Origin of the sequence: Microbacterium pullorum (genome assembly GCF_014836535.1) — a bacterium.
Taxonomy (GTDB): domain Bacteria; phylum Actinomycetota; class Actinomycetes; order Actinomycetales; family Microbacteriaceae; genus Microbacterium; species Microbacterium pullorum.
In genome coordinates, this window is record NZ_JACSQP010000001.1 from 59037 (window position 1) to 170839 (window position 111803).

Genomic DNA, 111803 nt, shown 5'->3' on the forward strand with positions numbered 1-111803 from the left:
CACGGCATTCTCCTCATGTCGTCGTCAGCCTAGCCAGAACCGCGACCCGTGCCCTTCGACCCTTCTCATGGCGGGGCGGCGGATCGATCACGCACGCGTCAGGTGCAGGCGGCGGCGGACGAGGGGCGCGGGGCTCGTTCGCGGGCGCCACCACTTCACCGGTTCGCGCTGCGGCACATCGATCTCCACGGTGGCGGTCGCGGCCCCCGTGAGCATCGAGCCCAGTCCGCCCGGCGCCTTCAGGACCGTCCCGACGCCGAGTGCTCCCGACTCGACCACGATCAGGGAGTGATCGTCGCGGTCGACCACGCGCACGAGCGACACGTCTGGTGAACCGTCGACGCGGGCGGTGCAGCGTGTGCCGTCCATGGTCTCGGGTGCCCGGGCGGGGGAAGCCGCGACATCGTCGGTGAGGTCCACTTCGGCGCGCGGCGTGAAGCGCGCATCCGGCGCCTGGTCGACGGGGGGTGGGGATGCCGTCGCGCTCCCGTCGACGTCGTAGAGGTCGGCAGCGGCCCACCATCGGCCGGAGCGGAACCCGCCAGCCGTGGTGCGGACCAGCGCGTACCGCGTGCGATCGTCGATGCGGTACCGCACGAATCCGCCAGGGCCGTCGCCGGGGCGGAACGCCGCATCGAGGACGAGTCCTGCGAACGGTGCAGGGGCGTTCGTGACTTTGACCCGGTGGGCGTAGTCCAGTGCATCGATGCGCATCAGTTGGCCACGACCCAAGGGACGTCATCCAACAGCCGCAAGCCCATCTCGCCGAAGTCGTTGCCGTTGATCAGATGCTCGGGAGCGCCGCCGGGCATTCCGTTGAACGGGAGCGCGTGGCGGCTGAAGCTGTAGCCGCCGAGGTCATCGACCGTGGCGATCGCCAGGTTGTCGGCGGCATTGACGCTCGGCAGGCCGAGCGCGGCGCGCGTGCTCGCGAAGTCCCACGGTCCCGCCGTGGACCACGATCGGCCGATCTGTGCGGAGCCGTTGCCGTAGAGGCGGTAGACCACGTCGCCCTCACCCAGCGCCGTGACCGGCGTGCGCCAGAGCGCCTCGGATTCGGCCAGTTGCGCGGGTCGAAGCCGGATCGCCTGCCGCACCGTGATCTGCTCGAAGGTCTCGAAGCCGAGCGCACGGGATGCCACCTCCGCCCCCGCTTGCGCGTTGATCCGTGCGGCGCTGGCGGCGTTGCCCACCACGCGCGCCGCGGCCCCGAGCCCGGTCGCTTCGCACGTTGGCCGACTCGAACTCGGTCGCGATGCGCCCGAGGTCGGCTCCGACCGCCCGCACGCTCTCCAGGTCGATCTTCAGATCCGGCATTCGGTCCTCCCCCCGCCGTGAGCGAGTCTAGGGGGCGGTCGGCGCGGTGCCGAGGGGGAGAAGTCCCCGGTGCGCCCGGCGGGCAATAGCCTGGTCGCGTGGATCTCCCCGCGTGTGACGCCGACCTTGAGGCGATGGACCGCGCCCTGGCCCTCGCGGCCGAAGCCGCCGAGCACGGGGACATCCCGGTGGGGGCGGTCGTGACGGATGCCGCGGGCCGGGTCATCGGCGAGGGACGCAACCTGCGCGAGGCCACGCGCGACCCGCTCGCGCATGCCGAGATCGTGGCGCTGCGCGCGGCAGCCGAGGCCGTCGGGTCGTGGAACCTCTCCCGTTGCACGCTCGTCGTGACTCTCGAGCCGTGCCTCATGTGCGCGGGTGCCCTGATCCAGGCGCATGTGGGGCGGCTGGTCTTCGGCGCATGGGACGACAAGGCGGGCGCAGCCGGCTCGATGTACGACGTCGTGCGCGACCGGCGACTGCCGCACCGTGCCGAGGTGATCGGGGGAGTGCGTCAGCGGGAGGCATCCCTGCTGCTGCGCGCCTTCTTCAGCGCTCGTCGCGACCCCTGAGCGGGTGAGCGCGGGCCGCGTCGCGAATGCTCACTCGGCGAGGCGAATGCTCACTCGGCGGGGCGAATGCTCACTCGGCGGGGGGGCGGGGGCGGGGTCAGTCGGAGGAGGCGATGACGATCGCTTCGGTCGGCGGCGCGGGGTCGGCCGGGCGGCCGATGTAGCCGATCGCGGCGAGCAGCGCGTGGCGGAACTTCGCCGGGCCCTCCAGGTGCGGCGTGTGGCCGATCCCCTCGAGGGCGAGCTCGACGACGTCGCCGCCGGCGGCCGCGTAGGCGCCCAGCACATCGCGCGTCTGCGTCACCATCGGCTGCGCGGGGGCAGCCTGCTCGCCCGGCCAGTCGGGGATCACCCCGACCTCGCCGAGCTGGTTGACGTCCGAGAACGAGGCATCCGACACGATGACGTCGGCCGTGCCGTGCACCCACAGGATCGGCGGCTTGCGGTCGAGCGACACGATGCCCGACACGTCGAAGTACCGCGGGACGATCGCATTGAGCGCCCCGATCGTGCCCGGTGCGAAGCCGGGCCAGGTGTCGGTGTTCACCACGTCGCCGGGGTAGTTGCCGGTCGCCGTGGAGGTGCTCAGCATCGACGCGATCCACACGTCCTCGTGGTCGGTGCGGTACTCCGGCGCGACGTAGGTGGCGCGGAAGACATTGCGGGGCGACGTCGTGGCTTCGTCGCCGTCGTCGCCTGCCGTGAGGCGCTCGACGAAGTCGGGGTTGGCCGTGCCCGCACCGCACCCCGCGTCGTCGTCGGTCAGACGCGATCCGTCGCGGCGCGTGCCGCCGAAGCCGTAGGGCGAGACGGGGGATTCGAGTGTGAGCGAGAGCACGGGGTGATCCAGCGCGTACTGCATCACCACGCCCGCCCCCAGCGCCCAACCGACGAGGTGGGTGGTGGGCACCTGGAGTGCGTCGAGCACCGCGTGCAGGTCGTCGCTGAAGTCCCGCACGCCCCGCGTCGCGTCGACGGGCTCGTGGTCGGTGTCGCCGTAGCCGCGCAGATCCACCGCGATGGCGCGCAGGTCGCCGGGCAGATCCTGCATGACCTCCTGCCAGATGAGGCTCGACGACACATTGCCGTGCACGAAGACCACGGTGCGGTCGGCAGGTGTGGCGGGATCGTCTGCGATGCGCTCGAGGATGTTGACCGTCAGGCGCGGCGTCTCGATGAGCCGTGCCGAGATCCCGTCGAGGAGGGTCTGCATGGTGCGTCCTTCGTCTGCTCGGTGCCGGGCGGGCGGGGCCGTGCCCGTGCTCGTCACTATAGCCGCGCACCGCCAACGATCCGACGGTCTCGGGGCCATCGCCGATCACTCCGGCGCGGGCGTCTGGGAAGATGGCCGCATGACTTCTGCGCTGCCTGCTGTCGCGATCCTCGGTGCCGGTTCCATGGGTGGGGCCGTGCTGCACGGCCTCGTCCGGTCGGGCCTCGCGCCGGCGGTGACCGTCACCAATCGCACGGCCGAGAAGGCCGCGAAGCTCGAAGGGCTCGCGGGCGTGACGAGCATCGCGCTCGAGAACGAGCCCGACGGCAACGCGCGCGCCGCCGCATCCGCCGACATCGTGCTCATCGGCGTGAAGCCGGGCATGGTGCCCGACCTGCTGCGCGAGATCGCGGGCGACCTCCGCCCCGGCACGATCGTGGTGAGTCTCGCCGCCGGGGTCACCGTCGCGACGTTCGAATCGATCCTCGGCTCCGGCGTCGCGGTGCTGCGCTCCATGCCCAACACCCCCGCCCTCGTCGGCAAGGGTGTCACGGGCCTCGCCGGCGGCACCGCCGCGACCGCCGAGGACATCGCGCTCGTGCGCCGCCTGTTCGAAACCGTCGGGGCGGTCGTCGAGGTTCCCGAGGACCAGATCGACGCGCTCTCGACGATCTCCGGATCGGGCCCGGCCTACGTGTTCCTGCTGATCGAGCAGCTCACTCAGGCCGCCCGCGCCAAGGGCTTCGACAAGGCGTCGGCGCGGCTCATGGCGGAGCAGACGTTCATCGGCGCGACGGCGCTGCTGGAGGCGTCGGGGGAGGAACCGGCGGAGCTGCGACGTCAGGTGACGAGCCCCAAGGGCACCACCGAGCGGGCCGTGGCCGTGCTGCAGGAGGCGCACCTCGACGACCTGTTCACCCGGGCGACGGATGCTGCGCTCGCGCGGGCCCGCGAGCTCGCCGCAGGTTCCTGACGCGCGTCGGTCAGCGGTCGAGGCCGGCGAAGCGTTCGATGTCGGAGTTGGTCCCCGACACGATGATGAGGTCGTGGTTGGTGACGACCGTGTTCGCCTCGGCGTAGCGGAACGGCTTGCCGGGGCTCTTCACCCCGACGACCGTGACGCGGTACTTGGTGCGCACGCCCGATTCGTTGAGACCGACGCCGCGGATGAACTTCGGCGGGTACATCTTGGCCAGCACGAAGTCGTCGTCGAACCGGATGAAGTCCAGCATCCGCCCGCTCACCAGATGCGCCACGCGCTCGCCGGCTTCGCGTTCGGGGTAGACCACGTGGTTCGCGCCCACGCGGGCGAGGATCTTGCCGTGCGACTGCGAGACGGCTTTGGCCCAGATCTGCGGCACCTTGAGGTCGACGAGGTTCGCGGTGATGAGCACGGAGGCCTCGATGGAGGAGCCGGTCGCGACGATCGCCACCTGGAAGTCCTGTGCGCCCACCTGCTTCAGCGCGTCGATGTTGCGGCAGTCGGCCTGCACCGTATGCGTGACGCGCTCTGACCACTTCTGCACGAGCTCGAGGTTCGCGTCGATGGCGAGCACCTCGCGATCGAGGCGATCGAGTTCGCCCGCGCACGCGGCACCGAATCGGCCGAGGCCGATGACGAGGACGGGGGCATCGCCCCGGATCTGCTCAACCAACGATCGGCCTTTCCACCGGCATCGAGTACAGCTGCGAACGTGCGGTGGCTGCCACGGCCGCCGCGAGTGTCACTGTACCAACGCGCCCCATGAACATGGTCGCCGCGAGCACGTAGATCGCCGAGTCCGGCAGCTCCGCCGTGAGTCCGGTCGACAGGCCCACCGTCGCAAAACCGGAGATCACGTCGAACAGCACCAGTTCGACCGGCGCCTTGGTGATCTGGGTGATGGTGATCGTCGACAGGGCCACGATCGTCGCACCCCAGGCCACGACCGACAGCGCCACGCGCTGCACGTCGCTGGGGATGCGGCGGCCGAAGGCCTCAACCGACTGGCGGCCCCGAGCCTCGGACCACACCGCGAGGGCGAGCACCGCCAGCGTCGTCACCTTGATGCCGCCCGCGGTCGACGCCGACCCGCCGCCGACGAACATGAGCATCGACCCCGCCACGAGCGACGATCCGTTGAGTTCCCCGATATCCACGACCGAGAATCCGCCCGACCGTGTCATCGCCGACAGGAAGAACGACTGGAACACGGTGTCCCAGGCATCCATCGACCCGAAGGTCTTGGGGTTCACGTACTCCAGGCTCAGGAACACGATCGCGCCGGCGAAGAACAGGATGACGGTCGTGATGAGGGTGAGCTTGGTGTGCAGCGACCAACGGCGCACGTGCCATTGGTGGCGCCAGAGGGTGAAGATCACGGGGAAGCCGATCGACCCGAGGAAGACGCCCGCCATCAGCACGCCGAGGAAGAAATAGTCGTCGGCGAAAGGCGTGAGCCCGCCGGCGTTGGGCACGAAGCCGGTGTTGGTGAACGACATCGCGGCGTAGTACGGCGCCTCCCAGAGGGCGGTGACGGGGTCGATGCCCGCGACGATCAGCGCCGGGTAGATCAGCAGCGTCAGCGCGGCCTCGATGATGAGGGTCGACAGCGCCACGGTCGCCAGCAGCTGACCCACTTCGCCCAGCCGCACGGTCTGGCCCTCGTTGACCGGACCGCCGTGCGCGCGCAGTGGGTTGCTGTCGCCGGCGGCGATGAGCTTGGCGCGCAGCCCGAGGCGCTTGGAGATGACGAGCCCGAGGATCGAGGCGAGGGTCAGCACACCGAGCGCGCCGACGTTGACGCCGACGTAGGTGATGACGTGTCCGAGCGGCGACCAGTGCGAGTACATGTCGACGGTCGACAGTCCGGTGACGCAGATCGTCGACACGGCGGTGAAGAGCGCGTCCGCCAGCGAAGTCGGCTTCCCGTCGGCGGCCGCGGCGGGAAGCGAGTACAGCGCCGTGAACAGCAGGATGAGCGCGACGAAGATCAGCACCGCGAAACGGGCGGGGGAGGCCGTGGTCAGCTGGCGCAGTTCATCCCACACCCACTCGAGCCGGGTCAGGATGCCGCGCCGCAGCCGCGTGCCGACGGTGTCGCCCGTCATGCGGCGTCCTCCTCGCTCTCGGATCCGTGTCATGGTACTCCCGCGAAGCCGCCGCTAACCTATCCCCATGGCGGATATCTTCGACGTGATCGCCGACGGCACCCGTCGCGACATCCTGCAGTTCCTGCTCGATCGCGCGAGCAACGGCGAACGTGGCGGCACCAGCGTCTCGCACATCGTGCAAGAACTCGGCGTCAGCCAGCCGACGGTCTCCAAGCACCTCAAGGTGCTGCGTGACGCAGAACTCGTCTCGGTGCGCGAGGAGGGACAGCACCGGTACTACAGCCTGTCGACCGCGCCACTGGACGCCGTGGACGACTGGCTCATGCCGTTCCTGCTCGATGACGAGTTCGCCGACGGTTCGCCGAGCCTCAACGACTCCGCGGCTCAGGCCGCCGAGGTCGTCGGGCGCGCCGCGGCATCCGCCAAGCACGCCCTGTCGAACGTGTTCAGCAAGATCCCGGGGCGCTGACCCGCTTCAGCGCCGCCTCGAGTTGCGACGGAACAGCCGGCCGCCCCACGCGATCGCGACGATGAGGATGCCGACGCACCACGCGAGCGCCGCGTACGGCTCCCACGTGACCGTCGTCCCCATGAGCAGCGACCGGATCGTCTCGATGATCGGGGTCACCGGCTGATACGCGGCGATCGGCTGCAGCCATGACGGCATGGTCTGCACCGGCACGAACGCGCTGGAGAGGTAGGGCAGGAACAGCAGGATGAACCCGTAGCCGTTCGCACCTTCCGGACTGCGCGCGGCAAGGCCGATCGCAGCGAAGAGGTACGTGATTGCGAGGATGTACAGGGCGATGACGCCGACGGCACCGATCCACCCCCAGACGTCCGCGGTGGGGCGGAAGCCGACAGCCACCGCGACGGCGACGACCACCCCGGTCGCGACGAGATTGCGCAGCAGGCTCGCCACGACGTGACCGGTCAGCACCGCTCCGGCACGCAGCGGCATGGTGCGGAACCGGTCGATGATGCCGACCTTCATGTCCGTCGCGACGTAGAGGGCCGTCGACGATGCTCCGAAACCCGCGCAGATCAGCACGACGCCCGGAACCACGTAGTCCACGTAGCCGCCGGTGGCATCCAGCGCTCCGCCGAAGACATACGTGAAGATCAGGATGAGGAGCACCGGCAGCATCACGCCCATGAGCAGCGACTCGCCGTCTCGCAGTGAGTTGAGCAGGCTGCGGCGGACGAACACCCGCTCGGCGACGAAGCCGGTGATGCGGGGGCGCAGTGCCGGGGCGATGGGGGACGGAGCGGTCATCGGGTCTCCCGGACGGTCGGGAAGAAAGGGTCTGCGCCGCCGGAGGTGAGGGCGAGGAACACGTCGTCGAGGCTCGGGCGACGCAGGGTCACCATGCCCCGCGCACCGGATTCGTCGAGTTCGTCCAGGGCGCGGCGCAGGCCCGTGACGGTGCCGTCCGTCGGCACGACGCGCACGAGGTCGCCGTCGTCGTCGCGCAGTTCGACGGTGTCGCTGCCGACGCGGGCCTTCAGCTCGGCGGGGGTTCCGGTCGCGACGATGCGGCCGTCGTCGAGGACGGCGATGCGGTCGGCCAGCTGGTCGGCCTCCTCGAGGTACTGAGTCGTGAGGAAGACGGTGGTGCCGGCGTCGGCGAGCGATCGGATGATCTCCCACAGCTCCCGTCTGCTGCGGGTGTCCAGTCCCGTCGTCGGCTCGTCGAGGATCAGCACCTGCGGCGGCACGACGAAGCTGAGCGCGAGGTCGAGCCGGCGTCGCATGCCCCCGGAGTACGTGCCGACGCGGCGTGCACCCGCATCGACGAGGTCGAAGCGCTGGAGCAGCTCATGGCCGCGGGCGCGCGCGGCCCGCGTGCGGAGCCCCGACAGGCGTCCGAGCATCACGAGGTTCTCGATGCCGGTGAGGCCGTCGTCGACGGCGGCCGATTGCCCGGTGAGGCTGATGCGGCGGGTCGCCTCGACGGGGTCACGCACCACGTCGACACCCGCGATCACGACCTCGCCCGCATCGGGGCGCACGAGGGTCGTGAGCACGTTGATGGTGGTCGTCTTTCCCGACCCGTTGGGGCCGAGGAGGGCGAAGACCTCGCCCGCGCGCACCCGCAGGTCGAGGCCGCGGAGCACGGTGTGCGAGCCGAACGCCTTGCCGAGGCCCCGCACGTCGATGGTCGTGGTCATGCTGCACCTCTTCACTGTGTATGAGCGAAACTGTTTAGCACAGTAACACCTCGTTTACTGAATACACAGTCCTATGCTGGGGGAATGAGCGATTCCCCCGATGTCGAGCTCCCCCGGGGCGTCGCCTTGGCGTGGGGGATCGCGTCCAGTCCTCAGCGCGGACCCAAACGCGAGATGAGCGTGGAGAAGATCGTCGACGCCGCGGTTGCCATCGCCGATGCGGAGGGGCTCGGCGCGGTGTCGATGGCCGCCGTCGCCGCCCGTCTCGGCTTCACGCCGATGTCGTTGTATCGCTACGTCACCGCGAAGGACGACCTGCTCCTCCTCATGCAGGAGCAGGCCACGGGCCTTCCGCCCGAAGAGGTGCGCGAGGTCGACGGCTGGCGGGAGAAGCTCCAGGTGCTCTACGGGGCGCAGATGCACCGGTACCTCGAGCATCCGTGGCTGCTGGAGGTGCCCATCACCGGCGCCCCGGCCACGCCGAACAGCGCGGCGTGGATCGACGCCGGGCTCGTCGCCCTCGACGGTACGCCGTTGACACATGACGAGCGGATGGCGGTGTCGCTGCTGGTGGCCGGCCACGCCCGCTGGGCGGGAATGGTGACGGTGGGATATGCCCGCACGCAGGGCGCCGCGGGGGTGGATGAGTCGCAGTTCGCGGCGCGAGAGGACGCGCTGTTCCGCGATCTCATCACCGCGGATGCCTACCCGGCGTTGCGCGCCGCAATCGACGCCGGGGTGTTCCTGGGTGACTCCGATCCGTTCGCGTTCGGGCTGGCGCGCAGCCTCGACGGCGTGGCGGCCTACCTCGCCGGTGCTGAAGAAGGGCGTCGCGACGCACCGATCGCCTGGCCGCGGGACGACAACGCGGACATCGCCGGCGACAAGCGCTTTCGGGATGCCCGCAAAGCCGTGCACGCAGCCGAGAAGGCGCTGCGCGACGCCCGCAGACTCGAGCGGGTGGCCGCGCGTGAAGCGAAGTCCCGTCTGGGCTGACCCCGACGACGACATACGACACCGGCCCCACCCGCCCCAGCGGTTTACAGGCGTCGCTCCCGCGGCCTAGAGTGGCCCCAGCGCGAGGGGGAAACCATGGCTGAACTGCCCGATATGCGATTTCTGACGGTCGCCGAGGTCGCCGACCTCATGCGCGTGTCCAAGATGACGGTCTACCGTCTCGTCCACGCGGGCGAGCTGCCCGCCGTGCGGTTCGGGCGCAGCTATCGCGTGCCCGAGAGCGCGGTGCGCGATGCACTGCAACGTCCTGTCGCCGACGTCGGCTAGACTGATCTGAGGCATTTTTCGTTTGCCCCGATCCCGGGTGCGGTACCGCCGCTCCCAGACCCCCGACATAGTGAGGTTCTCCGTGGGTTCTGTCATCAAGAAGCGCCGCAAGCGCATGGCGAAGAAGAAGCACCGCAAGCTGCTTCGCAAGACTCGCCACCAGCGCCGCAACAAGAAGTAAAGCGGCATACGACACAAGCGCCCCCGACCGGTCCTTCGCAGTCGAGACGCGGCCCAGCCGCGTGTCGATGACCGCGTCGCCGGGGGCGCTTCGTGTTCTGTCGAAGGGACCGTCATGAAGTCGATCACCGTTCAGCAGTTGCGCGAGCGTCAGGGGACGCCGCTCATCGACGTACGCGAGGAGCATGAGTTCGCCGCGGGCCACGTGCCCGGCGCCATCAACCTGCCGATGTCCGTGCTCGGTGGGCAGCTCGACCGCCTCCCCGACGAGCCGTTCGACGTGATCTGTCAGGTCGGTGGGCGGTCGGGACAAGTCGTGGCTGCCCTCAGCCAGCGCGGTTACGACGCGACCAACGTCGACGGCGGCACCTCCGACTGGGTCGCCGCGGGGTTTCCGATCGAGCGCTGACGTGACGACGCTCACCCTCATCACCAAGCCCGACTGCCACCTCTGCGACGTCGCGCGGGAGATCGTCGACGCGGTCGTCGCCGACCTCCCCGAGGATCGCATCGAGGTGGCGGAAGCGTCGATCCTCGACGACCCCGCGCTGTACGAGCAGTGGTGGGAGAAGATCCCGGTGGTCCTCATCGACGACCGGCTGCATGCACACTGGCGCGTCTCACCCGACCGGCTGCGCGCCGCACTCACCGAGGAGATCTCCCCATGATCCGTCACATCGTGGCCTTCAAGCTCGCCGCCGACGACGCGGGCACCCGCGCCGCGCAGGCCGCAGAAGCCGGCAGCCGTCTCGAAGCCCTCGTGGGTGTCGTGCCGACGCTGCGCGCGATGAGCGCGGGAGCGAACGCGCTCGATCTGCCCGGCAACTGGGACCTCGCCCTCGTGGCCGACTTCGACGACGCGGCGGGACTCGACGCCTACCAGGTGCATCCCGCGCATGAGGAGGTCGCCGCATTCATCGGCGCCATCCGCTCGGACCGCATGGCCGTCGACCTCGAGATCTGACGGCCACCGGCATCACCCATCCCGCTCAACGGCCGCTGCCGCGGCCGTGCCGTGATCGCCGGGACGGCGGCCACGGCACGGCCCGGATCAGCTGTGGACGGCGACCATCCCCGCCTCACTCGGGTACAGCTCCTGACGGGAGCCGCGCACGAACACCACGGCGATGACCGCCGCGATGACCATGCAGACGGCCGCGGCGACGAACGCCGCGCTGTAGCCGGACACGAGGGCGGATTCAGGCGGCATGCCCGCACCGTGCGGGCCCACGACGGCCGCGTAGATCGCCGTGAACACCGACAGGCCGATGGACCCGCCGATCTGCATGGCGGAGTTGGCGGTGGCCGAGGCCACGCCCGCATCGTGGGCGGGGACGCCGGCGAGGGCGAGATTCTGCAGCGGAACGAAGACGAACGCCATGCCGAGGCCCATCACGATGAGTGCGGGCAGCACCTCGGCGGCATAGGCACCGCCCGTGATGCGCGACAGCAGCAGCAGAGCGCCGGCCACCACCAGCGGGCCGGTGATCATGAGCGGGCGCGCCCCGATGCGGGACAGCAGCTTCGTCACGAACGGAGCGGCGATCATGGTCGCCACCGGCAGCGGCAGGGTTGCCAGACCTGCGCTCAGCGCCGACATGCCGAGCACGAGCTGCAGGTGGAACGTGAGGTACAGCGTCGCGCCGATCATGACGCTGCCGGCGAGGGCCTGGATGAGGAACGCACCCGCCCGCACGCGGTGGGTGATGACGCGCAGGGGCAGCAGCGGCTGATCGACCTTGGTCTCGATCCACACGAACAGCGCGATGAGTACGACGCCGACGGCGAGGAAGGTGATGGTCACGGGGTTGCCCCAGCCGCGCTCGGCCGAGCTGAAGCCGTACACCAGGGATCCGAGACCGAGGGTCACGGTCACCGCCCCCCAGACGTCGTAGCGGTTGTCGCCCTCGGCGCGGGACTCTTCGAGGAACAGGAACGCGCCGATGAGACCGACGATGACGAAGAAGATGTTCACCAGCAGGCACCACCGCCAGTTGAGGAACTCCGTGAGCACGCCCCCGAGCACGAGGCCCACGGCCGCGCCGGCACCGGCGACGGTGCCGAACACGGCGAACGCGGTGTTGCGGTCTCGACCCGAGGGGAAGGTGACCGTCAACAAGGCGAGGGCAGCCGGCGCCAACAGGGCGGCGAACGCGCCCTGCAACCCGCGGGCAAGGATCAGCTCGAACCCCGAAGAGGCGATTCCACCCCAGAGTGACGCGAGACCGAAGCCGACCATGCCGACGGCATAGGTGCGCTTGCGGCCCCAGTAGTCGGCGATGCGTCCGCCCAGGAGCAGAAGCGCGCCGAACGCGAGGGCGTAGGCCGTCACCACCCATTGCCGGGCGCTGTCGGTGAGACCGAGCGCCTCCTGTGCCTGGGGGAGGGCGATGTTGACGATGGTGCCGTCCAGCACCACGACGAGTTGTGTGAGGGAGAGAACCCCCAGTGCCCACCAACGGGTGCGCGCGGAAAGGGATGCAGACATGGAAAAAACCTCCGGGTGTCTGGGTGAGAGATGCCGGAGGTTTCGAGCCTCGGACCGCCCGCAATCACCGGGCGACCACCTCGCGCAACGGGCGCGAGCGAGGTTCAAGTATAACCGCTGAGCGACGTCGGAGACCCCGCAGACCCCGCTGATGGGGCCTGCAGGGTCTGCACGGCGCCTTAGGGCGCCAGGCGCGTGGGGCCGCGGAAGAGGTAGGTGACTTCGCGGATCGAGTCCTGACCCAGCAGCAGCATCATGACGCGGGCCAGTCCCATGCCGAAGCCACCGTGCGGCGGGGCGCCGAAGCGGAAGAAGTCGAGGTAGAACTCGAGGTGCTCGGGCTCGAGGCCCTTCTCCTCGGCCTGTTCGATCAGCACGTCGACGCGGTGCTCGCGCTGCGCCCCGGTGGTGATCTCCACGCCCTTGAACAGCAGGTCGTACGACTTCGTCAGCCCCGTCTGTTCATCGCGCATGTGGTAGAAAGCACGGATCTCGGGGTGGTAGTCGGTGATGAAGACGAACTGGTGACCGTAGGTCTCCTCGACGTACGCGGAGATCTGGCGCTCGCCCTCGGGGTCGAGGTCGCCGTCGGTGCGGGGGATGTCGTAGCCGCGCGCCTTGACGATCTCGCGGGCCTCGGCCAGCGGGATGCGCGGGAACGGGACCGCCGGCACCTGCACCTCGATGCCGAACAGCTCCTGGATCTCGTCGCCGTGCTTGTCCTTGACCGCCTGGATGGCCGTGGCGAGCAGTTCCTCCTGCATCGCCGCGACGTCTTCGTGGGAATCGATCCAGCTGATCTCGGCGTCGATCGAGGTGAACTCGGTCGCGTGGCGGCTCGTGAACGACGGGTCGGCACGGAAGGCGGGGGCGATCTCGAAGATCTTGCCGAAGCCGGCGACCTGCGCCATCTGCTTGTAGAACTGCGGCGACTGCGCGAGGTAGGCCGTCTTGTCCTCGAAGTAGGGCACCTCGAACAGTTCGGCGTTGGACTCCGACGCGGATGCCATGAGCTTGGGGGTGTGGATCTCGATGTAGTCGCGCTCGATCCAGTACGAGCGCATCGCGTGCTCGAGCGTGGTCTGCACCCGGAAGATGAGGTTGTTGCGGCGCTGGCGGAGATCGAGGAAGCGCCAGTCCATGCGCTTGTCCATGCCGCTGTCGGCGGCGATGGGCGTCTCGGGGAGGGCTGCGGATGCCACCTCGAGCGTGCCGATCTTGATCTCGACGCCGCCGAGCTTGACGCGCTCGTCGTGCTTGAGGTCACCGGTGACGGTGAGGAAGGTGCCGGTGGTCAGCTCGGAGATGAGCGCGGTCAGCGCGAGCGCATCGGCATCCTGCTCGCCCGCAGCCTCCGGGTCGGTGGCCGGCCGCGTGGCAGGATTCACCAACTGCACGGCGCCGGTCTCATCCCGCAGGATGACGAACTGCACCTTCTTCTGGTCGCGGACGGTCTCCACCCATCCGGACACCGTGACGGGCCCATCGGAGAGACCCTGAAGCTGCTGGACGAGAACGCGTTCACTCACGGGGGAACAGTCTACGTGCGCGCGGCTTCGCGAGTGGGCGAACCCCGCGTACGGGCTTCGCCCAGGTTGCGACGGCGTGGCGTCCCTACCGTGGAGGCATGACGCTCGCCGCAGTGACGACCGCCGTTCCCGCCTCCACGTCCGCGGACGGGTCCTGGCTGACCGCTCTGGCGGATTGGACGGTGTCGCTCATGGACACCATCGGTCCCGTGGGAGCGGGAGCGGCGATCGCCCTGGAGAGCCTGTTCCCGCCGCTGCCGAGCGAGGTCATCCTCCCGATGGCGGGCCTGGCGGCCAGCCGCGGCGGATTCACGCTGTTCGAGGCGCTGCTGTGGACGACGATCGGCTCCGTCGTCGGCGCGTTCCTGCTGTACGGCCTCGGTGCCTGGCTCGGCGCCCGGCGCCTCCGCGCCATCGCCGACGCCGTGCCGTTGCTGCACCCCGAAGACATCGACCGCACGATCGCGTGGTTCGACAAGCACGGCGGCAAGGCGGTGTTCTTCGGCCGCATGCTGCCGATCTTCCGCAGCCTCATCTCCATCCCCGCCGGTGTCGCCCGCATGGCACTCTGGCGATTCGGACTGCTCACCCTGGCCGGCAGCGCCATTTGGAACTCGATCTTCGTCTTCGCCGGCTTCTTCCTGGGCGAGTCGTGGCATGTCGTGGAGGCGTACGCCGACGTGCTGCAGTACGTCGTGATCATCGCCGCCGTCGTGGGTGTGGCGTGGTTCCTCTACGCCCGCATCCGTGCCCTGCTCGCCTCCCGGGGCAACCCCGACCCCGACGCCGTCTGAGGCCCGCGCGCTCAGCGCGTGCACAGATCCGACCCCCGTAGACTTGCCGCGTGCCTGCCGACCGCCTCCACCTCGTGCGCCACGGCGAGGTTCACAACCCCGCGCGCGTGCTGTACGGCCGACTCCCCGGATACGGGTTGAGCGCCGACGGGCGCCGCATGGCGCGTCAGGCGGCCGAATACGTGCAGTCGCTGGAGCGTCCCATCGGCAGCCTCGTCTGCTCGCCGCTGCAGCGCACCCGTGAGTCGTCTGAGCCGTTCACCGAGCTGTTCGGGCTCGAACCGCGGATCGACGAGCGCGTGATCGAACCCACCAACGTCTTCGAGGGACGCCGCATGAAGCGGGCCCTCACGAACCCCATCAACTGGCGCCACCTGCGCTCCCCGGACCTGCCCAGCTGGGGGGAGCCCTATCTGCAGGTCGTGGCGCGCATGGATGCCGCGATGCGCGACGCGTGGCAGGCCACCGAATCGGGCGACGCGGTGATCGTGTCGCACCAGCTGCCGATCTGGGTGACGCACCTCGCCGTAACCGGAGCGCTCATGCGGCACAACCCCACGCAGCGCCGGTGCGCGCTGTCGAGCATCACCAGCTTCGCCCTCGACGAAGACGGGACCTGGTCGGAGATCGCGTATGTCGAGCCGGCGACCCTGTCGGGCGCAGTCGATGTGGGGGCCGTCTGATGTCACGTGGATCGGTCCGTCACGGCCGCGTCCGGTCGGTCGCCGCTGCTCTGGCCGCGGTGGCGCTGACAGCCGGTCTCACCGCCTGCACGGGCGAGAACGACGACCTCGTCGACGCCTACCGCGAAGGCGACACCTCTGGTTTCGTCTCCCGCGACTTCGCCACGAGTGAGATCGCGCCCGACGACCGCGAACAGCCGATCGTCTTCTCCGGCACCGCGGTCGACGGCGGGACGATCTCCAGCGATGACCTCGCCGGAGACGTCGTGGTCGTGAACTTCTGGTACGCCGGCTGCGGCCCGTGTCGCGCCGAGGCGCCCTACCTGCAGCAGGCGAACGAGGAGTTCGCCGATGCGGAGGTCTCGTTCCTCGGTGTCAACATCTACGACGAAGCCGCCACCGCGGCATCCTTCGACCGCACCTACGGCATCACGTATCCGTCGGTGCTCGCCCACCGCGACCCCGACCTCAAGCTCGCCTTCGCCGAGGTGACCTCGCTTCAGGCGGTGCCGACGACCCTCGTGCTCGACGCGCAGGGCCGGTTGGCCGCGCGCATCATCGGTCAGCTGCAGGACGCATCGATCCTCACCACGATCGTGGCCGACGTGCGCGCGGAGACCCCGTGAACCCCTTCGCGATCGTCTTCGACGGCGCGCTGTGGCTCGCGATCCCGATCGCGGTGCTCGCCGGTCTCGTGTCGTTCCTGTCGCCCTGCGTGCTGCCTCTCGTGCCCGGCTACCTCGGCTTCCTCGGGGGCGCCGCCCCTGCGCGCGCCGGCGCGCGCACGAAGACGCGGTCGCGCCTGCTGGCGGGCGTGCTGCTGTTCATCGCGGGATTCACCGCGGTGTTCGTGGCGATCTTCGTGATCGGGGGCACGTTCGGACAGCTCTTCATCCAGTACCAGGACCCCATCACGCGGGTGCTGGGCGTCATCGTGATCCTGCTGGGGCTCGTGTTCATCGGCGTGTTCGGCGTCGCGCAGCGCACCTTCCGCCCGCGCATGCGCGAGAACCTGGGGCTCGTGGGAGCGCCGCTGCTCGGCGTCGCGATGGGTGTCGGCTGGGCCCCCTGCATCGGCCCGACGATGACGGCGATCCTCGCGATCTCTATCAACCAGGGCGATCCGGTGCGCGCCGGCATCCTCGGGGTGGCGTACTCGATCGGGCTCGGCGTCCCCTTCATCCTGCTCGCCATCGGCTTCGGGTGGGCCACCCGCTCGGTGGCCTTCGTCAAGCGCTACATCCGCGCCATCAACATCACCGGAGGGGTGCTGCTCATCGCACTCGGACTGCTCATGGTCACCGGCGTCTGGACCGACCTCATGTCGCGGCTCGGGGCGGTGATCGGCAGTGTCCAGCTCCCGCTCTGACCAGGCCTCGCCCGTCGAGCCGATCGACGGTCCCCTGCGCCCGAACGACCACGCCGACGGCGACGCGCCCGACGGCATCCGTCAACCGGCCCTCGGTTTCGTCGGCTGGCTGCGCTGGGGCTGGCGACAGCTGACGAGCATGCGCACGGCCGTCGTGCTGCTGCTGCTGCTCGCGATCGCCGCGATCCCCGGATCGATCGTGCCGCAGCGCACCGCCGACCCCAACGGCGTGACGCAGTACAAGAGTGACAACCCCGAGCTGTACCCGATCCTCGACAGCCTGAGCCTGTTCGACGTGTATTCGTCGCCGTGGTTCTCGGCGATCTACCTGCTGCTGTTCGTCTCGCTCATCGGCTGCGTCATCCCGCGCACCAAGCACCACTGGAAGGCGATGCGGTCGCGTCCGCCGCGCACTCCCGCGCGCCTCGCCCGACTGGATGACCACACCGAAGCGGTCGTGCAGGTGCCGGCGGGGAAGGACGCCGACGCCACGGCGGCCGAGGCCATCGACATCGCCGGCGATCAGCTGCGTCGCGCCGGATATCGTGTGGAGCGCTACGACGGCCGGGGCACGTTCTCGGTGTCCGCCGAACGCGGCTACCTGCGCGAGACCGGCAACCTCGTCTTCCACGCGTCGCTCGTGGGCGTGCTCATCGCCGTCGGCGTCGGCGGCGGTTACACCTACACCGGGCAGGACGTGCTGGTGGAGGGGCAGAGCTTCGTCAACACGCTCGCCGACTACTCCTCGTTCAACCCCGGTCGCTTCGTCGACACCGAGACGCTGCCGCCGTACTCGATGACGCTGGAGGAGTTCCAGGTCAGCTACATCCCCGCCGGTGAGCCGGGGGCGGGACAGGCGGGTGACTTCGCCGCCATCCTGACCACGCGGGTGCCCGGGCAGGAGGAGAAGGCGGGCGAGGTGCGGGTCAACCATCCGCTGGACCTGGAGGGCGACCGCATCTACCTGATGGGCAACGGCTACGCCCCCACGCTCACCGTGCGCGACGCGGAGGGCCTCGTCGTCTTCAGCGAGTCGGTGCCTTTCCTGCCGCAGGACGCGAGCATGACCTCGCTCGGTGTCGTGAAGATCACCGACGGGATGCCCGAGCAGCTGGGTCTCATCGGGTTCTTCTACCCGACGGCTGCTGCCCTGACCACCGGCGCGCTCACCTCGGTCTACCCCGACCTCATCAACCCGGTACTCACCCTCGACGTCTACGCCGGTGACCTCGGCATCGACGACGGTACGCCGCGTTCGGTCTACACACTCGATCCGGAGGGGATGGAGCAGCTCACCGGCCGCGCCGTCGACGTCGACTCGATCGAGCTGGCACCGGGCGAGACCGCGGATCTGCCGAACGGCCTCGGCTCGATCACGTTCGAGAACGCGTCGCCTGCGGGGGTCGACGGCTACGCCGAATCGGTTCCCCGCTTCGCGTCGCTGTCGATCCACCGCGACGTCGGTGCTTCGTGGGTGCTGCTGTTCGCCGTGCTCGCGACCCTGGGCCTGCTCGTCGCCCTCTTCGTGCCGCGCCGGCGCATGTGGGTCAAGGCGGTCGTCGACGGTGAGACCGTGCGACTCGAGTATGCGGGCCTGGCCCGCGGTGAGGACCCGACCCTGCGCGCCGCCGTCGACGACGTCTCCCGCCGTCACGGCGACGCCCTCGAAGCGCACCTGCGCGCCACCGACTGACCCTCGCAGCAGCGTGCACCCCCGGCGCCGCCCCCACGATCGACAGCGCTTCATCGCCCCGATTCTGCGCGACGCGCCCGACATAGACTGGATGCCATGCCCGCCACCGAAGCGCTCTCGCTCGACGATGTCTCCGTGCTGCTGGTGTGGACCGCGATCGTCATCTACGCCCTCGCGTTCATCGCCTACGCCGTGGATCTCGCCCGCCGTTCCGACCAGGCCATCAAGGCGCAGGACGAACGCGTGCGCGAACTCGTCGCGGCCGGCGGCGCCCGCAACGGGGAGAGCCTCAGCGACCTGCGTGCGCAGGAGGCGGCATCCGCTGCTGAACTCGACGCGCGTCCGGGTGAGCGCGCGCGGTACCTGTGGGCCCGCATCGCGACGACGCTGACCTGGCTCGCGTTCCTCTTCCACGTCGCCGCCGACGTGCTGCGCGGCGTCGCGGCCGAGCGGGTGCCGTGGGCCAACATGTACGAGTTCGCGCTGACGGGCACGATGCTCATCGTCGCGGTGTACCTGGGCGTGCTGTTCCGCTACGACCTGCGCTTCCTCGGCGCCTTCGTCACGGGGCTCGTCGTCGTGCTCCTGGGCGGCGCGACCCTGGCGTACTACGTCGAGGTGCAGCCGCTCATGGATCCGCTCAAGAGCGTGTGGCTCGTGATCCACGTGTTCGTGGCATCCCTCTCGACGGCGTTCTTCGCCCTCGCCTTCGCGTTGTCGGTGCTGCAGCTGTTCCAGGCGCGCCGCGAGACCCGCGCCCGCGCCGCCGCCACGGTCGCCGTCGACGCGGCCGTCGCGCGCCCCGCCCGGTCCGGGTTCCTGCGCATTCTCCCCGGTGCCGATGCGCTGGAGTCGCTGGCCTACCGCTTCGCGATCATCGGGTTCATCTTCTGGACCTTCACCCTCATCGCCGGCTCCATCTGGGCCAACGACGCGTGGGGCCGGTACTGGGGCTTCGACACGAAGGAAGTGTGGACCTTCGTCATCTGGGTGCTCTACGCGGGCTACATCCACGCACGCGCGACGCGCGGATGGCGGGGTACGCGCTCGGCCTGGCTGTCGATCATCGGGTTCGCGACCGTCATCTTCAACTTCACGATCGTCAACCAGTTCTTCAAGGGCCTGCACGCCTACAGCGGCCTGGAGTGATCGCGGCGCCGGCTCACGCCGGTACAGGTGATCTCACCGGTACAGGTCATTCCGTGGGGAATCGTCCTGTCGCGGTGAGTCTTCCTGTACCGGGGAGCGGATGCCGGCGGGTGCCGCCGCGCCGGGGATCTCGCCGTCGCAGGTGATCTCGCCGTAGCAGGTGATCTCGCCGGTCCAGGTGCCGCTCCGATGCAGGAGAACTCACCTGGACAGGTCGCGCGACGGCTGATCGTCCTGTCGCGGTGAGTTCTCCTGTACCGGGTCGGGGATGCCGGGCGGCGCCGGCACCGCGCTCAGGTGCGAGCGGGCTGCAACACCGCGCGTGCCGACGTGGTGCGCCGGCGGGCGACGGCCACGGTCGTCGCGATGAAGGCGAGTCCGGCCCAGAAGACGAGCCCGACGACCCCGGCCCCCACGCCGCCCGCGGCGGTGAGCGCGCCGATCAGCGCATTCGAGGCGGGCCCGGTCGGCAGCAGCGTCGCGATCGAGGTGAGCACCCCGGGCACGGTCGAGACGATGCCGGTGGCGATCGTCAGCACGCCCACCAGCGCGGCGATCCAGCGCCCCGCTCCGCCGAACACGGCGACCAGCGCCTGATTGACGGCAGCGAACGCGACGCCCGCGACCATGCAGACCAGCGCGAACAGCGACCAGTCGGCCCAGTCGTACCCGGCGGCCAGCTGCACGACACCGGCCACGAGCAGACCCTGCGCAGCGCCGATCGCGGCGGCCGGCGCCAACGAGCGCAGCGCCAGCAGCGCCGAGGGGCGGCGTGAGGTGAGGGCCCGGCCCGAGACGGCGCGCAGCGCCACGAACGAGCCGAGACCGCCGAACCACAGCGCCAGCGTCGCCAGCAGGGGCACAGCGGATGCCCCGAAGAGGTTGTTGCCGAGGCCCTCTGCGGCCACCGGGTCGGCCACGACCGAGGCGAGGTCGGCGGCTTGCTCGTCGGTGTAGGACGGCAGGGATTCGGTCGCGGTGGTGAGACCCTCCGACAGGGTGTCTGCGCCGCCGGCGATCCCGCCGATGCCGTCGGCGAGGGCATCGGCGCCGTCGGCGGCATCCGTGGCTCCCGTCGTCAGCTGGTCGGTGCCCGATGCCAGCTCCGATGCTCCCGACGCGAGCGCCCCCGCGCCGCCGGCGACCTCCCGCACGCCGCCCGCAGCCTGCTGCGCGCCGCCGGCGAGCCCGGTGATGCCGTCGGCGATCTGGTTCGCCTGCCCGGCGACCTCGGTCAGCCCGGCGCCCAGCTGCGGCAGCTCGTTGAGACCCTCCAGGGCGGATCCGATCGGACCTGCGGTTGTCACGAGAGCGGTGAGCGTGGGCAGCAGCTGCTGCGCCTGCTGGCTCGCGGCGTCGAGCTGGGTGCACAGCTCGCCGGTCACGGCCGGGTCGCACGCTGCCGCGAGCGCCGCGAGCTGCGTCGCCGAGGCGGTCAGCTGCGCGACGATGGCGTCGCTGTTCGCGGCGACGCCGGCGAGGCTGTCGGTCAGCTGCGGCGGCACCTGCGCTTCACTGGGGATCTGGGCCGCGATGGCGCTCAGTGCCCCCGCGAGCTGTCGCTGCCCGTCGGCGAGGGTCGTCGCTCCGCCGGCGAGGGTGTCGAGCCCGTCCGCGGCCTGCGTCGCGCCGCCGGCAAGCTGCCCGGCGCCCGACGACAGCTCGCGGGCGCCGTCGGCGATGGCGCCCGCGCCCGTGCCCAGTGCCCGCACCCCGTCCGCGAGGCTCGTCGTGCCCTCGGCGATCGTGCGTGCGCCGTCACCCAGCTCGGCGGCGCCGTCGGCGGCCCCGCCCAGCTGGTCACCGAGCGTCGTGAAGCCGAGGAAGACGTTCTCGAGGTACACCTGCGACAGCTGGCTGCCCAGCAGCGATGCGGCGGCGCGGGTGACCTGGGCGGTGATCGCGTCATCGACGACGAGGCTGTCGGGGGAGGTCTCCACGACGATCGTGGCCTGCTCGGGGGTGTTGCCGGGAGCGGTCGATGTGGCGGCGGCGGAGAAGTTCTCCGGAATCGTCACGATGGCGTCGTAGTCCCCGGAGGCGAGGCCGTCGCGGGCGTCGTCGTCGTTCGAGATGGTCCATGTGAGGTTGCTCGGCAGATCGTCGGAGCCCTCGACCAGGCCGGCGGTGAGCTGGCGGCCCAGCGGCACCATCTGGTCGTCTATCGTGACCGGATCGTCGTCGTTCACCACAGCCACGTTCATCGCGTCGAGACGCTCGACGGGGTTGTACAGCGCGGCGACCAGGACGCCGCCGATGAGCACCGGCAGCAGCAGCACCCCGACGAGGGTGAGCCACGTCACGGGGCGACGCGAACGTGCGCGCTCGAGGGAGAGGGTCATGCGTGGGCCTTGCTTTCGGCGGATCGGGGAGAGGTGGCATCCGCACCGAGGGGGTGGGATGCCGGGTCGTGCAGGGTGAGGATGATGGGGTCGGACCGCCCGGCGGCGGCGAGCACCGCGCGGGCGGCGCCGTCGGCGTGACCGGATGCCACGACCGTGAGGGCGGCCCGCGGGTCTCCGGAGCGGTCCCGCAGCAGGTCGGCGGCCGCGCGCAGCAGCTGGGCCGCGTCGTCGCGTTGCTCGGCGGGCAGGGTGTCGAGTCCGTCGACGACCACCAGCCGCGGCCGGCCCGAAAGCGCGTGGCGCAGGGCCTGGATCGGGTCGTCGGGGCCGTCGAGCAGGGCGACCGAGACGTGCGCGCGCACCCAGGCGGCACGTCCGGGCAGCAGGTGACCGGCCACCCGCAGCAGCCCGGCGTCGGGGGCGAGGCGTCCGGCGACCATCAGAGCGAACGCCCGCGCGGCGCGCGGGTCGCCGTCGACGAGCAGGGTGCCGCCGTCGGCGACACGCACATCGACGTCGGCGAACAGCGGGATGTCGCCGTGGCGACCGCCGTCGGCGGTGAGGGCGAGCCTGTCTCCGGCCACAGCCGCCGGCTGGTCGGGCCAGTTCGCGGTGGCGAGCTCGCGCTCCACCGCCTCGCCCTCGATGTCGAAGTGCGGGAGCACGCGGTCGAGCCACCGCGGCATCCACCAGGCCTTCTCGCCGAGCAGCGCCATGACCGCGGGCACCAGGGTCATGCGCACGAGGAAGGCATCCACGGCGATGCCTGCGGCCAGCCCCAGCGCGATCGGCTTGATGGACGAGTCACCCTCGGGCACGAACGCTGCGAACACCGCGAGCATGATCACGGCCGCCGCCGTCACGACGCGGGCCGACGCGGTGAACCCCGAACGCACGGCTGCGACGGCGGTGTGCCGGTCGGCGCGGCCGCCGCGCGCCCGCCGCGCGTGCACGTAGTCCTCGCGCATGCGCGAGACGAGGAAGACCTGGTAGTCCATCGCGAGACCGAACAGCACGCCCATGAGGATGATCGGCATGAAGCTGATCACGGGCCCCACGCGGGTGACGTGCAGCAGGTCGGCGAACCAGCCCCACTCGAACACGGCGGCCACGACCCCGAACGAGGCCGCCACCGAGAGCAGGTAGCCGGCTGCGGCCGTCAGCGGCACCCAGATCGAGCGGAAGACGATCGCCAGCAGCACGAGCGAGAGGCCGACGACGAACACGCCGAACGGCACGAGAGCGGCCCCGAGGCGATCGGAGATGTCGATGCCGACGGCGGTGTAGCCGGTGACCTTCAGATCGACCCCGTACTCCTCGAGGAAGCGGTCGTGCTCCCCGCGCAGTTCCCGCACGAGGTCGGCGGTGGCCGGGTCGTCGGGCCCGGTCTCGGGGATGAGCTGGATGAGGCCGGTGTCGGCGGTCTCATTCGGGGTGGCCAGCACCACCTCCTTCACGCCGGGGAAGCCCGCGATCTCGTCGCCCAGATCCTGCATGAGGCCGAGCGGGTCGGTCGATGTGACGATGGTGCCGGTGAGGATCAGCGGGCCGTTCTCGCCGGCCCCGAAGTACTCGGCGGTGAGGTCGTACGCCTGCCGTGCCTGGCTCGACGTCGGCTGCACACCGGCATTCGGGAGAGCGAGGGCGAGCGATGCCGCGGGGATGGCCATGACCCCCAGACCCACGGTGACGGCGATCGTGGTCAGCACCGGATGCCGGGTGACGCCGGTCACCCAGGTGTGGGCGAAGCTGCGGCGGGCCCGGGCGGGCCGACCGGCGCGCGGACGGCGCGTGCGGCGCGGCCAGCCGGCGACCCGTCCCTTCGCGAAGCCGAGCAGGGCGGGGGTGAGGGTGACGGCGACGGTCACGGCGATGGCCACGGCCACCGCGGCGCCGATCCCCATCGTGGTGAGGAACGGGATGCCGGCGAACGACAGCCCGATGAGCGCGATGAGCACCGTGACGCCGGCGAAGACGACCGCCGAGCCCGCTGTGCCCGTGGCGCGGGCGGCGGACTCCTCGGGTTGCACGCCGTCGCGCACCTGATCCTGATGTCGCGCGACGATGAACAGGGCGTAGTCGATGCCGACCGCCAGCCCCAGCATGATCGCCAGCATCGGCGTCGTCGACGAGATCGACGCGAACGCGGTCGCCGCATAGATCAGGGCGATCGCGAGCGCCACGCCGATGAGGGCGCTGACGAGGGGGAACCACGCGACCACGAGGGAGCGGAAGGTGACGATGAGAACGAACAGGGCGATGAGCACCCCCACCGCCTCGATGAGCGACAGCGCCGGGATCGACGCGGCGAACAGGTCGCCACCCAACGCCACCTGCGCCCCGTCGGGGAGCGTCTCGCGCAGTTCGTCGGTGATGTCGCCGAGCGCATCGGTGGTGGCCGGCGCGACCGACGTCGCCTGGCCGTCGAACTGCAGCGTCATGATCGCCGCCCGGCCGTCGTCGGACACCAACCCGGTGATCATCTCGTCGAAGGGGCTCGTCACCGCCAGCACGCCGTCGAGGTCGGCGAGATCGGCGAGTGTGTCGTCGATGGCATCCGCATAGCCGGCATCGGTGACGTCGGCCCCGTCTGCGGCGACGACGACGATCTGCGCGCTCGTGCCGCTCGCCTGCGGAAAGGTGCGGTCCAGCAGCGCGATGCCCTCCTGCGCCTCGGTGCCGGGGATCGAGAACGCGTTGTCCGTCCCCTTCATGAACAGGCCCGCGCCGGCACCGGCGAGGGCGAGCAGCAGCAGCCAGGAGACCAGCACCCGCCACGGGTGACGATACGACCAGCGACCCAGGGAGAACAGCAGAGTGGACACGGCAGCCTTAGGATCGTGGGAGGGTTCGATACAGCGGTGTATCCAATACGTAGGTGTATCGTAATTGCTGCGACAACCGCCAGCCTGAGCGGTTCGTGTGAACTCGGGGAGTCGGGGTGATCAGGATGCGACAGGCCACGCGCAGTCGCGAGAACACCCGCGGCAGGCTCATGGATGCCGCCCTCGAGGTCTTCGCCGAGGTGGGGCTGGATGCGGCTTCGGTCGAAGCGGTGTGTGAGCGTGCCGGGTTCACCCGTGGCGCGTTCTACTCCAACTTCGCCTCGAAGAACGAGCTGTTCCTCGCGCTGGTCGCCCGATTGTCGGAAATGAAGCTCGAAGAGGTCGAGAGCCGCGTGCACGAGCTGGAAGCGGACCAGCCGCAGCCGGAGCCGACCGAACTGGTGCGAAGGATCGTGGGGCTCTCGCTCGATGACATGGACCCCGCCCTCGTCAGCGAGATCCGGGCGCAGGCGCTGCGCGACCCGCAGATGGCGGCGGCCTACCTGGCCTGGCAGGACGGACTCATCGCGCGCATCGCCGAGATCGTCTCGGGCCTGGTCGACGTCTACGGGCTGCGGCTGCGGCTGCCCGCCGACGAAGTGGCCCGGCTGTTCGTCGAGGTCGCCGACGACACCAGCGCGCGCGCGGCGCTGCTCGGGCTCGGCAAGGAGGAAGCCGGCGCGATGCTGCACGGGCGGGCGGAGCGACTCGCGACCGCGCTGGTGGACCCGCCGCTCAGCTGACCTGCGCGAGCAGTGCGTGGCAGCGCGCGACGCGGTCGAGCCACCAGGCTCGTCGGTCGGCAGATGCCGCGTGGGCTGCCAGGGCCTCGGCATCCGGTTCGATGCGGCCGACGGCGAGCGCACCGCCCTGGGGCGACAGTGACGGCACGGCGATGTCGCCGGTGAACAGCGCGGCCGTCCCCAATCCGCAGTCGAAGTCGAGCTGCGGCAGGGCGGCTGCGAGTGCGACGCCCATCGACAGCCCGATCGAGGTGTCGAGGGCGCTGGAGACGACCGTCGGGAGCCCCGCCTCGGCCACGATCTCGAGGGCTCGGTGCACGCCGCCGAGCGGCTGCGCCTTGACCACGACGATGTCGGCGGCACCCGCGCGCGCGACCGCGAGCGGGTCGGCGGCCTTGCGTACGCTCTCATCGGCGGCGATGGGGATGCCCATGTAGCGGATGCGGCCGCGCAGCTCCACGAGCTCGGGGATGCTCGCGCAGGGCTGTTCGACGTACTCGAGGTCGTACTCCGCCAGCGCGTGCACGGCGTGCTCGGCCTCGTCGACGTTCCACGCGCCGTTGGCGTCGAGACGCACCCGACCCTCGGGCCCGAGCGCCTCCCGCACGGCACGCACGCGTGCGACGTCGTCGGCGAGCGTCTGGCCGGGCTCGGCGACCTTGACCTTGACGGTGCGGCATCCGTCGAAGCGGGCCAGCACCTCTTCGACGCGGCTCGCGGCCACGGCGGGCATGGTGGCGTTCACCGGCACGCGGTCGCGCAGCGGTGCGGGGGAGGCCTGCCAGCCGAAGTCGATCGCCCCCGCGAGCCAGGTGGCCGCCTCGGCGTCGTCGTATTCGGCGAACGGAGAGAACTCCGTCCAGCCGGCGGGGCCGCGCAGCAGCACAGCCTCGCGCACATCCACACCCCGGAAGCGGGTGGCCAGGGGCAGGGCGACGACGACGGCGCCGTCGAGTACTTCGGGAAGCGGGGGGAGTGGGGTCACCCCTTCATCCTGGCCCCATCGCCGGCCCGCTGTCGGTGCCGCGCGAGGGGTCGCGGAGCTTGTGATGGACAATAGTGTGTGACGCACAGTACAGTGTGAAGCATGAACGAGCCGGAAGCCCTCGAGACGCACCTGCAGGAGCTGCGGCGCGGCACGATCGTGCTCGCCTGTCTGCGACTGCTGCGCGACCCGGGCTACGGCTACGGATTGCTCGAAGAACTCAACCGGCGCGGGTTCGCCACCGACGCCAACACGCTGTACCCGCTGCTGCGCCGGCTGGAGAAGCAGGGGCACCTCACGAGCGAGTGGAACACCGACGAGGCGCGGCCTCGCAAGTTCTACCGCACCACCGCCGCCGGTCGTCGACTGGCAGGCTCCCTCACCGACGACTTCGCGGTGATCGCCGAGGCGATCGCCGCTCTCCCCGAGGAGAACTGACAATGACCGTCACCGCCACCCTCACCGACCGCTACATCGAGACCGCGATGCGCACCGTGCCCGAGAAGCAGCGTCCCGACCTCGCCGCCGAGCTGCGTGCGTCGATCGAGGATCAGATCGATGGCCGTATCGCCGCCGGTGACATGCCGGATGCCGCCGAGCGCGCCGTGCTCACCGAACTCGGCGACCCCGACGCGCTCGCCGCCGGCTACACCGACCGTCCGCTCTGGCTGATCGGCCCGCGCTACTACCTCACCTGGTGGCGCCTGGTGAAGGTGCTCTGGGCGATCGTGCCGGCCTGCGCCGCGTTCGGCGTCGCGCTCGGCCAGGTGCTGGCGGGCGAGAGCATCGGCACCACCATCGGCGCCGTCGTGCCGGTGGTGATCTCGGTCATCGTCAACATCGGGTTCTGGACGGCGCTGGTCTTCTTCATCATCGAGCGCTCCACCGGTGGCAGGGACGTCGGCGTCATCACCACGTGGACACTCGATCGCCTGCCGGAGAGGAAGGAGCGCGGCGCCGGCCTCGGCGACCTCATCGCCTCGCTCGTCTTCCTCGTCCTCATCGTCGGCGCCGTCATCTGGGACCGCTTCTTCGGGTTGGCCTACCTCGCCGAGGCGGGCGGCTGGTTGCCGGTCCTCTCGCCGGCGCTGTGGCCAGGATGGATCCTCGGCCTGTTCGTCCTCATCGCGCTGGAGGTGGCGCTGGCCGTCACCGTCTATGTGCAGGGTCGTTGGACGATGGCGACGGCGACCGTCAACGCTGCGCTCAACGTGGCCCTCGTCGCGCCGCTGCTGTGGCTGCTGTCGCGACAGGAGCTGCTGAACCCGGGGCTGTTCCCCGGCCTCATCCCGGCGGCGTCGGCCGAGACCGTCGAAACCGTGCTGACGGTGCTCCTCGGCTTCGGAGCTGTCGCGGCAGCCGCCTGGGACACCGTCGATTCCTTCCTCAAGGCGCGCCGCGCGCGCTGAGAAAGGCGGGTGGATGCCGCCCAGACCGGCATCCACCCGCTCTAGGCTGAGCGGCATGCCTCTCCTCGACACCCCCGTGCGCCTCGGCATCCAGCTGCAGCCCCAGCACGCGCCCTACCCCGCCTTCCGTGACGCCGTCATGCGGCTGGAGGAGATGGGGGTGGACGTCCTGTTCAACTGGGACCACTTCTTCCCGCTGTCGGGTGACCCCGAGGGCCTGCACTTCGAGTCGTGGACGATGCTGGCCGCGTGGGCGGAGCAGACCGAGCGCGTCGAGTTCGGTGCGCTGGTCAACTGCAACAGCTACCGCAACCCCGACCTGCAGGCTGACATGGCCCGCACCATCGACCACATCTCCGCCCAGGGCGGTACCGGTCGGTTCATCTTCGGCACCGGTGCCGGCTGGTTCGAACGCGACTACGACGAGTACGGGTACGAGTTCGGCACGCCCGGCTCCCGTCTGCGCGACCTCGAGCAGGGGCTCGCCCGCATCGAGAAGCGCTGGGAGAAGCTCAACCCGGCACCGACCCGGCGGATCCCGGTGATGATCGGCGGCAAGGGGGAGCAGAAGACGCTGCGCCTCGTGGCCCGCCACGCCGACATCTGGCACAGCTTCGTCGGACCCGACGAGCTGCCCCACAAGCTCTCGGTGATCGAGAAGTGGGCCGAGACCGAGCAGCGTCCGACCGACGGTCTGATCATCTCGAACGAGTTGAAAGATCGCGACGAGGAGTTCGCCGACGCGCTGTACGACGGCGGCGTGCGACTGTACACGCTCGGCTTCCAGGGTCCGGACTGGGATTACTCGATCATCGAGCGCTGGCTGCGCTGGCGCGACGGCAAGAACGCCTGACCCGGCCGATGCCGCGCCGCCGTAGGCTGGGCGGGTGAGCGTTTCCGACCTCTTCGACCCCGCCGCCTGGGTGCCCGCGCCCGGCGCCGATGCCTACACCGACATCACCGCGCACGTCTCCACCGACGGGCGCATCGCGCGCATCGCGTTCGACCGGCCCGAGGTGCGAAACGCCTTCCGGCCGCACACCGTGGACGAGCTCTATCGGGCGCTGGACATCGCACGGCAGGACTCCCGCATCGGCGTCGTGCTGCTCACCGGCAACGGCCCGAGCCCCAAGGACGGCGGCTGGGCGTTCTGCTCCGGCGGGGACCAGCGCATCCGCGGTCGCGACGGCTACAAGTACGAGGGCGATGAGGCGTTCGTGCCTGACCCGGCGCGGTCGGGGCGCCTGCACATCCTCGAGGTGCAGCGGCTCATCCGGTTCATGCCGAAGGTCGTCATCGCGGTGATCCCGGGGTGGGCTGCCGGGGGCGGGCACTCGCTGCATGTCGTCTGCGACCTGTCGATCGCGTCCCGTGAGCACGGGCGGTTCAAGCAGACCGATGCCGACGTCGGCTCGTTCGACGCCGGTTACGGCTCGGCGTACATGGCGCGCCAGGTGGGGCAGAAGATCGCCCGCGAGGTGTTCTTCCTCGCTGAGGAGTACTCCGCCGACCGCGCGTACGAGATGGGCGCCGTCAACCGCGTCGTCCCCCACGCCGACCTCGAGCGCGAAGCGATCGCGATGGCCCGCACGATCCTCACCAAGTCGCCCACCGCGATCCGCATGCTGAAATTCGCCTTCAACGCCGTCGACGACGGCCTGGTGGGCCAGCAGGTGTTCGCGGGGGAGGCCACGCGCCTGGCCTACGGCACCGACGAGGCCGTCGAGGGGCGGGATTCGTTCCTCGAAAAGCGCGACCCCGACTGGTCGCCCTACCCCTGGCACTACTGAGGCGACGATGCAGCTCCAAGCGGTTTCGGGCGAAGACCCCCGCGACGTGCTCCGGGGTCTGCGGGCCGCGATCCACGGCACCGGTCCCGCGCTCGGGCTCGGCATGGTCGAATCGGCACCGCGCGTCGTCGACGCCGGCACCGCCGTCGTGGTGACCACATCGGGGTCGACGGGTGTGCCGAAGTCGGTCGTGCTCAGCCGCAGCGCACTCACCGCGAGTGCCATGGCCACCGCCGCGCGCATCGGCGAGGGGGCGTGGCTGCTCGCGCTGCCGGCGTCGTACGTCGCGGGGTTACAGGTGCTCGTGCGCGCGATCGTCTCGGGCCGAGAACCCGCGGTGCTGTCGGGTGCGTTCACACCGCAGGCCTTCGCCGCGGCATCGCTCACGATGCAGTCCACCGAGAACGGCGAACGCGTCGCGAGCTACACCTCGCTCGTGCCGGCACAGCTGACGAAGCTGCTCGATGCCGCCGAGCACGACCCCGCCGTCGGGGCGGCGCTGCGCTCGTTCGAGGCGATCCTGGTGGGCGGTCAGGCCCTGCCCCCGGCCACGCTCGAACGAGCGCAGACCGCCGGCGCGCGCATCGTGCGTACCTATGGGTCGACCGAGACCAGTGGCGGCTGCGTCTATGACGGCGTGCCGTTGGACGGCGTGCGACTGCGCACCGTGGAGGGCGAGGTGCAGGTGAGTGGACCCACACTCGCCGACGGCTACCTCGACGAGCCGGAACGCACGGCCGCTTCCTTTCCCCGCGACAGCGACGGCACGCGCTGGTACCGCACCGGAGACGCCGGTCTGCTCGCCGGTGGCGTGCTGCGCGTGCGCGGCCGGCTCGACAACGTCATCGTCTCGGGCGGCATCAACGTGTCGCTCGACCGGGTCGAGCAGATCGTCCGCGACGTCCCGGGTCTTGCGGGCGCCGTCGTCGTCGCCGTGCCCGACGAGCGATGGGGTGAGGCATCGGTCATCGTCGCCGCGCGCGGCGAAGCACTGCGCCGCAGCGACGCCGACCACCTCGACGCGGCGCGCGTCGCCGTCGCCGCCGCGATCGGTCCCCATGCCCGCCCGTCGCAGCTCGTGCTCGTGGACGAGCTGGCGACCCTCACCAGTGGCAAGCCCGATCGCGAGGCGATCCGCCGCGCTGTGCGCGACCTCGGGCACTGACCGCGCCGGCCGGGCGCCCGGTCCGTCCGTGGTGCACATGAGGACCGCCTAAACTGACTGCTCGTGGCAGCACCTACCCGCAAGAAGCGCTCGACGTCGGCATCGAAACGCAAGCCCCGCGGCAATCCGCAGAAGGCAACCGCCGCGCGCGGCCCCGCGACGCCGCAGAAGGCGACGCTGGGCGACTGGATCGGCGCGGCGCGGCTGCGCACCCTGCCCCTCGCCGTCACGCCGGTGCTCATCGGCACGGGTGGGGCGCTGCTGGTGGACCGCCAGCTGCACTGGGTGCTCGCGCTGGCCTGCCTCACCGTCGCCGTCGCACTGCAGATCGGCGTCAACTTCGCCAACGACTACAGCGACGGCATCCGTGGCACCGACGACCACCGGGTCGGCCCCGCGCGTCTGACCGCGTCGCGCAAGGCGCAGGCACGCACCGTGCTCATCGTCGCGCTGGCGTTCTTCGCCATCGCCGCGCTCGCCGGCATCGCGATCGTCATCCGCACCCAGCACTGGTGGATGCTGGCCGTCGGCGCCGTCTGCATCGTGGCGGCCTGGTTCTACACCGGCGGCAAGCGACCTTACGGCTACGCGGGTCTGGGGGAGCTGGTCGTCTTCGTCTTCTTCGGGCTGGTCGCCACCGCCGGTACCGCGTTCGTGCAGGTGGGCGTCGTGCCGCAGGAGGCGTGGCTCGGTGCGGTGGGCGCGGGGCTGCTGGCGTGTGCGGTGCTGCTGGCGAACAACCTGCGCGACATCGACCAGGACCGCGTCGCCGGCAAGCGCACCCTGACGGTGCGCATCGGCAAGCGCGCGACGCAGGTGCTGTTCACGGTGTTCCTGCTCGTGCCGTTCGCCATCGCCGCGCTTCTGGCGCTGGTCTACCCGATCGCGTGGCTGTCGATGCTGGCACTCATCCCCGCCGCCGCCGCCATCCTGATCGTGTGGACCTATCGGCTCCCGCGTGAGCTGGTGGTCGCGCTCGGCGTGACGTCGCTGACGTCGCTCGCGTACGGCGCCGTGCTGATGTGGGCTTTCGCGGCGTGACTCAGCGCGCCGTGTCGTCGCCGAGTGCGTCGCTGGCGGCATCTTCGGCGTCGGCGTCGTCGCGGGCGCCTGTGCGCCGGACGCGTTGCTCGGGGAGACCGGACGTCGCCTCCGCGAGGGGGCGCCGCAGGAACAGCAGCGACAGGCTGAGACCGATGAGGGCCGCGAAGATCGCCGCGAGCCAGTAGTACTCGCGCAGCACCGGCGAGAGCATCATGAGGCCGAACGGCACCAGGAATGCCAACAGTCGCAGCACCGAATAGACGATCGCGGGGCGTGCTTTCACGCCTTCCATCCTAGGCGTCGCGTCGGCGCGGCCTCGGTTCGGTCACGGAGGGCGCCCGGCACCCCGAGCGCGCCTAGGATGGAACCGTGGCGCGTATCCTTCTCATCGTTGCGCTGCTGTTGGCAGTCTTCTGGGTCTACAGCGTCGTCGACTGCGCCGTGCAGCATCCGTCCCGTCATCGCGGTGTGAGCAAGCCCATGTGGATGCTCATCGTGATCGCCCTGCCTGTCGTCGGCGGCCTGCTCTGGTTCACCATCGGCCGCTCTCGTGCATCGACGGTGCCCCGGGTGCGCGCGCCCGACGACGATCCCGAGTTTCTGGGGCGCATCGGCGACATCCGTGATCAAGACGAGCGCATCCGGCGCATCGAGGAAGAGCTGAAGGCCCTCGACTCCGAAGACGACGACCCTCGGTCGGGAAACCCGCCGCAACGACCCACCGACGCATGAGCATCGGCACGCACGCGCCGGCGACGGATGCCGCAGCGGCACTGCTGGGCCGGCTCATCGAGTCGGGCGTGCGGCACATCGTGCTCAGCCCCGGCTCCCGCTCACAGGCGCTCGCCCTGGTCGCCGCGGAGCTCGAGGCGCGCGGGCTCGTCCACCTGCACGTGCGCATCGACGAACGCGTCGCCGGGTTCACAGCGCTCGGCATCGGCCGCGAAACCGGCGTGCCCGCCGCCGTCATCTGCACGTCCGGCACGGCCGCCGCCAACCTGCTCCCCGCCGCGCTCGAAGCCCACCACGCCGGGGTGCCCCTCGTGCTGCTCACTGCCGACCGTCCGCCCGAGCTGCGCGGCGTCGGCGCCAACCAGACCACCCGTCAGCCCGGCATGTTCGCCGCCTGTGCGCGGCTCGAAGCCGATCTGCCGGTGCCCGACGAGACCGATGCCGACGGCGCCGCCGACCAGACGGCGATGGTGCGCGGCGTCGCCGACGACGCCTACGCCGCGAGCCTCGGGTGGGGGAGCCGGCCCGCGGGTCCCGTGCACCTGAACCTTCCGGTGCGCGAGCCGCTGGGCGGCGCGCTGCCGCACTGGCTGCCCGCCCGCACGGACGACGCGGCAGCGACGACCCCGCCCAGCGAGTCCGCACCCCTCGAGGACGCCGACGACGTGTCCGGCGCGCTGTACCAGGGCGGTGGCGGCATCGGCCAGGCCGATGTGCCCGTCGACGCCGACGACGCGCCGCTGCTGCTCGCCCCCGGCCCCCGCACGATCGTCATCGCCGGCGCCGACGCCGGACCCGCGGCCGAAGAGCTCGCCCACCGCGGCTCGTGGCCGCTCGTGGCCGAGATCGTCAGCGGCGCGCGCTTCGGCCGCAACCTCGTGCACGGCTACCGTGCGCTGCTGCGCGACCCCGAACTCGGTGGCCGGGTGGAGCGCGCCGTCGTGTTCGGGCACCCCACCCTCAGCCGCGAGGCGGTGGCACTGCTCTCGCGCCCCGACGTCGAGGTGGTCGCGGTGCGCGGCCCCGGCGAACCCCTCAACCTCAACGGCACGACCACCGCCGCCGGTGCCGTGGGCGTCGCGGCGGGCACGGCCGACCGAGACTGGCTCGGACACTGGCTGCGCGCCTCGCGCGCGGCATCCGTCGACCTCACCCCACCCGCGCCCGATGCCGACGGGCTGGCCTCGACCGAACCCGCCGAGCGCCTGGGCGCCATCGCCGCGGAGCTCTCCGCCATCCGCGCGCCCCTGGACCGCGAGTCGCTCGTCGACGCCGTGTGGCGGGCGACGTGGCCGCACGACCGGCTGATGTTCGGCTCGTCGCGTCTCGTGCGCGTGGCCGACGCGGTGCTCGGCGGCAAGAAGGTGCCCGTGCACGCCAACCGCGGCCTCGCCGGCATCGACGGCACCGTCGCGACGGCGCTGGGCATCGCGCTGGCCTCGCAGAGTGACGCCGTGCCCGGGGTCACGCGGTTGCTGCTGGGCGATCTCGCTTTCCTCCATGACGTCGGGGCTCTCCTGCTGCCGCCGCGCGAGGACGAGCCGCGTCTCCAGGTGATCGTCGGCAACGACGGCGGCGGCACGATCTTCGACGGACTCGAAGTCGCCGCTGTCGCCTCGGCCGACGCGATGGATCGCGTGCTGTACACCCCGCAGACCGCGCGCCTCGAGCAGCTCGCGACCGCATACGGGTGGGAGTACCAGCGCGTGACGACCCGCGCCGCGCTCGACCAGGTGCTGACCTCGCCCGTGGGTGGCCGGCAGCTGATCGAGGTCCCGCTGCCGCGCTGAGCGCACCATTCCCCGCGGCTGCTGCGTGCAAGCGGATTCCGCGCGGCTGCGGCATCCGCCATGATGGCGGCATGACAGCCAGAAGTCAGAAGCACTGGAACGGCGACCCGGTCGAGCTGCTGCGGGTGGGGGAGGGCTTTCGGCTCGCCGACGTCGACCCCGCCGCCACCCCGGGATTCGGGGGCGACCGCAGCGACGCCGAGCAGGATCTCCAGGCGGGTGCCGCGGAATTCGACGGGCTGCAGGAGCGGCTGTACGCGCAGAGCCGTGAGAACCCGCGCACGCCCTCGCTGCTGCTCGTGCTGCAGGCGATGGACTCAGCGGGCAAGGGGGGCATCGTGCGGCACGTCATCGGCACGACCGATCCGCAGGGCATCCATTTGAAGGCGTTCAAGAAGCCGACCGAAGAGGAACTCGCCCACGACTTCCTGTGGCGCATCGAGCGGGATGTGCCCGAGGCCGGGTACATCGGCGTGTTCGACCGCTCCCATTACGAGGATGTGCTGATCGGCCGGGTGCGCGGCCTTGCCGAGCCCGACGAGATCGAGCGCCGCTACGGCGCCATCAACGACTTCGAGCGCCGGCTCACCGAGACCGGCACGCGCATCGTCAAGGTCATGCTGCACATCTCGCCCGGTGAGCAGAAGAAGCGGCTGTCGCAGCGACTCGAGCGGCCCGACAAGCATTGGAAGTATCACCCCGGTGACGTCGACGAACGCCAGCTGTGGGAGCGGTACATGGACGCCTACCAGATCGTGTTCGACCGCACCTCGATCGGGGCTGCGCCCTGGCACGTCGTGCCTGCGAACAAGAAATGGTACGCCCGGCTTGCGGTGCAGGAGCTCGTGCTCGAGGCTCTGGAACGCATCGATCCGCAGTGGCCGGCGGCGTCGTTCGACATCGAGGCGGAGAAGAAGCGCCTCGCGGCGACCTGACCGGCGGGCCTACGCCAACGCGTCGACGATGGGGCGGAACTTCACGCGCGTCTCGATGAGCTCGGTCTCGGGGTCGCTGCCCGCGACGATGCCCGCGCCGGCATACGCCGTCACCGGGATGTCCGCGCCGTCGGCGGTGCCCTCGATGTCGAACTGCGCGCACCGCAGTGCGATCGCCCATTCGCCGTCGCCGTGGGCGTCGATCCAGCCCACCGGCCCGGCGTAGCGGCCGCGGTCGAACGGCTCCAGCCGGTGGAGCAGCTCGATCGCCGCACGCGTCGGGGTGCCGGCGACGGCCGCGGTCGGATGCAGCGCGCGCACCAGGTCGAGGGCCGATGCCGCCCCGCTCAGCTCACCCTCGACGTCGGTGGCGAGGTGCCAGACGTTGGGCAGCTTCAGCGTGAAGGGGGCGTCGCCGGCGGCGAGCGCGCGCAGGTGCGGGCGGAGCGAGGCCAGCACGCTCTGCACCGCGAACTCGTGCTCGTCGAGGTCCTTGGTGCTGGAGGCGAGGGCGGAGGCCGCGGCGGTGTCGGCATCGGCATCGGCACCGCGGGGCGTCGTGCCGGCCAGCACCCGGGCGGTCACCGTGCCGCCGTGCACCGTGACGAGGGTCTCGGGGCTCGCGCCGATGAGGCCGTCGACGGCGAACATCCAGGTGTCGGGGTAATCGGAGCCGAGCGCGCGGGCGAGGCGGCGCAGGTCGGCGCCGCCGGGCACCGTGCCGTCGAGGTCGCGGGCGAGCACGACCTTCTCGACCTCGCCGGCACCGATCGCCTCGAGGCCCGCGCGGACCGAGGCGAGATACCCCTCCGGCGACTGCCGGCCGGGGCCGAGGGTGCCCGACCAATGCGGGCCGTACGGGGCCGGGGCGAGGGTCGGCGCGGCGGCGTGCTCGCCGTCGCGGTGAATGGTGGTGACCCACGAGCGCCCGCCGCGGCGGCCGACCACGACGCGCGGCACCCGCACCACGCTGTCGTGCGCGGAGCGCGGGTCGAACGCAAGGGCGCCGAAGGCCATGAGCCCCGTGCCGGGCAGTTGCACCGGGTCGTCGATGTCGGCGGCGGCAGACAGCTGCTTCCACTGCATCGCGAGGGCGGCGTAAGCCTCTGCGCCGCGGTGACGCAGCGAATACGCCTCTCCGGCGCCCGCCATCCCGTCGCCGCGGCGGATCCACGCGGTCGGATCGTCTGGCGACGTATACGGCAGCAGGTCCTCGACATGGTCGATCTCCCGCGTCCGGACGACGAGGCGCGGCGGGGTCACAGTCACCCCTCAAGCCTAGACTCGCGAAGATGAACGCGATCCCCGCGGCATCCGCCCGGCCCCTCCCCGGCACGCCGCTGCTGTTCCGCTGGCGTAAATGGGACGGCGGGGCGCACTGGGTGCACGAGTGCATCTACCTCGGCCAGGACCGGTGGGGCGACTGGTTCGGTCAGCGGGTGGGGGATCGGAGCGTTCGCCCGGGGCGCGATTTCCTCGCCGTCCACCCGAACGTCACCCTCATGCCGCCCGACGGGGACTGGGTACTGACGGTCAACGCGGCCCCGCACCGCACCCGCATCTACATCGACCTCGCGTGGGCGGTGGAGTGGATCGATGCGGAGCCGGCCGGCATCGACATGGATCTCGACGTCGTCGAACGCGCCAGCGGCGAGATCTACATCGACGACCGTGACGAATGGGACGACCACCGGGTGGCGTACGGCTACCCACTGCCTGTCGTCGACCGGCTCGAAGCCGCGGCGATCGAGCTGGAGGCCCGCGTGCGCACACACGAGGCGCCGTTCGACGAGGCGACCGCCCGGTGGTGGTTCGACCGGCTCGCCGGACTCGAGGGGCCGGCGCACGCCGCGCCGTAGGATCGAAGCGTGACCTCCGACCCGCATCGCGCCGACCTCGGCAAGGACCCCTCTCGCGTCAGCGGGATGTTCGACGAGGTCGCCCCGGCCTACGACCGAACCAACACCGTGCTCAGCCTCGGCAACGACAAGCTCTGGCGCGTCGCGACGACGCGGGCGATCGCCCCCCGCCCCGGCCAGCGCATCCTCGATCTCGCCGCCGGCACCGGTGCGAGTTCGGTCGCGCTCGCCGCCAGCGGCGCCGAGGTGGTGGCCGCCGATTTCTCGCCCGGCATGATCGCCGAGGGCGAGCGCCGACACGGTGGTGTGAAGAATCTCTCGTTCGTCGAGGCGGATGCCACCGCCCTCCCGTTCGAGGACGACGCGTTCGATGCCGTGACGATCTCCTTCGGCCTGCGCAACGTCAACGAGCCCAAGAAGGCCCTCGCCGAGATGCTGCGGGTCACCGCGCCCGGCGGCCGGCTCGTGATCTGCGAGTTCTCGCACCCCCGCTCGCCCGTCTTCGCCGGGCTCTACCGCTTCTACAACGACCGCGTGCTGCCGGTGGTCGCGCGCACCATGAGCTCCAACGCCGCCGCGTACGACTACCTCAACGAGTCGATCCGCGACTGGCCCGACCAGACGACCCTGAGCGCCTGGCTTCGGGAGGCCGGATGGTCGACCGTTGCCCACCGCGACCTCACCTTCGGCATCGTCGCGCTCCACCGCGCCCGCAAGCCCCTCGTCGCCCCGGTCGGCTGAGACTCTTCCGTGCGTCCGTCGGGCGAAGCAGTGCTCCCCGTGACCCCGGTAGGCTGGAGAGCGTGACTGCGAGCCTCCCTGCGCCGGGTACGCGCCTGGCCGGCCGTCTCGGGCTGACCGAGCGGGTGTTCGCCGGACCCCGCGGACGCAAGCTCATCTCGGTGATCGATGAGGGCCTCGACCGCGTCGAGGCGAAGATCGCCGCCGAGCTCAAGAGCACCGATCAGCTCGTCGATGCCACCACCCGGTACCTGTACGAGGCCGGCGGCAAACGCGTGCGCCCCATGCTCGCGCTGCTGACCGCCCAGTTGGGCGAGGGAATCACCGACGACGTCATCGCCGGGGCCACCGCGCTCGAGCTGACCCACCTGGGTTCGCTCTACCACGACGACGTCATGGACGGTGCCGACGTGCGTCGCGGCGTCCCCAGCGCCCACTCGGTGTGGGGGAACAACGTCGCGATCCTCACCGGCGATCTGCTGTTCTCCCGCGCCAGCCAGATCATGGCCGCGCTCGGCGAACGCGCCATCCACCTGCAGGCAGACACGTTCGAGCGCCTGGTGCTCGGCCAGATGCACGAGACGGTCGGCCCGCAGGCCTCCGACGATCCCGTCGCCTTCTACCTGCAGGTGCTCGCCGACAAGACCGGATCGCTCATCGCAGCAGCCGCTCAAGCCGGCGTGACGTTCAGCAACGGCCCCGCCGAGCTCGAAGCCCCCCTCATCGCGTTCGGCGAGCGAGCGGGAGTGGCGTTCCAGCTGCTCGATGACGTCATCGACCTCTCGGCCGACCCCGACGAAACCGGCAAGGTGCCCGGCACCGACCTGCGCGCGGGTGTACCGACCATGCCGTATCTGCTGCTCGGTCAGCGCACAGATGCCGCTTCGGCGGCGCTGCACGCACAGATCGACCAGGGGGTCGCCGACATCGCCGACGGTGCCGACCCCGCCATCCTCGACGGGGCGCTCGCGCGGCTGCGCGACCACGAGGCGACCGCCGCGACGCAGGCGCTCGCCGGCGAGTGGTCCGATGCCGCGATCGACGCCCTCGCACCCATCCCCGACGGTGCGGTGCGCGAGGCGCTCACGCGGTTCGCGCGCGCCGTCGCGGATCGCTCCAGCTGACGGCATCCGCCCCTTCGACGGGCCGGGACCGCGGTCCCGGTGTCGACCACGAAAGGACCACCATGACCAAGCTGCGACTCGCCATCGTCGGAGCCGGCCCCGCGGGAATCTACGCCGCCGACATCATCCTCAAGGCCGAGCGTCGCTTCGACGTGTCGATCGACCTGTTCGAGCAGCTGCCGGCGCCCTACGGCCTGGTCCGCTACGGCGTCGCGCCCGACCACCCGCGCATCAAGGGCATCATCACGGCGCTGCGCGAGGTGCTCGACCGCGGTGACATCCGCCTGTTCGGCAACGTGCGGTTCGGTGAGGACATCACCCTCGATGACCTCAAGCGTCACTACCACGCGGTCATCTTCGCCACCGGCGCGATCCGCGACACCGAGCTGGACATCCCCGGGATCGACGCCGAGGGCTCGTTCGGTGCGGCCGATTTCGTCAGCTGGTTCGACGGGCACCCCGACGTGCCGCGCACCTGGCCGCTGGAGGCCGAGTCGATCGCCGTCATCGGCAACGGCAACGTCGCCCTCGACGTCACCCGCATGCTGGTCAAGCACCCCGAGGACCTGCTCTCCACCGAGATCCCCGACAACGTCTACGAGGGGCTGAAGGCCTCGCCCGTCACCGACGTGCACGTGTTCGGTCGCCGCGGTCCGGCACAGGTGAAGTTCACCCCGCTCGAACTGCGCGAGCTCGGTGAGCTGCGCGACGTCGACATGGTCGTCTACGACGAGGACTTCGACTACGACGAGGCGTCCAAGGCCGCTGTCGCCAGCAACAAGCAGGTCATGGTCATCGACCGCGTGCTGCAGTCGTGGCGCCAGCGTCCGTCGGTCAACAACGCCGGTGGCGAGGCATCGCGCCGGCTGCATCTGCACTTCTGGGCCAGGCCCGTCGAGGTGAAGAAGGATGCCGAGGGCCGCGTCACCGCGTTCGTGTACGAGCGCACCCGTCCCGACGGCCAGGGCGGCGTTGAAGGCACGGGCGAGCTGCGCGAGGTCGCCGTGCAGGCGCTGTACCGTGCGGTCGGCTACTTCGGTTCGCCGCTGCCGGGCGTGCCGTTCGACAAGCGCCACGGTGTCATCCCGAACCACGAGGGTCAGGTGCTGCGCAAGGACTCGAACGAGCGGGTGCCCGGCGTCTACGCGACCGGCTGGATCAAGCGGGGACCGGTGGGCCTCATCGGCCACACCAAGTCCGATGCCATGGAGACGGTCAGCCACATCATCAACGACCAGGGCTCGTGGTGGGACCCCGAGGACCCCGCCGAAGAGGCGATCCCCGAGCTGCTGGCATCCCGTGGCGTGAAGTGGACCGACCTCGACGGGTGGCACCGCCTCGACGAGTACGAGGTCGCCCGCGGGGCCACGCAGGGGCGTCCCCGCATCAAGGTCGTGCCGCGCGAAGAGATGATCGCGGTCTCACGCGGCGAGTAGCCCGGGCCGGCTTCGCGCGCCAGGCGACCGCCGCGGGCGCTGCCGTGTGCGGGCGTGCGGGGGCCAGCGCGATGAGAGGCGTCGCGGCGAGGGCCAGTTGGCCCGCGACCGTGAGGACTGCACCCCCGATCGTGGCGTCACCTCCCGAGGTCAGGAACGTGTCGGCCAGCGCCATGCCGATGCCGAAGCCCGCGATCCAGCTGGTGGCGATGATGAGTCCGAGCATCGCGCAGCCCACCACGGCGAGGCGGCGCAGTGTGAACCAGCCCGCGGCAGCGGGAACGAGGCACGCGATGGGCAGGGCGAGGGCCACCACCGCCCACACCGCCGCCCATGCAGCGAGGAAGGTCCCCGCGGCGGGGGACAGCTGGTTCGCCTGGACCATCTCGGTGTAGATCTGATCGAGGGTGAGCCCGGGCGCCCGGGCGAGCGGATTCCACACCGCGATCCGCACCACGGTCAGCGCCACGAACGCGAGCGCGGCGACGGCGATCGTCGTCCCGACGGCGATCCGGAGACGGCGTGGTGCGGGCCGCCCTTCCCCTGTCAGCACTGCCAGGGAGAGGAACGCGGCGACGGGGAGCGCGACCATCACGAGCGCCACGGGGTTGAGTGCGGCCGCCGCCCCGACCGCGACGAGCAGCAGCACGGCGCCGGCGAGCCGGCGCATCGGGAGACCGCCGACGGCGACCGCACCCACCGCGAAGACGAGGGCCAGCGCACCGAGGACGACGGCCGCGACTTCGAGACCCGTGCCGACGGCGGCGAGAGCGGCACCGCCGGCAATCCGCTCGCGCTCGAACGAGCGCAGCCCGCCGGTGAAGAGCGTGCCGGCTCCGAGGATGATCGCGCTCGAACCGAAGGCGGCGGCCCAGCGGCCGCGCCGTCGCGCGAGATCCAGACGCGGCATGCCGCTGGTGGCGGAGTCGGCGCGATCGAGGGTGAGTGCGGTCACGGCGGCGCCGCGGACGACGGCACCGGTGGGGATGCCGAGTTCCGCCGCGCCGTCGAGGTCGGCCAGCCATTCTTCGCGATATCGCTCTCGCACGCCCCAGGGCAGTGTGGCGACGATGAGGGTCACGAGCTGTCGCGTGAACGTCATGCGATCACTCCGGCCGTGCGCTCGACGCTCGCGGCGCGCACCGCTCTGACCCGTCGCGCGCGCGCGATCGCGGCGGGAGCGGCGGCGGCACCATCGTCGGTGAGACGGTAGAGCCGACGGCGGGGGCCGCGGCGGTCGGTGGCATCCTCCCACTCGGACTGCGCCCAGCCGAGCCGCTCCAGCCGCTCCAGGATGGGGTACACCGAGCCCGCCGGGCGGTCGGTGGCCTTGACGAGCTGCAGTCCCCAGACCGGCTCGGATGCGGTCAAGAGCGCGTCGAGCACGTCGGCGGTGGCCGGTGTGGCGCGGGAGAGTGGCTTCACCCTCGAAGTCTAGGTATATAGAGATAGCCGCGGCAAGGGTGTTCGGTGACCCCCGGGCGGTGGCGACGCCCCACCGATAGGCTGACCGCATGCCGGAGCACTGGGTCACCGACATCCTGGGGGAGCCGTTCGAGAGCCTCACGATCCCGTTCGGTGAAGACGCGGAGGGCCCGCTCATCGCCACGCTCGTGCGCAGCCTCCCGCCGCTGACGTCCCGGTTCACCGGCCCGCTGCGCGACGTCGACGTGCTCTACGTGCACGGCTGGTCGGACTACTTCTTCCAGACCGAGCTGGCGCAGTTCTGGAACAACCTCGGTGCGCGGTTCCACGCGCTGGATCTGCGCAAGTACGGTCGGAGCCTGCGCACGGGGCAGACGCCGGGCTACATCACGAGCCTCGACGAGTACGACGTCGACATCGGGGCCGCGCTGACGGCGATGGGGCATGCGAAGCATGCCGCCAATCCCCGCCGTCTCGTGCTGCTCGGTCACTCCACCGGCGGGCTCACCCTCACCCTGTGGGCGGCGCGACACCCCGGCCGCGCGGCGGCGCTCGTTCTCAACAGCCCCTGGCTAGAACTGCAGCTCGGCGCGATCGGGCGCCAGGCCATCGCCCCGCTCGTGCAGGTGCGCGCGCGGCTCGACCCGCTGGGCACGCAGCCGGCCGTCGACCTCGGTTTCTACACCCGTGCGCAGACCGCGCTGGGGTCGCTTCCCGACATGGACCAGCGGGCGGTGTGGCGGCCCGACCGCGGCTTTCCGACCCACCCGGGATGGCTCATGGCGATCCTCGAGGGGCACCGCCGCATCGCGGCCGGGGTCGACGTCGGCTGCCCCGCCCTCGTGATGCTCTCCACCCGCTCGTCCAACCCGCTGATCTGGGCGCCCGAGATGATCTCCGCAGACTCGGTGCTCGTCGTCGACGACATCGCCAAGGCCGCCACGCGCATCGGCAGTCGTGTGAGCGTCGACCGCATCGCCCGCGGCATCCATGACCTCTTCCTCTCCGCGCCGGAGCCGCGAGCCGACGCCTACGCCGCGCTTCGCGCCTGGCTCACCCGCGGGGCGCTCGGCCGGGTGTGATCTTTAAGCTGGAGCGATGAACGGCTCTATGGGGATGCCGCAGGGGAGCGCCGCACGATGAGCGGTGATCTGCTGCTCAACATCGCGCTCGTCCTTGCGTTCGTGCTGATCGGGGGCGTGTTCGCCGCCACCGAGATGGCGCTCGTGACACTGCGCGAGAGTCAGGTGAACGCGATCGCGCTGCGCGGAGCGCGCGGTCAGAAGGTCGCCGACCTCGCCCACAACCCGAACACGTTCCTCTCGGCGGTGCAGATCGGGGTGACCGTCGCCGGGTTCGCTTCGGCGGCCTTCGGCGCCTCGTCGATCGCGCCGTCGGTGGCGCCGCTGTTCGTGTCGTGGGGCTGGTCGGAGTCGACCGCGACGCTCGTGTCGACCATCCTGCTGACACTCGTGATCGCCTACCTGTCCCTCGTGCTCGGCGAGCTCGTCCCCAAGCGGCTCGCGATCCAGCGCAACGCGCAGTTCGCCTACGGCATCGCGCCGCTCGTGAACGGCTTCGCGCGGCTCATGCGGCCCGTGATCTGGCTGCTGTCGGTGTCGACCGACTTCGTGGTGCGGCTGCTCGGCGGCGACCCGGACAAGACCGCCGAAGGGCTCAGCGACGAGGAGCTGCGCGACATCGTGTCGAGCCACGAGGGGCTCCCTGAGGATGAGCGGCGCATCCTCGACGACGTGCTGTCGATCCGTCACCGTCATCTGAGCGAAGTCATGCGGCCGCGACCCGAAGTCGTCACGCTCGACCGCGACGACACGGTCGCGCAGGCCGCGGCGCGCGTGCGCGAGCTGCCCTTCTCGCGGTATCCGGTGCTCGACCAGTCGATCGACGACATCACCGGATTCGTGCACGTGCGCGATCTGCTGGAGGCTGCGGCCGACGATCCGACGACGACACTGGGCCCCATCGTGCGACCGATCCGGTTCCTCCCGGCGACGGCGCGTGTGCTGCCGACGCTCACGGGCATGCGTGCCGAGGGCGACCAGATCGCCGTCGTCGTCGACGAATACGGCGGCACCGACGGCATCGTCACGCTGGAGGACCTGGTCGAGGAGGTCGTGGGCGAGATCTTCGACGAGTACGACACCGAAGTCGCCCCCGCCACCCTCGCCGCCCACGGCGGGCTCGTCGACGGGCGGCTGAACCTGCAGGACTTCGAGGAGACCACCGGCATCAGCCTGCCCCGCGGCGCGAGCGACACCGTCGCGGGATTCGTCGTCGAGCAGTTGGGTCGCCTCGCCGTGATCGGCGACAAGGTCGAGGTCGACGGGGCGACGATCCAGGTCGCCGAGATCGATCGTCGCCGCATCTCGCGGGTGCTCGTCACCCCGCGGGATGCCGGGGAGACGGTGGCGACCGACACCGACTGACTGGTGGGCGAGTGGCCCCGGAGCGGTCAAGTGGCCTGGTAATTTGTACCGACAGAGTGTCGGTAAGATTGGATCCATGGAGATCCTCAAGAACGTCATCCTCGCCTTGCACATCATCGGAGTCGCGGCTCTGCTGGGAGGTGTGCTCTACCAGATGGGCTCGTCGCGCCGCGGTGCCCCCCGCGTTCTGCCCGCGATGATGCACGGCGCCTGGACCATGCTCGCGACCGGTCTGCTCCTCGTCGGCCTGCAGTACCCGATCGGCAACGAGCCCAACAACATCAAGATCAGCGTCAAGCTGGCCGTGCTGATCGCGATCATCATCATCGTGTTCGTCAACCGCAAGAAGGAGCAGGTCGCTTCGTGGGTGCTGCCCTCGGTCGGTCTGCTCACGGTCGTGAACATCCTGCTCGCGACGGTCTGGAAGTAACCGCCTGCCGGATCCCCTCCGGTTCGTCACGACGATGCCCGCCTCCGGTCTCCGGTGGCGGGCATCGTCGTCTCAGCTGAACGGGCCTCTCAGCTTTTAGTGACATACTGTCGGCATGATGTCGACACAGTGTCGGCAACTACCCGATCAGAAAGCCCGCCATGTTCCTTGCCTTGCGCGAACTGAAGTTCGCCCGCGGCCGCTTCGCTCTGATGGGCGTGGTCATCGCCCTCATCTCGCTGCTGGTCGTGCTGCTGTCAGGCCTGTCCTCCGGACTGGTCAACGACGGTGTCTCCGGCCTCAAATCCATGCCCGCCTCCGCGTTCGCCTTCGATGGCGGCACGAAGACGGACAACGCCTTCAGCCGCTCGGTCGTCGACGACGAACAGTTGGCTGTATGGCAGGGAGCCGAGGGTGTCGCCGAAGCGGAGCCGATGGGCGTCAACATCGTCAACGGCGTGACCGACGACGGTACCCAGATCGACCTGACGCTCTTCGGTGTCGAGCCCGACGGGTTCATGGCGCCGCCGGTGTCGTCCGGTGAGGGCATCAGCGCCCCCGGTGGCATCGTCATCTCGGAACCGCTGAGAGATGAGGGCGTCGAGATCGGCACCGTCGTGACGCTCGACCGTCTCGACCTGGAGCTCACCGTCGTCGGGTTCACCGAAGGTCAGGCGACCTTCGGGCATGTCCACGTCGCCTACCTGCCGCTGGACACCTGGAAGCTCATGGCCGCCGGCGCCGCGCAGCCCGGTGCGCCGACCGACGAGCAGATCGCCGCACTGGACTTCCCGTTCGCGAGCGTCGTCGCGCTGCAGGCCGGCGACGGGGCGAAGCCCGACTACGCGGCCGTCGATGCGAGTGCCGACACGACCACGCTGACGCTGACCGACTCGTTCAACGCCTCGCCGGGGTACGAGGCCGAGACCCTGACCCTCAGCATGATCCAGTTCTTCCTCTACGCCATCTCCGCGCTCGTCGTGGGCGCCTTCTTCACGGTGTGGACGATCCAGCGCAGCCACGACCTCGCCGTGCTGCGGGCCGTCGGTGCGTCCAGTCGCTACCTGCTGCGCGACAGCCTGATGCAGGCGGCCCTCCTCCTCATCGGCTTCACCGTGCTGGGTGTCGCCGCCGGCGTCGGGATGGGTGCGCTCATGCCGGCTGCCATGCCCTTCGACCTCGAAGCGGCGCCGATCGCCCTGGCATCCGGCCTGACGATCCTGCTCGGACTCATCGGCGCCGCCGTCGCGGTGCTGCGCATCGTCCGAATCGACCCGCTCCGAGCCTTGGGAGGCCAGCGATGAGCACCGACAACACCCCCGCCCTCGACATCAGCAACACCGTGCTCGAACTCGGCGACGGAGACTCGCGCGTGCGAGCACTCGACGACGTCTCGGTGACCGTCATGCCCGGAGAGCTGGTCGCGATCGTCGGCCCCTCGGGGTCGGGCAAGTCGTCGCTGCTCGCGATCGCCGGCGCCCTGGCACACCCTGACAGTGGCACCGTGCGCGTGCACGGCACCGACCTGGCGACGCTGTCCAAGCGCACCCGCGCGCGGTTCCGGCTGCGCAACATCGGGTTCGTCTTCCAGTCGGGCAACCTGCTGCCCGCGCTCACGGCCGCTGACCAGCTGCGCCTCGCGGGGCGTCTGGCCGGAAACCGCCACGTCGACCCGGCCCCTGTGCTGGAGTCGGTGGGCATGGGGCACCGCGCCGGTCACCGGCCCGGTGAGCTCTCCGGCGGCGAGCGTCAGCGCGTGGGCATCGCCCGCGCCCTGGTGAACCACCCGAGCCTGCTGCTGGTCGACGAGCCGACGGCCGCGCTCGACCGCCAGCGCAGCCACGAGGTGGTGCAGCTGCTGGCCGATCGGGCGCACGACGCCGGCGTCGCCGTGGTGATGGTCACCCACGACCGCGACGTTCTCGAGCACTGCGACCGTGTGCTCGAGATGGTCGATGGGCGCCTGGGTATTCCCGTCGCGGTCTGACCTCTCGCGCCCTGCGTCGCCCGCGGCTGCTCCGGCTGTCGCGGGCGACGTGCGTCCCTTGCATGACACCCCGAACCGTGCCGCTCCGTGCGGCCGCCGCCGAAGAGGACCATAATTACCGGATGCCCAAGATCACCGCACCCACGGTCGCCGAGCATCGCGCCTCGCAGCGCGCCGCTCTCGTGCGTGCGGGCGAGCAGCTGCTGCAGGAGGCGGGCCTGACCGGAGTGACCCCCGGGAGCGTCTCCGAGCGCGCCGGGATGGCCCGATCGAGCTTCTACGACTACTTCCCGTCGAAGGACGACCTGCTCGTCGCGATCGCGATCGACGCGTTCGAACGGTGGGATGCCGACATGGAGCACACGCTCGACGGGGTGGAGCACGGCCTGCCCGAGCTGCGCGCCTTCGTCGACGCGACGATGCGGATGACCGCCGATGGCCGTCACGCGATCGCCGGGTCGTTGCGCGAGGCCAACCTCAGCCCCACCCGGTTCGAGGACCTCATGACCCTGCACCACGCGCTCATGCGCCCGGTGACCCGTGTGCTGGCGGATCTGGGCGTGCCGACGTCCCGCACGACCGTCTCGCTCGTGCAAGGGGTTCTCGGCGCCGGGGTGCGGCTCGTGACTCACGGGATCGACCCGCAGGTCGCCGCCGATGACGTTTACGCGGTCCTGACCCGCGGCATCCTCCCCGCCTGACCCGCCGCGGCGCCCGGTCGCTGTGGCGCTCGGCCGCTTGGTCGCTCGGCCGCTTGACCGCCGTGCCGAGCCGGCTGCCCGCACAACGTCGCCAATCCGCGCGCGCACCGCCTGTTTCGGGCCGGATCCGCCCTCCCCACCGCCGGATCAGCGACGTTGTGCGCGCTGGCCAACGGCCCACCGAGCACTGGGCCGCCGACCACCGCCACGGGGCTGCCCGCACAACGTCGCCAATCCGCTGCGGGAACACCGGATTTCGGCCCCGAGAGGACCTCGGGCCGCCGGATCAGCGACATTGTGCGCCCCGGGCTCGGTAGCCGCGATCCGTCCGCCCCGGCCCGGTCGCGCGACGGCGGACGTAGCCTGGGGGCATGAGCCTCACGCGTCCGGCCGCCCTCGAGCTGGGGACGCACTTCGCCCGGGAGTTCCCCGAGATGGCGGTGCCGTGGCAGGCGCAGGAGTTCCCCGACGCGCGCCTGCTCGTGCTCAACGAGCCGCTGGCCGCTGAGCTCGGGTGGGATGCCACGGCCCGCCGGGCCGGTGGCGACGACCCCGCCGGCCCCGGTCTGCTGGTCGGCGCCGGTCTCCCCGACACGGCGGAGCCGGTCGCCCAGGTCTACGCCGGTCACCAGTTCGGCGCGTACTCGCCTCGACTCGGCGACGGGCGCGCACTGCTGCTCGGCGAGATCCTCGACGCGAGCGGACGGCCGCGCGACATCCACCTCAAGGGTTCCGGCCCCACGCCCTTCGCCCGCGGCGGCGACGGCCTGGCGGCGGTCGGGCCCATGCTGCGCGAGTACGTCGTCAGCGAGGCGATGCACGCTCTCGGCATCCCGACGACGCGCGCGCTCGCCGTCACCGCCACCGGCCAGGACGTCTACCGCGACAGCGTGCTCCCCGGTGCGGTGCTCACCCGCATCGCGAGCAGCCACCTGCGCGTGGGCACGTTCCAGTACGCCGCCGCCACGGGCGACGACGACCTCGTCCGCCGCCTCGTCGCGCACGCCCTCGACCGGCACCACCCCGACCGGACCGCAGCGGACAACCCGTCGCTCGCTCTCCTTGACGCTGTCATCGACGCGCAGGCCTCGCTCATCGCGCGGTGGATGCTCGTCGGCTTCGTCCACGGCGTCATGAACACCGACAACATGACGATCTCGGGGGAGACGATCGATTACGGCCCGTGCGCCTTCATGGATGCCTTCGATCCGGCATCCGTGTACAGCTCGATCGACTCGCAGGGGCGCTATGCCTTCGGTCGTCAGCCGCTGATCGCCGAATGGAACCTCGCGCGCTTCGCTGAGACCCTGCTTCCCACGCTCGATGCCGACGAGGACCGCGCGATCGAGCTCGCCCAGGCGGCGCTCGGTCGTTTCCGCGGCGCGTACAACGCGGCCTGGTTCGGCGGGATGCTGCGCAAGCTCGGCATCCCGACCAGCACGGACGACGCCGTGACGACCCCGCTGCTCACCGATCTGATCGGCCTGCTGCAGGTCAGCCGCGTCGACTACACCGGCTTCTTCCGACGGCTGAGCGACGCCGCCCGCGGCGACGCGGCACCGGCTCGCGCGATGTTCGCCGACCCCGAACCGTTCGACCTGTGGGCGCAGCGCTGGCTGGATCTCGGCCCCGACGCCGAGGCGATGGATGCCGTGAACCCGCTCTATATCCCACGCAACCACCTCGTCGAAGAGGCTTTGGATGCCGCAACCGACGGCGACCTGGCGCCCTTCGATCGGCTGGTCGACGCCGTGACGTCACCGTACGTCGAGCGCGCCGGCTTCGATCGCTACGCCGAGCCCGCGCCCGAGGCCTTCGGCCCCTACCGCACCTTCTGCGGCACCTGAGCCGCCGCCCCTGGCGCGACCCCGCGCCCCGCGACGCGGACCCCCCGTCAGACCCGTTCCCGCACGACGCGCGCCGTGGCATCCGGATCGGGCCGATGCATGACCGACTCGGGAACGATGACGAGTTCGGCGTGCGGCATCGCCTGCGCGAGCCGATCGGCAGAGGCGACCAGCATCGGGAAGGTCCGCTCGCCGCGCAGGATCGTGATCGGCTGCGACACCGCCAGCATCTCCGCCGTGGGCGTCGACACCTGCCGGGTGAGCGTGGCGTCGTAGACGGTGGACTGCGCGACCGCGACGAGCGAGGCGAACATGTCGCTCTGGCGGATCTGCTCCACCATCTGCGGCGGCAGCTCCACGCCTTCGAGCTGGAACGTGACCACCGCGTCGTCTCGCCGACCCTCGTCGACGAGCCGTTGCAGTCGCTCCGGCAGGTCAGCCGCCGGCTCATCGACGCCGAAGCGGAACGGCGGCTCCGACAGGAACAGGGCGCGCATCGGCACGCCGCGTGCGGCGGCGAAGAGGCCGAGTACAGCGCCCGACGAGTGCCCGAGCACGATCGCGTCGCGGCCGACGGCATCGATCACCGCGGCGAGGTCGTCGGCCTCGTCCTCGGGCGTCGAACCACGACGGTCGCCGCTGGCCCCGCGCCCGCGCCGGTCCACCGTCACGGCACGGAACCCCTGTTTCGCGAGGGCCTCGGCGATCGGGGCGCCGTCGGATGCCACCGAGAACGCGCCACCGACGATGACGATGGGCGGTCCGTCGCCCACCTCATCGAACGCGATCGGGGTGCCGTCTGCAGACGTCGCTGTCTTCACGGCAACAAGTAACCACGGACCACCGACACCCACAAGACGCCCCACGACCGGGGACGCCGCAGTGCTCTACCGGTAGTTGATGAACTGCAGGTCGACGTCGAGGTCGGCGGCCTTCAGCAGTCGCTGCACTTCCTGCAGGTCGTCGCGGCTCTTGGACTGCACCCGCAGTTCGTCACCCTGGATCTGCGACTTCACCGACTTGGGGCCCTCATCGCGGATCAGCTTGCCGATCTTCTTGGCGTTCTCCTGCGAGATGCCTTCCTTCAGCGTCGAGACGATGCGGTACTCGCGGCCGCTGGGGACGGGGTCGCCCGTTTCGAGGCTCTTCAGCGAGATGCCGCGCTTGATGAGCTTCGACTGGAAGACGTCGAGCACCGCCTTCGCGCGGTCCTCGCTGTTGGCCTTGATGAGGATCGATTCGCCGCTCCACTCGATCGAGGCGTCGGTGCCCTTGAAGTCGTAGCGCTGCTCGACCTCTTTGCGCGCCTGGTTGAGGGCGTTGTCCGCCTCCTGGCGGTCGATCTTCGAGACGATGTCGAACGAGGAATCAGCCATGCCGCCATCGTACCGATGTCGCCGGCCGGTTCGGGCTGGGGGAAGTGCTGCTGCGCGATGCAAGCTCGTACGATCTGTCCAACGGCGAGTGGACCCGGAGGTGAGCGCATGACCATCAACGCCTACATGGCTGTCACCGGTGCCCCCGACGCCGCGCAGGTGGCGGTGGTGGTGCACCAGGCCCTCGGCGGCACCCGCACCTTCACCGGCGCCGGGTGGCAGATCGACGGCCCCGACTGGTACGCCGACGTGCTCGCGGACCCCGCACCCGAACCGGGGGAAGCGCCGCTCCTGGTGGTGGTCTGGCACGAGTCGAAGGAGGCCAGCCAGTTGCACGCCCTGATCGGCCGGCTGTTCGCGTTCGCCGCCCGCGCCACACCCTGGACGCTGCGCACCGATAGCGACTTGGAGCCCTACGCCGAGCAGTACCGCCCCACCCGCGCGTAGCCGCCTCAGCGGCGCAACGCCCCGGCGCGCGACGGCATCCGACGTGCGCAAGGTGGATGCCACGGCGGCGCCACCTTCGTAGACTGCCCGCATGCGTCCGCTCACCGAGGACGAACTGCGCAGCGCGTTCGTCAACGCCGGTCCCGACGAGATCCGGCAGGTGGCCGTGCCCGCCGACTTCCTGTTCACCGACTGGGATCACCTCGACTTCTACGCGTGGCGCGACCCGCGCATGCGCAGCCGCGGATACGTGATCGCCGAAGTCGACGATCGGCTCACCGGAGTCGTGCTGCGCGCAGCCGACGGATCGGGCCGGGCGAGGGCGGCGATGTGCAACCTCTGCCACACGATGCAACCCGCCGACCAGGTCGCGCTGTTCACGGCGCGCAAGGCGGGGGATGCCGGTGCGCACGGCGACAGCGTCGGCACCTACATCTGCGCCGACCTGTCGTGTCACGACAACGTGCGATTGGCCCCGCCCCTCGCCCCGAGCGAGATCCGGGCGAGCGTGGATCGCCGTATCGACGGCACGAGGCAGCGCACCGAGGCCTTCGTCACACGGGTTCTGCGGGGATCGATCTGAGTCGATTTCAGACACCCGGCGCGACAGAGTAGGATTGTCAATCGCGCCTCCGGTCGACTGGATAAGCTGGGCGGGTGCGCACCTGGCGAGTTACCCAAGCGGCCAAAGGGATCTGACTGTAAATCAGACTGCTCAGCATTCGGGGGTTCGAATCCCTCACTCGCCACCATCCCGAACACTGACGAAAGCCCGGCCATCGGCCGGGCTTTCGTCGTTGTACCGCGCCCCGCGGTCAGGCCGCCGGCGTGCGGGATGCGACACAGACGCGCAGGCTCTCGCGGATGGCGGCCTCCACGTCGTCGGGGCCGTAGCCGAGCGCGGCCTGCACCGGTTCGGGGTCGATGTAGGCGAGACGCTCCTGCACGAGCGCCGCGTCGGCCTGGTGCATGCCGTGCTCGATGCCGCGGGCGGCCTCGGCCTCGTCGTACGCCTTCATCCGTGGCACGAAGACCTCGGCCGGCAGGGGCATGACCCGTGCCGGATCCAGGCCCGCCTCCTCGGCGATCATGCGGTGGAAGTCGGCGTACGTCATGTTGATGCCGCCCAGCGCATAGGTCTCGCCGTGCTCGCCGCGTTCGATCGCGCCGCGTGCGGCCTGGGCGACCTGCCCGGTCGTGATCATCACCGTGCCGCCGGCGGGGACGGCGATGGGGGCGTCCTCGGGGACGGCGGCATCCATCGCCACGAACATGTTCCACAGCGGAATGGTGTCGGGCATGGTGCCGAAGATCCAGGGGAGTCGCAGCGACGTGACCGTCATCGCGCCGTCGCCTTCGAGGAAGGCGACCTGCTCCTGCAGGAGCCGGGTGCGCACGTATCCTGCCTTTTCGCGCAGGCCGATCTCGGGCCACCGCTCGGCGAATTCGGCGAAGTACGACCCGTACACGACGAACGAACGCACGCCCGCCTGCCGGGCCAGGCGCGCCATGCGCTGGGTGGGCAGCACGTTGGCGCGGTAGAAGAAGCCTGCCGCGGGGGCCTGCGGGGCGATCCGCTCGTCGGCACCGGCCGCGTAGGCGACGGCGCCGACGCCGCCGAGCAGGGCGAGAAGTTCCTCGTCGGATGCCTCGGCGACGTCGCAGTAGACGTACCGCACGTCCTCGAGCGGGTGCGCGGTCTCGGGCGGGAGCGAGATCGAGAGCACGTCGTATCCGTGGGCGAGGAGTTCCTCAGCCGTCGCCCGCCCGAGAAGGCCGGTTCCGCCGATGATGGCAACTGTCGACATGCTGTTTCCCTTTCGTGATGGGTCAGTTCGCAGGTGTCATCTACGGGGCTGGCCTGTGGTCTGACCACACCGTATCGCGATAGGTCGCCACCGCACCAGAGCCAATCAACGTGAATAACCGGCTGGACCTCGGCGGCATCAAGTGGTCCGGTGATGTCGGGCGTGGGAGTATGGGGGCTCTGCGGCGGCCGCGCCGCGGGAGAGGATCAACGATGACTGAGCCGATCACGAGCCCTGCCTCCGCCAAACTGCTGCGCATAGCGATCTGGGTCGCAATCGGGGCGCTGATCGCCGCAGCCCTGGTCTGTGTCGTCTGGGTGCTGTTCGGCCCCGAGAGCGGCATCGTCGGGCGGGCGTTCCTCACGATCCTGCTGCTCGCGTCCTTCGCCGGCATCTCGATCCTCGAGACGCAGCTGGCACCGCGCCGCCCCGCCTGGTTTGCGCTGGCGAGCATGGCGGTGTGGGTCGTGACGCTGCTGATCGGCGCATTCATGATCTGGATGCCGGAGCCCGACCGCTACTTCGGCATCGGTGCCGACCGGTTCTTCCGTTTCCTGCTGATCGTGCTGGTGCTGCAGCTCGCCCTGCTGCACGTGCGCCTGTTCACCAAGCTGCACGCGCGGTACTCGACCACGTTCACCACGATCGTGACCTACGTCACCATCGCGCTCGTCGTGATCCTCGCGATCATGCTCGTGATCCCGCTCATCGTGTCCGAGTTCTACGACTTCCTCGCCGTCTACTGGCGCATCGTGGTGTCGCTTGCGATCCTCGCCGCCGTCGGCACGGCATTGGTGCCACTGGTCAACGCGCTGCTCGCGCCCAAGCGACCCCGCCCCGCCGGCGCCCCCCACGCAGGCTCTCAGGCCGCGCCGTACGGTGGGTCGTACGCGACGCCGCAGCTGCAGACCCAGCCCGCCCCGCAGTGGCCGACCTACGCCGACGGCTACACGCCGCTTCCGGTCATGCCCGACGGTTCACCCGACTGGAACGCGTACTACACCGGCTACCCCACCTACGCTCAGCCCGCCTACGCCGCCGTCGAACAGACCCAGCCGTCGGCGCGTGCGACCGAGCAGACGCCCGAGGTCGAGCCGCAGCCCGAGCCGCATCCCGAGTCGCCGGCCACGCAGGATGACTTCCCGTCCGTGCCGCCGCGCCCGCCGCTGCCGCCGCGCCCGTAGCGGCGACCGGCCTGGTCGGCGCCTCAACGCTCGAGCAGTTCCCGCGCGGCGTGCGCCGCGTTGTGACCGCCGATGCCGCTGACGGCGCCGCCGCGGCGCGCCGCCGACCCGCACCACAGCACCCGCTCGTGCCCGGTCGCGACTCCCCAGCGCGCCGCCGGGGAGTCGAGGGCGTCGTCATCGCCGACCCACGGCCAGGACAGGTCGCCGTGGAAGATGTCGCCCCCGGTCATGCCGAGCGACGCCTCGAGGTCGCCCGTCGTCCGCGCTTCGATGCACGGCGCTCCATCGGGAGTCTCGGAGAGAACGTCGGCGATCGGCTCGGCCAGCACGCTGTCGAGGGTGGCCTGCGCGGCGCGCAGCAGCTCGGCCCGCACGCGGTCGGCATCGGCGTCCGCGAGCAGCCGGTGCGGCACCTGCAGCCCGAACAGGGTGAGCGTCTGCGCGCCGGATGCCCTCAGATCGCTCCCGAGGATCGTCGGGTCGGTGAGTGAGTGGCAGTAGATCTCCGCCGGCAGGGGAGCGGGAAGGCGACCTGCGGATGCCGCGGCGTGCGCGGCATCCAGCTGGGTGAGCGTCTCGTTGATGTGGAAGGTGCCCGCAAACGCGGCCGCAGGATCGACGGTGTCGTCGCGCAGTCGCGGCAGCCGGCGCAGCAGCATGTTGATCTTCACCTGCGCCCCCTCCGGGGCGGGCGGCGCCTCGCCCGCACCGCCGCCCGCAGTGAGGAGGTCGTGCAGCACCGTGGGGCCCACGCCGCTGAGGACGAGACGGCCGTGGAAGACGCGGCCGTCGGCCGTCTGCACCTCCCCGTCGGGGGTCACTGAGGTGACGGTCGCGCCGGAGACGAGCTCGGCACCGGCGGCGCGCGCGGCCCGCTCGAGCTCGCCGGAGACCTGACCCATGCCGCCGACCGGCACGTCCCAGTCTCCGGTGCCGCCGCCGATGACGTGGTACAGCAGACAGCGGTTCTGCCGCAGGGTCGGGTCGTCGGCCGTGGCGAAGGTGCCGATCAGGGCGTCGGTCAGCGCGATGCCGCGGGCGAGGTCGGTGCGCAGGCTCGCGCGCAGCAGACCGCCGATGGGCGCCTGGGTCACGGCGTGCCAGAGCGCGTCGTCGCCGACGCGGGCCCGCACGTCGGCCGCGCGGGGGAGGGGTTCGGTGACGGTGGGGAACACGGCGCGCGCGAAGGCGCCCAGTCTGGTGCCGAGCGCGGCGAAACGCTCCGCCTCGGTGGCGTCGCCGGTGGTGTGGGCGAAGCTCCGCGCGGTCGCGGCGGCATCGGCCGTATCGATCAGGATGCCGCGCTCGGGCCGTGCCGGATCGGGCGTGTACGACGAGTAGCGCCGGCGGCGAAGCGTGATGCGCAGCCCCAGGTCGTCGATGATGCGGCCGGGCAGCAGGCTCACCAGGTAGCTGTAGCGCGACAGCCGCGCGTCGACGCCGGGCCACGGCTGCTGCGACACGGCCGCGCCGCCGAACCGGGCGAGACGCTCGAGCACCGCCACCGTGCGACCGGCTCGGGCGAGGTAAGCGGCGGCGACGAGGGCGTTGTGGCCGCCGCCGACGATGACGACGTCGTGGGTGCCGGCTGCCTCGACCATGGCGCCACCCTAGTGCGCGTAGCGTGGAGCGCATGGGTCTGGACCAGCAACTCGAATCCCTCGCCGTCGACATCGCCCGCGAGGCCGGTGCCCTCGCCCGGACGCGACGGGAGGAGGGGGTGTCGATCGCAGCGAGCAAGTCGGCGCTCGCCGACATCGTCACCGAGGCCGACCGCGAGGTGGAAGCGCTGATCCGCGCGCGCATCGCCGCCGCCCGCCCGGACGACGGGTTCCTCGGTGAGGAGTCCGCCGCCGAACGCGGGTCCAGCGGCATCACCTGGGTCGTCGACCCGATCGACGGCACCGTGAACTACGCCTACGGCATCCCGTCGTACGCCGTCAGCATCGCGGCGGTCAGCGGCGAGCCCGACCCGCTTTCGTGGACCGCGCTCGCCGGCGCCGTGTACGCCCCGGCGCTGGGCGAGATGTTCCACGCGGCGCGCGGCGCAGGTGCGTGGTTGGGGGACACCCGGCTCGCCGTGAACGCCGAGGTCAACCCCGCCGGATCGCTGCTCGCCACCGGCTTCGGCTACGACCCGGCCACCCACGCACCGCAGCTGGCCCTTCTCGGGCGGGTCATGCCGCTCGCCCGCGACATCCGTCGCATCGGGGCTGCGTCACTGGACCTCGTCTACGTCGCGGCGGGTCGCCTCGACGGATACTTCGAGCGCGGCCTGAACCCGTGGGACCATGCCGCCGGCGTACTGCTGGTGCAGGAAGCCGGGGGTACGGCGGTGGGGATGCCGGGTGACGCGCCGAGCCGCGACATGACGATCGTCGGCAATGCGACCCTGGTGCAGCGGCTGGCCCAGGTGGTCTTCGCCGATGCCGCGGCGCGCGACACACGGCGCAGCTGAAACGTCGAATCCGGGCGTGACAATCCCCGCGCGCGAGGGGTAGTGTTTACCCGATCGTTACTTTTTCGGCCCGAACGAAACGGTGACATCACGACCACCCGAAGACGTCCCTCGCCCCCCGAGCGGCCGACCCGAGAGCCCGCGATTTGACCACCGACGCCGATACGGCTGTTCCTGCGCCCACGCGCCGGTCCCGCCGCCCCGTCGCCACGCCCGTGCGTGACGCGCCGGGAGCGCTCACGCGTGCCGAATTGCGCCGCCGAGCGGCCCAGCAGGCCGCGCAGCAGAGCGAAGCGGTGGAACTGGCTGCCCTCGTCGTTGCGGCGGCCACGATAGAGCTTCCCGCATCGCTCATCCCCGATGCCCACCCCTTGACAGCGACGACGGATGCCGCTACGGCGGTTCCCGCCAGCGATGAAACCTCGGTGACCGAGGGTTCTCCCTCGGCTGAGGCCCCGGTGGTCGAGGCCCCCACGATGGTCGAGGTCGCGGCTCTGCCGCTGTCGCGCCGCGCGCGGCGGGCGACGTCCACCTCATCGCGGGGGTCGGTGCGAGACGAGGCCTCGCAGCCGGTCGGCGAAGCGGTGGCGCAGGCCGAGGCGCGGCCGGCGGCGGACGCCGCCCCGATGACCGCCGCCGTCTTCGTCGCGACCGCACCCGCCGCCGAAGCGCCCGAGGTTCCCTCGCGGCAGAGCCGGTGCGACGATTTCGAGCACGCGGCCCGCCTGTTCGCCTTCGGTGCCGCAGCCGAACCCGAAAACCGCGTCACCCGGACCTCGCGCGCGTCGCAGACCGAATGCACGCGGGTCGCGGCGCAGACCCCGCCGCCGCGGTGGGCCTCCACCCGCAAGCGGCTGGCCGCGGCATCCGTCTCGATCGGCGCCATCGGCGTCGTGGGACTCCTCGCCGTCGGTATGACCACGCCGGCGGCTGCCGTTGTCGCAGGTGAGGCGAAGACCGGCGCGGCCACGACGTCGCTCACCGCCGTGGCCTCGTCCGGCGAGGAGATCCAGGCTTTCGTCACATCGTCGACCGCCGGAGACATCACCCTCAACCGTGACGAGACCTACTCCACCGCGACGATGTCGGATCTCGCCGCCGCGTCGGGTGTGCGCAACTTCGACAACTCGTTCATCAACAACCCGAACTCGCCCGTACAGTGGCCCTTCCCCGTCGGGGTGCCCTACACGTGGGGGTTCGAGATGCGCGACGGCAGCCTGCACCACGGCATCGACTTCGTGCCCGGTCAGGGTGCGGAGATCCACGCGATCGCCGACGGCACCGTGCGCATCGCGACCGAGTCGGGCGGCCTCTACGGCGTGCACGTGGTCATCGACCACGAGGTCGACGGCGAGCGGGTCTCGAGCCACTACGCCCACATGGAGTACGGCTCGCTGCGCGTCCAGACCGGTGACACCGTGAAGGTCGGCGATGTGCTCGGCACCGTCGGCGACACCGGTTATTCGTTCGGCGCGCACCTGCACTTCGAGATCTGGCAGAACGGGACGACCAAGATCGACCCGCTTCCGTGGATGAAGGAGCACGCGGCGGGGTGACCCGCGTTTCAGAGGAGGCGTTCGCTCTGATATCCTCTTCTAGTTGCCTGCTTGCGGGCAGCACGCCCCGATAGCTCAGTGGCAGAGCACTTCCATGGTAAGGAAGGGGTCGTCAGTTCAATCCTGACTCGGGGCTCGCAGTATCCATAGGATGCATCGCGGCAGGGTAGCTCAGTTGGTGAGAGCGCACGACTCATAATCGTGAGGTCGCGGGTTCGAACCCCGCTCCTGCTACAGATCAAGACCCCCGGTTTTCCGGGGGTTTTGTCGTTTCGGCGTTCGTGCGATACGCCGGGCCTACGCCCTGATCAGCACCTTCAGGGCCTTCGTCTCGGCCGCGCGGCCGAACACGTCGTAGGCCTGCTCGATCTCGGTCAGCGCGAAATCGTGGGTCACGAACAGCGAGGCGTCGAGCTTGTGCTGCTCGACCAGCTTGAGCAGCGTGTCGGTCGTGTTGGTGTTCACGAGCCCCATCGTGATCGCGATGTTCGCGATCCAGAGGCGATCCAGCGGCAGCTCGACGGGTTTGCCGTGCACCCCGACGTTGGCGACGACCCCACCGGGGCGCACGAGGTCCAGTGCCGCAGCGAATGTCGCCGGGATGCCGACGGCTTCGATCGCGACGTCGACACCGAGCCCGTCGGTCATCGCCATCACCTGATCGCGCCAGTCCGCATCGGATGACAGCACGCCGTCGGTCGCGCCGAACTGGCGCGCCTGCTCGATGCGGTTGGCGTCGAGGTCCAGTGCGATGAGGCGCGAGGGTCCGTACAGCCCCGCCGTCGCGATCGTCGCCAAGCCCACCGGGCCCGCTCCGATGACCGCGACGACGTCTCCCGCTTTGACCTTGCCGGCGAGTACGCCGATCTCGTGGCCGGTGGGGAGGATGTCCGACAGGACGATCGCCTCGGCGTCGGTGACGGTGGCGGGCACCTTGTAGAGCGAGTTCTCGGCGTAGGGGATGCGCACGTACTCCGCCTGCGTGCCGTTGATGAGGTGCCCGAGTATCCAGCCGATCCCCGACTGCCCTTCCGGAGCGAGGCAGTGCGAATACACCTGCTTGCGGCAGTAGGCGCAGTGCCCGCAGGCGCTGATGCACGAGATGATGACGCGATCGCCGACGGCCAGGCCTTCCACGGCCGCCCCGATCTGCGTGACCGTGCCGACCCCTTCATGACCCAGGATGCGCCCCTCGGTGACCGCCGGCACATCGCCCTTCAGGATGTGCAGATCGGTGCCGCAGATCGTCGTGGCGTCGATCTTGACGATGGCATCCGTCGCGCTGGCGATGACGGGGTCGGGCACCTCCTCCCACGCCTTGTTGCCGGGTCCGTGGTAAACGAGTGCCTTCATGGCCGTCTCCTGTCGTCGTGCTCCCATGTTCAGTCATCATCGGGTCGCGCGGAAGGGCGCCCGCTTGCAACGAATGCCCGGCAGCGCAACCCCGGGCCGCTTGGGCCGGGTTGCTTCTAGGGTGGGCGGATGCCGATGAAGACTCTGTGGCTCGTGCGACATGGCGAGAGCGTGGGAAACGTGGCCGCGACCCGCGCCGAACGCGAAGGCCTCGAGCGCATCCCGCTCGACATCCGCGACAGCGACGTGCCGCTGTCGCCGACGGGTCGCGAACAGGCCGCGGCCCTCGGCGAGTGGCTCGACGAGCGGCGCGCGGGCATCGGCGCCTACTGGGTGTCGCCCTACCTCCGTGCCCGCGAGACCCTTGCCATCGCGCTGGGCGACGACCCCGCCGTCACGGTGGTGGACGAGCGGCTGCGCGACCGCGAGCTCGGCATCCTCGATCTGCTCACCACCCGGGGCGTCGCGCGGCTGCACCCTGAAGAGGCGGAGCGTCGCCGTCACCTCGGCAAGTTCTACCACCGGCCGCCCGGCGGAGAGTCCTGGGCCGATGTCGCCCTGCGGTTGCGTTCGTTCCTGGGCGACCTGTTCGCTCGCCCCGAGGAATCCGCCCTCATCGTCGCCCACGACGCGGTCGTCACCCTGATCGCGTCACTGCTGCGCGGCCTCGAGGAGCAGGAGCTGCTGCAGTTCGCCGCGAGCAACCCGGTGCTCAACGCCTCGGTCACGCACCTCGAGTTCACCGGTGAGGAATGGGACATGCCCGCCTTCTCCGACGTGCGGCACCTGCGCGACGAGGGCGCCTCGGTCACGGTGCACCCCGGCACCCCCGAGGTGGGTGACCCTGAGAACGCAGAGGCCGAGACGGAGCCGGGGCGATGAGCCGGCGAGAGCAGTCGGTCGAGCCCGAGCAGGTCACCGGCGCGGTGCTCGCCGGGTGGGGGTTGCCCGACCCCGGTGCAGACAAGAAGGCTCGCGGCGACGTGATCGTGGTGGGTGGATCGCGCCGCACGCCCGGTGGAGTGATGCTGGCGGGTGAGGCGGTGCTGCGCGTCGGCGCCGGTCGTCTCGGGGTCTTCGTCCCCCGTTCGATCGACGCCCAGGTGGGAACGGTGCTGCCGGAGGCCGCGATCTACGCGCTGCCCGACCACGCCAGCGACCCGTTCGCGCAGCCGGATCGACAGAAGATCGCCGCCGCGGACGCGGTGCTCGTGGGCCCGGGCTTCGATGACGCCGACGAGACGCGCGACACCCTGCTCGCCATCGCGGACGCCGGTCCCGCGTGCCTCGTGCTCGACGCCTACGCCCTCGGCATCCTGCCCGACATCGATCGCGATCGACTGCCCGACGGCCTCGTGCTGACGCCGAACCGCGAGGAGCTCGCCCTCCTGCAGGGACGCGGGCTCGGCGAAGTCCTCGAGGGCGACCTCATGGATGCCGTGCGCGACGTGGCCCGCCGTTACCGCGCCGTCGTCAGCTGTTACGACCTGGTCGCCGACCCCGAGGGCGCGATCTGGCGGATCGACGGCGGTGGCCCGGGGCTTGCGACCTCGGGAAGCGGCGATGTGCTCGCGGGCGCCGTCACCGGATTCGTCGCGCGCGGCACGGGCCTGGCGCGCGCCGCCGTGTGGGGTGCGTGGGTGCATGCCCGCTCCGGCGACCGCCTCACCGAGCGGATGGGGTTCGGCTTCCTCGGGCGCGACCTCGTGGCGGAGCTGCCCCTCGCCCTCCTCGACGCCCGCTGAGGCGGGGCTACGCGGCGGATTCGCGCGTGGCCGCGTCGGCCTCGAGCGCGGCCGCCATTCGCTCGACGGCCTCGCGCAGCAGCGGGCGCGGCAGCGCGAACACGAAGCGGGTGTGACCGCGGGCCGCCTCGCCGCACGCGACACCGTCGGTCATGGCGACCCGCGCGTGCTCACGGAACCACTCGCTCAGGTCGCCCTCGAGCCCGTAGGCGCGCAGGTCGATGAGGGCGATGTAGGTGCCCTCCGGCACGGCCATGCGCGCCCGCGGCAAGAGCTCTGCCACCAGCTCGGCGAGCAGACGCCGGTTGCCGTCGAGGTAGTCCACCACCTCCTGGAGCCAGGGCGCGCCCCCGGTGTAGGCGGCGGTGTTGGCGAGGACGCCCATGGTCGCGGTGCCGTGGCCGGCCCAGAATCCGAACTCCTCCCACGCGGTGGCATCCGCGTCGTTCGAGAGGATGACCTGCGCGCACTTGAGCCCGGCGAGGTTCCACGCTTTCGAAGCGGATGCCGCGGTGAGCGTGTGTGCGGCGGCGACGTCGGAGATCGACGCGTACGGGATGTGCCGGGCGGGGCGGTACACGATCGGCGCGTGGATCTCATCGGAGAACACCCGGCCCCCGGCCGCGTCGACGACCGCCGCCACGGCCTCGAGCTCGTCCCGCGTGAACACGGTGCCGAGCGGGTTTTGCGGGTTGCAGAGCACCAGCAGGCCGCCGCCGTCCTCGAACGCGCGGGCGATGCCGTCGAGGTCCATCACCATGCGCCCGTCCACCTCGATGCTCGGCACCTCGATGACCCGGCGGTCGTGCATCGGCGGCACCGACAGGAACGGCATGTACGCGGGGGTGGGCACGATGACGGCCGATCCCGGAGCCGAGAACCGCTCGAGGGCGAGCTCGAACGCGGCGATGACGTCGGGGACGTGGTGCACGCGCTCCGCCGGCACCGCCCAGCCGTAGCGTTCGCCGTACCAGGCGGCCGTCGCAGCCGACAGGTCCGCCGCCGCCCGCGCCGGCAGGTAGCCGGTCGCGCCTCGGTCGAGCGCCCCGGTGATCGCGTCGCGGATCGCGGGCGCGACGCCGAAGTCCATCTCGGCGACGAAGGCGCCGATGGCGTCGGGGAACATGGTCCACTTCAGGCTGCCGTTCTCACGCAGCTGTGCTTCGGTGAGGGCGTCGAAGTCGATCGAGGGCACGGCGGTTCCTTTCGCGTCGCGAACGCCCGTGCTGCCGGATCGGGGTGTCCGGCGGGTGGGCGCGGGCAGGCGCGGGTGTCCCTCCCAGCGTGTCATACCCGGCTGACACCCGCTGTGGCACGCCTGCCGCCGGGCGGGTGTCAGGCCGGTGGAGCCGTGTCCGGCGCCCGCCGTCGGGCGAGATAGATGGTGAAGATCAGCGCGATGACCGCGGTGGCGCACAGCAGCAGCAGTCCTGTCGCGTAGCTGCGGGCCTCGGCGTCGTACGTGGCGCCCATGATGAGGGGCGGGAAGTACCCGCCGAACCCGCCGGCGGCTCCCACAATGCCGGTGACCGACCCCACGTTCGCCGCCGGCGCCCGCTGCGCGACCCACGTGAACACCGCACCCGTGCCGAGGCCCAGGAACAGGGCCATAGCGACGAACGACGCCCCGGCCAGCAGCTCGGGCGGCGGCTTGGTCGCGATGACGACCGCCATGACGGCGGCACCTCCGAGCGAGATGCTGAGGATCACGGCAGGGCCGAACTTGTCCGACAGCCATCCGCCCAGCGGTCGGGCGATCACCGCGGCGATGGCGAACCCCGCGGTGCGCGCGCCCGCGTCGGTGAGTCCGTATCCGTACACCTCTTTGAGGTAGGTCGGCAGGTATGTGGAGAAGGCGACGAAGCCGCCGAAGGTGACGGCGTAGAGGAACGCCATCTGCCACGTGATGGTCAGCCGTGCGGCCGCCTCGAGCTTGGGCAGCACCCGGTCGCGGTTGGGATGCCAGAGGGGAGAGTCGCGCATGCCGATCCACACGATGACGGCGACGACCAGCAGCGCGACGGCGATGATGATGTGCGTCGCGACGTAGCCGAAGGCGGCGACCATGCGCGGGGTGAAGAACGACGACAGCGCGGTGCCCCCCATGCCGGCGCCGAACAGCCCGGTGGCGAACCCGCGCTTGCTCGGCTCGTACCAGGCGTTGACGAACGGGATGCCGATGGCGAAGGTGGTGCCGGCGATGCCGAGCACGAAGCCGAACAGCAGCAGTAAGCCGTACGAGCCGACCTCGCCGGCCCAGAGGATCAGCAGTACCGGCACCGCAGAGACCGCGGTGAGCGTGGTGAACATGATGCGGCCGCCGAAGCGGTCGGTGAGGGCCCCGGTCACGATGCGTCCGGCGGAGCCCACGATGACCGGGGTGGCGATGATCATCGACAGCTGGGTGGAGGTGAGGTCGAGCTCCTCGGCGTAGCGCACGCCGATCGGACCGATGATGTTCCACGCCCAGAACGTGATGGTGAACGACAGCAGCGCCAGGCCCAGGTTGCGCCCCCGGCCGGGAAGCGCTCCGATGGCGGGACCGGCGGACCGCGCCGGGGAGGTCATCGGCGTCCCCGTCGGGTGGGGGTCGGATCGGGCTCGCGGTCGGGGGTGCCCACCGGCGCCCAGCCTCGCCGCGTCGCGCCGGTCGTCGTCGGCCGCGGGCCGCGCGACCGGTAGACGATGTACGGGCGGAACAGGTACTGCACCGGGGCGGTGAACGCGTGCACGAGCCGGGTGAACGGCCAGATCATGAACAGCACCATGCCGATGACGGTGTGCAGCTTGAAGGCGAACGAGGCCTCGGACATCGCGGCGATGTCCGGCTGGAAGATGAACAGCGACCGGAACCAGGGCGCAACCGTGTCACGGTAGGTGACGTCGTCGTTGCGATCGATCACGCCCAGCACCGTCGTCGCGAGCCCCGCGACGATCGCCGCGACCAGCACGACGTACATGAGCTTGTCGTTCTTGGTGGTCGCCATGAACACCGGCCCGGTCGTGCGGCGCCGGTAGATGAGGATCCCCACGCCCGCGAGCGTCGCGACCCCGGCGATGGTCCCGAGGCTCAGCGCGGCGAAGTGGTACATGTCCTCCGACACCCCGATCGCGTCGGTCCAGGCCTTGGGGATGACCAGACCCGCGACATGACCGATGACGACGACGAGGATGCCGAAGTGGAACAGCGGCGACCCGATGCGCAGCAGCCGGGACTCGTACAGCTGCGAGGAGCGCGTCGTCCACCCGAACTGGTCGTAGCGGTACCGCCAGATGAGCCCGCCGATGAGCACGCACAGCATGATGTAGGGCAGGATGCCCCACAGGAACACGTCCATCAGTGGCCCCCCGATCCCGCCAGCGGCAGCAGCCGCGGGTCGTATGCGTCCAGCCCCACCGATTCGGCGGGCGGTCCGTTCGAGGCCATCGCCATGGCCTGCTCGCGGTCCTTCGGCGAGCGACCCGGCAGGGTCGCGCACACGGCGGCGACCACTCCGGCATACGGCGACGAGCGGTCGGCGAGGGCGAGCCTGATCAGTTCCAGACTCGCGCGATATTCCTGCAGCAGTTCGGCGCCGGCATCCGGCGCATGGCGGGCGAACTCCAGCACGAGGGGCAGGTGATCGGGCAGTTCCCCGGTGCCGTCGATCTCGAGACCATGCATGCGATACCGGCGCTTCATGTCGGCCAGCACCTGGCCGCGGCGCCGGGTGTCGCCGTCGGTCCAGTACGACAGGTACAGCGCGTGCCGCTTGGACATGTCGAACACGTCGACGTAGCTCTGCTGCACCGTTTCGGTGGGGGTCGCGTCCCACCAGTCCAGCAGCGGGGCGAACAGCGTCGCCGCCTGCGGCGCGGTCTCGGCCAGCGCCCGGCGCACGACGCCCCGCAGCGCCAGCACCTCGTCGTCGGGGTAGCTCAGCACGACGGATGCCGCCTGGTACACCACCGCCCGGTTCACCCGCCGCCCTCCCTCGCGTCGGTGCCGTCGCGTGGCGGGAAGAGTCCGTTGGGGGCTCCGTTGCCGTCCCAGTTGAGCAGGTTCACCCGGCCGCGCATGGTGTTGCCGTCGGCCTGGCTGGTGGAGGTCTGCCGTTCCTTCAACGCTTGGAAGGTCTCCACCGCCACGGGCGTGGGAACACCGCTCGCCTCGCCGAACGGCCCCGATGCGCCGTTCTCATAGGCGCCGGCGCCGTCGAAGGTGATCGAGCACCCCAGCTCCTCGAGCTCGTGCGCCTGCTCGTAGTGGGCGGTGGGGATGACGTAGCGGTCCTCGTACTTCGCGATCGCGAGCAGGCGGTACAGCGCATAGAGCGTCTCGCCGTCCATGCCCACCGACGCCGGGATCGACTCATCGGCTTCGCGGCCGAGGGTGATGTCGCGCAGGTACGCCCGCATCGCGGCGAGGATGCGCAGCACCCGCGTGACGATGTCGGTGTCGCCGGCGGTGAACATCTCGGCGAGGTAGTCCACCGGGATGCGCAGCGCCTCGATCGCCCCGAAGAGCGTGCCGGCGGCCTCGGCGTCGTGCCCTTGATCGCGCAGCAGATCGACGATGGGCGACAGCGGCGGGATGTACCAGACCATCGGCATGGTGCGGTATTCGGGGTGAAGCGGCAGCGCGACGCGGTACTTCTTCGCGAGGGCGTAGACGGGCGAGCGCCGTGCGGCATCCAGCCAGTCCTCGGGGATGTCCTGCTGCCTGGCGGCGGCGATGACCTCAGGGTCGTTCGGATCGAGGATGAGGTTCAGCTGCGCCTCGTACAGATCCTTCTCGTCCGCGGTGGATGCCGCTTCGGTCACCCCGTCGGCGTCGTAGAGGAACAGTCCCAGGTATCGCAGGCGCCCCACGCACGTCTCGGAGCAGACGGTGGGCAGCCCCACCTCGAGCCGCGGGTAGCAGAGGGTGCATTTCTCGGCCTTGCCGGTCTTGTGGTTGAAGTAGATCTTCTTGTACGGGCACCCGGTGATGCACTGGCGCCAGCCACGGCAGCGGTCCTGGTCGACCAGCACGATGCCGTCCTCGCTGCGCTTGTAGATCGCGCCGGAAGGACAGGACGCCATGCACGACGGGTTCAGGCAGTGCTCGCAGATGCGGGGGAGGTAGAACATGAACGTCTGCTCGAACTGGAACTTGATCGCATCCTCGGACTCGCGCCGCACCTTCTCCACCAGGGGGTCGAGGTGCCCCCTCTCGGGGGCGCCGCCGAGGTTGTCGTCCCAGTTGGCCGACCAGGTGATCTTGGTGTCCTCCCCGGTGATGAGCGACTTCGGCCGCGCGACGGGGAAGTCATCGCCCAGCGGCGCGTCGATGAGGGTGCGGTAGTCGTAGGTCCACGGCTCGTAGTAGTCGTCGAGCTTCGGCTGCACCGGCGAGGAGAAGATCGTCATCAGCCGCCGCAGTCGGCTGCCGGTGCGCAGCTTCAGCCGGCCGCGCTTGTTCACCGTCCAGCCGCCCCGCCACTTCTCCTGATCCTCGTAACGGCGGGGGTAGCCCTGCCCCGGCCGGGTCTCGACGTTGTTGAACCAGATGTACTCGGTGCCGGCCCGGTTGGTCCAGGCCTGTTTGCAGGTCACCGAGCAGGTGTGGCATCCGATGCATTTGTCGAGGTTCATCACCATGCCCATCTGAGCCATCACGCGCATCAGTACGTCACCTCCTGGGAACGGCGGCGGATCGTCGCGATGATGTCGCGCTGATTGCCGGTGGGGCCGAGATAGTTGAACGCATACGACAGCTGGCCGTACCCGCCGATGAGGTGCGTCGGCTTGATGAGCAGTCGGGTGGGGGAGTTGTGGATGCCGCCGCGGCGGCCCGTCGCCTCGGACTTGGGGACGTCGATCGTGCGCTCCTGTGCGTGGTGCACGTACACGACCCCCTCGGGCATGCGGTGGGACACGATCGCACGCCCCACGAACACCCCGTTGGAGTTGACGCATTCGACCCAGTCGTTGTCGGCGACGCCGATGCCGCCCGCGTCGCCCGGCGCCATCCATACGGTCGGGCCACCGCGGCCCAGCGACAGCATGAACAGGTTGTCCTGGTACTCGGAATGGATCGACCACTTGTTGTGCGGGGTGAGGTAGCGCACCACCACCTGCGCGCTGCCGTCAGGGCCGAGCGTGGGTTCGCCGAACAGGCGGTGCATGTCCAGCGGCGGCCGGTAGATCGGCATGGCCTCCCCGAGGTCGCGCATCCAGTCGTGGTCGAGGTAGAAGTGCATGCGGCCGGTGAGGGTGTGGAACGGCTTCAGCCGCTCGATGTTCACCGTGAAGGGTGCATACCGCCGGCCACCGGTCTCCGACCCCGACCACTCCGGTGAGGTGATCACCGGCACGGGGGCGGCCTGGGTCATCGCGAACGTGATGTGCTTCTCCTCCGAGCCCTCCGCAAGGTCGGTGAGGTCCTTGCCCACCCGCTTGCCGAGTGACGCGAACCCCTGCACCGCCAGCTCACCGTTGGTCGTCCCCGAGAACGAGAGGATGGCTTCGGCGAGCTTCGAATCGGTGTCGATCGCGGGGCGCCCCTCGGCGGCGCCGCCCAGCATGACGCCGCCCGACGCGGCGAGCTTCGCCACTTCGCGCCGCACGTCGAAGGTGATGCCCTTGGTGGTGAACCCCAGCGTGTCGGCGAGAGGACCGATGGCGGCGAGCTTGTCGGCGATGGCGGTGTAATCGCGCTCGACGACGCTGAAGGCCGGCATGGTCTTGCCGGGGATGGGCGTCACCTCGCCCCGCGCCCAGTCCAGCGCCACACCGCCGGGCTGCGCGGTCTCTCCGGGGCTGTCGTGCTGCATCGGCACCGACACCAGGTCTTTGCGCACCCCCAGGTGCACGCGCGCCTGCTTCGAGAACTCCCGCGCGATCGCGTGGAACATGTCGAAGTCGCTGCGCGCCTCCCACGGTGGGTCGATCGCCGGGGTGAAAGCGTGCACGAACGGATGCATGTCGGTGGAGGACAGATCGTGCTTCTCGTACCAGGTGGCGGCGGGGAAGACGACGTCGGAGAGCAGCGTCGTGGAGGTCATTCGGAAGTCCGCCGAGACCAGCAGGTCGAGCTTTCCCTGCGGCGCCTCGTCGTGCCAGGCCACCTCGGTCGGGTGCACCGAGGCCTCATCGCTGCCGATGACGTTGTTCACGGTGCCGAGCAGATGCTTGAGGAAGTACTCGTTGCCCTTGCTGGAGGAGCCCATGAGGTTCGAGCGCCACAGCATCAGCAGGCGCGGCCAGTTGCGGGGCGCGTCGACGTCGCTGATGGCGCTGTGCAGGCTCCCCTCCTCCCAGCGTCGGGCGACATAGGATGCCGCGTCCGGTGCCTCGCCGGCATCGACCGCTGCCGTCGCCTGGTCGGCGAGGTCGAGCGGGTTGGCGTCGAACTGCGGGTAGAAGGGCATCCAGCCCAGCCGCGCGGACTGGGCGATGGTGTCGGCGGTGTGCATGCCGGTGAAGCTGTCACCCGCAAGCGGTGAGGCCAAGGCGTCGGCCGCGTACCCGTCGTAGCGCCACTGGTCGGTGTGCATGTACCAGTAGGCGGTGCCGATCATGGTGCGCGGCGGCCGTGCCCAGTCCAGCGCGTTGGCCAGCGAGAGCCACCCGGTGAGGGGACGGCACTTCTCCTGCCCCACATAGTGCGCCCAGCCACCGCCGTTGCGCCCCATCGCGCCGGTGAGGATCAGCATGGCCAGGATCGCGCGGTAGCTGGCATCCCCATGGAACCACTGGCAGACCCCGGCGCCCATGATGATCATCGACCGGCCCTCGGACTCCTCGGAGTTGGCCGCGAACTCGCGCGCGATGCGGGTGCACGCCTGCGCGGGGACGCCGGTGATCTCCTCCTGCCACGCCGGCGTGTAGGGCTGGGTGGCGTCGTCATAGCCGGTCGGCCAGTCGCCGGGCAGGCCGTCGCGGACCACCCCGTATTGGGCGAGCAGCAGGTCGAGCACCGTGGTGACGAGGTGTCCGTTCACCCGTGTGGCGGGTACTCCGCGGCGCAGCACCCCCGCCGTGCCGTCGGGGGCGTCGAAGCGGGGCAGCAGCACCGTGACGGCGGCTTCGGCGACGTCGGTGTCGCGCACCGAGAGGGCCGGCTGCACGTCACCGAGCTCGAGGTTCCACCGTCCCTCACCCGAGTCGGCGTAGCGGAACCCCAGTGATCCGTTGGGCACGCGCGGCTCGCCGCTCGCGGTGTCGAGCACGACGGTCTTCCACGCGTCCTCGGGGGCACGCTCGCCGAGGTCGGCGGCGGTGAGGAACTTGCCCGGCACGAACCCGCCCTGGGCATGGTCGACGAGGGTGATGAGGTTCGGCAGGTCGGTGTAGGAGCGGGAGAAATCGGCGAAGAACGGCACGCGGCGGTCGACGTAGTTCTCTGTGAGGATGACGTGCCCCATCGCCATCGCGAGGGCCGCGTCCGTGCCGGCCTGGCACGGCAGCCATTCGTCGGCGAACTTGGTGTTGTCGGCGTAGTCGGGGGAGACCGTGACGACCTTGGTGCCGCGGTAGCGGACCTCTGCCATCCAGTGGGCGTCGGGGGTGCGGGTGACGGGAACGTTGGATCCCCACATCATCAGGTAGGTGGCATCCCACCAGTCGCCCGACTCGGGCACGTCGGTCTGGTCGCCGAAGACCTGAGGGCTCGCGACGGGGAGGTCGGCGTACCAGTCGTAGAACGAGGTCATCACGCCGCCGACCAGTTGCGTGAACCGCGTTCCCACGCAGTGCGACACCATCGACATCGCCGGGATGGGGGAGAAGCCCGCCACCCGGTCGGGACCGTATTCCTTGATGGTGTGCACGTAGCCGGCGGCGACCAGTTCGACCGATTCCGCCCAGGTCGCCCGCACCAGTCCGCCTTTGCCGCGAGCCTGCTGGTAGCGCCGGCGGGTCTCGGGATCGGTGGAGATCTCGGCGAAGGCGAGCACGGGGTCGCCGCCGTTGCGCGCCTTCGCCGCACGATAGGCCTCGAGGAGAACCCCACGCACGTAGGGGTAGCGCACGCGCGTGGGGGAGTAGGTGTACCAAGAGAACGCGGCCCCGCGGGGGCAGCCGCGGGGCTCGTACTCGGGGCGGTCGGGGCCGACGCTGGGGTAGTCGGTCTGCTGCGCCTCCCACGTGATGATGCCGTCTTTGACGTACACCTTCCACGAACAGGAGCCGGTGCAGTTGACGCCGTGGGTGGAGCGCACCACCTTGTCGTGGCTCCAGCGGTCGCGGTAGAACGCGTCGCCGTCGCGGCCGCCCGTGAGGAACTGCGCCCGGTGGTCGTCGGTCTGCTCGCGCCTGGTGAAGAACCTTCCGGCGCTGAGCAGAGCGTCGGAAGCCGGACCGTCAACACCGATGGCGGGCGTCATGCCGTGAAAGATACCCGCGGTCCCGCGTCACCGGAAGAGGCCCTCCGACGCACGGTGCCGCCGGCGGCGTGACCGCGGCTAACGCACCACGATCGCCACGTCGTTGCCGCCTTCTTGCGTGAGGCGGGCGCCGACCTGCACGATCTGAGCCTGCTCGGCGAAGCCGCCGGCGAACAGCGCCTGGCCCTGACGGAACGACGGCGCCTGGGCGAGCAGCTCGTCGGGGGCGTAGCCGAGCTGGCGGCCGAGTTCGGCGACATCCGAGAGCGAGCTCATCTTCATGAGGGCGAGGTTGTCGCACTGCGACAGCGCGTTGGGGTGCACTTTCGACGGGCGCTGCGTGGACAGCAGCAGCCACAGGCCGTACTTGCGGCCCTCCGCCGCGATCTGCACGATGCGCTCGGTGAGCAGGCGATCGACCTCGCTCGCCGGGTCGGGGGAGCACAGGTTGTGCGCCTCGTCGATGACGATCAGCCGACCCACCCGCTCGTTGCGGTTGTCCCACAGATGGTCCAGCAGCGCCAGCGCCGCCGCCTTCGGTTCGAGGGGGGTCGAGAAGCCGCCGAGGTCGATGACGGTGGCATCCGCCCGCTCGTCGATGTCGTCGATCAGGTCGCGCCCGCCCCAGGCCCACACGTCGAGGTCCGCGATGCCGAGATTCTCCAGGCGCAGCGCCAGGCGATGCCACGCCGGGTCGTTCTGCTCGCGCAGCCATTGCACGAGGTGCCCGCGCAGATCGGTGTGCACGAAAGACTCCAGCCGCAACATGGCGTTGTAGTCCTCGGGATCGATGATCGGGTCGATCTTCAGCACGGCGGCGCGCGCCTGCACGGTCATCCCGAGGAACCGCACCCGCAGGCGGTCTTCTTCGGGGCCGTCGAGCCGGAGCACGCGGATGTCGCGGTCGCGCCACAGCGCGGCGGATTCCGGCGGCGCAGTGTCGCGCAGCTCGCGCATGCGCACGAAATCGGAGTTGGGATCGAGGATGACCACCGGCAACCGGGTGTCGAGGATCAACTGCTCCAGCAGAACCCCGAGCGCGTAGGTCTTGCCCGACCCGCTCTGGCCGCACCAGAACGTGTGCCGGTTCATCTTCTTCGCAAGCACATGCGCCGGGGTGCTCGACCCGAACCGAGTGCCGATGGTGAGAGCGTTCGACATGCCCGCAACCTAGCGGCCTGCGGCCCCCGGCACCATGGTCGGATGCCGGGGCCTCAGGACGCGATCAGGTCAGAGCGGTCGACGAATCCAGATGGGCCTCGTCGACGATGCCCATCGCCTCGGTGTCGAAGTGCTCGGCGATGAGCATGATGCCGCCGGACGAGTTGGCGCTGCTGGCGAGTTCCTCGACCCACGTGCGGCTCAACTGCGTGGGCTCGGGGTCGTCGAAGACGAACCGCATGGGAATGGAGGGATGGATCCAGACCGTGCTGCGACCGCGGGGCTGGTCGTCAGGGTGACGCCACGAAACCGTGAAGCTCTCGCCACGGCGCAGCTTGGTTGCGATCACGACCTTGAGGTGGGCCAGGGCCCGGTCTTCGATGTGGACGGGCGTCGACTCGCCGCCGTAGTACAGGGTACCCACAGGGCTCACACTTCCTTCTGGCTGAGGTTGTTCACCACGTATGAAAAAAGGGTGGCGTGCAGCACTGGGGAGTCTATCGCTTATGCCTCTCGGAGGCCCAGCGCAACCTCTCCCGTACATCCCGTCGCGCGGTTTACATTGCCTGCATGGTGTATCTGTTGGTCGGCGGACCGAGGGCGAGACAACTCGTGGACGACCTGCCGCGGGGCTACCGCCCTGTGCAATCCGACAGCGGATCGGCGGTGGTCCCCCTGCTGGAGGATCTTGTCGTCGAAGAGGCCGTCTGGACAGGCGGCTCGGCGTACGCCCTGGTCTGACAGGCACCGCCGCCGCGCGTGGCCGGGGCCGCCCATGCCAGGCTGGAAACATGACTGTTCCCACCCTCACCCTCAACGACGGCCACACCATTCCGCAGCTGGGCTTCGGCGTCTTCAAGGTCGACCCGGCCGAGACCGAGCGCATCGTCACCGACGCGCTCGAGGTCGGCTACCGCCACATCGACACGGCGGCGGTCTACGGCAACGAAGAAGGCGTCGGTCGCGCGATCGCGGCATCCGGCATCGCCCGCGACGAGCTGTTCGTCACCACGAAGCTGTGGAACGCCGACCAGGGCACGCAGTCGGCCTACGACGCGCTCGCGACGAGCCTGGACAAGCTCGGCCTCGACCAGGTCGACCTCTACCTGATCCACTGGCCGCGCCCCGACCTCGACCGGTACGCGCAGTCGTGGCGTGCGCTCGAGCAGCTGCGTGACCGGGGACTTACCCGCTCGATCGGTGTCTCCAACTTCCACCGTTCGCACCTCGAGCGCATCCTCGCCGAGTCCGACACGGTGCCCGCCGTGGATCAGATCGAGCTGCACCCGGCCTTCGCGCAGCGCGAGCTGCGGGCGTTCACCGAGCCGCTCGGCATCCGCACCGAGGCATGGGGGCCGCTCGGTCAGGGCAAATACGACCTGTTCGGTGAGCAGGCGATCGCCGACGCCGCTGCCGCCCATGGCGTGACGCCCGCTCAGGTCGTCATCCGCTGGCACCTGCAGCAGGACATCATCGTGTTTCCGAAGTCCAACTCGCGCGCCCGCCTGGCCGAGAACTTCGATGTGTTCGGCTTCGAGCTGTCCGCGGCCGAGATGGCTGCGATCGACGGTCTCGACCGCGGTCACCGCGTGGGGTCGGATCCCGACCTCGCGACGCACTGAGCAAGCGGGAAGAAAACACGGCCCGGGCGGAGAGCCCGGGCCGTCTTCCTGGCGGGGTGACCCGAACACCGCACAACCAGGGTCGAGCAGTCCAACGGTAACGCCGAGGGTCGGGAGAGCGCTCCAAGGGTGAGAACACTCTCACGGGAGGCGAGCGGATGCCGCGCCCCTCGGCCCCGCGCGGCGACGCGAGGCCGAGGGTTAGGCTGATTCGGCGGCGGCATCCGTCGCACGGGAACCGTCATCGCAGATGCGAAGGAACGCCATGAGCACAACACCTCCGGGCTGGTACGACGACGGCAGCGGAACCCAGCGATGGTGGGACGGCTCGGCATGGACCGAGCACGTGCAGGCGGCCGCTGCGGCGGGCGGCTACCCGGGAGATGCGGCATCCGTCGCGCCCGACCACTCCGCCACCTATCAGCAGGGGCCTCCGCAGCCGGCCGCGAAGTCGAAGCTGTGGATCGTGTTCGTCGTGCTCGGTGTGATCGTGGTCGCACTCATCGTGCTGGCGGCGGTGTTCATCCCGCGCCTCATCGGTCAGATCGCCGGCGCCGGAGGCTCATCGGCGGGCGACGATGCCGAGCGCGCCGCCGTGCAGGTCGTCGAGCGCTACGACGACGCGTGGGACGACGCGGACTGCGACCTTTACTTCGAGACCACGACCGAGGGCTACCGCGAGGCGCTCGGGATGACCGACTGCGCGGCGTTCGAGTCGACGGCCGAGGTGTTCGACGAGTCGACCGATGAGTACGAGATCCAGGTGGACACCGTTGAACGGACCGGCGAGAACATCGCGGTGCTCACGAGCGAGAGCTATCTGAGCCTCGTCGATGAGAACGGCGATCCGCGCCCGACGCCGGAGCCGGTCGCGGAGCCCCTCCAGTACACCCTCGTCCCGGCGGGGGACGGGTGGGCGATCGACGACGTGCAGTGATCGATGACGGCTCCTGCTCCCCGCGCTGAGCGCAACGCGCGGTTCATCCTGTCCTGCCTGGGCGTCGGCCTCGCGGCCGGTCTGCTGTCGGGTCTGTTCGGCGTCGGCGGCGGCACCGTCATCGTGCCGCTGCTGGTGCTGCTGCTGCACTTCGATCAGCGACTGGCGGCGGGCACCTCCCTCGCGGCCATCGTGCCGACGGCCACCGTCGGCGTCATCTCCTATGCCGTCAACGGGTCGGTCGCATGGGTCCCGGCGCTCATCCTCGCCGCAGCGGCGGTGATCGGCGCGCAGGTGGGGTCGTGGCTGCTGGCGCGGCTCCCGCAGAACGCCCTGCGGTGGGGGTTCGTCGGATTCCTCGTCATCGTGATCGTGTCGCTGTTCGTCATCGTGCCCTCGCGTGATGCCGAACTGACCCTCACCTGGCTCACCGGCACGGGACTGGTCGTGCTCGGCTTCATCACCGGCATCCTCGCGGGGCTCCTGGGCGTGGGCGGCGGTGTCGTCGTCGTGCCCGCCCTCATGCTGCTGTTCGGCACGAGCGACCTCATCGCCAAGGGCACGTCGCTGCTCATGATGATCCCGACGGCCCTGTCGGGAACGATCGGCAACCTGCGCCGTCACAACGTCGACCTGCTGGCGGCGGCGCTCGTCGGGGTCGCCGCGTGCACGACGACAGCGGTCGGCGCGTGGATCGCGACGCTGCTGGATCCGTTCACCGCCAACGTGCTGTTCGCGGTGTTCCTTTCCTTCATCGCCGTGCAGATGGCGCTGCGGGCGCTGCGCCAGCGTCGGTCGTGAGGCCGCGAACGCCCGGTGCGGCTGTGCGAAGATGGATCGCGTGTCCGTGAATCCCGAGCTCGTCGGCCGCGTCTTCCCGCCGACGCCGCCCTACCTCGTGGGGCGCGAGAAGGTGCGCGAGTTCGCGCGCGCCGTCTTCGCGACCGACCCGCAGCACACCGATCCGGCGGCCGCGCAGGCGCTCGGCTACCCCGATGTGGTCGCCCCGCCGACGTTCGCGATGGTGGTGCAGGACCTCACGCTGCAGCAGCTGCTGGCCGAGCCCGATTCCGGCATCGCGCTGGAGCGCACGATCCACGCCGAGCAGCGGTTCCGCTACACCCGGCCGATCGTCGCCGGCGACGAGCTGACCGCGACCCTCACGGTCGCCACGGTGCGCCCGTTCGGCAAGGGCGCCATGGTCACCAGCGAGGCGGAGGTGACCGATGCCGCCGGCGCCCACGTGGTCACGGCGATCTCGGTTCTCCTGATCGGAGGAGAGGACGCATGAGCGCCCTGCAGGTCGGAGACGTCGTCGCCCAGCGCACGGTGCACCTCACGCGCGAGTCACTGGTGCGCTATGCCGGCGCGTCGGGGGACTTCAACCCCATCCACTACCGCGACGACGTCGCAGCCCGCGTCGGGCTTCCCGGGGTGCTCGCCCACGGCATGCTGACGATGGGATTGGCCGTCGAGACGATCGTGCCGTGGCTGGGCGATGCCGGACGCATCCTCGAGTACGGCGTGCGGTTCACCCGACCGGTCGTCGTCGACGGCGAGGGCGGTGCCGATGTGGAGGTCACCGCGACCGTGGCCGTCATCGACGGCGACACCGCCCGCATCGACCTCACCGTCACCAGCGCCGGGACGACCGTGCTCGGCAAAGCCCAGGTGCGTGTGCGTCTCTGACATGCCCGAGATCACTCCTCGGCCGATCGCCGACCTCACCACGCTGCGCGCCGGCGGCATCCCTCGTCGCCTCGTCGAAGCGCGCACCCGCGACGAGCTGATCCAGACGATGCAGAGCGTGTGGGCCGATCACGAGCCCTGGCTCGTCGTCGGCGGCGGTTCCAACCTGCTGGTCGCCGACGAGCCGTTCGAGGGAACGGTCGTGCTGGTGCGCACGCAGGGCATCGAGCGGCTGGCTTCCCCCCGCGACGGCTTCGTGCGGTTGCGCGTCGAGGCGGGGCACGACTGGGATGAGCTCGTGTCTTACTCGGTGGCCGAAGGGCTCGCCGGCATCTCGGCCATGTCCGGCATCCCCGGCACCGCCGGCGCTGCGCCCATCCAGAACATCGGGGCATACGGCCAGGAGATCGTGCAGACCCTGGTCGAGATCGAACTGCTCGATCAGGCGACCGGTGAGCTCGTCACCGTGCCGGCATCCGATCTCGGGCTGGGCTTTCGCACGTCCGTGCTGAAGGACCACTACGGCATCGGCGCTGAGCGCCACGGCGTCATCGTGTCGATCACGCTGGAGTTGGCCGATGTCGGCCACGGTGAGCTGCCGGTGCGCGGCGCGCAGCTGCGCCAGGCGCTGCGCCTGGCACCGGATGCCGAGGTCTCGCTCGCCTGGATCCGGCAGACCGTGCTGGACACCCGCCGCTCGAAGGGCATGGTGCTCGACGACGCCGATCCCGACACCTACAGCGCGGGGTCGTTCTTCCAGAACGCGATCGTCTCGGCGGCGTTCGCCCGGACCCTCCCTGCGGAGTGCCCGCGGTGGCCTGTCGCCCCCGATGTCCCCGCCATCACGGTCATTCCGCTGGACACCTTCGATGGCATCGTGCCGCCGCCGGTCGTGCACGAGTCCGAGGTCAAGGTCAGCGCGGCGTGGCTCATCGAGCACGCCGGGCTGAGCAAGGGCTTCCGTCTGCCTCGCTCGCGGGCGGGGCTCTCGACCAAGCACGCGCTCGCGATCACGAACCGCGGTTCGGCGACGGCCGCCGAGATCGCCGAGCTCGCCCGGTTCATCCAGCAGCGGGTGCAGGCCGAATTCGGTCTCATCCTGCAGCCCGAGCCCGTGCTCGTCGGCATCCAGCTGTAGCTTCCCGCGCCCGCTGCGTCCGCCGCGCGCGCTGCGCCCGGCGCGCGCGCTGCGCCGGGCGCGCGCGCTGCGCCGCCCGCCGCCCGGCCGCCCGGCCGCGCCGCGCCGGGCGCCGCCCGGTGCCGTGGCCGTGGCATCCACCCGTCGAGAAACCACTTTCCGGCTGACACACCACGCGATGCGGTGTGTCCCAACCGAGAAGTGGTTTCTCGTCGACGGAGAGGTCCGTCAGCGGAGAGGTTCCGACGGCGGGCCGTCGCCGGCGGACCCGCCACTCGGACGCGCGCGCTCGCCCGTCCCGCGGTTCGGGTTGTCTCGCCGCGAAGCGACATCCCGCGACAGACGAGCGGCGGGCAGTCGGATGCCGCGTACGACCGGCATCCGCCACCCGCCCCTTGAGAAACCACTTTCCGGCTGACACACCACGCGATGCGGTGCGTCTCACCCGGAAAGTGGTTTCTCGGCGCGGTGCGCGCGGGCGCGCGGAGCGGGGCGCGCGCGGCGGCGCGGCGCGGCGGCGGCGCGGGCCGCGGCGCGGGGCGCGGTGCGCGGCGGGGCGGGTCAGGCGAAGAGGGACTGCAGGCGCTGCACGCCCTCGAGCAGCTGCTCGTCGCCGAGCGCGTACGACAGGCGCAGGTAGCCCGACGGCCCGAACGCCTCGCCGGGGACGACGGCCACCTCGGCGCGCTCGAGGATGAAGTCGGCCAGCTCCAACGAGGTCGTCGGGGTGACGCCGTCCCACGTGCGACCGAGCAGCCCCGTGACGTCGGGGTAGACGTAGAACGCGCCGAGTGGGTTGGGCACCGTGACGCCGTCGATCTTCGACAGCTCCTCGACGATCAGCCGGCGACGGCGGTCGAATGCCTGTCGCATCTGCTCGACCTCGTCCTGCGGCCCGGTGAGGGCGGCCAGGGCTGCGCGCTGCGCGATGTTGTTGACGTTGGAGCTCAGGTGCGACTGCAGGTTGCCCGCCAGCTTGACGGCGTCGGCGGGGCCGACCATCCAGCCCACGCGCCATCCGGTCATCGCGTAGGTCTTCGCGACGCCGTTGAGCAGCAGCGTCTGACCGGCCAGCTGCGGCACGGCCTCGACGATCGAGACGGCGCGTGCGCCGTCGTAGACGAGGTTCTGGTAGATCTCGTCGGTGATCACCCAGATGCCGTGCTCGAGCGCCCACTCGCCGATCGCCGCGGTCTCCTCGGGGGTGTAGACGGCGCCCGTGGGGTTCGAGGGCGACACGAACACCAGTGCCGTGGTCTTGTCGGTGCGGGCGGCCTCAAGCTGCTCGACGGTGACCTTGTAGTCCTGTTCGGCGCCGGCGAAGACCTCGACGGGGGAGCCGTCGGCCAGCGCGATCGCCTCGGGGTACGTCGTCCAGTAGGGCGCCGGCAGCAGCACCTCGTCGCCGGGGTTCACGACCGTCTGGAACGCCTGGTACACCGCCTGCTTGCCGCCGTTGGTGACGACGACCTGCGCCGGGGACACCTCCAGCCCGGAGTCGCGGAGCGTCTTGGCCGCGATCGCCTCGCGCAGCACCGGCAGTCCCACCGCGGGGGTGTAGCGGAAGTTCGCCGGGTCGCGCAGCGCCTCCGCCGCGGCATCCACGATGAACTGCGGCGTCGCGAAGTCGGGCTCGCCGGCGGCGTAGGAGATGACAGGGCGGCCGGCCGCCTGCAGCGACTTCGCCTTGGCATCCACCTTGAGGGTCGCGGACTCGGCGATGGCGGACAGCTTGCGGGACAGGGGAGCGCGTTCGGTCACGGTTGAAATCGTAGTGCGCGAGCGTGGTTCGCGCCGGGTCGCCCCGGTTCACGGGTAACTGTGCGTAGGGAAAGCGTCGCCGAAGCCGCATGCTGTATCAATGGACACCGATGCCGTGCGCGTGGAGCACCTTCGCAAGATCTACGGCGACACCCCCGTGGTCGACGACGTGAGCTTCACCATCGCGCGCGGTGAGACCTTCGCCCTGCTGGGCCCCAACGGGGCGGGCAAATCGACGACGGTCGAGATCCTCGAGGGCTACCGGCGCCGCAGCGGTGGGTCGGTGAGCGTGCTGGGGTTCGACCCCGGCACGGCCGGGCTCGCCTGGAAGGCGCGCATCGGCATCGTGCTGCAGTCGGCCGGCCAAGGCGGCCTCTACACGGTGCGCGAGCAGCTGCGCCAGTTCGCGGCGTACTACCCGCGGCCGCGCGACGTCGAAGAGGTCATCGCGGCAGTGGGTCTGGAAGCCCAGGCGGGCACCCGCATCTCGCAGCTCTCCGGAGGTCAGCAGCGACGTGTCGACGTGGCGCTGGGCATCGTCGGACGCCCCGAACTGCTGTTCCTCGACGAACCCACCACCGGCTTCGACCCGCAGGCGCGGCGGGAGTTCTGGCAACTGATCCGCGGGCTGCAGGAGGAGGGGACGACGATTCTGCTGACGACCCACTACCTCGACGAGGCTGCGCAGCTGGCTGATCGCGTGGCCGTCATCACCCACGGCCGGCTGCGCGCGATCGGCCCGGTCGCCGGGTTCGGCGGCGAGCAGGCCCGCACCCCGCGGGTCACATGGCGCGAGGGTGGCGTGCTGCGCGAGGCGCGCACCACCCGGCCGTGGGAGTTCACCGCTGCCCTGGCCGAACGACTCGGCGGCGAGCCCGAGGCGCTGGAGATCCGACGCCCGGCGCTGGAGGAGATCTACCTCGAGATGGTCGACGAGCACGATGCGGCGGCGGCGCAGGAGGCCGCAGACGACGATGCCCCGCAGACACCCGCGACCGAGGGGGCCGGCCGTTGAGCGTGCTCGCGCTCGGCGCCCACCGTGCCGCCTACGAGGTTCGCGGCTACTTCCGTGCCGGGGACACCCTGTTCTTCACATTCCTGTTCCCGGTTTTCATGCTCGCGCTGTTCAGCACGATCTTCCAGGAGGAGGGCGGCATCGCCGGTGGCCCCGGCGTGCCCGAGCTGTCGGCCGCCGAACTGTACCTGCCGGCCATGCTCGCGGCGGGCCTGTTGCTGTCGGGGTTCCAGAACCTCGCCGTCGACATCGCGATGGAACGCTCCGACGGCACACTGAAGCGGCTCGGCGGCACACCGCTGTCGCCGGTGAGCTACTTCACCGGCAAGATCGCGCAGGTGCTCACCACCGGCATCCTGCAGGCGTTCATCCTCATCGTCGTGGCGGCTGTGGTGTTCGATGTGTCGCTGCCGACGGATGCCGACTCGTGGATCACCTTCACGTGGGTGTTCTTCCTGGGGCTCATCGCGTCGGCGCTGCTGGGCATCGCGGTCTCCGCGCTGCCGCGGTCGGGGCGCAGCGCCACGGCGGTGGTCGTGCCCATCGCGCTCGTGCTGCAGTTCGTCTCGGGCGTGTACATCTTCTTCTGGCAGCTGCCGGACTGGCTGCAGTACGTCGCCAGCGCCTTCCCGCTCGTGTGGATGGCGCGCGGGATGCGCGCGGCGTTCCTCCCCGCCGAGTACGCGACCCTCGAACCCGGCGACGGGTGGGAGCTGGGCTGGGTGGCGCTGGCCCTCGGTATCTGGCTGCTCGTGGGCCTCATCCTCAGCCGCGCCACCTTCCGCTGGATCCGTCGCGACGCCTGAGTACACGCCCGCACGCCCGGGGCGGGCGGGGCCACGCGTCGGCCCCGCCCTTCCCGGGCGACTACAGATCCAGCGGCCAGGCCGGATGCAGCTGGATGACGCCCGCGGTGGCCATCGGATGCCGCGACGCGAGCTCGACGGCTTCGTCGAGGGTGTCGCATTCGAGCACGTCGAACCCGCCGATCAGCTCGTACGCCTCGGCGAAGGGACCGTCGCTGACGATCACCTCGCGACGGCGCCGCCGCACGGTCGTGGCCTCAGCGGCGGGACGCAGTCGGTCGCCCGTCACCGCCCGCCCGGTGCCGTACGCCTCCTCGACCCACTGCTCTATCGGAACCGGCGTCTCCTCGGGCGCCTCAAGATCAGGATCGGTGAGTATCAGCATGAGATATCGCATCGCACTGCCTTTCGTTTGTGAGTGACGCTACGACATGGCGTCGCACCGGCGGCAGTGCGGATCGACATTCTGCTCCGGATTCGTCGCGCGACGCGGCGGATGCCCCGGACCGGTGTGGTCCGAGGCATCCGCCGCGATGGTCCGGACGCTCAGCCGAACTGGTTCATCGTGTTGTGCTGGCCGCCGGCCTTGAGCGCCGCGGCGCCGGCGAAGTACTCCTTGTGGTTGTCGCCGATGTCGCTCCCCGCCATGTTCTGGTGCTTGACCGTCGCGATGCCCTCGCGGATCTCGCGGCGCTGCACGCCCCGCACGTAGGCGAGCATGCCCTCGTCGCCGAAGTAGCCCTTGGCGAGGTCGTCGGTCGACAGCGCAGCCGTGTGGTAGGTCGGCAGCGTGATGAGGTGGTGGAAGATGCCGGCCCGGGCGGAGCCGTCGCGCTGGAATGTGCGGATCTTCTCGTCGGCCAGCCGGCCGAGCTCGGTGTCGTCGTAGGCGACGTTCATCAGGTCGCCGCGGTCGTAGGCGGAGACGTCCTCGCCCTGTTCGGCGAGCTGGTCGTAGGCCTGCTGGCGGAAGCTGAGCGTCCAGTTGAACGACGGGCTGTTGTTGTAGACGAGCTTCGCGTCGGGGATCTCCTCGCGGATCGCGTCGACCATGGCGGCGATCTGCTCGACGTGGGGCTTCTCCGTCTCGATCCACAGCAGGTCGGCGCCGTTGCGCAGCGACGTGATGCAGTCCAGCACCACCCGCTCTTCGCCGGTGCCCGGACGGAACTGGTAGAGGTTGCTCGGCAGGCGCTTGGGGCGCAGCAGCGCGCCGTCGCGCTTGATGACGACATCCCCGTTGCCGAGGTCCGCTTCGGAGACCTCGTCCACGTCGAGGAACGAGTTGTACTGGTCGCCGAGATCGCCCGGCTCGGCGGTGACGGCGAGCTTCTGCGTGAGGCCGGCCCCGAGCGAGTCGGTGCGGGCGACGATGATGCCGTTGTCGATGCCGAGCTCGAGGAAGGCGTACCGCACCGCGGTGAGCTTGGCGATGAAGTCCTCGTGGGGGACGGTGACCTTGCCGTCCTGGTGGCCGCACTGCTTCTCGTCCGACACCTGGTTCTCGATCTGGATGGCGCAGGCGCCGGCCTCGATCATCTTCTTGGCCAGCAGGTAGGTGGCCTCGGGGTTGCCGAAGCCGGCGTCGATGTCGGCGATGATCGGCACGACGTGGGTCTCGTACGCGTCGATCTGCGCCTGCACGAACTCGGCTGCCGTCTCGTCGCCGGCGCTGCGTGCCCGGTCGAGCTGGGTGAACAGCAGATCGAGCTCGCGGGCGTCAGCCTGGCGGAGGAACGTGTAGAGCTCCTCGATGAGGGCCGGGACGGACGTCTTCTCATGCATCGACTGGTCGGGGAGGGGCCCGAACTCCGAGCGGAGCGCGGCGACCATCCACCCCGAGAGGTAGAGATAGCGCTTGTTCGTGGTCTTCAGATGCTTCTTGATCGAGATGAGCTTCTGCTGGCCGATGAAGCCGTGCCAGACGCCGAGCGACTGCGTGTAGACCGACGAGTCCTGGTCGTACTCGGCCATGTCGCGCCGCATGATGTCGGCGGTGTACTGCGCGATCTCGAGTCCGGTCTTGAAGCGGTTCTGCGCCCGCATGCGGGCGACGGACTCGGGGTCGATGGCATCCCATGAGGAGCCGTGCTGCGTCTTGAGCGCCTGGATGGCGTCGATGTCGTTCTGGTAGGTGGTCATTTCTCTTCCCTTCATCGGGCGGACGGTGGGCGCTACTCGGACTCGACGAGGAAGCGCGAGTAGGCGGGGAGGGTGAGGAAGGCGGGGAAGTCCTGGCCGAGGGCGACCTCGCGGAAGACCTCCGCGGCATCGTCGAACCGATCGCCATCCCGGCGCTCGGCCTCGCCCAGCACCTCGGCGATGAGTCCCTCGATGTAGTCGCGGGTGATGCGGTCGCCCTCGGCGGTGGACAGGTCCTGGTGGATCCACTGCCACACCTGCGAGCGGGAGATCTCCGCCGTCGCGGCATCCTCCATCAGGTTGTCGATCGCGACCGCGCCCTGGCCACGGAGCCACGCCTCGATGTAGCGGATCGCGACCGAGACGTTGCCGCGCACACCGCGGGCGGTGATGGGGCGCCCGATGCGCACGTCGATCAGATCCGCCGCCGAGACGTTCACCTCGGGGCGCTGCCGGTGAAGCTGGTTGGGCCGGTCGCCCAACACGGCATCGAACTCGGCCTTCGCGGTCGGGATGAGGTCGGGGTGGGCGACCCAGGTGCCGTCGAAGCCGTCGCCGGCCTCGCGCTTCTTGTCGGCGGCGACCTTCTCGAACGCGAGCCGGGTCACCTCGGGGTCGCGGCGGTTGGGGATGAATGCGCTCATGCCGCCGATCGCGAAGGCGCCGCGGCGGTGGCATGTCGCAACGAGCAGCTCGGTGTAGGCCCGCATGAACGGCACCGTCATCGTCACCTCGCTGCGGTCGGGCAGCACGAACCGTGCGCCGCGGCCGCGGTAGTTCTTGATGATCGAGAAGATGTAGTCCCAGCGCCCGGCGTTCAGGCCCGCGCAGTGGTCGCGCAGCTCGAAGAGGATCTCCTCCATCTCGAACGCCGCCGGCAGCGTCTCGATGAGCACGGTCGCGCGGATCGTGCCGTGCGGGATGTCGATGTACTTCTCACTGAAGCTGAACACGTCGTCCCACAGCTTTGCCTCCTCGCTCGATTCGAGCTTGGCGATGTAGAAGTAGGGCCCACGACCGTTGGCGATGAGCTCGGCGGCGTTGTGGAAGAAGTAGAGGCCGAAGTCGACGAGCGAGCCGGATGCCGCCATCTCACGGCCGAACCGGTCGGTGAAGCGGAGGTGGTGCTCGGTGAGGTGCCAGCCGCGCGGGCGCATCACGATCGTGGGGGTCTGTGCGGCGGTGACCTCGTAGCGCTTGCCCTCGGGGCTCGTGAACGACAGGTCGCCGCGGATCGCGTCGCGCAGGCTCAGCTGCCCCTCGATGACGTTCTTCCAGGTGGGGCTGGTCGCGTCCTCCTGGTCGGCCAGCCAGACCTTGGCGCCGGAGTTGAGCGCGTTGATCGTCATCTTGGGGTCTGTGGGTCCGGTGATCTCCACGCGGCGATCCTCGAGGCCCGGACCCGCGCCGGCGACCTGCCACGACTCGTCCTCGCGGATGTGCCGGGTGTCGTCGCGGAAGTTCGGGTCGTGACCGTTGCCGATCTCGAAACGGCGACGCAGGCGGTCGGCGAGCCGGTCGTGCCGCCGCGCGCCGAAGCGGTGGTGCAGCGCGATGAGGAACGCAAGGGCATCGGGAGTGAGGATCTCGTCGTACCGGGCGCCGAGGCGGCCGGTGATCTCGATCGTGGGCGCAGCGGTCGGGGTGGCGATGGCGCCGGTGTGGGTGCGCATGGGGGTGGCGGTTGCAGGTGACATGTGCCTGTTCTCCTGTGGGCGAGTGCGGGTGGATGTTCCGGGACTGCTGCCCCCGGCGAGTGTGCCGGGCCGGGCAGTCCGTGATCCGCGGTTCGGATCCCTGGGTGGTGCGTCGTGTGTCCACTATCCGGTGAACTTCCCGGCCCCTCACGACCGAATCCGTTGTGAACTTTCGAGATAGTTCTGCTTTCGTGACAGAATCGCGCCATGACCATGCACCTCGAGGGCGCAACGACGAGCCTCGCGACAGACGATCATGAGGTGGACCCACTCACGATGGGCCGGCGGATCCGGCAGCTGCGCACCGCGCGGGGAATGACCCTCGACGAGCTGGCGACGGCGGTGGAGCGCGCCCCCAGCCAGTTGTCGATGATCGAGAACGGCCGGCGGGAGCCGAAGCTCACGCTGCTGCGCGCGATCGCGCGGGCCCTCGGCACGACCCTCGACGCGCTGCTGGAATCCGAGCCGCTGGACGAGCGCTCGACGCTGGAGATCCAGCTCGAGCGCGCCATGCAGGGGCAGACGTTCCAGGCGCTCGGCATCGCGCCGTTCCGCGTGGGCAAGACGGTGCCGACCGAGGCGCTGCGCGCGATGATGGCGCTGCAGGGCGAGATCGACCGCCTGCGCGACGAGCGCTCCGCCACGCCCGAGGAGGCCCGGCGGGCGAACGTGGAGCTGCGGCGCCTCATGCGCACCCAGAACAACTACTTCCCCGACCTCGAGCAGCACGCCCGCGGCATCCTCGACACCGTCGGCCACCCCGGCGGACCGCTCACGCAGCGCACGGCATCCGACATCGCCGCGCACCTGGGGTTCACGCTGCACTACGTGCCCGACCTGCCGCAGACGACCCGCAGCGTCGCCGACATCAAGAACGGTCGGTTGTACCTGTCGAGCCGGGTGACGGCCAAGGCCGACCCCCGCACCGCCGTGCTGCAGGCGCTGTCGAGCCGCATCCTCGGGCATTCCGAGCCGCACAGCTATGCGGAGTTCCTGCGCCAGCGGGTGGAGACGAACTACCTCACCGGGGCCCTGCTGATCCCCGAGGCCCATGTCGTGCCGGCGCTGCGGGATGCCAAGGCTCGCCGTGCCCTGTCGATCGAGGACCTGCGCGACACGTACTCGGTGTCGTACGAGACCGCCGCGCACCGGTTCACCAACCTCGCCACGATGCACCTGGACATCCCGGTGCACTTCCTCAAGGTGCACGAGTCGGGCACGATCACGAAGGCGTACGAGAACGACGACGTGAACTTCCCCACCGACGGCCTCGGGTCGATCGAGGGGCAGATGTGCTGCCGCAAGTGGACGAGCCGGGTGGTCTTCGACGTCGACGACCACTTCAACCCGTACTACCAGTACACCGACACCGGCAACGGCACCTACTGGTGCACGGCGCGGGTGGAGGGGTCCAGCGAAGGAGCGCACTCGGTGAGCGTGGGGGTGCGCTTCGACGACACCAGGTGGTTCCTCGGGCGTGACACCCCCAACCGTGGAGTGTCGAAGCACTCCGTCGAGGTGTGCTGCCGGCGGGCTCCTGCCGAACTGGAGTCGGCGTGGCGCGAGCATTCGTGGCCGAACGTGCGCACGCCCCGGACGCTGCTGGCGACGCTCCCCACGGGGGCGTTCCCCGGTGTCGACTCGACCGAGGTGTACGAGTTCCTCCAGGCGCACGCCCCGCGCTGAGCTCGGGCTCGCCGCCGCCGGGGCTGCTCCGGTGTCGCTTCCGCATAGTCACGGGGCGGCGGAAGCCGCGATTCGTGACACACGAGCAGCGCGCGGAGTCGGGGGGGGGCGGGGGCGGACGGATCAGCCCAGCGCGGCGAGGGCGGCCCAGAGTTCGGCGCGGGCGGCGAACGACGACAGGTCGCGGCCGAGCAGCGTCTGTGCGGTCCCGATGCGGGTGCGCACCGTGTGGCGGTGCACGCCGAGGGTGCGGGCGGCGCTCTCGTGCGAGCAGTCGGCGGCGAGCCAGGCGCGCACCGTGGCCACCAGCACCGTGCCGTGCGCGGCATCGTGCGCGGCGAGCGGCTGCAGCACCGCCGCCCCCAGCGCCCGGGCCTCGGGTGTCGCGAGGGCGGGGAGGATGCCATCGCGCGCCGTGTCGGCGAAGTGCGTCACCCCGGGGCCGCCGCGGTCGCGCGCGACGCGGGCCTGGTCGAGCGCGGCGGCGAACCCGTCGTAGCCGGTCGGCGCCGACACCCCGATCGACAGTGCGAACCGGTCGGCGAACTCGTCGAGCGCGCCGACGTCGCCCGCCGACACCGCCATCACCATGCCGTCCTCGCCCCGTCCGTAGAACAGTGCGCCGCGGCGCTCGTCGGCGCGCAGCTCCAGCAGCTCGCCGAGGGCGTCGGAGCCGGCGGCGGCGGCTTCGGTCACGGCCACGACGACCGGCGCGGACGGCAGCGGCCCCCACGCGTCGCGGGAGATGCGGCGGGCCAGCGCCGGGTCGCCGGTGCGCAGCGACTGCAGCATGCCGGTGCGCAGCACGGTGCGAGCGCGCCCCAGCCGCTGGTGCTGCTCGAGGGCGAGGCTCGCCATCGAGATCACCGAGGTCACGACGTCGCGGCCCTCGCGGTCGAGCCCGCCCGCCGCGATCGCCACGACGCCCCGCAGCCGGCCGCCTCGCCCGAGCGTCTGCAGCGTGAACGCCGTGCCCTCCCGTCGCACCGATGACGCGGCGCGGGCACCGCGGCGCAGCACCGCCCCGACCTCGCCGTGCACGCTGCGGGCGGTCGCGGGATCGAGCGCACCGGCGGGGTGCTCGCGCACGAGCTCGCCGGCGCCGTCGTACATCCCCACCCAGGTGTCCAGCTGCCGGGCGAGCTCGCCGATCGTGGCATCCAACCCGTCGGGGCGGAGGGCGGCGAGCGAGATCGCGCGCTGCGCCGCCAGCGCCCAGCTGCGGCGGGCGTATGCCTGCGCGGCGACCGTCTCGGCATTGGCGCGGGCGACCGCGATGAACGGCGTGTCATAGGGCACCTCGAACAGCGGCATCCCGGCCTCATGGCAGGCGCGGTCGAGGGCAGGCGGGATGCCGGCGCGGGCGACCTCGGTGCCGAAGCCGAGCCCGGCGACACCCCGCGCGGACAGCCGCGCGACGTAGTCGTCGTACGGCTGCGAGACGGCATCGCCGGCGTCGGCGAACTGCGTGCCGGTGGTCAGCAGCACGAGGTCGTCGGCGAGGAACGGCGTCGGGTCGGCGAGGTCGGAGCTGTGCACCCAGCGGATCGGCCGGTCGAGGGCATCGGTGGGGAGCTGCTGCGGGTCGGAGGCCAGTCGCAGGCGGAGCTCGCCGCGCCGCAGCAGGGCGCGCAGCGTCGGGTCGAGGTCGGTCGTCGTCGCCACCGGCAGCTCCGCTCTTGTACACGATGTACTGCAATCGCATCGAAATATACAACCGGGCGAGTGACCTGTGGGGTCCCGACTCCTACGCTCGCCGACATGACCCTCACCGCCGCCCCCACGACGCCGCACGGCGGACCCGGCCTGCCACAAGTGCGCCGCCTCGCCACCGCCATCCCCGGACCTCGCTCCGCCGAGATTTTGCAGCGCAAGGCGGCCGCGGTGCCGGCGGGGGTCGGTCACACCGTGCCGATCGCTGCGGTCGCCGCCGGCGGCGGTGTGGTCGTCGACGCCGACGGCAACTCGCTCATCGACCTGGGCTCGGGCATCGCCGTGACCACCGTGGGCTCCGCCCACCCGAAAGTCGTCGAGGCGATCGCCGCACAGGCCGCCCAGTTCACCCACACCTGCTTCATGATCTCGCCGTACGAGTCGTACATCGCCGTCGCCGAGGTGCTCAACCGGCTCACCCCCGGCGACCACGAGAAGAAGACCGCGCTGTTCAACTCCGGTGCCGAAGCCGTCGAGAACGCCGTGAAGATCGCCCGCAAGCACACCGGACGCCCCGCCGTCGTCGCCTTCGACCACGGCTACCACGGCCGCACCAACCTCACCATGGCGCTCACGGCGAAATCGATGCCCTACAAGAGCGGTTTCGGCCCCTTCGCCCCCGAGATCTACCGCGCGCCGGCGTCGTACCCCCTGCGCGACGGGCTCACCGGGCCCGAAGCCGCCGCCCGCACCCTCTCGCTGATCGAGAAGCAGATCGGCGCCGAGAACCTCGCCGCCGTGGTCATCGAGCCCATTCAGGGCGAGGGCGGGTTCATCGTGCCGGCCGACGGGTTCCTGCCCGCCGTCGCCGACTGGTGCCGCGACAACGACGTGGTGTTCATCGCCGACGAGGTGCAGTCGGGCTTCGCCCGCACCGGTGCGATGTTCGCCAGCGAGCTGTTCGGCATCGTCCCTGATCTGGTCACGACGGCGAAGGGGATTGCGGGGGGCATGCCCCTCGCCGCCGTGACCGGGCGGGCGGACATCATGGATGCCGCTCACGCGGGGGGCCTGGGCGGCACCTACGGCGGCAACCCGGTGGCCTGCGCCGCCGCGCTCGCCGCGCTCGACGCCTTCGAGAACGACGGACTCATCGAGCGGGCCCAGCAGATCGAGCGCGTGCTCGTCGACCGCCTCGGCGCACTCGCCGCCGCCGACGACCGCATCGGGGAGGTACGCGGGCGCGGCGCCATGATGGCCGTCGAGTTCGTCGACCCGGCCGCCGGCGCCCCCGACGCAGCCCTCACCGGAGCCGTCGCGAAGGCCTGCCTCGCGGACGGCGTGATCGTGCTCACCTGCGGCACGTACGGCAACGTCATCCGATTCCTGCCGCCGCTGTCGATTCCCGACGCCCTGCTCCACGAGGGCATCGACGTCGTGGCATCCGCCCTCGCCGCACGCTGACCGGGCCGCAGCGTTCGCGACCACCGCCACCCGAACCCGTCACCGAACCCGCCCACGACCGAGGAGTGCACATGAGTGAGATCACGAGAGACGTCGTGATCGTGGGGGCGGGGGCCGCCGGCCTCACCGCAGCCCACGAACTGCAGAAGGCCGGCCTCTCGGTCGCGGTGCTGGAGGCGCGCGACCGCGTGGGCGGGCGACTGTGGACCGACACGATCGACGGCGCGATGCTCGAGATCGGCGGGCAGTGGGTCTCTCCCGACCAGGAAGCCCTCATCGACACCGTCGCGGAGCTGGGGCTCGAGACCTTCAGCCGCTACCGCACCGGGGACAGCGTCTACGTCGGGCCGGACGGCACAGTCTCGCGCTTCACCGGCGATGTCTTCCCGGTGGCGCCGGAGACCGAACGGACGATCGCCGAGATCACCGAGCGGCTCGACGCGATGGTCGCCGAGATCGACCCCGACCGCCCGTACGCCCATCCGCGGGCCGAGGAGTGGGACACGATCTCGTGGGACGCCTGGCTGCGCGCCCAGACCGACGACGACGAGGCGGTGCGCAACCTCGCCTTCGCCACCGGCTCGGCGATGCTCACCAAGCCCACGCACGCGTTCTCGCTGCTGCAGTCGCTGCTCATGGCCGCCAGTGCCGGGAGCTACTCGAACCTCGTCGACGCCGACTTCATCCTCGACAAGCGGGTCGTGGGCGGGTTGCAGCAGGTGCCGCTGCTGTTGGCCGAACGACTGGGTGAAGATGTGTTCCTCGGCCAGCCGGTGCGGACGCTGGAGTGGTCGGATGCCGGGGTGATCGCCCGCACCGACGGCATGACCGTGCGGGCGCGCTCGGCGATCCTGGCGCTCGCGCCGGTGCTCTACACCCGCATCTCGTTCGTGCCGGCGCTCCCGCGCCTGCAGCAGCAGATGCACCAGCACCTGTCGATGGGGTTCGTGATCAAGGTGCACGCCGTCTACGACCGGCCGTTCTGGCGCGAGCAGGGGCTGTCGGGCACGGCATTCAGCCCCTACGAGCTCTCGCACGAGGCGTACGACAACACCAACCACGGCGATGAGCGCGGGACGCTGGTGGGTTTCGTCTCCGATCGCAACGCCGACGACGTCTTCCGTCTCAGCGCCGAGGAGCGCAAGGAACGCATCCTCGAGTCGCTGTCGCATTACTACGGGCCTGAGGCGAAGAACCCGGTCGTCTACTACGAGAGCGACTGGGGGAGCGAGGAGTGGACCCGCGGCGCGTACGCCGCGAGCTTCGACCTCGGCGGGCTGCACCGCTACGGCGGTGACCTGCGCACACCCGTGGGACCCATCCGCTTCGCGTGCAGCGACCTGGCCGGGGCCGGGTACCAGCACGTCGACGGCGCGATCCGCATGGGGCGGCTCGTCGCGCACGACATCATCGAGGGGAATCGCACATGACCGCACGCATCGTCGTCGGCTACACCGCCACGAAAGCCGGCCGCGACGCGGTGGCTTTCGCGTCGCGGCTGGCTGTGGCATCCGGCGCCGAAATCGACATCGTGCTGGTGCTGCCGGCCGAGGGGCGCAGCGTCATCACCCCGCCGGATGCCGGTTACGACCGGTACCTGCGCGACCAGGCCGACGCGTGGCTGGCCGAGGCGGCGGCGCACGTGCCCGAGCAGGTCGCGCACCGCGAGCACGCCCGCTACGCCGACTCGTTCGCCGAGGGACTCATCGACATCGCCGGGGAGCTGGGCGGCGGACTCATCGTCGTGGGCGCCGCCGACGGCAGCTCACGCGGCCGCCACCGGCTGGGGTCCACGACCAGCGAGCTGCTGCACTCCTCGGATGTGCCGGTCGTGCTCGTGCCGCGCGGCGCCCGCAAGGTCGCGCCGGAGGCGGGCATCAGCCGGCTGACGGTGGCCGTGGGGATGCGGCCCGGCGCCGAGGCGCTGCTGGACGAAGCGGTGGCGCTGTCCATCGCCACCGGCGCCCCGCTGCGGCTGCTCTCGCTCGTGACCGTCGACCTGCCGGCATCGGTCGACACCGGGGTCATCCGCATCGCCGGCGCCGCCCACGCCGACGACGTGCTCGCCGCGACCCGGCGATCGCTGCCGGCCGGAGTGGAGGCCGAAGCCGTCACCGCGCGGGGCGCCTCGATCGAAGAGGCCGTGACCCACCTCGACTGGCAGCCGGGCGAAGTGATCCTGGTCGGCTCCAGCCGTCTGGCCCAGCCTCGCCGGCTGTTCCTCGGCTCCACCGCAGCGAAGATGCTGCACGAAATCCCGGTGCCGATGGTCGTCGTACCCCGCACCCGCACCCGAGAAGAGGCAGGCCGATGAGCCAGCACGCGAACACGGTGAGCGGCGACGACGCCGTCACCGGGGGAATCACGAAGAAAGGGCTGAGTGCCGGCACCGTCGGCCTCATCGGAGCCGTGGTGATCGGCATCTCGTGCATCGCCCCCGCCTACACCCTGACCGCGGCCCTCGGCCCGACGGTCTCCGAAGTCGGCTTCCAGGTGCCGGCGATCATCCTGGTCGGGTTCATCCCGATGCTGCTGGTCGCGTTCGGCTACCGCGAGCTCAACAAGGCCATGCCCGATTCGGGCACGTCGTTCACGTGGGCGGCGCGCGCCTTCGGCCCGTGGGTGGGCTGGATGGCCGGATGGGGGCTGATCGCGGCGACGATCCTGGTGCTGTCGAACCTCGCCGGCATCGCGGTGGACTTCTTGTTCCTGCTCATCGACCAGATCGCCGGCAGCCCCGGCACGATCGCCGCGCTCGCCGCCGAACCCGCCATCAACGTCACGGTGTGTCTGCTGTTCATGCTGGGGGCGACCTTCGTCTCGTACCGTGACATGCAGACGACGCAGAAGCTGCAGTACGTGCTGGTGACGTTCCAGGTGCTCGTGCTGCTGGTGTTCTCCATCGCCGCGTTCGTGCACGTGGCCGGGGGCACCGCGTTCGACGCCAGCCCCATCGAGCTGTCGTGGTTCAACCCGTTCGCCGTCGGTTCGGTCGCCGCGGTCGTCGCCGGCCTGTCGCTGTCGATCTTCATCTTCTGGGGCTGGGACGTCACCCTGACCATGAACGAGGAGACCAAGGACCCCGAGCGCACCCCCGGCCGCGCGGCGACGCTGACGGTGGTCACGATCGTCGTGCTGTACCTGCTGATCGCGCTCGCCCTGCTGTCGTTCGCCGGCACCGGCGACGGCGACCTGGGGCTCGGCAACCCCGACATCCAGGACAACGTCTTCTTCTTCCTGTCCGGCCCGATCCTGGGGCCGCTGGCGTTCCTCGTGTCGCTCGCGGTGCTCACCAGCTCTGCCTCGTCGCTGCAGTCCACGTTCGTGGGCCCCGCCCGCACACTGCTGGCGATGGGGCACTACGGCGCGCTGCCGCGTCGGTTCGCCACCGTGAGCCCACGGTTCTTCACGCCGGGCTTCGCCACCGTGGTCGCCGCCGTCGTGGCATCCGGGTTCTACGCCGTCATGCGCTTCGTCAGCGAGAACGTGCTGTGGGACACCATCACCGCGCTCGGCATGATGATCTGCTTCTACTACGGCATCACCGCGTTCGCGTGCGTCTGGTACTTCCGGCGGCAGTGGTTCGACTCGGTGCGCTCGTTCCTCTTCACGATGCTGTTCCCGCTCGTGGGCGGGCTCATCCTCGCGGTGCTGTTCGTCATCACGCTGCGCGACAGCATGGCCCCCGACTACGGCAGCGGATCGAACATCGCCGGTGTCGGACTGGTGTTCATCCTCGGTGTCACCGTCATCCTCCTCGGTGTCGCGATCATGATCTGGCAGGCGATCAAACGCCCCGCCTTCTTCCGCGGCGAGACCCTGTCGATCGACGCGCCGGCGAGCCTGCGCCGCGGGGGGCCCCGCGCCACCACGGGACGTCGCCGATGAGTGCGGCGCGCGAAGCGCAGGTGCTCGCCGAGGTCCCCGCCCAGCTCTACATCGACGGGCAGTGGACGGATGCCACCGGCGGGCGCACCTTCGCGGTGCGCGACCCCGCGACGGGGGAGGTCATCCGTGAGATCGCGGACGCCGCCCCCGAAGACGGCATGCGCGCCCTCGATGCCGCCGTCGCCGCCCAGGAGTCGTGGGCGGCCACCCCGCCGCGCACGCGCAGCGAGATGCTGCGACGCGCCTTCGACCTCGTGCAGGAGCGTCGTGAAGACCTCGCGCTGCTGATGACGCTGGAGATGGGCAAGCCGCTCGCCGAAGCGCGCGGCGAGGTGGGCTACGGCGGAGAGTTCCTGCGGTGGTTCAGTGAGGAGGCGGTGCGCATCGCCGGCCGCTACGGGCTCAACCCCGAGGGCACCGGGCGCATGGTCGTGTCGCAGCGCCCCGTCGGGCCGTCGTTGTTCATCACCCCCTGGAACTTCCCGTTCGCCATGGCGACCCGCAAGATCGCGCCCGCGCTCGCCGCCGGGTGCACGGTCGTGATCAAACCTCCCGAGCTGACACCGTTGACGACGCTGCTGTTCACCCGGCTGCTCACCGAGGCGGGCGTGCCCGCCGGAGTGGTCAACGTCGTCACGACCACCACCTCCGGGGCGGTGTCAGCGCCCCTCATCGCCGATCCACGCCTGCGCAAGCTCTCGTTCACCGGGTCGACCCAGGTGGGTCGCAAGCTCATCGCGCAGGCAGCCGAAGGCGTGCTGCGGGTGTCGATGGAGCTCGGCGGCAACGCGCCGTTCGTCGTCTTCGACGACGCCGACCTCGACAAGGCGGTCGCCGGGGCGATGGCGGCGAAGTTCCGCAACATCGGGCAGGCCTGCACCGCGGCGAACCGCTTCATCGTGCACACCTCGATCGCCGACGAGTTCGCGCGCCGGGTCACCGAACGCGTGAACGCCATGACCATCGGCCGCGGCACCGAGGACGGCGTGGAGATCGGGCCGCTCATCGACGACAAGGCGGTCGCCAAGGCGGCCGAACTCGTCGATGACGCGGTGGCGCGGGGCGCGCAGGTGCTCGCCGGCGGGCACGCGCTCGACGGCCCGGGCACCTTCTTCGAGCCCACCGTCATCGCCGGGGTGCCGGCGGGCAGCGCGATCCTGCGCGAGGAGATCTTCGGCCCCGTGCTCGCCATCGCGACGTTCACCGACGAAGACGAGGCCGTGCGTCTGGCCAACGACACCGAGTACGGCCTCGTGTCCTACGTCTTCACACAGGATCTCGCCCGCGGCCACCGGATGATCGATCGGCTCGACACGGGCATGATGGGCCTCAACGTCGGGGTCGTGTCCAACGCCGCCGCGCCCTTCGGAGGCGTCAAGCAATCGGGCATCGGCCGCGAAGGCGGTGCCGAAGGCATCCACGAATATCTGTCCACCAAGTACACGCTGATCCCCGTCGACTGACGGGGGAACGGAGCACCATGAGCACGTATGCGGTCGTCAACCCCGCCACCGGCGAGACCCTCGCCACCTATCCGACCGCCACCGCCGATGAGGTGGAGGCGGCCCTGACCGCCGCAGCCGCCGTCGCCCACGGCTGGCTGCGGGAGTCGTCGACCGACGAGCGGGCGCGCCTGCTGCGGCGAGTCGCAGAGCTTCACCGCGAACGCCGCGACGATCTCGCCGCCATCATCGTGCGGGAGATGGGAAAGCCTCTGGCCGCCGCGGAGGGCGAGGTCGACTTCGCCGCCGACATCACCGAGTACTACGCCGACCACATCGGCGAGATCACCGGCGACACGCCCGTGGACATCCTGGGGGAGGGGACCGCGGTCATCCGTCGGTCGCCGCTCGGGGTGCTGCTGGGGATCATGCCCTGGAACTTCCCCTACTACCAGGTGGCGCGCTTCGCCGCCCCGAACATCGCGATCGGCAACGCCATCCTGCTCAAGCACGCCTCGCAGTGCCCGCAGTCGGCGCAGGCCATCGAGAAGATCTACGCCGACGCCGGGTTCCCCGCAGGCGTCTACACCGACCTGCGCCTGACCAACGAGCAGGCAGCCGACGTCATCGCCGACCGCCGCGTGCAGGGCGTATCGGTGACAGGCTCCGAGCGCGCGGGTGCGGCCGTGGCCGAGGTGGCCGGACGCAACCTCAAGAAGGCCGTGCTGGAGCTCGGCGGCTCCGACCCGTTCCTGCTGCTGTCCACCGACGACCTCGACCAGGCTGTGCAGGCCGCCGTCGACGCGCGGCTGGACAACGTCGGGCAGTCTTGCAACGGGGCCAAGCGCTTCCTGGTGGTGGACGATCTCTTCGACGCGTTCCTCGAGAAGTTCACCGCCGCGATGGCCGCCGCGACCGTCGGGGACCCGTTCGCCGAGGACACCGTGCTCGGGCCGCTGTCGTCGCTGACCGCCGCTGAGCGCCTCGCCGAGCAGGTCGACCGCGCGGTGGCGCAGGGGGCGACGCTCGTCACCGGGGGTACCCGCGAGGGGGCGTTCTACCCCGGCACCGTGCTCACCGACGTCACGGCGGACATGGATGCGTATCAGGAGGAGTTCTTCGGGCCCGTGGGCGTGGTGTACCGGGTGGCCGACGAAGACGAGGCGGTGCGCATCGCCAACGACACCGGATTCGGGCTCGGATCCTACGTCTTCACCACCGACCCCGAGCAGGCCGAACGTGTCGCCGACCGCATCGAGGCCGGCATGGTCTACGTGAACCTCGTGCTCGCCGATTCGCCCGAACTGCCCTTCGGCGGCGTCAAGCGCAGCGGGACCGGGCGGGAGATGGGACTGCTGGCGGCGGACGAATTCGTCAACAAGAAGCTCATCCGCGTCGCGGCAGCCCAGGGCGAGGGCGCGTAGCCCCTGGCATCCGCGCCCGGTCGGGGCTTTGATGGAGGTATGGACCAGACGCAGGATCCCGTCGCCGTGCTGTCGGACGAGGAGTGCTGGGAGAAGCTGACCCAGCAGCAGCTCGGCCGCATCGTCACGCACGTCAATGCGGTCATGGACATCTTCCCGGTCAACTTCGTCGTCGACGATCACGCCATCGTGTTCCGAACGGCACCGGGCAGCAAGCTGTTCGAACTGACCGTGAACGACGAGGTGCTGTTCCAGGTCGACGACCACACCGACACCGACGCGTGGAGCGTCGTGGTGCGCGGGCGGGCGCGTGTGCTCGACGCGACCGACGAGGTGCGCGCCGCCGACGCGCTGCCGCTGCGACCGTGGGTGCCCACGCTGAAGTACCACTACGTGCGCATCGAACCCACGGCGCTGTCGGGGCGTGCGTTCGTGCGCTCGCCCGAGCCCGACCGATACGGCATCGCCGAATACTGACCCGGCGTCGTGCGCCGCGCCGGGGACGGTGTGATTCGCGGGGGCCTCCGGGCATGCCGTACACTGGAAAGTGCAGTCGAAATCTGCATTCTTTCGCCATGCCCGCGTGACGGGAGTGCAGATTTCACCCAGGGCCTCCGGGCCTTAGGGCGGTAGCTCAATTGGCAGAGCAGCGGTCTCCAAAACCGCAGGTTGCAGGTTCGATTCCTGTCCGCCCTGCGCGTCAGCACACGCTGGCACACCAGGTCACACACAGGTGGGGTTGATGGTCCAGGACGAGCCGAAGGGCGAAGTCGTCGCCTCGAGCGACGCGCCGCGCGAGAAGAAGCCCAACTTCTTCCAGCGCATCGCTATCTTCATCCGTCAGGTCTTCGCAGAACTCCGCAAGGTCGTGACCCCGACCCGCCAGGAGCTGCTGAAGTTCACCGGCGTCGTGCTCGGCTTCGTCGTCGTGATGATGGCGATCGTGTACGGCCTCGACTGGGTGTTCACCTGGGTCGTGCAGATCGTTTTCGGCGTACCGAGCTGAGCCGCTCCCGCTGACGCAATCCGGTGAGCCTTGCTGAGTCGCCGGAACCACGAACGGAAGAGAACCCAAGTGTCTGAAAAGTATGTCGACGACGCCGATTGGGCGACCGCCGCAGAGCAGTCCAGTGAGGACGACGAAGCCCAGGAGGGCAACGTGCTCGCCGCCGAGGAGCGCTCCGTCGAGCCTGCCGAGCACGTGGCCCTGCACATCGTCGACGAGAACGGCGACGATGACGCGGACGCGTCCGACAGCGAGATGGACGACACCGAGATCGACGACCCGGAAGCGGATGCCATCGTGAACGACGCACTCGAGATCGATGAGACCTCCGAGGCCGAGGCTGCCGCCGAGGTGCTGACGGACTCCCTCGCCGAGGAGCAGGCCGAGCGCGTGGCCGACGAGGCCGACGAGGTCACCCCCTACGACGGCCCCGACGTCAACGGCGAGCCGGACGCGCCCGTCGAGAACGACGACTTCCTGAGCGACTTCGCCGCAGCCGCGGGTGTCGTCGCCGAGGCCGAGGGCGACGCCGACGAAGACGCCGAAGAGGACCCGTATGAGGCGTTCCGCGCGGAGCTTCGCAGCCTTCCGGGCAAGTGGTACGTCATCCACTCCTACGCCGGTTTCGAGCGCAAGGTGAAGGCCAACATCGAGCAGCGCAAGTCGACGCTCGAGGTCGAAGAGGACATCTACCAGGTCGAGGTCCCCATGGAGGACGTCGTCGAGATCAAGAACGGTCAGCGCAAGATGGTCACGCGCGTCCGGATCCCCGGCTACGTGCTCGTGCGCATGGAGCTCAACGAAGACACCTGGTCGGTCGTGCGTCACACGCCCGGCGTCACCGGCTTCGTGGGCAACGCCCACAACCCGACGCCGCTGCGCTTCGAAGAGGCCTTCAACATGCTGAAGTCGCTCGTCGAGGTCAAGGAGGTCGCCTCCGTCAAGGGCGGCGCCAAGGGTTCCGCGACGCAGGCCCGCTCCATCCCCGCCGAGGTCGACTTCGAGGTCGGCGAGACGATCACGATCAAGGAGGGCTCGTTCGCGGGTCTTCCCGGTTCGATCAGCGAGATCAAGCCCGAGAGCGGCAAGCTCACCGTGCTCGTCTCCCTGTTCGAGCGCGAGACCCCGGTCGAGCTGTCGTTCGATCAGGTCACCAAGCTCTGACATCTGTCGCGAGAACGCCCCGCTCGGCTCACGCCGGCGGGGCGTTCTGCGTTCGCGCGGCGGTGAGCCGCGCGGGGTCGCGCGGGTCGGCGGGGTCGCGCGGGTCGGTTCGGTCGCCGGGTCGGCGCGGTCGCTGGGTCGGCTCGGTCGCCGGGGTTGCGCGCCACGGCATCCGCTTCGCCACTTCTTCGGAGAAGGCCGGTGCTTCGGGCGCGAAACCCCCACTCGCTCCGAGGAAACGGTGATCACCGAAGAACGGGCGCACCCCGCCGTCGGGCGTGGCGGGGAGCAGCCCTTCGTGTCGGGTAAGATGAGATGGTTTGCGTGTGCGCTCGCGCGCGTGCAGACGAACCGCTGTCCGGAACCGCCGGACGTGCGGGAGATGGGCAGGCCCTTCGCGCAGCGAGGGGCAGGTCCTTCGAGGAGAGGAAAGCAACATGGCACCCAAGAAGAAGGTGACCGGCCTGATCAAGCTCCAGATCAAGGCCGGCGCTGCCAACCCGGCGCCGCCGATCGGCCCCGCGCTCGGTCAGCACGGCGTCAACATCATGGAGTTCTGCAAGGCGTACAACGCCGCGACCGAGTCGCAGCGCGGCAACGTCGTCCCCGTGGAGATCACCGTCTACGAGGACCGCAGCTTCACGTTCATCCTGAAGACGCCCCCGGCCGCTGAGCTGATCAAGAAGGCCGCCGGTGTGGCCAAGGGCTCGCAGACCCCGCACACCACCAAGGTGGGCAAGCTCACCAAGGAGCAGGTGCGTCAGATCGCCGAGACCAAGCAGCCCGACCTGAACGCGAACGACATCGAGGCTGCCTCGAAGATCATCGCCGGCACCGCCCGCTCCATGGGCATCACGGTTGAGGACTGAGGGGGATAACGAACATGGCTAAGTCCAAGGCTTACATCGCAGCGGCCGAGAAGATCGACCCCAACAAGTTCTACAGCTCCACCGAAGCGGTGCAGCTGGCGAAGGAGACGGGCTCGAAGAAGTTCGACTCCACCGTCGAGGTCGCCCTCAAGCTCGCGGTCGACCCCCGCAAGGCAGACCAGATGGTGCGCGGCACCGTCATCCTGCCGCACGGCACCGGTAAGACCGCCCGCGTCATCGTGTTCGCGACCGGCCCGGCCGCTGAGGCGGCCATCGCCGCGGGTGCGGACGAGGTCGGCGGCGCCGAGCTCATCGAGAAGGTCGCCGGCGGCTGGACCAACTTCGACGCCGCGGTGTCGACGCCCGAGCTCATGGGCCAGGTCGGTCGTCTCGGTAAGGTGCTGGGCCCCCGTGGCCTCATGCCGAACCCGAAGACCGGCACCGTGACCCCCAACCCGGCCAAGGCCGTGGAGGAGATCAAGGGCGGAAAGATCGAATTCCGTGTCGACAAGCACGCCAACGTGCACTTCGTCGTCGGCAAGGCCTCGTTCACGGCTGAGCAGCTGGACGAGAACTTCAAGGCCGCGCTCGAAGAGATCGTGCGCCTGAAGCCGTCGAGCGCGAAGGGCCGCTACATCCAGAAGGGTGCGGTGTCGACGACGTTCGGCCCCGGCATCCCCCTGGACGTCAACGTCTTCTGAGCCACCGCGCTCTGAGCTGACGCTCACGATGGGACCTCGCCTCCGGGCGGGGTCCCATCGTCGTTCCCGGCCCGCGCCCGGCGGCCCGGCGGCCCGCCGGCCTGCGCTGTTCCGGTGTCGCTACCGCACAGTCACCGGCCGAGTGACCCACCAAAAGCGACACCCGAGCGGCGCTGTGCTTCCCGCGGCGCGTGTGCGGCGCGGGCGGGTTTGGTTGCGAACGCTTCGCGGGTCAGCGCGGTTCAGGTGTCGCCACCGCACAGTTCGTGGCTGCGGGACCCGCCAGAAGCGACACCCGAGCAGCGCGGGTCGCGGCGGGGCGCGGGGCGCGGCGGGGCGCGGCGGGGCGCGGCGGGGCGCGGGAAGGGGTCAGACGGTGGGGCGCACGTCGAAGCCGACGGCGTGCTGCGGGGAGCGCTCGGTGACGGCGGCGGAGTCGACGACCGATCCCGGCGGGCCCTCGGCCATCCACGCGAGCACCGCATCGACCTCGGCAGCTGTCCCCTCGATCTCCGCCTCCACGGTTCCGTCGCGGCGGTTGCGCACCCACCCCGACGCACCGGCATCCTGAGCCACCATGCGCAGCGTGTAGCGGTAGCCGACACCCTGCACCTCACCGCGGACGATCACGTGCACCCGTCTCATGCCCCCATCGTGCCGCCCCCGAGCGTCGGGCGCGACCGCGTGTCAGGATGCCGTCATGGGAACCATCGACGACTACCTGTCGGGCCTCGCGCCCGCCGACGCCGCCGTGATCGGTCACGTCTACGACGTCGCCCGCGAAGTCGTGCCCGAAGCGGAGCAGGGACGCGGGTACGGGATGCCGGCGCTCACCTACCGGGGCAAGCCGCTGCTGTCGGTCATGCGGGCCAAGACCCACATCGGAATGTACCCGTTCAGTCCTGAGGCGATCGTCTCGGCGGCGGCGCTGCTGGACGGCGTCGACTCGGCGAAGGGGACGATCCGGTTCGCGCCGGAGGCGCCGCTTCACGATGACGCGATCCGCGCGGTCGTCACCGCCCGGCGGGCTCAGATCGAGCGCTGACCTCAGCGCGGCTGCACGAGGGTCACGGCGAGGCCGGCCATGATCACGGCGATGGCGGCGTCGAGCATCCGCCACGCGTGGGGGCTCGCGAGCCACCGCCCGAGACACCGCGACCCGTAGGCGAGGGAGAAGAACCAGACGATGCTGGCCGCCATCGCCCCGGCCGCGAACCACCATCGACCGTCACCGTGCGTGCTCGCGACGCTGCCGACCAGGAACACCGTGTCGAGGTAGACGTGCGGGTTCAGCCAGGTCAGCGCGAGGCAGGTGAGCAGCGCCGCAGTCAGGCCGGCGGCGGTGCGCGTGCGGGGGACGGCAACGGATACCGGCGTGACGCCCGGGGACACGGATGCCGCGTCGCCGGCAGTGGAGTGCGCGGTGACGGCGCCGGCGGATGCCGCCGGGTCGCCGGTACCGGTCGACACCGGTTCGCCGACGGCGGGGGGCGCCGCACCGCCGGTCCGCGCGTCGGTCCGCGCGTCGGCAGTCAACACCGCCCCGCTCGGACGCCACGCGCGGCGCGCGGCCAGCGCGGCGTACCCCAGCAGAAACACCGCGCCCGCCCAACGGACGACGTCGACGAGCCACGGCGCCGCCTGCAGCACGGCGCCCAGACCCGAGACGCCCGCAGCGATCAGCGCGGCATCCGACACGGCGCACACCGTCGCGACCGCGGCGACGTGCTCGAGCCGCACGCCCTGGCGCAGCACGAACAGATTCTGCGCGCCGATCGCGACGATGAGCGACAGCCCGAGCGCGAAGCCGGCGACGACGGAGGAGAGCACGCTTCGACGCTAGGGTGGCGCGGCAGATCAGTACAGCTCAGGATTCTTTCGCACCATTAGCATGGCTTCTGATGCAGATTCCGGTCGATCTCGCCGAGACCCTCGCCATCGTCGTCGACGAGGGGACGCTCGATGCCGCTGCGCGGCGGCTGCACGTGACGCCCTCCGCCGTGAGCCAGCGCATCAAGGCGCTCGAGCAGCACGTCGGCCGGGTGCTTCTGGTGCGCTCGAAGCCCGTGCGCGCGACCGAGGCGGGCCAGGCCGTCGTCCGCCTCGCCCGCCAGCTCGCCCTGCTCGCGCACGACACGGCGCGGGAACTCGGCGGCGAGGACCAGGCAGTGACCTCGGTACCGCTCGCGGTCAACGCCGACTCCCTCGCCACCTGGTTCCTGCCCCCGCTCGCGCGGCTGTCCGAGCGGCATCCGGTCGTGTTCGACCTGCATCGCGATGACCAGGACTTCACCGCCGGGCTGCTCGAGAGCGGCACGGTGATGGCCGCCGTCACGTCGCAGGGCGCGCCCGTCGCGGGATGCACGTCGACCACCCTCGGCACGTTGCGCTATGAACCGGTGGCGACGCCCGCGTTCGTGGCGCGGTGGTTCGCGGCGGGGGTGGATGCCGCCTCCCTCGCCGCCGCGCCGCTCGTGGACTTCGACCGCCGCGACGACATCCAGCGCGCGTGGCTGGCGCGGCAGGGTGTGGACCCCGCCGCACCGCCGCGGCACTACGTGCCGGCATCCCACGACTTCGCCACCGCCGTGCGCCTGGGGCTCGGCTGGGCGATGCTGCCGCGCCTGCAGTCGCAGCAGGCGCTGGATGCCGGCGAGTTGATGCTGCTCGGCGGCGGTGCGGTCGAGGTTCCGCTGCACTGGCAGCAGTGGAACCTGCGCTCCGCCCTGCTGGACGCCGTCGCCGCCGAACTGATCGCCGAGGCGCGGCGCGTGCTCGTGCCGGGCGGCACCGGTGCCGCGCCGCGATGACCTGAGAGGTCAGTCTTCGCTGATGCGCAGCACCGACTTGCCGCGGGTGTGGCCGCGTTCGAGTTCGATGTGGGCGGCGGCGGCATCGTCGAGATCGAAGACCCGGTCGAGGAACACCCGGATCGATCCCGAGTCCAGCAGACGCGCGAGCGTGCTCAGCACGCCGCCGTCGGGGATCACCTTGTACGACGTGGCGCGCACCCCCGCCGCCGCAGCCGCCTCGGCATAGTCCGGCCAGCCACCCGTGGGCACCAGGATGTACAGGCCGCCCGGGCGCAGCACCGACAGCGAGCGGCTGCCGGTGTCGTCGTGCACGTTGCCGACGAGGTCGATGACGACGTCGACCTGGTCGGCGACGTCTTCGAAGCGGGTCGTGGCGTAGTCGATGACCACCGACGCGCCCAGCTCCCGCAGCCACGGCAGGTTGCGCTCGGACCCGGTCGTGATGACGTGGGCGCCGAAGTACGCCGCCAGCTGCACCGCGAAGTGGCCCACGCCGCCGCTGCCGGCGTGGATGAGGATGCGCTGGCCTTCGTGCGCCCGTGCCGTCTCGACGACGAGGCCCCACGCGGTCAGCGCCGCCAGCGGCACCCCCGCCGCCTCCGCGTGCGAGAGCGAGGCGGGCTTGCGGGCGACCGACAGCGACGGCACGACCGCGTACTGGGCGTACGTGCCACCCGAGCGCGGGAACGACGCCATGCCGTAGACCTCGGTGCCGATCGGGAGCGGATGCGACTCGTAGGGTGTCTTCACGACGACGCCGCTGAAGTCGAAGCCGAGCGTGCTCGGATACGACGGGATGCCGGCGGTCGCGCCGGCGCCCGCGCGGGTCTTCGCGTCTATCGGGTTGACCCCGGCCGCCACGACGCGCACGAGCACTTCGCTGAGCACGGGCGTCGGCACCGGCACCTCGGCGACGTGCAGCACATCGGCGGGACCGGGGCCGTCATAGACGACGGCCTTCATGGTGGACGGGGCAGTGGCGACGACGCCGAGCCCGGTTTCGGGGACGACGGTCGATCTCAGCGGCCGGAAACGCATCGGTCGCTCCTTCCGTGCGCCGCGGAGGGGCGGCAGCGCTGCTCGGTATGGCCCGGAATGGGGCTGGGACACCAGTCAACCCGGATTATGTCTCGCCCGTGTTACGCGGGTGAAAAGACTCGCGCCGATCCGCCCGCCGCGCGGCATCCCGGCCGCCGGTGTCCAGTCCCGCCCCGGCACCCCACCCCACCGTGAGACGAATACGGACGGACGAGACCCTGGGTGACACCCGCCGTCTCGTCCGTCGGTATTCGTCTCACGGGGTGGGCGGGGGCGGGGGCGGGGGCGGGGGCGGGGTGCCGGCGGACAGGGCGTGGAGGAGACGCGCGAGGCTGCGGATCTCGTCGACCGACCACTCCTCGAGGGAGGCGGCCAGCGCGTTCTCCTGGGGGGCGCGCGCGGCGTCCAGGCGCTCCAGCCCCTCGGGTGTCGCCGAGAGCAGGCTCGCGCGGCCGTCGGACGGGTCAGGCGTGCGCTGCACGAGGCCGAGCTGCTCGAGCTCGCGCACCGTGCGGCTGAGCTGACCCTTGTCGACCAGCAGGTGTTCGGCCAGTGCCGACTGGGTCACCGACCCCCGGCGCACGATGGTCGTGAACACCTTGTAGGCGCCGGGCAGCATGCCCGGGCTGATGCGATTCGCGTGCTCGGTGACGACACGACGGAACTGCCCGATCAGCTCTCCGAACTCGGCCTCGAGGGCGCGCACCGCTTCGGTGCGGGCAGCTCGAGACTGGTCGTCGCTCATCGTGCTCACTTTAGCGGCGGCGATCACGCACGTCGGCTGCAGCTGCAGCGTCGGCGTCGTCCCCGGCATCGGTTCGGGTGTCCGTGGGCGAGGTGGCTGCGGCATCCCCCACATGCCGGGTCGTGCCCACCGGGGCGACCGACTCCATGCCGACCGGCACCGACACCGTCGCCAGGTCGGCCTCGGCGGCGCGCATGCGCTCGGTCGTGGTCATGCGGTTCAGCGGCTTGTTGGGCAGGAACACGATCGCCACGAGACTGATCACGGCGAAGGGCACCGCGATGAGGAACGAGCGCGAGATGCCGTTGGCGTAGATGTCCTCGAACACGACGCGCAGCGCCGCGGGCATGGCCGCGACCTGGGGGAGGGCGCCGGTCTGCAGCTGTGCGACCCAGGTCGGCGCCTCGTCGCCGAGACTCGCCAGTGCCGCCGTGATGTCGCCGGTGCGCTGGGCGACGAGGTCGGTCACGGTCGCGGCCAGGGCGGCGCCCATCACCGCGACGCCGGCGGTGCCGCCGAGGCTGCGGAAGAAGGTGACCCCCGAGCTCGCGACGCCGATCTGCTCGGGCTTGGCGGTGTTCTGCACCACGAGCACGAGGTTCTGCATCGTCATGCCGACGCCGGCGCCGAGGAGGAACATGTAGATCGAGACGAGCGTGAAGTCGGTGTCGTACTCGACCGTCGCGAGCATGGTGGCGCCGGCGATCAGCATCACCGCGCCCGTCACGAGGAACGCCTTCCATCGTCCGCTCCGGGTGATGAGCGCGCCGACCCCGATCGAGGCGATGAGCTGCCCGGCGATCATCGGGAGGGTCATGAGCCCGGCCTCGGTGGGGGTGGCCCCGCGGGCGAGCTGCATGTACTGGCTGAGGTAGACCGCGGCGCCGAACATCGCGATGCCGGTGGCGATCGACGCGACGACGGCGAGGGTGAACGTGCGGTCGCGGAAGAGCGAGAGCGGCACCAGGGGCTCGGACGAGCGCAGCTCCACGAGCACGAACAGGGCGGAGCCGATGAGTCCGCCGCCGACCATCAGCACCGTCTCGAGGCTCCACCAGGCGAACGTGTCGCCGGCGAGGGAGACCCAGATGAGCAGCAGCGAGACCGAGACCGCCAGCAGGACGATGCCGAGGTAGTCGATCTTCACCTTCTTGGCCGGGCGCGGCGGCACGTGGAGCGTGCGCTGCACGATGATGAGCGCGAGGACGGCGACCGGGAGGGCGACGAAGAAGTTCCAGCGCCAGCCCCAGACGTCGGCGATGACGCCGCCCAGCAGCGGGCCGCCCACGGTGGCGACGGCCATGACCGCGCCGAACAGACCCATGTACCTGCCGCGCTCTCGCGGGCTCAGGATGTCGGCCATGAGCACCTGGCTGAGGGCGGCGAGACCGCCGGCGCCGATGCCCTGCACCGCGCGGAAGGCGATCATCGTCTCGGTGTTCTGCGAGAAGCCGGCGGCCGCGGTGGCGACCACGAAGACCACGATCGCGAGCTGGAACAGCAGTTTGCGGTTGGTGAGGTCGGCGAGCTTGCCCCAGATCGGGGTGGAGATCGCCGTCGTCAGCAGCGTGGCCGTGACGACCCACGTGAACGCCGACTGGTTGCCGCCCAGGTCGTGGATGATGACCGGCAGCGACGTCGAGACGACGGTCGAGGCGAGCATCGACACGAACATGCCGAGGAGCAGCCCGGAGAGGGCCTTGAGCACCTGGCCACGGGTCATCTTCTTCGGCGGGGTGGCGGGCATGTGCGGGGTCGGCACGGGTGGGGCTCCTCGAGGGTCGTGGCGGGGCAACGGCGCGACGACACTGGCGAACGAAAGTTGACGCGAGTCAACGGTTGAGACTTGTCAACAATAGGTCAATCGTTGATGAGCGTCAACCATGTTGTCGCGCGCGCCGGTGGGGCGAGTGCTCGCTCGGCGAGTAAGCCGCGGGCGGGGAGCGAGTAAGCCGCGGGCGGGTCAGTCGGCGAGGGCGAGGGCGCGGAAGGGCTCGCGCGGGGCGACGGGAGATGCGGGTGGCGTGAGGAGGGTGCGGCGCTGCGTGCGGTGGTACAGCTCGTCGATGAGCGCGGTGGCGAGCTTCACGAGCTTGGCGATCTCGTCGTCGTCGCGGTCGACCCAGGCGCAGCGCGGCTCGTCGCCGATGGGCACGAAGTCGACGTGCTGCTCCCAGGTCACGAGCGTCCGCTCGGCGCCGAGCACGTGCTGCTGCCACCACACCTGCCGCATGTAGGTGCGGGGGATCGAGCGCCAGTGCTTGTTGGTGGTCTTGATCTCGGCGAGGATCACGCGCCCGTCGCCGTCGAGCCCGACGCCGTCGGGGGTCGCGAGGTGGCGCTTCTCGACGACGGCGTGGAAGAGCGCCGAGGAGGGTTGGATGCCATGGGTCGCGGCCACCCACGCCGCGATCTCCGGCTCGCGTCGGCGGCCGTGGTCGGTGTAGGCGTTGCCCGAGAACCCGGATCCGCCCAGCTTCGCGTCGGCGGCGCGCGCGATCGACTTCTCGGAGGTGAGTGCGGCGACGTCGGTCGCGGTGATCCCCCGCGAGCGCGCCCGCGTCCACGCCACCCGGTCGCGGGAGTCCGCGACGATCCTGGCAGCGAGTTCGGGTGTCACATCATCGACCCTAACTCGCGGTCCCGACCGTCATTCACCCCGCCACGCGGTGCCACGCCGGCCCCGCCTCCGGCGATTTGGCCGGCGGCGCGGGACGACCTACACTGGTGACAAGCCAAAGACCGTCGGTCATCGGTGTGCGCGCAAGCGCATGACGATCGAAGCTCTGCACAGCAGGGGCCCACGCAGGTGTACAGATCGATTCTCCGGAATCCAGCTCCGTGCGCTTGCGCCGGAGCTTTTTTGTTGTCCAGGGGCCGGACCGAGGCCGGCGCCCCGCCACCGCGGAGCGCCTCGTACATACCAAGGAGTGACCATGGCGCAGAAGGATGCATCGGTCGCCGAGCTCACGAAGAACTTCGAGAACTCGAACGCCGTCCTGCTGACCGAGTACCGCGGTCTGACGGTTGCCCAGCTCAAGCAGCTGCGCAACAGCATCCGTCAGGACGCGCAGTACGCCGTGGTGAAGAACACGCTGACCAAGATCGCCGCGAAGAACGCGGGGATCACGGCGCTGGACGCGGACCTCAACGGTCCGTCGGCTGTCGCGTTCGTGCACGGCGACTTCGTCGCCACCGCGAAGGCTCTGCGTGACTTCGCCAAGGCCAACCCGCTTCTCGTGATCAAGGGCGGCGTATTCGAGGGCAACGCCCTCACCGCCGACGAGGTCAACAAGTACGCCTCGCTCGAGAGCCGTGAGGTTCTGCTTGCGAAGGCTGCGGGCATGATGAAGGCGACGATGGGCAAGGCTGCGGCCACCATCGACGCGCTTCGCGAAAAGCTGGAGACCGCTGAGGCCGCGTAAGCGACCGGCGACTCTCTTTCTCACAAACCCCATCAATCTAGGAGATACATCATGGCGAAGCTCACCACCGAGGAGCTGCTGCAGCAGTTCGCTGACCTCACGCTCGTCGAGCTCAGCGAGTTCGTGAAGGCGTTCGAGGAGAAGTTCGACGTCACCGCCGCCGCCCCCGTCGCCGTTGCCGGTGCCGCTGGTGGCGCCGCTGCCGAAGAGGTCGAGGAGAAGGACTCGTTCGACGTCATCCTCGAGGCTGCCGGCGACAAGAAGATCCAGGTCATCAAGACGGTCCGCGAGCTCACCTCGCTGGGCCTCGGCGAGGCCAAGGCCGTCGTCGACGGTGCTCCCAAGGCCGTCCTCGAGGGCGCCAACAAGGAGGCCGCCGAGAAGGCCAAGGCCGCTCTCGAAGAGGCCGGCGCGACGGTCACCCTCAAGTAATCACGCTTGTGTGATCGAAGGCCCCGGATGCCACGGCATCCGGGGCCTTCGTCATGTCCGGGCAGCCGCGGGCGGGGCGGTGGAGTTGCGCACGATGAGCCGGGCCTCCAGCCGGTGCTCGACGGGGGCAGCGGCCGCGGTGCCCAGCGTCGACACGAGCAGCTCGGCGGCGGCGATGCCCTGATCGCGCGGCTGCTGCGCGAGGGTCGTGAGCGAGAACATCTCGGCGTACTCGTGGTTGTCGATCCCCACGACGCTGAGTCCCGCCGGCACCGGGATCGCCAGCTGGCGGGCGGCCACGATGGCCCCGATGGCGACCTCGTCGCACACCGCCACGAGCGCGGTCGGGCGGCGCCGGGCGTCACTGAGTTCATCGACGGCCACGGCGTAGCCGCCGGGCAGCGACGTGGGCGACGCGATGTGCCGGGGGAGATGCCCCGCTGCCGCCATCGCCCGGCGGTAGCCCTCGTACCTCGCGGCATCCACTCGCTGCCATGGCGTCTCCGTCCCCCCGCCCACGAACGCGATATCGGTGTGCTGCAGGGCCAGCAGGTGCTCGGTCGCGCGCTGCGCGGCGTGCGTGTCATCGATCGTCACGATGCTGATGTCGGCGCTTGCGCCGACGACGCTCACGACGGGGCGTCCGATGCGCAGCAGCCGCTCCAGCTCGTGGTCGTCGGGGTCCAGCCCGACCGCGATGAGTCCGTCGAACCGCTTTCGCGCCAGGAAATCGTCGAAGATGCGGCGTCGGCCCTCGGTGCCGGGCCGTGCGTCGTAGAGGGTCAGGTCGAGGCCGTGCCGCAGCAGCGTCGCCTGGATGCCCTCGAGCACCTCGGCGAAGAACCAGCGGTTCAGACGCGGCATGATCACCCCGACGTTGCGCGTGCGGCCGGTCGCCAGGCTCACCGCGCTCGTGGAAGGCACATAACCCAGTTCTGCCGCCGCTTCCTGCACCCGCTGACGGGTCTGGTCCGACACCTGGGTGCTGCCGGTGAGGGCGCGGCTGGCGGTGGCCTTCGAGACCCCCGCGCGACGCGCGACATCGGCGATTCCGCTCATCAGTGAACTCCTTCGGCGCACCGGCAGCTCGGTTGTCTCGTCCTCGAGCCTGGAACCGGTTCCATCGAATGATTCCATGAGTGAGGTGGTTTTGGCCAGTGTGGAAAAAACATGCCCCGATTGGGTGGGAGCGCGACCACGACGCCTGGTTATCGAGTTGTTATCTCCGGGAGTTGAGTCCGGTGCCCCGGTCCTCTAGCGTGGGGGGCGGAAGCGGTTCCATTACCCGCACCACTTCCCGCACGATTTGTGTACGCGACGAAGCGCCGTGCGCGACGTCGGCTCGATGAGGAGGACAGATGAAGACCATCCCGCGCAGGACCCTTGCTGCCGGATCGTTCCTGGCGGTGGGCGCGCTCGCGCTCGTCGGCTGCACCGGCGGACCCGGTTCGGGCGGCGACGGCTCCGACAGCGGCGCTGCCGGCGACAACGTCGTGACCGTCTACGGCACCATCTCCGACACCGAGGCCGAACTGCTCGAGCAGTCGTGGGCGGACTGGGAAGAAGAGAACGACATCGACATCCAGTACGAGGCGTCGAAAGAGTTCGAAGCACAGATCGCCGTGCGTGCGCAGGGTGGCAACGCCCCCGACATCGCGATCTTCCCGCAGCCGGGCCTCATGGGGGACATGGCCGACCTCGGCTTCCTCCAGCCCGCATCGCAGGAGGTGGCTGACAACGTCGCCGAGTACTGGAGCGAGGACTGGGCCAAGTACGGCACCTACGACGGCACCCTGTACGGCGCGCCGCTCATGGCCAGCGTCAAGGGCTGGGTCTGGTACTCGCCGTCGTTCTTCGCAGACAACGGCTACGAGGTTCCCACCGACTGGCAGGGCCTGCTCGACCTGACCGCCCAGATCCAGGGTGACACCGGTTCCGCGCCGTGGTGCGTGGGCTTCGGTTCGGATGCCGCGACCGGCTGGCCGGGAACGGACTGGGTCGAGGATGTCGTGCTGCGTCAATCCGGCGCCGACGTCTACGACCAGTGGGTGACCAACGAGGTTCCCTTCACCGACCCGCAGATCGCCTCGGCGTTCGATGAGGTCGGCAAGATCCTCAAGAACCCGGAGTACGTCAACGCCGGCTTCGGCGGCACCGACACCATCGTGACGACGCCGTTCGGCGACCCGGCCTCGGCGCTGGTCTCCGGTGAGTGCGCCCTGCACCACCAGGCATCGTTCTTCGACGGCTTCATCACCGACGCCGGTGGCACGGTCGCCGAAGACGGCGACATCTGGGCCTTCCTGACGCCGGCCTTCGGCGACTCGTCGTCCGAGGGTGCCGTCGTCACCGGTGGTGGCGAGATCGTCGCCGCGTTCAGCGATGACGAGGCCACCCAGCAGGTGCAGGCGTACCTGTCCAGCCCGGAGTGGGCCAACTCGCGTGTCTCCCTCGGTGGCGTCATCAGCGCCAACAAGGGCCTGGATGCCGAGAACGCCTCGAGCGACATCCTGAAGGAAGCCATCGCGATCCTGCAGGATGAAGGCACCACGTTCCGCTTCGACGCCTCGGACCTCATGCCGTCGGGTGTCGGCACGAACACCTTCTTCAAGGGCATGAACGACTGGGTCAACGGCTCCGACACGGCCACCGTGCTCGAGCAGATCGAGTCGGGCTGGCCTTCGAGCTGACGGTTCCACGCATAGCGGGGCCCACCGCGAGCAGCGGTCGGCCCCGCTTTTCTCGACCCGGAGTCCGCTGACGCACTCGAAAGGATCCCATGTCCGCCTTCTTCCAGTGGCTGAGCAACCTCGCGCCGCTGCTGCAGATCCCGATCATCATCGGCGTATTCATCGCCGTGGTGGGGCTCATCCTGTTCTTCGTGGAGATCGCCCCCCGCCGCGGGCGCATCTACACGTTCATCCGCCTGGCGGTCTGCGTCGGTGCTCCGGCGCTGCTGCTGCTGCTGTTGAACTCCTACACGGTGGCCATAATCGGCGCCGCGCTGCTGGGGCTGCTGCTGTTCTTCCTCGACATGCGGTCGAAGGAGGGCACCGGTTCGCTCTTCGTGCTCGTCGCCTTCTTGGCTCCGGCGATGCTGCTGGTGATCATCGGGCTCATCATCCCGGCCATCCAGACCACCGGCCAGGCGTTCATGAACCGCAACAGCACCGAGTTCATCGGCCTCGACAACTTCATCTGGATCTTCACGCAACCCCAAGGCATCCGCGTCGTGCTCAACACGATCGTGTGGGTGGTCATCGCCCCGGTCGTCTCGACCGTCGCCGGCCTCGCCTATGCCTACTTCATCGACAAGACCCGCGGTGAGAAGTACTACAAGATCCTCGTCTTCCTGCCGATGGCGATCTCGTTCGTGGGCGCATCGATCATCTGGCGCTTCGTCTACACCGCGCGTCCCGCCGGACAGGAGCAGATCGGTCTGCTCAACCAGGTGATCGTGTGGCTCGGCGGTCAGCCGGTGAACTTCCTCGCCGTGCAGCCGTGGAACA

The 111803-nt window shown here is 70.3% G+C and carries 112 protein-coding genes and 4 tRNA genes (2 of these 116 cut by a window edge); 74 read left to right on the plus strand and 42 right to left on the minus strand.

The features are described 5' to 3' along the window. From H9651_RS00270 to H9651_RS00280, 3 genes are all read right to left on the minus strand, one after another. Window positions 1-3, minus strand: partial view of a hypothetical protein gene (locus H9651_RS00270; RefSeq protein ID WP_191717105.1) — the beginning only. The gene continues 1086 nt to the left of window position 1, outside the view; the window shows 3 of its 1089 coding nt (coding positions 1-3); it begins with the start codon at window positions 1-3; its stop codon lies off the left edge, out of view. An 84-nt stretch (window positions 4-87) separates the two neighbouring features. Beyond that, window positions 88-714: a hypothetical protein gene (locus H9651_RS00275; protein ID WP_191717106.1), complete on the minus strand. Its 627-nt coding sequence runs from the start codon at window positions 712-714 to the stop codon at window positions 88-90. After that, on the minus strand, window positions 714-1193 hold the full coding sequence (locus H9651_RS00280) for a hypothetical protein (RefSeq protein ID WP_191717107.1): 480 nt from the start codon (window positions 1191-1193) through the stop codon (window positions 714-716). Before H9651_RS00280 ends, H9651_RS00275 begins: the two co-directional genes overlap by 1 nt. Window positions 1194-1451: 258 nt before the next feature. On the opposite strand from H9651_RS00280, the gene H9651_RS00285 reads away from it, so the two are divergent. Further along, entirely contained in the window at window positions 1452-1889 is a 438-nt protein-coding gene (locus H9651_RS00285; RefSeq protein WP_191717522.1) for a nucleoside deaminase, read from the plus strand. Between the two features lie 97 nt (window positions 1890-1986). Here H9651_RS00285 and H9651_RS00290 read toward each other — a convergent pair whose 3' ends face one another. After that, window positions 1987-3102, minus strand: a complete 1116-nt coding sequence (locus H9651_RS00290) for an alpha/beta fold hydrolase (protein WP_191717108.1) — start codon at window positions 3100-3102, stop codon at window positions 1987-1989. 139 nt (window positions 3103-3241) lie between these two features. Between H9651_RS00290 and proC the strand changes: the two genes are divergently transcribed. After that, window positions 3242-4075 carry a pyrroline-5-carboxylate reductase gene (proC, locus tag H9651_RS00295; RefSeq protein WP_191717109.1) on the plus strand — a complete coding sequence of 278 codons (834 nt, stop codon included), beginning with the start codon at window positions 3242-3244 and terminating at the stop codon, window positions 4073-4075. 10 nt (window positions 4076-4085) lie between these two features. Here proC and H9651_RS00300 read toward each other — a convergent pair whose 3' ends face one another. Together H9651_RS00300 and H9651_RS00305 are read right to left on the minus strand one after the other, a co-directional pair. Then, window positions 4086-4757, minus strand: coding sequence for a potassium channel family protein (locus tag H9651_RS00300; protein WP_191717110.1), 672 nt, complete (start codon window positions 4755-4757; stop codon window positions 4086-4088). Continuing rightward, complete coding sequence (locus H9651_RS00305; protein ID WP_191717111.1) at window positions 4750-6192, minus strand: TrkH family potassium uptake protein; 1443 nt, start codon at window positions 6190-6192, stop codon at window positions 4750-4752. Before H9651_RS00305 ends, H9651_RS00300 begins: the two co-directional genes overlap by 8 nt. Window positions 6193-6259: 67 nt before the next feature. Between H9651_RS00305 and H9651_RS00310 the strand changes: the two genes are divergently transcribed. Beyond that, entirely contained in the window at window positions 6260-6664 is a 405-nt protein-coding gene (locus tag H9651_RS00310) for an ArsR/SmtB family transcription factor (RefSeq protein ID WP_191717112.1), read from the plus strand. Window positions 6665-6670: 6 nt separating this feature from the next. On the opposite strand, the gene H9651_RS00315 is transcribed toward H9651_RS00310, so the two are convergent. Continuing rightward, window positions 6671-7471 carry an ABC transporter permease gene (locus H9651_RS00315; RefSeq protein ID WP_191717113.1) on the minus strand — a complete coding sequence of 267 codons (801 nt, stop codon included), beginning with the start codon at window positions 7469-7471 and terminating at the stop codon, window positions 6671-6673. Beyond that, window positions 7468-8367 (minus strand): ATP-binding cassette domain-containing protein, encoded by a 900-nt coding sequence (locus tag H9651_RS00320; protein ID WP_191717114.1) that lies wholly within the window; start codon window positions 8365-8367, stop codon window positions 7468-7470. The genes H9651_RS00315 and H9651_RS00320 overlap by 4 nt, the downstream gene beginning before the upstream one ends. A gap of 84 nt (window positions 8368-8451) precedes the next feature. Between H9651_RS00320 and H9651_RS00325 the strand changes: the two genes are divergently transcribed. The 6 genes from H9651_RS00325 to H9651_RS00350 all read left to right on the plus strand — a co-directional run bounded on the left by H9651_RS00325 (window position 8452) and on the right by H9651_RS00350 (window position 10795). Continuing rightward, the gene (locus H9651_RS00325) at window positions 8452-9363 is read left to right on the plus strand and encodes a TetR/AcrR family transcriptional regulator (RefSeq protein WP_191717115.1); all 912 of its coding nucleotides are present in this window, start codon (window positions 8452-8454) and stop codon (window positions 9361-9363) included. A gap of 96 nt (window positions 9364-9459) precedes the next feature. After that, window positions 9460-9651, plus strand: coding sequence for a helix-turn-helix domain-containing protein (locus tag H9651_RS00330; protein ID WP_191717116.1), 192 nt, complete (start codon window positions 9460-9462; stop codon window positions 9649-9651). A gap of 82 nt (window positions 9652-9733) precedes the next feature. Further along, complete coding sequence (locus H9651_RS00335) at window positions 9734-9832, plus strand: 30S ribosomal protein bS22 (protein ID WP_003792170.1); 99 nt, start codon at window positions 9734-9736, stop codon at window positions 9830-9832. Between the two features lie 114 nt (window positions 9833-9946). Then, window positions 9947-10240 carry a rhodanese-like domain-containing protein gene (locus H9651_RS00340; protein WP_191717117.1) on the plus strand — a complete coding sequence of 98 codons (294 nt, stop codon included), beginning with the start codon at window positions 9947-9949 and terminating at the stop codon, window positions 10238-10240. 1 nt (window position 10241) lies between these two features. Then, on the plus strand, window positions 10242-10499 hold the full coding sequence (locus H9651_RS00345) for a glutaredoxin family protein (RefSeq protein ID WP_191717118.1): 258 nt from the start codon (window positions 10242-10244) through the stop codon (window positions 10497-10499). Then, window positions 10496-10795 carry a Dabb family protein gene (locus H9651_RS00350; protein WP_191717119.1) on the plus strand — a complete coding sequence of 100 codons (300 nt, stop codon included), beginning with the start codon at window positions 10496-10498 and terminating at the stop codon, window positions 10793-10795. The genes H9651_RS00345 and H9651_RS00350 overlap by 4 nt, the downstream gene beginning before the upstream one ends. A gap of 87 nt (window positions 10796-10882) precedes the next feature. On the opposite strand, the gene H9651_RS00355 is transcribed toward H9651_RS00350, so the two are convergent. Together H9651_RS00355 and aspS are read right to left on the minus strand one after the other, a co-directional pair. Continuing rightward, window positions 10883-12319, minus strand: coding sequence for an MFS transporter (locus H9651_RS00355; RefSeq protein ID WP_191717120.1), 1437 nt, complete (start codon window positions 12317-12319; stop codon window positions 10883-10885). A 179-nt stretch (window positions 12320-12498) separates the two neighbouring features. After that, window positions 12499-13848 (minus strand): aspartate--tRNA(Asn) ligase, encoded by a 1350-nt coding sequence (aspS, locus tag H9651_RS00360; RefSeq protein WP_191717121.1) that lies wholly within the window; start codon window positions 13846-13848, stop codon window positions 12499-12501. Window positions 13849-13946: 98 nt separating this feature from the next. Here aspS and H9651_RS00365 point away from each other — a divergent pair, with 98 nt between their 5' ends. The 6 genes from H9651_RS00365 to ccsB all read left to right on the plus strand — a co-directional run bounded on the left by H9651_RS00365 (window position 13947) and on the right by ccsB (window position 19536). After that, entirely contained in the window at window positions 13947-14642 is a 696-nt protein-coding gene (locus H9651_RS00365) for a DedA family protein (RefSeq protein ID WP_191717122.1), read from the plus strand. A gap of 50 nt (window positions 14643-14692) precedes the next feature. Beyond that, on the plus strand, window positions 14693-15325 hold the full coding sequence (locus H9651_RS00370) for a histidine phosphatase family protein (protein WP_191717123.1): 633 nt from the start codon (window positions 14693-14695) through the stop codon (window positions 15323-15325). Further along, entirely contained in the window at window positions 15325-15951 is a 627-nt protein-coding gene (locus H9651_RS00375; protein WP_191717124.1) for a TlpA family protein disulfide reductase, read from the plus strand. The genes H9651_RS00370 and H9651_RS00375 overlap by 1 nt, the downstream gene beginning before the upstream one ends. Further along, window positions 15948-16694: a cytochrome c biogenesis CcdA family protein gene (locus H9651_RS00380; RefSeq protein ID WP_191717125.1), complete on the plus strand. Its 747-nt coding sequence runs from the start codon at window positions 15948-15950 to the stop codon at window positions 16692-16694. The genes H9651_RS00375 and H9651_RS00380 overlap by 4 nt, the downstream gene beginning before the upstream one ends. Next, window positions 16675-18387, plus strand: a complete 1713-nt coding sequence (resB, locus tag H9651_RS00385; RefSeq protein ID WP_191717126.1) for a cytochrome c biogenesis protein ResB — start codon at window positions 16675-16677, stop codon at window positions 18385-18387. Before H9651_RS00380 ends, resB begins: the two co-directional genes overlap by 20 nt. A gap of 96 nt (window positions 18388-18483) precedes the next feature. Beyond that, complete coding sequence (gene ccsB / locus H9651_RS00390; protein WP_191717127.1) at window positions 18484-19536, plus strand: c-type cytochrome biogenesis protein CcsB; 1053 nt, start codon at window positions 18484-18486, stop codon at window positions 19534-19536. Window positions 19537-19829: 293 nt separating this feature from the next. Here ccsB and H9651_RS00395 read toward each other — a convergent pair whose 3' ends face one another. Next, a complete protein-coding gene (locus tag H9651_RS00395) occupies window positions 19830-21878 on the minus strand; it encodes a YhgE/Pip domain-containing protein (RefSeq protein ID WP_191717128.1) in 2049 nt (682 codons plus the stop codon). Beyond that, complete coding sequence (locus H9651_RS00400) at window positions 21875-24706, minus strand: MMPL family transporter (RefSeq protein WP_191717129.1); 2832 nt, start codon at window positions 24704-24706, stop codon at window positions 21875-21877. Before H9651_RS00400 ends, H9651_RS00395 begins: the two co-directional genes overlap by 4 nt. Window positions 24707-24831: 125 nt before the next feature. On the opposite strand from H9651_RS00400, the gene H9651_RS00405 reads away from it, so the two are divergent. Beyond that, window positions 24832-25449 carry a TetR/AcrR family transcriptional regulator gene (locus H9651_RS00405; RefSeq protein WP_191717130.1) on the plus strand — a complete coding sequence of 206 codons (618 nt, stop codon included), beginning with the start codon at window positions 24832-24834 and terminating at the stop codon, window positions 25447-25449. Here the strand turns inward: H9651_RS00405 and H9651_RS00410 are convergent. Further along, complete coding sequence (locus H9651_RS00410; protein ID WP_191717131.1) at window positions 25442-26434, minus strand: o-succinylbenzoate synthase; 993 nt, start codon at window positions 26432-26434, stop codon at window positions 25442-25444. The genes H9651_RS00405 and H9651_RS00410 overlap by 8 nt on opposite strands. Window positions 26435-26536: 102 nt before the next feature. Here H9651_RS00410 and H9651_RS00415 point away from each other — a divergent pair, with 102 nt between their 5' ends. The 6 genes from H9651_RS00415 (at window position 26537) to H9651_RS00440 (ending at window position 31839) form a co-directional block, all read left to right on the plus strand. Beyond that, window positions 26537-26872, plus strand: a complete 336-nt coding sequence (locus H9651_RS00415; protein ID WP_191717132.1) for a PadR family transcriptional regulator — start codon at window positions 26537-26539, stop codon at window positions 26870-26872. Between the two features lie 2 nt (window positions 26873-26874). Then, window positions 26875-27843 (plus strand): permease prefix domain 1-containing protein, encoded by a 969-nt coding sequence (locus tag H9651_RS00420; RefSeq protein WP_191717133.1) that lies wholly within the window; start codon window positions 26875-26877, stop codon window positions 27841-27843. Between the two features lie 55 nt (window positions 27844-27898). After that, window positions 27899-28696, plus strand: a complete 798-nt coding sequence (locus H9651_RS00425) for an LLM class F420-dependent oxidoreductase (protein WP_191717134.1) — start codon at window positions 27899-27901, stop codon at window positions 28694-28696. Between the two features lie 34 nt (window positions 28697-28730). After that, entirely contained in the window at window positions 28731-29633 is a 903-nt protein-coding gene (locus H9651_RS00430; RefSeq protein ID WP_191717135.1) for a 1,4-dihydroxy-2-naphthoyl-CoA synthase, read from the plus strand. Window positions 29634-29640: 7 nt separating this feature from the next. Then, window positions 29641-30798: an AMP-binding protein gene (locus tag H9651_RS00435; protein ID WP_191717136.1), complete on the plus strand. Its 1158-nt coding sequence runs from the start codon at window positions 29641-29643 to the stop codon at window positions 30796-30798. Window positions 30799-30861: 63 nt separating this feature from the next. Continuing rightward, window positions 30862-31839, plus strand: a complete 978-nt coding sequence (locus H9651_RS00440; protein ID WP_191717137.1) for a 1,4-dihydroxy-2-naphthoate polyprenyltransferase — start codon at window positions 30862-30864, stop codon at window positions 31837-31839. Between the two features lies 1 nt (window position 31840). On the opposite strand, the gene H9651_RS00445 is transcribed toward H9651_RS00440, so the two are convergent. Next, on the minus strand, window positions 31841-32134 hold the full coding sequence (locus tag H9651_RS00445) for a DUF4229 domain-containing protein (protein ID WP_404802975.1): 294 nt from the start codon (window positions 32132-32134) through the stop codon (window positions 31841-31843). 77 nt (window positions 32135-32211) lie between these two features. Here H9651_RS00445 and H9651_RS00450 point away from each other — a divergent pair, with 77 nt between their 5' ends. The 3 genes from H9651_RS00450 to H9651_RS00460 all read left to right on the plus strand — a co-directional run bounded on the left by H9651_RS00450 (window position 32212) and on the right by H9651_RS00460 (window position 35299). Then, complete coding sequence (locus H9651_RS00450; protein ID WP_191717139.1) at window positions 32212-32574, plus strand: PLD nuclease N-terminal domain-containing protein; 363 nt, start codon at window positions 32212-32214, stop codon at window positions 32572-32574. Continuing rightward, window positions 32571-34364 (plus strand): 2-succinyl-5-enolpyruvyl-6-hydroxy-3-cyclohexene-1-carboxylic-acid synthase, encoded by a 1794-nt coding sequence (gene menD, locus H9651_RS00455; protein ID WP_191717140.1) that lies wholly within the window; start codon window positions 32571-32573, stop codon window positions 34362-34364. The genes H9651_RS00450 and menD overlap by 4 nt, the downstream gene beginning before the upstream one ends. Before the next feature lie 71 nt (window positions 34365-34435). Continuing rightward, window positions 34436-35299: a PPK2 family polyphosphate kinase gene (locus tag H9651_RS00460; RefSeq protein ID WP_191717141.1), complete on the plus strand. Its 864-nt coding sequence runs from the start codon at window positions 34436-34438 to the stop codon at window positions 35297-35299. 9 nt (window positions 35300-35308) lie between these two features. Here the strand turns inward: H9651_RS00460 and H9651_RS00465 are convergent, their stop codons facing one another. Continuing rightward, the gene (locus tag H9651_RS00465; RefSeq protein ID WP_404802979.1) at window positions 35309-36562 is read right to left on the minus strand and encodes an isochorismate synthase; all 1254 of its coding nucleotides are present in this window, start codon (window positions 36560-36562) and stop codon (window positions 35309-35311) included. 29 nt (window positions 36563-36591) lie between these two features. On the opposite strand from H9651_RS00465, the gene H9651_RS00470 reads away from it, so the two are divergent. The 4 genes from H9651_RS00470 (at window position 36592) to H9651_RS00485 (ending at window position 40459) form a co-directional block, all read left to right on the plus strand. Further along, complete coding sequence (locus tag H9651_RS00470; RefSeq protein ID WP_191717143.1) at window positions 36592-37158, plus strand: DUF402 domain-containing protein; 567 nt, start codon at window positions 36592-36594, stop codon at window positions 37156-37158. Between the two features lie 66 nt (window positions 37159-37224). Continuing rightward, window positions 37225-37899, plus strand: a complete 675-nt coding sequence (gene ubiE / locus H9651_RS00475) for a bifunctional demethylmenaquinone methyltransferase/2-methoxy-6-polyprenyl-1,4-benzoquinol methylase UbiE (RefSeq protein WP_225216238.1) — start codon at window positions 37225-37227, stop codon at window positions 37897-37899. Between the two features lie 62 nt (window positions 37900-37961). Further along, entirely contained in the window at window positions 37962-39023 is a 1062-nt protein-coding gene (locus H9651_RS00480) for a polyprenyl synthetase family protein (RefSeq protein ID WP_191717145.1), read from the plus strand. Window positions 39024-39085: 62 nt separating this feature from the next. Next, on the plus strand, window positions 39086-40459 hold the full coding sequence (locus H9651_RS00485) for an FAD-dependent oxidoreductase (protein WP_191717146.1): 1374 nt from the start codon (window positions 39086-39088) through the stop codon (window positions 40457-40459). On the opposite strand, the gene H9651_RS00490 is transcribed toward H9651_RS00485, so the two are convergent. Together H9651_RS00490 and H9651_RS00495 are read right to left on the minus strand one after the other, a co-directional pair. Next, on the minus strand, window positions 40410-41561 hold the full coding sequence (locus H9651_RS00490) for a hypothetical protein (protein WP_191717147.1): 1152 nt from the start codon (window positions 41559-41561) through the stop codon (window positions 40410-40412). The two genes, H9651_RS00485 and H9651_RS00490, sit on opposite strands and share 50 nt — an antisense overlap. Next, window positions 41558-41884, minus strand: coding sequence for a helix-turn-helix transcriptional regulator (locus tag H9651_RS00495; RefSeq protein ID WP_191717148.1), 327 nt, complete (start codon window positions 41882-41884; stop codon window positions 41558-41560). Before H9651_RS00495 ends, H9651_RS00490 begins: the two co-directional genes overlap by 4 nt. An 89-nt stretch (window positions 41885-41973) precedes the next feature. On the opposite strand from H9651_RS00495, the gene H9651_RS00500 reads away from it, so the two are divergent. The 7 genes from H9651_RS00500 (at window position 41974) to H9651_RS00530 (ending at window position 49296) form a co-directional block, all read left to right on the plus strand. Beyond that, window positions 41974-42966: an alpha/beta hydrolase gene (locus tag H9651_RS00500; protein ID WP_191717149.1), complete on the plus strand. Its 993-nt coding sequence runs from the start codon at window positions 41974-41976 to the stop codon at window positions 42964-42966. A 57-nt stretch (window positions 42967-43023) separates the two neighbouring features. Further along, window positions 43024-44331 (plus strand): hemolysin family protein, encoded by a 1308-nt coding sequence (locus H9651_RS00505; protein ID WP_191717150.1) that lies wholly within the window; start codon window positions 43024-43026, stop codon window positions 44329-44331. A 76-nt stretch (window positions 44332-44407) separates the two neighbouring features. Continuing rightward, complete coding sequence (locus tag H9651_RS00510; RefSeq protein ID WP_191717151.1) at window positions 44408-44761, plus strand: hypothetical protein; 354 nt, start codon at window positions 44408-44410, stop codon at window positions 44759-44761. Between the two features lie 161 nt (window positions 44762-44922). Beyond that, complete coding sequence (locus tag H9651_RS00515) at window positions 44923-46065, plus strand: ABC transporter permease (protein WP_191717152.1); 1143 nt, start codon at window positions 44923-44925, stop codon at window positions 46063-46065. Then, window positions 46062-46748 carry an ABC transporter ATP-binding protein gene (locus tag H9651_RS00520; protein WP_191717153.1) on the plus strand — a complete coding sequence of 229 codons (687 nt, stop codon included), beginning with the start codon at window positions 46062-46064 and terminating at the stop codon, window positions 46746-46748. Before H9651_RS00515 ends, H9651_RS00520 begins: the two co-directional genes overlap by 4 nt. 122 nt (window positions 46749-46870) lie before the next feature. Next, the gene (locus H9651_RS00525) at window positions 46871-47449 is read left to right on the plus strand and encodes a TetR/AcrR family transcriptional regulator (RefSeq protein ID WP_191717154.1); all 579 of its coding nucleotides are present in this window, start codon (window positions 46871-46873) and stop codon (window positions 47447-47449) included. 371 nt (window positions 47450-47820) lie between these two features. Continuing rightward, complete coding sequence (locus tag H9651_RS00530; protein ID WP_191717155.1) at window positions 47821-49296, plus strand: protein adenylyltransferase SelO; 1476 nt, start codon at window positions 47821-47823, stop codon at window positions 49294-49296. Between the two features lie 47 nt (window positions 49297-49343). Here the strand turns inward: H9651_RS00530 and H9651_RS00535 are convergent, their stop codons facing one another. Beyond that, on the minus strand, window positions 49344-50117 hold the full coding sequence (locus tag H9651_RS00535) for an alpha/beta fold hydrolase (protein ID WP_191717156.1): 774 nt from the start codon (window positions 50115-50117) through the stop codon (window positions 49344-49346). Between the two features lie 66 nt (window positions 50118-50183). After that, window positions 50184-50672, minus strand: a complete 489-nt coding sequence (locus H9651_RS00540; RefSeq protein ID WP_191717157.1) for a YajQ family cyclic di-GMP-binding protein — start codon at window positions 50670-50672, stop codon at window positions 50184-50186. A gap of 108 nt (window positions 50673-50780) precedes the next feature. On the opposite strand from H9651_RS00540, the gene H9651_RS00545 reads away from it, so the two are divergent. From H9651_RS00545 to H9651_RS00555, 3 genes are all read left to right on the plus strand, one after another. After that, window positions 50781-51119 carry a hypothetical protein gene (locus H9651_RS00545; protein WP_191717158.1) on the plus strand — a complete coding sequence of 113 codons (339 nt, stop codon included), beginning with the start codon at window positions 50781-50783 and terminating at the stop codon, window positions 51117-51119. Window positions 51120-51210: 91 nt separating this feature from the next. Then, window positions 51211-51702, plus strand: coding sequence for an FBP domain-containing protein (locus H9651_RS00550; RefSeq protein WP_191717159.1), 492 nt, complete (start codon window positions 51211-51213; stop codon window positions 51700-51702). 84 nt (window positions 51703-51786) lie between these two features. Then, window positions 51787-51871: transfer RNA gene (locus H9651_RS00555), tRNA-Tyr, on the plus strand. 63 nt (window positions 51872-51934) lie between these two features. On the opposite strand, the gene H9651_RS00560 is transcribed toward H9651_RS00555, so the two are convergent. Then, the gene (locus tag H9651_RS00560; RefSeq protein WP_191717160.1) at window positions 51935-52927 is read right to left on the minus strand and encodes an NAD-dependent epimerase/dehydratase family protein; all 993 of its coding nucleotides are present in this window, start codon (window positions 52925-52927) and stop codon (window positions 51935-51937) included. Window positions 52928-53139: 212 nt separating this feature from the next. On the opposite strand from H9651_RS00560, the gene H9651_RS00565 reads away from it, so the two are divergent. Then, a complete protein-coding gene (locus tag H9651_RS00565; RefSeq protein WP_191717161.1) occupies window positions 53140-54111 on the plus strand; it encodes a hypothetical protein in 972 nt (323 codons plus the stop codon). Between the two features lie 23 nt (window positions 54112-54134). Here H9651_RS00565 and H9651_RS00570 read toward each other — a convergent pair whose 3' ends face one another. Continuing rightward, window positions 54135-55715 (minus strand): phytoene desaturase family protein, encoded by a 1581-nt coding sequence (locus H9651_RS00570; RefSeq protein WP_191717162.1) that lies wholly within the window; start codon window positions 55713-55715, stop codon window positions 54135-54137. A 32-nt stretch (window positions 55716-55747) separates the two neighbouring features. Between H9651_RS00570 and H9651_RS00575 the strand changes: the two genes are divergently transcribed. From H9651_RS00575 to H9651_RS00590, 4 genes are all read left to right on the plus strand, one after another. Continuing rightward, window positions 55748-56572 carry an inositol monophosphatase family protein gene (locus tag H9651_RS00575; RefSeq protein WP_191717163.1) on the plus strand — a complete coding sequence of 275 codons (825 nt, stop codon included), beginning with the start codon at window positions 55748-55750 and terminating at the stop codon, window positions 56570-56572. A gap of 215 nt (window positions 56573-56787) precedes the next feature. Then, window positions 56788-58128 (plus strand): M23 family metallopeptidase, encoded by a 1341-nt coding sequence (locus H9651_RS14940; protein ID WP_191717164.1) that lies wholly within the window; start codon window positions 56788-56790, stop codon window positions 58126-58128. A gap of 64 nt (window positions 58129-58192) precedes the next feature. Further along, window positions 58193-58264, plus strand: a tRNA-Thr gene (locus H9651_RS00585). 24 nt (window positions 58265-58288) lie between these two features. Then, window positions 58289-58362 (plus strand) — tRNA-Met (locus H9651_RS00590). A gap of 63 nt (window positions 58363-58425) precedes the next feature. Here the strand turns inward: H9651_RS00590 and H9651_RS00595 are convergent. Continuing rightward, window positions 58426-59481 (minus strand): zinc-dependent alcohol dehydrogenase family protein, encoded by a 1056-nt coding sequence (locus tag H9651_RS00595; protein WP_191717165.1) that lies wholly within the window; start codon window positions 59479-59481, stop codon window positions 58426-58428. A 129-nt stretch (window positions 59482-59610) separates the two neighbouring features. Between H9651_RS00595 and H9651_RS00600 the strand changes: the two genes are divergently transcribed. Both H9651_RS00600 and H9651_RS00605 read left to right on the plus strand, forming a co-directional pair. Continuing rightward, entirely contained in the window at window positions 59611-60363 is a 753-nt protein-coding gene (locus H9651_RS00600; protein ID WP_191717166.1) for a histidine phosphatase family protein, read from the plus strand. Further along, window positions 60360-61226 carry an NAD(P)H-hydrate dehydratase gene (locus H9651_RS00605; protein WP_191717167.1) on the plus strand — a complete coding sequence of 289 codons (867 nt, stop codon included), beginning with the start codon at window positions 60360-60362 and terminating at the stop codon, window positions 61224-61226. Before H9651_RS00600 ends, H9651_RS00605 begins: the two co-directional genes overlap by 4 nt. Before the next feature lie 7 nt (window positions 61227-61233). Here the strand turns inward: H9651_RS00605 and H9651_RS00610 are convergent, their stop codons facing one another. From H9651_RS00610 to H9651_RS00645, 8 genes are all read right to left on the minus strand, one after another. Continuing rightward, complete coding sequence (locus tag H9651_RS00610; RefSeq protein ID WP_318244704.1) at window positions 61234-62421, minus strand: MalY/PatB family protein; 1188 nt, start codon at window positions 62419-62421, stop codon at window positions 61234-61236. A 140-nt stretch (window positions 62422-62561) separates the two neighbouring features. Next, window positions 62562-63794, minus strand: coding sequence for an MFS transporter (locus tag H9651_RS00615; protein ID WP_191717169.1), 1233 nt, complete (start codon window positions 63792-63794; stop codon window positions 62562-62564). After that, a complete protein-coding gene (gene narI, locus H9651_RS00620; RefSeq protein WP_191717170.1) occupies window positions 63791-64564 on the minus strand; it encodes a respiratory nitrate reductase subunit gamma in 774 nt (257 codons plus the stop codon). The genes H9651_RS00615 and narI overlap by 4 nt, the downstream gene beginning before the upstream one ends. Then, window positions 64564-65187, minus strand: coding sequence for a nitrate reductase molybdenum cofactor assembly chaperone (narJ, locus tag H9651_RS00625; RefSeq protein ID WP_191717171.1), 624 nt, complete (start codon window positions 65185-65187; stop codon window positions 64564-64566). Before narJ ends, narI begins: the two co-directional genes overlap by 1 nt. After that, on the minus strand, window positions 65184-66872 hold the full coding sequence (gene narH, locus H9651_RS00630; protein WP_191717172.1) for a nitrate reductase subunit beta: 1689 nt from the start codon (window positions 66870-66872) through the stop codon (window positions 65184-65186). Before narH ends, narJ begins: the two co-directional genes overlap by 4 nt. Further along, window positions 66872-70576, minus strand: a complete 3705-nt coding sequence (locus H9651_RS00635; protein WP_191717173.1) for a nitrate reductase subunit alpha — start codon at window positions 70574-70576, stop codon at window positions 66872-66874. The genes narH and H9651_RS00635 overlap by 1 nt, the downstream gene beginning before the upstream one ends. 78 nt (window positions 70577-70654) lie before the next feature. Then, window positions 70655-71737 carry an ATP-binding protein gene (locus H9651_RS00640; protein ID WP_191717174.1) on the minus strand — a complete coding sequence of 361 codons (1083 nt, stop codon included), beginning with the start codon at window positions 71735-71737 and terminating at the stop codon, window positions 70655-70657. A 64-nt stretch (window positions 71738-71801) separates the two neighbouring features. Continuing rightward, window positions 71802-72161, minus strand: a complete 360-nt coding sequence (locus tag H9651_RS00645) for a DUF7882 family protein (protein WP_191717175.1) — start codon at window positions 72159-72161, stop codon at window positions 71802-71804. 146 nt (window positions 72162-72307) lie between these two features. Between H9651_RS00645 and H9651_RS00650 the strand changes: the two genes are divergently transcribed. The 7 genes from H9651_RS00650 to H9651_RS00680 all read left to right on the plus strand — a co-directional run bounded on the left by H9651_RS00650 (window position 72308) and on the right by H9651_RS00680 (window position 77123). Then, window positions 72308-72478 carry a hypothetical protein gene (locus H9651_RS00650; RefSeq protein ID WP_191717176.1) on the plus strand — a complete coding sequence of 57 codons (171 nt, stop codon included), beginning with the start codon at window positions 72308-72310 and terminating at the stop codon, window positions 72476-72478. A 50-nt stretch (window positions 72479-72528) separates the two neighbouring features. Further along, on the plus strand, window positions 72529-73359 hold the full coding sequence (locus H9651_RS00655; protein WP_191717177.1) for an aldo/keto reductase: 831 nt from the start codon (window positions 72529-72531) through the stop codon (window positions 73357-73359). Window positions 73360-73624: 265 nt separating this feature from the next. After that, window positions 73625-74296, plus strand: coding sequence for a DUF2510 domain-containing protein (locus H9651_RS14585; RefSeq protein ID WP_225216205.1), 672 nt, complete (start codon window positions 73625-73627; stop codon window positions 74294-74296). Window positions 74297-74299: 3 nt separating this feature from the next. After that, on the plus strand, window positions 74300-75097 hold the full coding sequence (locus tag H9651_RS00665; RefSeq protein ID WP_191717178.1) for a sulfite exporter TauE/SafE family protein: 798 nt from the start codon (window positions 74300-74302) through the stop codon (window positions 75095-75097). 40 nt (window positions 75098-75137) lie between these two features. Further along, window positions 75138-75587 carry an FAS1-like dehydratase domain-containing protein gene (locus tag H9651_RS00670; protein ID WP_191717179.1) on the plus strand — a complete coding sequence of 150 codons (450 nt, stop codon included), beginning with the start codon at window positions 75138-75140 and terminating at the stop codon, window positions 75585-75587. Then, window positions 75584-75985 (plus strand): MaoC/PaaZ C-terminal domain-containing protein, encoded by a 402-nt coding sequence (locus tag H9651_RS00675; protein WP_191717180.1) that lies wholly within the window; start codon window positions 75584-75586, stop codon window positions 75983-75985. Before H9651_RS00670 ends, H9651_RS00675 begins: the two co-directional genes overlap by 4 nt. Window position 75986: 1 nt before the next feature. Beyond that, complete coding sequence (locus tag H9651_RS00680) at window positions 75987-77123, plus strand: UDP-N-acetylmuramate dehydrogenase (protein WP_191717181.1); 1137 nt, start codon at window positions 75987-75989, stop codon at window positions 77121-77123. A 561-nt stretch (window positions 77124-77684) separates the two neighbouring features. Here H9651_RS00680 and H9651_RS00685 read toward each other — a convergent pair. Further along, window positions 77685-78884 (minus strand): pyridoxal phosphate-dependent aminotransferase, encoded by a 1200-nt coding sequence (locus H9651_RS00685; RefSeq protein WP_191717182.1) that lies wholly within the window; start codon window positions 78882-78884, stop codon window positions 77685-77687. Window positions 78885-78984: 100 nt separating this feature from the next. On the opposite strand from H9651_RS00685, the gene H9651_RS14590 reads away from it, so the two are divergent. Further along, a complete protein-coding gene (locus tag H9651_RS14590; protein ID WP_225216207.1) occupies window positions 78985-79899 on the plus strand; it encodes an ABC transporter ATP-binding protein in 915 nt (304 codons plus the stop codon). Next, window positions 79896-80705 (plus strand): ABC transporter permease, encoded by an 810-nt coding sequence (locus tag H9651_RS00690; RefSeq protein ID WP_225216208.1) that lies wholly within the window; start codon window positions 79896-79898, stop codon window positions 80703-80705. The genes H9651_RS14590 and H9651_RS00690 overlap by 4 nt, the downstream gene beginning before the upstream one ends. 61 nt (window positions 80706-80766) lie before the next feature. On the opposite strand, the gene H9651_RS00695 is transcribed toward H9651_RS00690, so the two are convergent. From H9651_RS00695 to aceB, 3 genes are all read right to left on the minus strand, one after another. After that, window positions 80767-81102 (minus strand): YciI family protein, encoded by a 336-nt coding sequence (locus tag H9651_RS00695; RefSeq protein ID WP_191717184.1) that lies wholly within the window; start codon window positions 81100-81102, stop codon window positions 80767-80769. Between the two features lie 149 nt (window positions 81103-81251). Then, window positions 81252-82847: an isocitrate lyase gene (locus H9651_RS00700; protein WP_191717185.1), complete on the minus strand. Its 1596-nt coding sequence runs from the start codon at window positions 82845-82847 to the stop codon at window positions 81252-81254. Window positions 82848-82879: 32 nt separating this feature from the next. Then, the gene (gene aceB, locus H9651_RS00705; RefSeq protein WP_191717523.1) at window positions 82880-84520 is read right to left on the minus strand and encodes a malate synthase A; all 1641 of its coding nucleotides are present in this window, start codon (window positions 84518-84520) and stop codon (window positions 82880-82882) included. A 237-nt stretch (window positions 84521-84757) separates the two neighbouring features. Here aceB and H9651_RS00710 point away from each other — a divergent pair, with 237 nt between their 5' ends. After that, window positions 84758-86230, plus strand: coding sequence for a helix-turn-helix domain-containing protein (locus H9651_RS00710; RefSeq protein WP_404802980.1), 1473 nt, complete (start codon window positions 84758-84760; stop codon window positions 86228-86230). Window positions 86231-86353: 123 nt separating this feature from the next. Here H9651_RS00710 and H9651_RS00715 read toward each other — a convergent pair whose 3' ends face one another. After that, complete coding sequence (locus H9651_RS00715; RefSeq protein WP_191717187.1) at window positions 86354-87895, minus strand: PucR family transcriptional regulator; 1542 nt, start codon at window positions 87893-87895, stop codon at window positions 86354-86356. A gap of 96 nt (window positions 87896-87991) precedes the next feature. On the opposite strand from H9651_RS00715, the gene gabT reads away from it, so the two are divergent. The 12 genes from gabT to rplA all read left to right on the plus strand — a co-directional run bounded on the left by gabT (window position 87992) and on the right by rplA (window position 99841). Then, the gene (gabT, locus tag H9651_RS00720; protein WP_191717188.1) at window positions 87992-89347 is read left to right on the plus strand and encodes a 4-aminobutyrate--2-oxoglutarate transaminase; all 1356 of its coding nucleotides are present in this window, start codon (window positions 87992-87994) and stop codon (window positions 89345-89347) included. A gap of 71 nt (window positions 89348-89418) precedes the next feature. Beyond that, window positions 89419-90777: a flavin monoamine oxidase family protein gene (locus tag H9651_RS00725; protein ID WP_191717189.1), complete on the plus strand. Its 1359-nt coding sequence runs from the start codon at window positions 89419-89421 to the stop codon at window positions 90775-90777. Then, a complete protein-coding gene (locus tag H9651_RS00730; RefSeq protein ID WP_191717190.1) occupies window positions 90774-91661 on the plus strand; it encodes a universal stress protein in 888 nt (295 codons plus the stop codon). The genes H9651_RS00725 and H9651_RS00730 overlap by 4 nt, the downstream gene beginning before the upstream one ends. Beyond that, entirely contained in the window at window positions 91658-93235 is a 1578-nt protein-coding gene (locus tag H9651_RS00735; RefSeq protein WP_191717191.1) for an APC family permease, read from the plus strand. Before H9651_RS00730 ends, H9651_RS00735 begins: the two co-directional genes overlap by 4 nt. Continuing rightward, the gene (locus tag H9651_RS00740; RefSeq protein ID WP_191717192.1) at window positions 93232-94698 is read left to right on the plus strand and encodes an NAD-dependent succinate-semialdehyde dehydrogenase; all 1467 of its coding nucleotides are present in this window, start codon (window positions 93232-93234) and stop codon (window positions 94696-94698) included. Before H9651_RS00735 ends, H9651_RS00740 begins: the two co-directional genes overlap by 4 nt. 17 nt (window positions 94699-94715) lie before the next feature. Further along, window positions 94716-96101 (plus strand): NAD-dependent succinate-semialdehyde dehydrogenase, encoded by a 1386-nt coding sequence (locus H9651_RS00745; protein ID WP_191717193.1) that lies wholly within the window; start codon window positions 94716-94718, stop codon window positions 96099-96101. Window positions 96102-96140: 39 nt separating this feature from the next. Next, window positions 96141-96578: a pyridoxamine 5'-phosphate oxidase family protein gene (locus H9651_RS00750; protein ID WP_191717194.1), complete on the plus strand. Its 438-nt coding sequence runs from the start codon at window positions 96141-96143 to the stop codon at window positions 96576-96578. 146 nt (window positions 96579-96724) lie between these two features. Then, window positions 96725-96797: transfer RNA gene (locus H9651_RS00755), tRNA-Trp, on the plus strand. A 46-nt stretch (window positions 96798-96843) separates the two neighbouring features. Next, window positions 96844-97107 (plus strand): preprotein translocase subunit SecE, encoded by a 264-nt coding sequence (gene secE, locus H9651_RS00760; RefSeq protein ID WP_191717195.1) that lies wholly within the window; start codon window positions 96844-96846, stop codon window positions 97105-97107. 69 nt (window positions 97108-97176) lie between these two features. Further along, a complete protein-coding gene (gene nusG, locus H9651_RS00765; RefSeq protein WP_191717196.1) occupies window positions 97177-98271 on the plus strand; it encodes a transcription termination/antitermination protein NusG in 1095 nt (364 codons plus the stop codon). Between the two features lie 437 nt (window positions 98272-98708). Then, window positions 98709-99140, plus strand: coding sequence for a 50S ribosomal protein L11 (rplK, locus tag H9651_RS00770; RefSeq protein ID WP_191717197.1), 432 nt, complete (start codon window positions 98709-98711; stop codon window positions 99138-99140). A 14-nt stretch (window positions 99141-99154) separates the two neighbouring features. Beyond that, window positions 99155-99841 (plus strand): 50S ribosomal protein L1, encoded by a 687-nt coding sequence (rplA, locus tag H9651_RS00775; RefSeq protein ID WP_191717198.1) that lies wholly within the window; start codon window positions 99155-99157, stop codon window positions 99839-99841. 369 nt (window positions 99842-100210) lie between these two features. Here rplA and H9651_RS00780 read toward each other — a convergent pair whose 3' ends face one another. Next, complete coding sequence (locus H9651_RS00780; RefSeq protein WP_191717199.1) at window positions 100211-100486, minus strand: acylphosphatase; 276 nt, start codon at window positions 100484-100486, stop codon at window positions 100211-100213. Between the two features lie 55 nt (window positions 100487-100541). On the opposite strand from H9651_RS00780, the gene H9651_RS00785 reads away from it, so the two are divergent. After that, complete coding sequence (locus H9651_RS00785; protein ID WP_191717200.1) at window positions 100542-100886, plus strand: iron chaperone; 345 nt, start codon at window positions 100542-100544, stop codon at window positions 100884-100886. 2 nt (window positions 100887-100888) lie between these two features. Here H9651_RS00785 and H9651_RS00790 read toward each other — a convergent pair whose 3' ends face one another. Next, entirely contained in the window at window positions 100889-101671 is a 783-nt protein-coding gene (locus H9651_RS00790; protein WP_191717201.1) for a LysE/ArgO family amino acid transporter, read from the minus strand. A gap of 71 nt (window positions 101672-101742) precedes the next feature. Between H9651_RS00790 and H9651_RS00795 the strand changes: the two genes are divergently transcribed. Next, on the plus strand, window positions 101743-102651 hold the full coding sequence (locus H9651_RS00795) for a LysR family transcriptional regulator ArgP (RefSeq protein WP_191717202.1): 909 nt from the start codon (window positions 101743-101745) through the stop codon (window positions 102649-102651). A gap of 9 nt (window positions 102652-102660) precedes the next feature. On the opposite strand, the gene H9651_RS00800 is transcribed toward H9651_RS00795, so the two are convergent. From H9651_RS00800 to H9651_RS00815, 4 genes are all read right to left on the minus strand, one after another. Next, on the minus strand, window positions 102661-103692 hold the full coding sequence (locus H9651_RS00800) for an NADP-dependent oxidoreductase (RefSeq protein WP_191717203.1): 1032 nt from the start codon (window positions 103690-103692) through the stop codon (window positions 102661-102663). A gap of 256 nt (window positions 103693-103948) precedes the next feature. Next, window positions 103949-104437: a MarR family winged helix-turn-helix transcriptional regulator gene (locus H9651_RS00805; RefSeq protein ID WP_191717204.1), complete on the minus strand. Its 489-nt coding sequence runs from the start codon at window positions 104435-104437 to the stop codon at window positions 103949-103951. Window positions 104438-104447: 10 nt separating this feature from the next. Next, the gene (locus H9651_RS00810; protein WP_449843646.1) at window positions 104448-106184 is read right to left on the minus strand and encodes an MDR family MFS transporter; all 1737 of its coding nucleotides are present in this window, start codon (window positions 106182-106184) and stop codon (window positions 104448-104450) included. Between the two features lie 216 nt (window positions 106185-106400). Further along, a complete protein-coding gene (locus tag H9651_RS00815) occupies window positions 106401-107057 on the minus strand; it encodes a YqaJ viral recombinase family protein (protein WP_191717205.1) in 657 nt (218 codons plus the stop codon). Window positions 107058-107373: 316 nt separating this feature from the next. Here H9651_RS00815 and rplJ point away from each other — a divergent pair, with 316 nt between their 5' ends. Beyond that, window positions 107374-107862 (plus strand): 50S ribosomal protein L10, encoded by a 489-nt coding sequence (gene rplJ / locus H9651_RS00820; RefSeq protein ID WP_191717206.1) that lies wholly within the window; start codon window positions 107374-107376, stop codon window positions 107860-107862. 51 nt (window positions 107863-107913) lie between these two features. Beyond that, the gene (gene rplL / locus H9651_RS00825; RefSeq protein ID WP_191717207.1) at window positions 107914-108294 is read left to right on the plus strand and encodes a 50S ribosomal protein L7/L12; all 381 of its coding nucleotides are present in this window, start codon (window positions 107914-107916) and stop codon (window positions 108292-108294) included. 51 nt (window positions 108295-108345) lie between these two features. Here rplL and H9651_RS00830 read toward each other — a convergent pair whose 3' ends face one another. Further along, window positions 108346-109353: a LacI family DNA-binding transcriptional regulator gene (locus H9651_RS00830; protein WP_191717208.1), complete on the minus strand. Its 1008-nt coding sequence runs from the start codon at window positions 109351-109353 to the stop codon at window positions 108346-108348. A gap of 299 nt (window positions 109354-109652) precedes the next feature. On the opposite strand from H9651_RS00830, the gene H9651_RS00835 reads away from it, so the two are divergent. Then, window positions 109653-110984 carry an ABC transporter substrate-binding protein gene (locus H9651_RS00835; RefSeq protein ID WP_191717209.1) on the plus strand — a complete coding sequence of 444 codons (1332 nt, stop codon included), beginning with the start codon at window positions 109653-109655 and terminating at the stop codon, window positions 110982-110984. A gap of 89 nt (window positions 110985-111073) precedes the next feature. Beyond that, window positions 111074-111803, plus strand: partial view of a carbohydrate ABC transporter permease gene (locus tag H9651_RS00840; RefSeq protein ID WP_191717210.1) — the 5' portion only. The gene runs 404 nt beyond the window's last position; 730 of the gene's 1134 nt are visible here — the first part of the coding sequence; it begins with the start codon at window positions 111074-111076; the stop codon falls past the right edge of the window.

Coding starts and splice junctions, on each gene's coding strand:
- H9651_RS00275 (WP_191717106.1), bottom strand. CDS start 714: ATGCGCATCGATGCACTGGACTACGCCCACCGGGTCAAAGTCACGAAC.
- H9651_RS00285 (WP_191717522.1), top strand. CDS start 1,452: ATGGACCGCGCCCTGGCCCTCGCGGCCGAAGCCGCCGAGCACGGGGAC.
- H9651_RS00290 (WP_191717108.1), bottom strand. CDS start 3,102: ATGCAGACCCTCCTCGACGGGATCTCGGCACGGCTCATCGAGACGCCG.
- proC (WP_191717109.1), top strand. CDS start 3,242: ATGACTTCTGCGCTGCCTGCTGTCGCGATCCTCGGTGCCGGTTCCATG.
- H9651_RS00305 (WP_191717111.1), bottom strand. CDS start 6,192: ATGACGGGCGACACCGTCGGCACGCGGCTGCGGCGCGGCATCCTGACC.
- H9651_RS00310 (WP_191717112.1), top strand. CDS start 6,260: ATGGCGGATATCTTCGACGTGATCGCCGACGGCACCCGTCGCGACATC.
- H9651_RS00315 (WP_191717113.1), bottom strand. CDS start 7,471: ATGACCGCTCCGTCCCCCATCGCCCCGGCACTGCGCCCCCGCATCACC.
- H9651_RS00320 (WP_191717114.1), bottom strand. CDS start 8,367: ATGACCACGACCATCGACGTGCGGGGCCTCGGCAAGGCGTTCGGCTCG.
- H9651_RS00325 (WP_191717115.1), top strand. CDS start 8,452: ATGAGCGATTCCCCCGATGTCGAGCTCCCCCGGGGCGTCGCCTTGGCG.
- H9651_RS00330 (WP_191717116.1), top strand. CDS start 9,460: ATGGCTGAACTGCCCGATATGCGATTTCTGACGGTCGCCGAGGTCGCC.
- H9651_RS00340 (WP_191717117.1), top strand. CDS start 9,947: ATGAAGTCGATCACCGTTCAGCAGTTGCGCGAGCGTCAGGGGACGCCG.
- H9651_RS00350 (WP_191717119.1), top strand. CDS start 10,496: ATGATCCGTCACATCGTGGCCTTCAAGCTCGCCGCCGACGACGCGGGC.
- H9651_RS00355 (WP_191717120.1), bottom strand. CDS start 12,319: ATGTCTGCATCCCTTTCCGCGCGCACCCGTTGGTGGGCACTGGGGGTT.
- H9651_RS00365 (WP_191717122.1), top strand. CDS start 13,947: ATGACGCTCGCCGCAGTGACGACCGCCGTTCCCGCCTCCACGTCCGCG.
- H9651_RS00375 (WP_191717124.1), top strand. CDS start 15,325: ATGTCACGTGGATCGGTCCGTCACGGCCGCGTCCGGTCGGTCGCCGCT.
- ccsB (WP_191717127.1), top strand. CDS start 18,484: ATGCCCGCCACCGAAGCGCTCTCGCTCGACGATGTCTCCGTGCTGCTG.
- H9651_RS00395 (WP_191717128.1), bottom strand. CDS start 21,878: ATGACCCTCTCCCTCGAGCGCGCACGTTCGCGTCGCCCCGTGACGTGG.
- H9651_RS00405 (WP_191717130.1), top strand. CDS start 24,832: ATGCGACAGGCCACGCGCAGTCGCGAGAACACCCGCGGCAGGCTCATG.
- H9651_RS00415 (WP_191717132.1), top strand. CDS start 26,537: ATGAACGAGCCGGAAGCCCTCGAGACGCACCTGCAGGAGCTGCGGCGC.
- H9651_RS00420 (WP_191717133.1), top strand. CDS start 26,875: ATGACCGTCACCGCCACCCTCACCGACCGCTACATCGAGACCGCGATG.
- H9651_RS00425 (WP_191717134.1), top strand. CDS start 27,899: ATGCCTCTCCTCGACACCCCCGTGCGCCTCGGCATCCAGCTGCAGCCC.
- H9651_RS00435 (WP_191717136.1), top strand. CDS start 29,641: ATGCAGCTCCAAGCGGTTTCGGGCGAAGACCCCCGCGACGTGCTCCGG.
- H9651_RS00445 (WP_404802975.1), bottom strand. CDS start 32,134: ATGGAAGGCGTGAAAGCACGCCCCGCGATCGTCTATTCGGTGCTGCGA.
- menD (WP_191717140.1), top strand. CDS start 32,571: ATGAGCATCGGCACGCACGCGCCGGCGACGGATGCCGCAGCGGCACTG.
- H9651_RS00460 (WP_191717141.1), top strand. CDS start 34,436: ATGACAGCCAGAAGTCAGAAGCACTGGAACGGCGACCCGGTCGAGCTG.
- H9651_RS00470 (WP_191717143.1), top strand. CDS start 36,592: ATGAACGCGATCCCCGCGGCATCCGCCCGGCCCCTCCCCGGCACGCCG.
- ubiE (WP_225216238.1), top strand. CDS start 37,225: ATGTTCGACGAGGTCGCCCCGGCCTACGACCGAACCAACACCGTGCTC.
- H9651_RS00485 (WP_191717146.1), top strand. CDS start 39,086: ATGACCAAGCTGCGACTCGCCATCGTCGGAGCCGGCCCCGCGGGAATC.
- H9651_RS00490 (WP_191717147.1), bottom strand. CDS start 41,561: ATGACGTTCACGCGACAGCTCGTGACCCTCATCGTCGCCACACTGCCC.
- H9651_RS00500 (WP_191717149.1), top strand. CDS start 41,974: ATGCCGGAGCACTGGGTCACCGACATCCTGGGGGAGCCGTTCGAGAGC.
- H9651_RS00505 (WP_191717150.1), top strand. CDS start 43,024: ATGAGCGGTGATCTGCTGCTCAACATCGCGCTCGTCCTTGCGTTCGTG.
- H9651_RS00510 (WP_191717151.1), top strand. CDS start 44,408: ATGGAGATCCTCAAGAACGTCATCCTCGCCTTGCACATCATCGGAGTC.
- H9651_RS00515 (WP_191717152.1), top strand. CDS start 44,923: ATGTTCCTTGCCTTGCGCGAACTGAAGTTCGCCCGCGGCCGCTTCGCT.
- H9651_RS00520 (WP_191717153.1), top strand. CDS start 46,062: ATGAGCACCGACAACACCCCCGCCCTCGACATCAGCAACACCGTGCTC.
- H9651_RS00525 (WP_191717154.1), top strand. CDS start 46,871: ATGCCCAAGATCACCGCACCCACGGTCGCCGAGCATCGCGCCTCGCAG.
- H9651_RS00530 (WP_191717155.1), top strand. CDS start 47,821: ATGAGCCTCACGCGTCCGGCCGCCCTCGAGCTGGGGACGCACTTCGCC.
- H9651_RS00540 (WP_191717157.1), bottom strand. CDS start 50,672: ATGGCTGATTCCTCGTTCGACATCGTCTCGAAGATCGACCGCCAGGAG.
- H9651_RS00545 (WP_191717158.1), top strand. CDS start 50,781: ATGACCATCAACGCCTACATGGCTGTCACCGGTGCCCCCGACGCCGCG.
- H9651_RS00550 (WP_191717159.1), top strand. CDS start 51,211: ATGCGTCCGCTCACCGAGGACGAACTGCGCAGCGCGTTCGTCAACGCC.
- H9651_RS00560 (WP_191717160.1), bottom strand. CDS start 52,927: ATGTCGACAGTTGCCATCATCGGCGGAACCGGCCTTCTCGGGCGGGCG.
- H9651_RS00565 (WP_191717161.1), top strand. CDS start 53,140: ATGACTGAGCCGATCACGAGCCCTGCCTCCGCCAAACTGCTGCGCATA.
- H9651_RS00570 (WP_191717162.1), bottom strand. CDS start 55,715: ATGGTCGAGGCAGCCGGCACCCACGACGTCGTCATCGTCGGCGGCGGC.
- H9651_RS00575 (WP_191717163.1), top strand. CDS start 55,748: ATGGGTCTGGACCAGCAACTCGAATCCCTCGCCGTCGACATCGCCCGC.
- H9651_RS00595 (WP_191717165.1), bottom strand. CDS start 59,481: ATGAAGGCACTCGTTTACCACGGACCCGGCAACAAGGCGTGGGAGGAG.
- H9651_RS00600 (WP_191717166.1), top strand. CDS start 59,611: ATGCCGATGAAGACTCTGTGGCTCGTGCGACATGGCGAGAGCGTGGGA.
- H9651_RS00605 (WP_191717167.1), top strand. CDS start 60,360: ATGAGCCGGCGAGAGCAGTCGGTCGAGCCCGAGCAGGTCACCGGCGCG.
- H9651_RS00615 (WP_191717169.1), bottom strand. CDS start 63,794: ATGACCTCCCCGGCGCGGTCCGCCGGTCCCGCCATCGGAGCGCTTCCC.
- narI (WP_191717170.1), bottom strand. CDS start 64,564: ATGGACGTGTTCCTGTGGGGCATCCTGCCCTACATCATGCTGTGCGTG.
- narH (WP_191717172.1), bottom strand. CDS start 66,872: ATGCGCGTGATGGCTCAGATGGGCATGGTGATGAACCTCGACAAATGC.
- H9651_RS00635 (WP_191717173.1), bottom strand. CDS start 70,576: ATGACGCCCGCCATCGGTGTTGACGGTCCGGCTTCCGACGCTCTGCTC.
- H9651_RS00640 (WP_191717174.1), bottom strand. CDS start 71,737: ATGTCGAACGCTCTCACCATCGGCACTCGGTTCGGGTCGAGCACCCCG.
- H9651_RS00650 (WP_191717176.1), top strand. CDS start 72,308: ATGGTGTATCTGTTGGTCGGCGGACCGAGGGCGAGACAACTCGTGGAC.
- H9651_RS00655 (WP_191717177.1), top strand. CDS start 72,529: ATGACTGTTCCCACCCTCACCCTCAACGACGGCCACACCATTCCGCAG.
- H9651_RS14585 (WP_225216205.1), top strand. CDS start 73,625: ATGAGCACAACACCTCCGGGCTGGTACGACGACGGCAGCGGAACCCAG.
- H9651_RS00665 (WP_191717178.1), top strand. CDS start 74,300: ATGACGGCTCCTGCTCCCCGCGCTGAGCGCAACGCGCGGTTCATCCTG.
- H9651_RS00675 (WP_191717180.1), top strand. CDS start 75,584: ATGAGCGCCCTGCAGGTCGGAGACGTCGTCGCCCAGCGCACGGTGCAC.
- H9651_RS00680 (WP_191717181.1), top strand. CDS start 75,987: ATGCCCGAGATCACTCCTCGGCCGATCGCCGACCTCACCACGCTGCGC.
- H9651_RS14590 (WP_225216207.1), top strand. CDS start 78,985: ATGGACACCGATGCCGTGCGCGTGGAGCACCTTCGCAAGATCTACGGC.
- H9651_RS00695 (WP_191717184.1), bottom strand. CDS start 81,102: ATGCGATATCTCATGCTGATACTCACCGATCCTGATCTTGAGGCGCCC.
- H9651_RS00700 (WP_191717185.1), bottom strand. CDS start 82,847: ATGACCACCTACCAGAACGACATCGACGCCATCCAGGCGCTCAAGACG.
- aceB (WP_191717523.1), bottom strand. CDS start 84,520: ATGCGCACCCACACCGGCGCCATCGCCACCCCGACCGCTGCGCCCACG.
- H9651_RS00710 (WP_404802980.1), top strand. CDS start 84,758: ATGCACCTCGAGGGCGCAACGACGAGCCTCGCGACAGACGATCATGAG.
- gabT (WP_191717188.1), top strand. CDS start 87,992: ATGACCCTCACCGCCGCCCCCACGACGCCGCACGGCGGACCCGGCCTG.
- H9651_RS00725 (WP_191717189.1), top strand. CDS start 89,419: ATGAGTGAGATCACGAGAGACGTCGTGATCGTGGGGGCGGGGGCCGCC.
- H9651_RS00730 (WP_191717190.1), top strand. CDS start 90,774: ATGACCGCACGCATCGTCGTCGGCTACACCGCCACGAAAGCCGGCCGC.
- H9651_RS00735 (WP_191717191.1), top strand. CDS start 91,658: ATGAGCCAGCACGCGAACACGGTGAGCGGCGACGACGCCGTCACCGGG.
- H9651_RS00740 (WP_191717192.1), top strand. CDS start 93,232: ATGAGTGCGGCGCGCGAAGCGCAGGTGCTCGCCGAGGTCCCCGCCCAG.
- H9651_RS00745 (WP_191717193.1), top strand. CDS start 94,716: ATGAGCACGTATGCGGTCGTCAACCCCGCCACCGGCGAGACCCTCGCC.
- H9651_RS00750 (WP_191717194.1), top strand. CDS start 96,141: ATGGACCAGACGCAGGATCCCGTCGCCGTGCTGTCGGACGAGGAGTGC.
- secE (WP_191717195.1), top strand. CDS start 96,844: ATGGTCCAGGACGAGCCGAAGGGCGAAGTCGTCGCCTCGAGCGACGCG.
- rplK (WP_191717197.1), top strand. CDS start 98,709: ATGGCACCCAAGAAGAAGGTGACCGGCCTGATCAAGCTCCAGATCAAG.
- rplA (WP_191717198.1), top strand. CDS start 99,155: ATGGCTAAGTCCAAGGCTTACATCGCAGCGGCCGAGAAGATCGACCCC.
- H9651_RS00780 (WP_191717199.1), bottom strand. CDS start 100,486: ATGAGACGGGTGCACGTGATCGTCCGCGGTGAGGTGCAGGGTGTCGGC.
- H9651_RS00785 (WP_191717200.1), top strand. CDS start 100,542: ATGGGAACCATCGACGACTACCTGTCGGGCCTCGCGCCCGCCGACGCC.
- H9651_RS00795 (WP_191717202.1), top strand. CDS start 101,743: ATGCAGATTCCGGTCGATCTCGCCGAGACCCTCGCCATCGTCGTCGAC.
- H9651_RS00800 (WP_191717203.1), bottom strand. CDS start 103,692: ATGCGTTTCCGGCCGCTGAGATCGACCGTCGTCCCCGAAACCGGGCTC.
- H9651_RS00805 (WP_191717204.1), bottom strand. CDS start 104,437: ATGAGCGACGACCAGTCTCGAGCTGCCCGCACCGAAGCGGTGCGCGCC.
- H9651_RS00810 (WP_449843646.1), bottom strand. CDS start 106,184: ATGCCCGCCACCCCGCCGAAGAAGATGACCCGTGGCCAGGTGCTCAAG.
- rplJ (WP_191717206.1), top strand. CDS start 107,374: ATGGCGCAGAAGGATGCATCGGTCGCCGAGCTCACGAAGAACTTCGAG.
- rplL (WP_191717207.1), top strand. CDS start 107,914: ATGGCGAAGCTCACCACCGAGGAGCTGCTGCAGCAGTTCGCTGACCTC.
- H9651_RS00830 (WP_191717208.1), bottom strand. CDS start 109,353: ATGAGCGGAATCGCCGATGTCGCGCGTCGCGCGGGGGTCTCGAAGGCC.
- H9651_RS00835 (WP_191717209.1), top strand. CDS start 109,653: ATGAAGACCATCCCGCGCAGGACCCTTGCTGCCGGATCGTTCCTGGCG.